General features: G+C 65.6%; 112 protein-coding genes, 4 tRNA genes and 1 riboswitch (2 of these 117 running past the window's edge). Of the genes, 56 read left to right on the top strand and 60 right to left on the bottom strand.

The window, feature by feature from the left end:
• The 3 genes in view from FOS14_RS16440 to pdxH are tightly spaced (each overlapping or abutting the next) and all read right to left on the bottom strand, a layout consistent with a single transcriptional unit that may run on beyond the window.
• On the bottom strand, nt 1-280 hold the beginning of the coding sequence (locus FOS14_RS16440; RefSeq protein ID WP_143771877.1) for an aldose 1-epimerase family protein. Its footprint begins 683 nt before the window's first position; the window shows 280 of its 963 coding nt (coding positions 1-280); its start codon is at nt 278-280; its stop codon lies off the left edge, out of view.
• Nucleotides 258-1,592: an MFS transporter gene (locus FOS14_RS16435; protein ID WP_255450389.1), complete on the bottom strand. Its 1,335-nt coding sequence runs from the start codon at nt 1,590-1,592 to the stop codon at nt 258-260. Before FOS14_RS16435 ends, FOS14_RS16440 begins: the two co-directional genes overlap by 23 nt.
• Nucleotides 1,589-2,212, bottom strand: a complete 624-nt coding sequence (gene pdxH, locus FOS14_RS16430; protein ID WP_143771920.1) for a pyridoxamine 5'-phosphate oxidase — start codon at nt 2,210-2,212, stop codon at nt 1,589-1,591. The genes FOS14_RS16435 and pdxH overlap by 4 nt, the downstream gene beginning before the upstream one ends.
• A 169-nt stretch (nt 2,213-2,381) precedes the next feature.
• Between pdxH and FOS14_RS16425 the strand changes: the two genes are divergently transcribed.
• Nucleotides 2,382-3,509, top strand: coding sequence for a citrate synthase 2 (locus tag FOS14_RS16425; RefSeq protein WP_370512244.1), 1,128 nt, complete (start codon nt 2,382-2,384; stop codon nt 3,507-3,509).
• A gap of 11 nt (nt 3,510-3,520) precedes the next feature.
• On the opposite strand, the gene FOS14_RS16420 is transcribed toward FOS14_RS16425, so the two are convergent.
• Nucleotides 3,521-4,009 (bottom strand): VOC family protein, encoded by a 489-nt coding sequence (locus FOS14_RS16420; protein WP_143771876.1) that lies wholly within the window; start codon nt 4,007-4,009, stop codon nt 3,521-3,523.
• 63 nt (nt 4,010-4,072) lie between these two features.
• On the opposite strand from FOS14_RS16420, the gene serC reads away from it, so the two are divergent.
• From serC to FOS14_RS16405, 3 genes are all read left to right on the top strand, one after another.
• The gene (gene serC, locus FOS14_RS16415; RefSeq protein ID WP_143771875.1) at nt 4,073-5,197 is read left to right on the top strand and encodes a phosphoserine transaminase; all 1,125 of its coding nucleotides are present in this window, start codon (nt 4,073-4,075) and stop codon (nt 5,195-5,197) included.
• Between the two features lie 138 nt (nt 5,198-5,335).
• On the top strand, nt 5,336-6,133 hold the full coding sequence (sepH, locus tag FOS14_RS16410) for a septation protein SepH (RefSeq protein WP_143771874.1): 798 nt from the start codon (nt 5,336-5,338) through the stop codon (nt 6,131-6,133).
• 28 nt (nt 6,134-6,161) lie between these two features.
• The gene (locus tag FOS14_RS16405) at nt 6,162-6,899 is read left to right on the top strand and encodes a hypothetical protein (protein WP_143771873.1); all 738 of its coding nucleotides are present in this window, start codon (nt 6,162-6,164) and stop codon (nt 6,897-6,899) included.
• On the opposite strand, the gene FOS14_RS16400 is transcribed toward FOS14_RS16405, so the two are convergent.
• From FOS14_RS16400 to FOS14_RS16390, 3 genes are read right to left on the bottom strand one after another with little or no spacing between them, the layout of a single operon-like run.
• Entirely contained in the window at nt 6,896-7,192 is a 297-nt protein-coding gene (locus FOS14_RS16400; protein WP_143771872.1) for a DUF2537 domain-containing protein, read from the bottom strand. The two genes, FOS14_RS16405 and FOS14_RS16400, sit on opposite strands and share 4 nt — an antisense overlap.
• Nucleotides 7,192-7,998, bottom strand: a complete 807-nt coding sequence (locus FOS14_RS16395) for an RNA methyltransferase (protein ID WP_143771871.1) — start codon at nt 7,996-7,998, stop codon at nt 7,192-7,194. The genes FOS14_RS16400 and FOS14_RS16395 overlap by 1 nt, the downstream gene beginning before the upstream one ends.
• 8 nt (nt 7,999-8,006) lie before the next feature.
• Nucleotides 8,007-8,444, bottom strand: a complete 438-nt coding sequence (locus FOS14_RS16390; protein WP_143771870.1) for a MarR family winged helix-turn-helix transcriptional regulator — start codon at nt 8,442-8,444, stop codon at nt 8,007-8,009.
• A gap of 69 nt (nt 8,445-8,513) precedes the next feature.
• Between FOS14_RS16390 and FOS14_RS25270 the strand changes: the two genes are divergently transcribed.
• On the top strand, nt 8,514-8,762 hold the full coding sequence (locus FOS14_RS25270; protein ID WP_255450388.1) for a DUF2530 domain-containing protein: 249 nt from the start codon (nt 8,514-8,516) through the stop codon (nt 8,760-8,762).
• A gap of 4 nt (nt 8,763-8,766) precedes the next feature.
• Here FOS14_RS25270 and FOS14_RS16380 read toward each other — a convergent pair whose 3' ends face one another.
• The 3 genes from FOS14_RS16380 to FOS14_RS16370 are packed head-to-tail and all read right to left on the bottom strand — an operon-like array spanning nt 8,767 to nt 12,962.
• Nucleotides 8,767-9,393: a TetR/AcrR family transcriptional regulator gene (locus FOS14_RS16380; protein WP_143771868.1), complete on the bottom strand. Its 627-nt coding sequence runs from the start codon at nt 9,391-9,393 to the stop codon at nt 8,767-8,769.
• A gap of 9 nt (nt 9,394-9,402) precedes the next feature.
• The gene (locus FOS14_RS16375; RefSeq protein ID WP_143771867.1) at nt 9,403-12,141 is read right to left on the bottom strand and encodes a sacsin N-terminal ATP-binding-like domain-containing protein; all 2,739 of its coding nucleotides are present in this window, start codon (nt 12,139-12,141) and stop codon (nt 9,403-9,405) included.
• Nucleotides 12,138-12,962, bottom strand: coding sequence for a DUF3027 domain-containing protein (locus FOS14_RS16370; RefSeq protein WP_143771866.1), 825 nt, complete (start codon nt 12,960-12,962; stop codon nt 12,138-12,140). Before FOS14_RS16370 ends, FOS14_RS16375 begins: the two co-directional genes overlap by 4 nt.
• A gap of 79 nt (nt 12,963-13,041) precedes the next feature.
• On the opposite strand from FOS14_RS16370, the gene FOS14_RS16365 reads away from it, so the two are divergent.
• Entirely contained in the window at nt 13,042-14,703 is a 1,662-nt protein-coding gene (locus FOS14_RS16365) for an MFS transporter (protein WP_143771865.1), read from the top strand.
• The gene (locus FOS14_RS16360) at nt 14,700-15,197 is read left to right on the top strand and encodes a DUF2771 domain-containing protein (RefSeq protein ID WP_143771864.1); all 498 of its coding nucleotides are present in this window, start codon (nt 14,700-14,702) and stop codon (nt 15,195-15,197) included. The genes FOS14_RS16365 and FOS14_RS16360 overlap by 4 nt, the downstream gene beginning before the upstream one ends.
• Nucleotides 15,198-15,201: 4 nt before the next feature.
• Here the strand turns inward: FOS14_RS16360 and FOS14_RS16355 are convergent, their stop codons facing one another.
• A complete protein-coding gene (locus FOS14_RS16355; protein ID WP_143771918.1) occupies nt 15,202-15,615 on the bottom strand; it encodes a cold-shock protein in 414 nt (137 codons plus the stop codon).
• A gap of 131 nt (nt 15,616-15,746) precedes the next feature.
• Here FOS14_RS16355 and FOS14_RS16350 point away from each other — a divergent pair, with 131 nt between their 5' ends.
• From FOS14_RS16350 to FOS14_RS16340, 3 genes are all read left to right on the top strand, one after another.
• Nucleotides 15,747-15,959: a hypothetical protein gene (locus FOS14_RS16350; RefSeq protein WP_143771863.1), complete on the top strand. Its 213-nt coding sequence runs from the start codon at nt 15,747-15,749 to the stop codon at nt 15,957-15,959.
• 25 nt (nt 15,960-15,984) lie between these two features.
• Entirely contained in the window at nt 15,985-16,380 is a 396-nt protein-coding gene (locus tag FOS14_RS16345) for a YccF domain-containing protein (RefSeq protein WP_143771862.1), read from the top strand.
• Nucleotides 16,381-16,641: 261 nt separating this feature from the next.
• A riboswitch (cyclic di-AMP (ydaO/yuaA leader) is annotated at nt 16,642-16,849 on the top strand.
• Between the two features lie 9 nt (nt 16,850-16,858).
• Nucleotides 16,859-17,500 (top strand): transglycosylase family protein, encoded by a 642-nt coding sequence (locus FOS14_RS16340; RefSeq protein ID WP_143771861.1) that lies wholly within the window; start codon nt 16,859-16,861, stop codon nt 17,498-17,500.
• Between the two features lie 79 nt (nt 17,501-17,579).
• On the opposite strand, the gene FOS14_RS16335 is transcribed toward FOS14_RS16340, so the two are convergent.
• On the bottom strand, nt 17,580-17,768 hold the full coding sequence (locus FOS14_RS16335; protein WP_143771860.1) for a hypothetical protein: 189 nt from the start codon (nt 17,766-17,768) through the stop codon (nt 17,580-17,582).
• A gap of 295 nt (nt 17,769-18,063) precedes the next feature.
• Between FOS14_RS16335 and FOS14_RS16330 the strand changes: the two genes are divergently transcribed.
• The 3 genes from FOS14_RS16330 (at nt 18,064) to FOS14_RS16320 (ending at nt 23,121) form a co-directional block, all read left to right on the top strand.
• Nucleotides 18,064-18,969: a phosphatase PAP2 family protein gene (locus FOS14_RS16330; RefSeq protein WP_143771859.1), complete on the top strand. Its 906-nt coding sequence runs from the start codon at nt 18,064-18,066 to the stop codon at nt 18,967-18,969.
• Nucleotides 18,970-19,073: 104 nt separating this feature from the next.
• Nucleotides 19,074-21,347, top strand: coding sequence for a helicase-associated domain-containing protein (locus tag FOS14_RS16325; protein WP_143771858.1), 2,274 nt, complete (start codon nt 19,074-19,076; stop codon nt 21,345-21,347).
• Between the two features lie 106 nt (nt 21,348-21,453).
• Nucleotides 21,454-23,121 carry a DNA repair helicase XPB gene (locus FOS14_RS16320; RefSeq protein ID WP_143771857.1) on the top strand — a complete coding sequence of 556 codons (1,668 nt, stop codon included), beginning with the start codon at nt 21,454-21,456 and terminating at the stop codon, nt 23,119-23,121.
• A 73-nt stretch (nt 23,122-23,194) separates the two neighbouring features.
• On the opposite strand, the gene FOS14_RS16315 is transcribed toward FOS14_RS16320, so the two are convergent.
• Nucleotides 23,195-23,992: a helix-turn-helix transcriptional regulator gene (locus tag FOS14_RS16315; protein ID WP_143771856.1), complete on the bottom strand. Its 798-nt coding sequence runs from the start codon at nt 23,990-23,992 to the stop codon at nt 23,195-23,197.
• 64 nt (nt 23,993-24,056) lie between these two features.
• On the opposite strand from FOS14_RS16315, the gene FOS14_RS16310 reads away from it, so the two are divergent.
• On the top strand, nt 24,057-25,460 hold the full coding sequence (locus FOS14_RS16310; protein ID WP_143771855.1) for an MFS transporter: 1,404 nt from the start codon (nt 24,057-24,059) through the stop codon (nt 25,458-25,460).
• Here the strand turns inward: FOS14_RS16310 and FOS14_RS16305 are convergent.
• The gene (locus FOS14_RS16305; protein WP_143771854.1) at nt 25,443-27,086 is read right to left on the bottom strand and encodes an alpha/beta-hydrolase family protein; all 1,644 of its coding nucleotides are present in this window, start codon (nt 27,084-27,086) and stop codon (nt 25,443-25,445) included. The genes FOS14_RS16310 and FOS14_RS16305 overlap by 18 nt on opposite strands.
• Nucleotides 27,087-27,202: 116 nt before the next feature.
• On the opposite strand from FOS14_RS16305, the gene FOS14_RS16300 reads away from it, so the two are divergent.
• The gene (locus tag FOS14_RS16300) at nt 27,203-27,910 is read left to right on the top strand and encodes a CPBP family intramembrane glutamic endopeptidase (RefSeq protein ID WP_255450387.1); all 708 of its coding nucleotides are present in this window, start codon (nt 27,203-27,205) and stop codon (nt 27,908-27,910) included.
• Between the two features lies 1 nt (nt 27,911).
• On the opposite strand, the gene FOS14_RS16295 is transcribed toward FOS14_RS16300, so the two are convergent.
• Nucleotides 27,912-28,748: a hypothetical protein gene (locus tag FOS14_RS16295; RefSeq protein ID WP_143771853.1), complete on the bottom strand. Its 837-nt coding sequence runs from the start codon at nt 28,746-28,748 to the stop codon at nt 27,912-27,914.
• A gap of 37 nt (nt 28,749-28,785) precedes the next feature.
• On the opposite strand from FOS14_RS16295, the gene FOS14_RS16290 reads away from it, so the two are divergent.
• Entirely contained in the window at nt 28,786-29,691 is a 906-nt protein-coding gene (locus FOS14_RS16290; protein WP_143771852.1) for a sigma-70 family RNA polymerase sigma factor, read from the top strand.
• Here the strand turns inward: FOS14_RS16290 and FOS14_RS16285 are convergent.
• A complete protein-coding gene (locus FOS14_RS16285) occupies nt 29,678-30,259 on the bottom strand; it encodes a carboxymuconolactone decarboxylase family protein (RefSeq protein ID WP_143771851.1) in 582 nt (193 codons plus the stop codon). The genes FOS14_RS16290 and FOS14_RS16285 overlap by 14 nt on opposite strands.
• Nucleotides 30,260-30,347: 88 nt before the next feature.
• On the opposite strand from FOS14_RS16285, the gene FOS14_RS16280 reads away from it, so the two are divergent.
• Complete coding sequence (locus FOS14_RS16280; RefSeq protein ID WP_143771850.1) at nt 30,348-31,517, top strand: pyridoxal phosphate-dependent aminotransferase; 1,170 nt, start codon at nt 30,348-30,350, stop codon at nt 31,515-31,517.
• Between the two features lie 6 nt (nt 31,518-31,523).
• Here FOS14_RS16280 and ptsP read toward each other — a convergent pair whose 3' ends face one another.
• The gene (gene ptsP, locus FOS14_RS16275; RefSeq protein ID WP_185981801.1) at nt 31,524-33,224 is read right to left on the bottom strand and encodes a phosphoenolpyruvate--protein phosphotransferase; all 1,701 of its coding nucleotides are present in this window, start codon (nt 33,222-33,224) and stop codon (nt 31,524-31,526) included.
• A gap of 98 nt (nt 33,225-33,322) precedes the next feature.
• Here ptsP and FOS14_RS16270 point away from each other — a divergent pair, with 98 nt between their 5' ends.
• The 4 genes from FOS14_RS16270 to FOS14_RS16255 are packed head-to-tail and all read left to right on the top strand — an operon-like array spanning nt 33,323 to nt 37,391.
• Nucleotides 33,323-34,090 carry a DeoR/GlpR family DNA-binding transcription regulator gene (locus tag FOS14_RS16270; RefSeq protein ID WP_143771849.1) on the top strand — a complete coding sequence of 256 codons (768 nt, stop codon included), beginning with the start codon at nt 33,323-33,325 and terminating at the stop codon, nt 34,088-34,090.
• Nucleotides 34,087-35,070, top strand: a complete 984-nt coding sequence (gene pfkB, locus FOS14_RS16265; protein WP_143771848.1) for a 1-phosphofructokinase — start codon at nt 34,087-34,089, stop codon at nt 35,068-35,070. Before FOS14_RS16270 ends, pfkB begins: the two co-directional genes overlap by 4 nt.
• A gap of 23 nt (nt 35,071-35,093) precedes the next feature.
• Nucleotides 35,094-37,100, top strand: coding sequence for a fructose-specific PTS transporter subunit EIIC (locus FOS14_RS16260; RefSeq protein ID WP_143771847.1), 2,007 nt, complete (start codon nt 35,094-35,096; stop codon nt 37,098-37,100).
• Nucleotides 37,101-37,133: 33 nt separating this feature from the next.
• Complete coding sequence (locus tag FOS14_RS16255) at nt 37,134-37,391, top strand: HPr family phosphocarrier protein (protein WP_143771846.1); 258 nt, start codon at nt 37,134-37,136, stop codon at nt 37,389-37,391.
• A gap of 11 nt (nt 37,392-37,402) precedes the next feature.
• On the opposite strand, the gene FOS14_RS16250 is transcribed toward FOS14_RS16255, so the two are convergent.
• Nucleotides 37,403-37,831: a VOC family protein gene (locus tag FOS14_RS16250; protein WP_143771845.1), complete on the bottom strand. Its 429-nt coding sequence runs from the start codon at nt 37,829-37,831 to the stop codon at nt 37,403-37,405.
• 120 nt (nt 37,832-37,951) lie between these two features.
• Nucleotides 37,952-38,200: a hypothetical protein gene (locus FOS14_RS16245; protein ID WP_143771844.1), complete on the bottom strand. Its 249-nt coding sequence runs from the start codon at nt 38,198-38,200 to the stop codon at nt 37,952-37,954.
• Nucleotides 38,201-38,384: 184 nt separating this feature from the next.
• Between FOS14_RS16245 and FOS14_RS16240 the strand changes: the two genes are divergently transcribed.
• Nucleotides 38,385-38,963 carry an alpha-ketoglutarate-dependent dioxygenase AlkB gene (locus tag FOS14_RS16240; protein WP_143771915.1) on the top strand — a complete coding sequence of 193 codons (579 nt, stop codon included), beginning with the start codon at nt 38,385-38,387 and terminating at the stop codon, nt 38,961-38,963.
• Here the strand turns inward: FOS14_RS16240 and FOS14_RS16235 are convergent.
• Nucleotides 38,960-40,048 (bottom strand): 3-deoxy-7-phosphoheptulonate synthase, encoded by a 1,089-nt coding sequence (locus tag FOS14_RS16235; RefSeq protein WP_143771843.1) that lies wholly within the window; start codon nt 40,046-40,048, stop codon nt 38,960-38,962. The genes FOS14_RS16240 and FOS14_RS16235 overlap by 4 nt on opposite strands.
• 184 nt (nt 40,049-40,232) lie before the next feature.
• Nucleotides 40,233-41,123, bottom strand: a complete 891-nt coding sequence (locus FOS14_RS16230; protein WP_185981800.1) for an oxidoreductase — start codon at nt 41,121-41,123, stop codon at nt 40,233-40,235.
• Nucleotides 41,124-41,226: 103 nt separating this feature from the next.
• Between FOS14_RS16230 and FOS14_RS16225 the strand changes: the two genes are divergently transcribed.
• From FOS14_RS16225 to FOS14_RS16210, 4 genes are read left to right on the top strand one after another with little or no spacing between them, the layout of a single operon-like run.
• A complete protein-coding gene (locus FOS14_RS16225) occupies nt 41,227-42,213 on the top strand; it encodes an ABC transporter substrate-binding protein (protein ID WP_185981799.1) in 987 nt (328 codons plus the stop codon).
• Nucleotides 42,214-42,234: 21 nt separating this feature from the next.
• Complete coding sequence (locus FOS14_RS16220) at nt 42,235-44,574, top strand: glycerol-3-phosphate 1-O-acyltransferase (protein ID WP_255450386.1); 2,340 nt, start codon at nt 42,235-42,237, stop codon at nt 44,572-44,574.
• A complete protein-coding gene (locus FOS14_RS16215) occupies nt 44,561-45,982 on the top strand; it encodes an HAD-IB family hydrolase (RefSeq protein WP_143771840.1) in 1,422 nt (473 codons plus the stop codon). The genes FOS14_RS16220 and FOS14_RS16215 overlap by 14 nt, the downstream gene beginning before the upstream one ends.
• Complete coding sequence (locus FOS14_RS16210) at nt 45,982-46,857, top strand: RluA family pseudouridine synthase (protein ID WP_143771913.1); 876 nt, start codon at nt 45,982-45,984, stop codon at nt 46,855-46,857. Before FOS14_RS16215 ends, FOS14_RS16210 begins: the two co-directional genes overlap by 1 nt.
• Here the strand turns inward: FOS14_RS16210 and FOS14_RS16205 are convergent.
• Entirely contained in the window at nt 46,854-47,591 is a 738-nt protein-coding gene (locus FOS14_RS16205; RefSeq protein ID WP_143771839.1) for a pirin family protein, read from the bottom strand. The genes FOS14_RS16210 and FOS14_RS16205 overlap by 4 nt on opposite strands.
• A 147-nt stretch (nt 47,592-47,738) precedes the next feature.
• On the opposite strand from FOS14_RS16205, the gene FOS14_RS16200 reads away from it, so the two are divergent.
• Nucleotides 47,739-50,042 carry a diiron oxygenase gene (locus FOS14_RS16200; protein WP_143771838.1) on the top strand — a complete coding sequence of 768 codons (2,304 nt, stop codon included), beginning with the start codon at nt 47,739-47,741 and terminating at the stop codon, nt 50,040-50,042.
• A 20-nt stretch (nt 50,043-50,062) separates the two neighbouring features.
• Nucleotides 50,063-50,947: an SDR family oxidoreductase gene (locus tag FOS14_RS16195; RefSeq protein WP_143771837.1), complete on the top strand. Its 885-nt coding sequence runs from the start codon at nt 50,063-50,065 to the stop codon at nt 50,945-50,947.
• Nucleotides 50,948-50,950: 3 nt separating this feature from the next.
• On the opposite strand, the gene FOS14_RS16190 is transcribed toward FOS14_RS16195, so the two are convergent.
• Entirely contained in the window at nt 50,951-51,331 is a 381-nt protein-coding gene (locus tag FOS14_RS16190; protein WP_143771836.1) for a VOC family protein, read from the bottom strand.
• A 94-nt stretch (nt 51,332-51,425) separates the two neighbouring features.
• Here FOS14_RS16190 and FOS14_RS16185 point away from each other — a divergent pair, with 94 nt between their 5' ends.
• The 3 genes from FOS14_RS16185 to FOS14_RS16175 all read left to right on the top strand — a co-directional run bounded on the left by FOS14_RS16185 (nt 51,426) and on the right by FOS14_RS16175 (nt 52,925).
• Nucleotides 51,426-51,896 (top strand): nitroreductase/quinone reductase family protein, encoded by a 471-nt coding sequence (locus tag FOS14_RS16185; RefSeq protein ID WP_143771835.1) that lies wholly within the window; start codon nt 51,426-51,428, stop codon nt 51,894-51,896.
• 68 nt (nt 51,897-51,964) lie between these two features.
• Nucleotides 51,965-52,552, top strand: coding sequence for a TetR/AcrR family transcriptional regulator (locus FOS14_RS16180; RefSeq protein ID WP_255450385.1), 588 nt, complete (start codon nt 51,965-51,967; stop codon nt 52,550-52,552).
• Nucleotides 52,553-52,568: 16 nt separating this feature from the next.
• Nucleotides 52,569-52,925 (top strand): MmcQ/YjbR family DNA-binding protein, encoded by a 357-nt coding sequence (locus tag FOS14_RS16175; RefSeq protein WP_185981798.1) that lies wholly within the window; start codon nt 52,569-52,571, stop codon nt 52,923-52,925.
• On the opposite strand, the gene FOS14_RS16170 is transcribed toward FOS14_RS16175, so the two are convergent.
• Both FOS14_RS16170 and FOS14_RS16165 read right to left on the bottom strand, forming a co-directional pair.
• Complete coding sequence (locus tag FOS14_RS16170; protein ID WP_143771833.1) at nt 52,913-54,931, bottom strand: fatty acid desaturase; 2,019 nt, start codon at nt 54,929-54,931, stop codon at nt 52,913-52,915. The two genes, FOS14_RS16175 and FOS14_RS16170, sit on opposite strands and share 13 nt — an antisense overlap.
• Nucleotides 54,932-55,065: 134 nt before the next feature.
• Nucleotides 55,066-55,425: an Rv2640c family ArsR-like transcriptional regulator gene (locus tag FOS14_RS16165; protein ID WP_143771832.1), complete on the bottom strand. Its 360-nt coding sequence runs from the start codon at nt 55,423-55,425 to the stop codon at nt 55,066-55,068.
• Between the two features lie 99 nt (nt 55,426-55,524).
• On the opposite strand from FOS14_RS16165, the gene FOS14_RS16160 reads away from it, so the two are divergent.
• Nucleotides 55,525-55,938: an ArsI/CadI family heavy metal resistance metalloenzyme gene (locus FOS14_RS16160; RefSeq protein WP_143771831.1), complete on the top strand. Its 414-nt coding sequence runs from the start codon at nt 55,525-55,527 to the stop codon at nt 55,936-55,938.
• Between the two features lie 9 nt (nt 55,939-55,947).
• On the opposite strand, the gene FOS14_RS24775 is transcribed toward FOS14_RS16160, so the two are convergent.
• The 3 genes from FOS14_RS24775 to FOS14_RS16150 all read right to left on the bottom strand — a co-directional run bounded on the left by FOS14_RS24775 (nt 55,948) and on the right by FOS14_RS16150 (nt 57,282).
• Entirely contained in the window at nt 55,948-56,115 is a 168-nt protein-coding gene (locus FOS14_RS24775) for a hypothetical protein (RefSeq protein ID WP_185981797.1), read from the bottom strand.
• 61 nt (nt 56,116-56,176) lie between these two features.
• The gene (locus FOS14_RS16155; RefSeq protein WP_143771911.1) at nt 56,177-57,085 is read right to left on the bottom strand and encodes a lysophospholipid acyltransferase family protein; all 909 of its coding nucleotides are present in this window, start codon (nt 57,083-57,085) and stop codon (nt 56,177-56,179) included.
• A gap of 5 nt (nt 57,086-57,090) precedes the next feature.
• Nucleotides 57,091-57,282 carry a hypothetical protein gene (locus FOS14_RS16150; RefSeq protein WP_143771830.1) on the bottom strand — a complete coding sequence of 64 codons (192 nt, stop codon included), beginning with the start codon at nt 57,280-57,282 and terminating at the stop codon, nt 57,091-57,093.
• A gap of 353 nt (nt 57,283-57,635) precedes the next feature.
• On the opposite strand from FOS14_RS16150, the gene FOS14_RS25530 reads away from it, so the two are divergent.
• Nucleotides 57,636-58,361 carry a DUF6226 family protein gene (locus FOS14_RS25530; protein WP_221936725.1) on the top strand — a complete coding sequence of 242 codons (726 nt, stop codon included), beginning with the start codon at nt 57,636-57,638 and terminating at the stop codon, nt 58,359-58,361.
• Between the two features lie 370 nt (nt 58,362-58,731).
• Here the strand turns inward: FOS14_RS25530 and FOS14_RS25525 are convergent, their stop codons facing one another.
• Entirely contained in the window at nt 58,732-59,112 is a 381-nt protein-coding gene (locus tag FOS14_RS25525) for a hypothetical protein (protein ID WP_370512243.1), read from the bottom strand.
• A gap of 300 nt (nt 59,113-59,412) precedes the next feature.
• On the opposite strand from FOS14_RS25525, the gene FOS14_RS16140 reads away from it, so the two are divergent.
• Together FOS14_RS16140 and FOS14_RS16135 are read left to right on the top strand one after the other, a co-directional pair.
• Nucleotides 59,413-60,918, top strand: coding sequence for an MFS transporter (locus tag FOS14_RS16140; RefSeq protein WP_143771829.1), 1,506 nt, complete (start codon nt 59,413-59,415; stop codon nt 60,916-60,918).
• A 428-nt stretch (nt 60,919-61,346) separates the two neighbouring features.
• Nucleotides 61,347-62,633, top strand: a complete 1,287-nt coding sequence (locus FOS14_RS16135) for a CdaR family transcriptional regulator (RefSeq protein WP_143771828.1) — start codon at nt 61,347-61,349, stop codon at nt 62,631-62,633.
• A 590-nt stretch (nt 62,634-63,223) separates the two neighbouring features.
• Here the strand turns inward: FOS14_RS16135 and FOS14_RS16130 are convergent.
• The 11 genes from FOS14_RS16130 to FOS14_RS16080 form a co-directional block, all read right to left on the bottom strand.
• Nucleotides 63,224-64,612, bottom strand: coding sequence for a wax ester/triacylglycerol synthase family O-acyltransferase (locus FOS14_RS16130; RefSeq protein WP_221936724.1), 1,389 nt, complete (start codon nt 64,610-64,612; stop codon nt 63,224-63,226).
• 100 nt (nt 64,613-64,712) lie between these two features.
• Nucleotides 64,713-65,153: a WhiB family transcriptional regulator gene (locus tag FOS14_RS16125; RefSeq protein WP_143771827.1), complete on the bottom strand. Its 441-nt coding sequence runs from the start codon at nt 65,151-65,153 to the stop codon at nt 64,713-64,715.
• A gap of 55 nt (nt 65,154-65,208) precedes the next feature.
• Nucleotides 65,209-66,009, bottom strand: a complete 801-nt coding sequence (locus FOS14_RS16120; protein WP_143771826.1) for a universal stress protein — start codon at nt 66,007-66,009, stop codon at nt 65,209-65,211.
• 81 nt (nt 66,010-66,090) lie between these two features.
• Nucleotides 66,091-66,975 carry an Abi-alpha family protein gene (locus FOS14_RS16115; RefSeq protein ID WP_143771825.1) on the bottom strand — a complete coding sequence of 295 codons (885 nt, stop codon included), beginning with the start codon at nt 66,973-66,975 and terminating at the stop codon, nt 66,091-66,093.
• Between the two features lie 20 nt (nt 66,976-66,995).
• A complete protein-coding gene (locus FOS14_RS16110) occupies nt 66,996-68,354 on the bottom strand; it encodes a hypothetical protein (RefSeq protein WP_143771824.1) in 1,359 nt (452 codons plus the stop codon).
• A gap of 212 nt (nt 68,355-68,566) precedes the next feature.
• Complete coding sequence (locus FOS14_RS16105; protein WP_143771823.1) at nt 68,567-70,108, bottom strand: aldehyde dehydrogenase family protein; 1,542 nt, start codon at nt 70,106-70,108, stop codon at nt 68,567-68,569.
• On the bottom strand, nt 70,077-71,759 hold the full coding sequence (locus FOS14_RS16100) for an FAD-dependent oxidoreductase (RefSeq protein WP_143771822.1): 1,683 nt from the start codon (nt 71,757-71,759) through the stop codon (nt 70,077-70,079). The genes FOS14_RS16105 and FOS14_RS16100 overlap by 32 nt, the downstream gene beginning before the upstream one ends.
• A complete protein-coding gene (locus tag FOS14_RS16095) occupies nt 71,759-73,252 on the bottom strand; it encodes a long-chain fatty acid--CoA ligase (protein ID WP_143771821.1) in 1,494 nt (497 codons plus the stop codon). Before FOS14_RS16095 ends, FOS14_RS16100 begins: the two co-directional genes overlap by 1 nt.
• Before the next feature lie 54 nt (nt 73,253-73,306).
• On the bottom strand, nt 73,307-74,209 hold the full coding sequence (locus FOS14_RS16090; protein WP_143771820.1) for a lysophospholipid acyltransferase family protein: 903 nt from the start codon (nt 74,207-74,209) through the stop codon (nt 73,307-73,309).
• Nucleotides 74,210-74,218: 9 nt separating this feature from the next.
• On the bottom strand, nt 74,219-76,237 hold the full coding sequence (locus tag FOS14_RS16085; RefSeq protein ID WP_143771819.1) for a fatty acid desaturase: 2,019 nt from the start codon (nt 76,235-76,237) through the stop codon (nt 74,219-74,221).
• Nucleotides 76,238-76,386: 149 nt separating this feature from the next.
• Entirely contained in the window at nt 76,387-77,595 is a 1,209-nt protein-coding gene (locus FOS14_RS16080) for a CdaR family transcriptional regulator (RefSeq protein ID WP_143771818.1), read from the bottom strand.
• Between the two features lie 410 nt (nt 77,596-78,005).
• Between FOS14_RS16080 and FOS14_RS25265 the strand changes: the two genes are divergently transcribed.
• Together FOS14_RS25265 and FOS14_RS16075 are read left to right on the top strand one after the other, a co-directional pair.
• Nucleotides 78,006-78,128 carry a hypothetical protein gene (locus tag FOS14_RS25265; RefSeq protein ID WP_255450383.1) on the top strand — a complete coding sequence of 41 codons (123 nt, stop codon included), beginning with the start codon at nt 78,006-78,008 and terminating at the stop codon, nt 78,126-78,128.
• Nucleotides 78,129-78,140: 12 nt separating this feature from the next.
• Entirely contained in the window at nt 78,141-78,503 is a 363-nt protein-coding gene (locus FOS14_RS16075; RefSeq protein ID WP_143771817.1) for a CopG family transcriptional regulator, read from the top strand.
• 509 nt (nt 78,504-79,012) lie between these two features.
• On the opposite strand, the gene FOS14_RS25260 is transcribed toward FOS14_RS16075, so the two are convergent.
• Nucleotides 79,013-79,375: a DUF3024 domain-containing protein gene (locus FOS14_RS25260; protein WP_255450381.1), complete on the bottom strand. Its 363-nt coding sequence runs from the start codon at nt 79,373-79,375 to the stop codon at nt 79,013-79,015.
• A 438-nt stretch (nt 79,376-79,813) separates the two neighbouring features.
• Here FOS14_RS25260 and FOS14_RS16065 point away from each other — a divergent pair, with 438 nt between their 5' ends.
• The 3 genes from FOS14_RS16065 to FOS14_RS16055 all read left to right on the top strand — a co-directional run bounded on the left by FOS14_RS16065 (nt 79,814) and on the right by FOS14_RS16055 (nt 82,263).
• On the top strand, nt 79,814-80,686 hold the full coding sequence (locus FOS14_RS16065) for an alpha/beta hydrolase (RefSeq protein WP_185981796.1): 873 nt from the start codon (nt 79,814-79,816) through the stop codon (nt 80,684-80,686).
• 248 nt (nt 80,687-80,934) lie between these two features.
• Nucleotides 80,935-81,414 carry an SRPBCC domain-containing protein gene (locus FOS14_RS16060; protein ID WP_221936723.1) on the top strand — a complete coding sequence of 160 codons (480 nt, stop codon included), beginning with the start codon at nt 80,935-80,937 and terminating at the stop codon, nt 81,412-81,414.
• Between the two features lie 255 nt (nt 81,415-81,669).
• Nucleotides 81,670-82,263 (top strand): site-specific integrase, encoded by a 594-nt coding sequence (locus FOS14_RS16055; protein ID WP_255450380.1) that lies wholly within the window; start codon nt 81,670-81,672, stop codon nt 82,261-82,263.
• Nucleotides 82,264-82,354: 91 nt separating this feature from the next.
• On the opposite strand, the gene FOS14_RS16050 is transcribed toward FOS14_RS16055, so the two are convergent.
• The 6 genes from FOS14_RS16050 to FOS14_RS16025 form a co-directional block, all read right to left on the bottom strand.
• Nucleotides 82,355-82,428: transfer RNA gene (locus FOS14_RS16050), tRNA-Phe, on the bottom strand.
• Between the two features lie 31 nt (nt 82,429-82,459).
• A tRNA-Asp gene (locus tag FOS14_RS16045) sits at nt 82,460-82,533 on the bottom strand.
• A gap of 30 nt (nt 82,534-82,563) precedes the next feature.
• Nucleotides 82,564-82,636: transfer RNA gene (locus FOS14_RS16040), tRNA-Glu, on the bottom strand.
• A gap of 95 nt (nt 82,637-82,731) precedes the next feature.
• Nucleotides 82,732-83,394 (bottom strand): TetR/AcrR family transcriptional regulator, encoded by a 663-nt coding sequence (locus FOS14_RS16035; protein WP_143771814.1) that lies wholly within the window; start codon nt 83,392-83,394, stop codon nt 82,732-82,734.
• A 255-nt stretch (nt 83,395-83,649) separates the two neighbouring features.
• Nucleotides 83,650-84,669, bottom strand: coding sequence for an SDR family NAD(P)-dependent oxidoreductase (locus tag FOS14_RS16030; protein ID WP_143771813.1), 1,020 nt, complete (start codon nt 84,667-84,669; stop codon nt 83,650-83,652).
• 149 nt (nt 84,670-84,818) lie between these two features.
• Nucleotides 84,819-84,891: transfer RNA gene (locus FOS14_RS16025), tRNA-Lys, on the bottom strand.
• Between the two features lie 161 nt (nt 84,892-85,052).
• On the opposite strand from FOS14_RS16025, the gene FOS14_RS16020 reads away from it, so the two are divergent.
• The 4 genes from FOS14_RS16020 to phoU all read left to right on the top strand — a co-directional run bounded on the left by FOS14_RS16020 (nt 85,053) and on the right by phoU (nt 89,911).
• Complete coding sequence (locus FOS14_RS16020; protein ID WP_143771812.1) at nt 85,053-86,012, top strand: acyl-ACP desaturase; 960 nt, start codon at nt 85,053-85,055, stop codon at nt 86,010-86,012.
• A 3-nt stretch (nt 86,013-86,015) separates the two neighbouring features.
• The gene (gene dusB / locus FOS14_RS16015; protein ID WP_143771811.1) at nt 86,016-87,158 is read left to right on the top strand and encodes a tRNA dihydrouridine synthase DusB; all 1,143 of its coding nucleotides are present in this window, start codon (nt 86,016-86,018) and stop codon (nt 87,156-87,158) included.
• A gap of 117 nt (nt 87,159-87,275) precedes the next feature.
• Nucleotides 87,276-89,141, top strand: a complete 1,866-nt coding sequence (locus FOS14_RS16010) for an LCP family protein (protein ID WP_143771810.1) — start codon at nt 87,276-87,278, stop codon at nt 89,139-89,141.
• A gap of 95 nt (nt 89,142-89,236) precedes the next feature.
• Complete coding sequence (phoU, locus tag FOS14_RS16005; protein WP_143771809.1) at nt 89,237-89,911, top strand: phosphate signaling complex protein PhoU; 675 nt, start codon at nt 89,237-89,239, stop codon at nt 89,909-89,911.
• Here the strand turns inward: phoU and pstB are convergent.
• From pstB to FOS14_RS15975, 6 genes are all read right to left on the bottom strand, one after another.
• Nucleotides 89,908-90,684: a phosphate ABC transporter ATP-binding protein PstB gene (gene pstB, locus FOS14_RS16000; protein WP_143771808.1), complete on the bottom strand. Its 777-nt coding sequence runs from the start codon at nt 90,682-90,684 to the stop codon at nt 89,908-89,910. The genes phoU and pstB overlap by 4 nt on opposite strands.
• Before the next feature lie 34 nt (nt 90,685-90,718).
• Nucleotides 90,719-91,630 carry a phosphate ABC transporter permease PstA gene (gene pstA, locus FOS14_RS15995; protein WP_143771807.1) on the bottom strand — a complete coding sequence of 304 codons (912 nt, stop codon included), beginning with the start codon at nt 91,628-91,630 and terminating at the stop codon, nt 90,719-90,721.
• 16 nt (nt 91,631-91,646) lie between these two features.
• The gene (gene pstC, locus FOS14_RS15990; protein WP_143771806.1) at nt 91,647-92,723 is read right to left on the bottom strand and encodes a phosphate ABC transporter permease subunit PstC; all 1,077 of its coding nucleotides are present in this window, start codon (nt 92,721-92,723) and stop codon (nt 91,647-91,649) included.
• Between the two features lie 65 nt (nt 92,724-92,788).
• Nucleotides 92,789-93,913 (bottom strand): phosphate ABC transporter substrate-binding protein PstS, encoded by a 1,125-nt coding sequence (gene pstS, locus FOS14_RS15985; RefSeq protein ID WP_143771805.1) that lies wholly within the window; start codon nt 93,911-93,913, stop codon nt 92,789-92,791.
• 114 nt (nt 93,914-94,027) lie between these two features.
• Nucleotides 94,028-94,921: a mycothiol synthase gene (gene mshD / locus FOS14_RS15980; RefSeq protein WP_143771804.1), complete on the bottom strand. Its 894-nt coding sequence runs from the start codon at nt 94,919-94,921 to the stop codon at nt 94,028-94,030.
• A gap of 3 nt (nt 94,922-94,924) precedes the next feature.
• Complete coding sequence (locus FOS14_RS15975; protein WP_143771803.1) at nt 94,925-95,692, bottom strand: response regulator transcription factor; 768 nt, start codon at nt 95,690-95,692, stop codon at nt 94,925-94,927.
• 144 nt (nt 95,693-95,836) lie between these two features.
• Between FOS14_RS15975 and FOS14_RS15970 the strand changes: the two genes are divergently transcribed.
• The 8 genes from FOS14_RS15970 to FOS14_RS15940 all read left to right on the top strand — a co-directional run bounded on the left by FOS14_RS15970 (nt 95,837) and on the right by FOS14_RS15940 (nt 101,060).
• A complete protein-coding gene (locus tag FOS14_RS15970) occupies nt 95,837-96,616 on the top strand; it encodes an LmeA family phospholipid-binding protein (RefSeq protein WP_143771802.1) in 780 nt (259 codons plus the stop codon).
• A gap of 4 nt (nt 96,617-96,620) precedes the next feature.
• A complete protein-coding gene (locus tag FOS14_RS15965) occupies nt 96,621-97,055 on the top strand; it encodes a thioredoxin family protein (protein WP_143771801.1) in 435 nt (144 codons plus the stop codon).
• A 62-nt stretch (nt 97,056-97,117) separates the two neighbouring features.
• The gene (locus tag FOS14_RS25520; RefSeq protein WP_370512242.1) at nt 97,118-97,207 is read left to right on the top strand and encodes a putative leader peptide; all 90 of its coding nucleotides are present in this window, start codon (nt 97,118-97,120) and stop codon (nt 97,205-97,207) included.
• 130 nt (nt 97,208-97,337) lie between these two features.
• Nucleotides 97,338-97,853 (top strand): DUF4395 domain-containing protein, encoded by a 516-nt coding sequence (locus FOS14_RS15960; protein WP_143771800.1) that lies wholly within the window; start codon nt 97,338-97,340, stop codon nt 97,851-97,853.
• 43 nt (nt 97,854-97,896) lie between these two features.
• On the top strand, nt 97,897-98,730 hold the full coding sequence (locus tag FOS14_RS15955; RefSeq protein WP_143771799.1) for a sulfurtransferase: 834 nt from the start codon (nt 97,897-97,899) through the stop codon (nt 98,728-98,730).
• Nucleotides 98,731-98,732: 2 nt separating this feature from the next.
• The gene (locus FOS14_RS15950) at nt 98,733-99,038 is read left to right on the top strand and encodes a DUF1416 domain-containing protein (RefSeq protein WP_143771798.1); all 306 of its coding nucleotides are present in this window, start codon (nt 98,733-98,735) and stop codon (nt 99,036-99,038) included.
• A 186-nt stretch (nt 99,039-99,224) separates the two neighbouring features.
• On the top strand, nt 99,225-99,884 hold the full coding sequence (locus FOS14_RS15945) for an FABP family protein (RefSeq protein WP_255450379.1): 660 nt from the start codon (nt 99,225-99,227) through the stop codon (nt 99,882-99,884).
• Between the two features lie 171 nt (nt 99,885-100,055).
• Nucleotides 100,056-101,060, top strand: a complete 1,005-nt coding sequence (locus tag FOS14_RS15940; protein WP_143771796.1) for a hypothetical protein — start codon at nt 100,056-100,058, stop codon at nt 101,058-101,060.
• Between the two features lie 24 nt (nt 101,061-101,084).
• Here the strand turns inward: FOS14_RS15940 and FOS14_RS15935 are convergent, their stop codons facing one another.
• From FOS14_RS15935 to FOS14_RS15910, 6 genes are all read right to left on the bottom strand, one after another.
• Nucleotides 101,085-102,527 carry an NAD(P)/FAD-dependent oxidoreductase gene (locus FOS14_RS15935; protein WP_143771795.1) on the bottom strand — a complete coding sequence of 481 codons (1,443 nt, stop codon included), beginning with the start codon at nt 102,525-102,527 and terminating at the stop codon, nt 101,085-101,087.
• Nucleotides 102,528-102,728: 201 nt separating this feature from the next.
• Nucleotides 102,729-104,453: a thiol reductant ABC exporter subunit CydC gene (cydC, locus tag FOS14_RS15930; RefSeq protein WP_143771794.1), complete on the bottom strand. Its 1,725-nt coding sequence runs from the start codon at nt 104,451-104,453 to the stop codon at nt 102,729-102,731.
• Nucleotides 104,450-106,093, bottom strand: a complete 1,644-nt coding sequence (cydD, locus tag FOS14_RS15925) for a thiol reductant ABC exporter subunit CydD (RefSeq protein ID WP_143771793.1) — start codon at nt 106,091-106,093, stop codon at nt 104,450-104,452. The genes cydC and cydD overlap by 4 nt, the downstream gene beginning before the upstream one ends.
• Nucleotides 106,090-107,109: a cytochrome d ubiquinol oxidase subunit II gene (gene cydB / locus FOS14_RS15920; RefSeq protein ID WP_143771792.1), complete on the bottom strand. Its 1,020-nt coding sequence runs from the start codon at nt 107,107-107,109 to the stop codon at nt 106,090-106,092. The genes cydD and cydB overlap by 4 nt, the downstream gene beginning before the upstream one ends.
• 9 nt (nt 107,110-107,118) lie before the next feature.
• The gene (locus FOS14_RS15915) at nt 107,119-108,600 is read right to left on the bottom strand and encodes a cytochrome ubiquinol oxidase subunit I (RefSeq protein ID WP_143771791.1); all 1,482 of its coding nucleotides are present in this window, start codon (nt 108,598-108,600) and stop codon (nt 107,119-107,121) included.
• Between the two features lie 86 nt (nt 108,601-108,686).
• Nucleotides 108,687-109,547 carry an aminodeoxychorismate lyase gene (locus FOS14_RS15910; RefSeq protein WP_143771790.1) on the bottom strand — a complete coding sequence of 287 codons (861 nt, stop codon included), beginning with the start codon at nt 109,545-109,547 and terminating at the stop codon, nt 108,687-108,689.
• Nucleotides 109,548-109,619: 72 nt separating this feature from the next.
• On the opposite strand from FOS14_RS15910, the gene FOS14_RS15905 reads away from it, so the two are divergent.
• The 4 genes from FOS14_RS15905 to FOS14_RS15890 all read left to right on the top strand — a co-directional run bounded on the left by FOS14_RS15905 (nt 109,620) and on the right by FOS14_RS15890 (nt 112,730).
• A complete protein-coding gene (locus FOS14_RS15905; RefSeq protein WP_143771789.1) occupies nt 109,620-110,750 on the top strand; it encodes a folate-binding protein YgfZ in 1,131 nt (376 codons plus the stop codon).
• Nucleotides 110,747-111,397, top strand: coding sequence for an MOSC domain-containing protein (locus tag FOS14_RS15900; RefSeq protein WP_143771788.1), 651 nt, complete (start codon nt 110,747-110,749; stop codon nt 111,395-111,397). Before FOS14_RS15905 ends, FOS14_RS15900 begins: the two co-directional genes overlap by 4 nt.
• On the top strand, nt 111,394-112,395 hold the full coding sequence (locus tag FOS14_RS15895; RefSeq protein ID WP_255450378.1) for an asparaginase: 1,002 nt from the start codon (nt 111,394-111,396) through the stop codon (nt 112,393-112,395). Before FOS14_RS15900 ends, FOS14_RS15895 begins: the two co-directional genes overlap by 4 nt.
• 131 nt (nt 112,396-112,526) lie before the next feature.
• Nucleotides 112,527-112,730, top strand: coding sequence for a DUF3073 domain-containing protein (locus FOS14_RS15890; RefSeq protein WP_143771787.1), 204 nt, complete (start codon nt 112,527-112,529; stop codon nt 112,728-112,730).
• Between the two features lie 83 nt (nt 112,731-112,813).
• Here FOS14_RS15890 and purM read toward each other — a convergent pair whose 3' ends face one another.
• Nucleotides 112,814-112,950, bottom strand: the 3' end of a protein-coding gene (purM, locus tag FOS14_RS15885) for a phosphoribosylformylglycinamidine cyclo-ligase (RefSeq protein WP_143771786.1). The gene runs 943 nt beyond the window's last position; 137 of the gene's 1,080 nt are visible here — the last part of the coding sequence; its start codon lies off the right edge, out of view; its stop codon occupies nt 112,814-112,816.

The raw sequence follows: 112,950 nt of genomic DNA, 5'->3' as shown, positions 1-112,950 counted from the left end.
GGCGCCGGCACAGGCCGTGACTGGCGTTGTGCCGGGCCGGTTCGGTGATCTCCAATTGGTATTCGACGCCGTCGAAGATGTACTCGCCGTCGCGTACGCGGTTCGGCCAGGGCACCAAGATCAGGCCCGCGGACAGCGGAGGTTTGGTGCCCGCCGGCCAGGTCTCCGTCAACGGATACGGCTGCCCGTCGACGGTTGCTTCGAGCATGCGCAAGCCGGCGCCGGTGGCGACGATCTCCGCGCGGTAGCCGGCCGATTCAATCGGAAAGGTGCCCGTCATGGGGATAGTCTGCGACGGCCGCGGCCGCGCTGTCAGTCGATCCGGTGGTTGTGGGCCGATGCGTCGGCACCCGGTAGCGCACGAACGCCGGGATCAGCGCCGCCGCGATCAGCACGCCGATCACCACGAGAACACCGCCGCCTGCGGCGGCCGCGGCCGTCCCGACCGCCGCGGCAGCGAAGCCGTGGGACAGATCGCCCAGCCGCGGGCCGCCGGCCACGACGACCGTGAACACGCCCTGCAGTCGCCCGCGCACCTCGTCGGTGGCGACCTGCTGCAACATCGTGCTGCGAAACGCCGCCGAGATCATGTCGGCCGCACCGCCGAGCGCCATGAAACCGAGCGCGATCCACAGCCAAAGGGTGCTGCCCCCTGAACCGACAGCAAACCCGAAGCCGACCAGCGCCAATCCCCACACCACGATGCAGCCGACCACGGCCCGCCCCTGGTACCGCACCCGCGGCAGCCACCCGGAGAACACTCCGCCGACGACCGCGCCGACCGACATGGAGGCGTACAGCAGGCCCAACGCCATTCCGCCGTCGACCGGATCGCCAAATGTCTGCTGGGCGATCTGCGGGAACATCGCGCGCGGCATGCCGAAAACCATGGCGATGATGTCGACCACGAACGAGGCGAGCAGCACCCGCTGGGTGGCCAAATAGGCGAAGCCGTCGAGCATCTCCCGGATACCCGCGCGCCGGGCCGACCCCGTCGGCGGCAGCGGCGGCAACCGAAACACGGCCCACAGGGTGGCCAACAGGGCGATGGAGTCGATCAGATACAGCATCGCCAACCCGACCGCCGGGATCAGCACGCCGGCGAGCACCGGACCGGCGATGGCGCCGAATTGAAACACCGTCATGTTCAACGAGTTAGCGGCCACCAGTTGCTCGCCCGGCAGGATCCTGGGCAGCAGCGCGCTGCGGGTCGGCTGATTGATGGCGAAGAACGCCTGCTGCACGGCCAGCAAAGTCAGGACCAGCCACACGTTGTGGTTGCCCAGCGCGGCTTGCGCCCAGAACCCCAGCGACGTCAGACCGAGGCCCGAACTCGACACCAACAACAGCGATCGACGATCCAGCACGTCGGCAAGGGCGCCGCCCCACAATCCGAACCCGATGAGCGGCACCAGCGCGAACACACCCGCCAGCCCGACGTACGCGGAGCTCTGCGTGATGTCGAAGATCTGCTTAGGCACCGCCACGACGCTGAGCTGACCACCGATGACGGTGACGATGCTGCTGACCCACAGCCGCCGAAAGTTGTTGTTGCGCAGCGGTGTGGTGTCCGCGAAGACGCTCCGGCTCAAGGCTGCAGCCGCTCGGCGATCCAGCGGCCGTCGGCCGCGGTGACGCGAATTCGGTTGTGCAGGCGGCTCTCCCGGCCCTGCCAGAACTCGACACTGGCCGGGCGCAACAACATGCCGCCCCAGTTCGGCGGCACCGGGATCGGCTGCCCGGCGAAGCGCGCAGCGGCGTCGGTCAAGGCCTGCTCGAGCTCGGCACGAGACCCGATCGGCTGGGACTGGTGGGATGCCCACGCCCCCAGTTGGGAGCCGCGCGGCCGAGTGGCCCAGTACAGCTCGGTAGTGTGCCGGGAAACCCGCTCCACGCGGCCGCGCAACGTGACCTGACGGCCGATCAGCGGCCAGGCGAAGGTTACTGAAGCGTTCGGGTTCTGTTGGAGCTGAATGGCTTTCGCCGACCCGTAGTTGGTGTAGAAGGTGACACCGTCGGGCGCAATGCCCTTGCACAATACGGTGCGAGTGGCCGGGCAGCCGTCGGCATCAACCGTGGCCAGCACCATGGCGTTGGGTTCGACCACCGAGGCCGCCATCGCGTCGTGCAACCACCGGCGCAGCACCGGTTCCCAGCCGTCGCTGAGCCAGGTTTCGTCGAGGTCGTGATCCCCGCCGTAGCTACGACGCATCGCCGCCAGATCGGTTCCGGCGAATTCGGGTTGCTGCTCGGACACCACGGCGCATCAGGCTACTCCCAGGTAGGGTCCGTGCCCGCCCGCACGTCCTCGAGGACTACAGTTCTCGCGAGAGTTTGGTTGCCCAACCCCGACCGCGACCCGGATGGAAGAGAGCGCAGTGATGCCGAGCGCGACCGTACCCGCCGACTTTGTCCCCGGCCTCGAGGGCGTCACGGCCTTCACCACCGAGATCGCCGAACCCGATAAGGACGGCGGCGCACTGCGGTATCGGGGCGTTGACATCGAAGAGCTGGTCGGCCGCAACGTCACGTTCGGGGACGCATGGGCGCTGCTGGTCGACGGCAAGTTCGGGCACGGGCTGCCTCCCGCCGAGCCGTTCCCGCTGCCGGTGCACACCGGCGACGTACGGGTCGACGTCCAGGCCGGACTCGCCATGCTCGCGCCTATCTGGGGCTATGAGCCGCTGCTGGACATCGACGACGACACCGCGCGTGAGCAACTGGCCCGCGCCTCCGTGATGGCGCTGTCCTACGTGGCCCAGTCCGCCCGCGGCATCTACCAGCCTGCCGTACCGCAGGCTCGCATCGACGAATGTCCCACTGTCACAGCCCGTTTCATGACTCGATGGAAGGGTGAACCGGACCCGCGGCACATCGAGGCCATCGACGCCTACTGGGTGTCGGCCGCCGAGCACGGCATGAATGCGTCCACGTTCACCGCGCGGGTCATCGCCTCGACGGGAGCGGACGTCGCTGCCGCGCTGTCGGGCGCGATCGGCGCCATGTCGGGCCCGCTGCACGGCGGCGCGCCGGCCCGGGTGCTGCCGATGATCGAGGAGGTCGAAAAGACCGGCGACGCGCGAGCGCTGGTGCGCGGCATCCTCGATCGCAAGGAAAAGTTGATGGGCTTCGGACACCGCGTGTACCGCGCCGAGGACCCACGGGCCCGTGTCTTGCGCGCCACCGCCAAGCGACTGGAGGCGCCGCGCTACGAGGTCGCCGCCGCCCTCGAGCAGGCCGCGCTCGACGAATTGCGTGAGCGGCGGCCGGACCGGGCTATCGAGACCAATGTCGAGTTCTGGGCCGCGGTGATTCTCGACTTCGCCGAGGTTCCGGCGCACATGATGCCGGCGATGTTCACCTGCGGCCGCACGGCCGGTTGGTGCGCGCACATCCTCGAGCAGAAGCGACTGGGCCGCCTGGTCCGCCCCGCGGCGATTTACACTGGGCCGGATCCCCGGTCGGTCGAATCGGTCGAGGGCTGGGCCCAGATCGCCCAACCGGCCTAGGCTCGAGCAACCTAGGCCGAGTCGCTTTCGTCCTCTGCTGCCCGGCGTAGCTCGGCGATGTCGATCTTGCGCATGCCCAGCATCGCCTTCATGGCGCGGTTCACCTTCTGTGGGTCGGGTCCGCGGAACAGATCCGACATGCCGGTCGGAACCACCTGCCAGGACAGTCCGTACTTGTCCTTGAGCCAACCGCACTGGCTTTCCTGCCCGCCATCCGCGATCAGCGCGTTCCAGTAGCGGTCCACTTCCTCCTGGGTGTCGCACGGTATTTCCAGCGAAACGGCCTCGGTGAAGTGGAATTCCGGCCCGCCGTTGATGGCAATGAACGGTTGGCCGTCTATCTCGAACGACACCGACATGACCGCACCCGCTGGACCGGGCCCGACCTCTGGATAGTTCGTCACCTCGAGGATGCGCGAGTTGGGAAAGATCGATACGTAGAATCCGGCCGCCTGTTCGGCCTGGTCGTCGAACCAGAGATTCGGGATGATTGCGGGCATTGCCTCCTCCTTCGACACGGATGTGGTCGGCGTCATACTTGGCTACCAATTAACCTGTACCCCATGACCGCCGCCTTACCGACCATTCCTGCCGATCTCAAGCCTGCCGACGGACGCTTCGGCTGCGGACCGTCGAAGGTGCGCCCTGAGCAGCTGCAAAGCCTCGTCGAGGTCGGCGCCTCGGTGTTCGGAACAAGTCACCGGCAGAAGCCGGTCAAGGACGTGGTCGGCCGGGTGCGGACAGGGCTGCGTGAGCTGTTCTCGCTTCCCGACGGCTACGAGGTGGTGCTCGGCAACGGCGGCACCACCGCCTTCTGGGACGCCGCGGCATTCGGACTCATCCGGGAGAAGTCGCTGCATCTGACCTACGGCGAGTTCAGCTCGAAGTTCGCCACAGTGACCAAGAAGAACCCCTTCATCGGCGACCCGATCGTGGTGAGCTCGGACCCGGGCAGTGCCCCCGAGCCGACCTCGGACCCGTCCGTCGACCTCATCGGCTGGGCCCACAACGAGACCTCGACCGGCGTTTCAGTTCCGGTGCAGCGGCCCGCTGGTTCGGAGAACGCGCTGATCGCCATCGACGCCACCTCGGGCGCCGGCGGACTGCCGGTGAACATCGCCGACGCGGACGTCTACTACTTCGCGCCGCAAAAGTGCTTCGCCGCCGACGGCGGACTGTGGATCGCGCTGATGAGCCCGGCGGCGTTGGAGCGGATCGCGGAGATCAAGGACTCGGGCCGCTTCACCCCGGAGTTCCTCTCGTTGCCGATCGCCCTCGACAACAGCACGAAGGACCAGACCTACAACACCCCGGCAATCGCCACGCTGCTCATGTTCGCCAACCAGATCGAATGGCTCAACGGCAACGGCGGACTCGACTGGGCTGTCAAGCGCACCGCTGACTCCTCCTCGCGGCTGTACTCCTGGGCAGAATCCAGTGAATTTGCGACGCCGTTCGTCACCGACCCGGCGCACCGGTCGCAGGTGGTCGGCACGATCGACTTCAACGACGACGTGGACGCCGCCGCGGTAGCCAAGATTTTGCGGGCCAACGGAATCGTGGACACCGAGCCCTACCGCAAGCTCGGCCGCAACCAGCTGCGCATCGGCATGTTCCCGGCGATCGATCCCGACGACGTATCCGCACTGACCTCGTGTGTCGACTGGGTGGTCAACAACCTCGGTTGAGAGCAAAACGCGCCAGCTTAACCGTGCGCTTGCCGGACTGCCGCACATCGCCCCTGCGTGTCACCGCCGATCAAGGTCACAGGTGTATTACTGTCAGCGGGACGGGCAGTATCGCGGGATCGCGATAAGGAGGTCACGGTGCGGGAACTGAAGGTTGTCGGCCTCGAGCCCGACGCCAAACACATCGTCTGCACGGATAAGGAATCCGGCGACAAGTTCCGCATCGCCGCCGACGACCGGCTACGTGCCGCGCTGCGCGGCGACCTCGCCCGCTTCGGACAGATCGAGATCGAGATGGACGCCGCTTTGCGACCGCGCGAAATTCAGGCCCGCATCCGCGCCGGTGCGAGCGTGGAGCAAGTTGCCGCGCAGTCCGGTATGCCGGCAAGCCGCGTGGAGCGGTTCGCCTACCCCGTGCTGCTCGAACGCTCGCGGGCCGCACAGCTCGCGCAAAAGGGGCATCCGGTGCGCGGTGACGGGCCCATGGTCAACACCCTCGAGGAAGTGGTTGGCGCAGCCTTCCGCGGTCGCGGCCACAATCTCGAGCAAGCCGAATGGGACGCCTGGAAACACGAAGACGGCTACTGGGTGGTGCAGCTCGAGTGGCAGGTCGGCCGAACCTCCATCGCGGCCCACTGGCGGTTCCAGCCGGACGGCCACGGCGGGTCGCTGACCGCCCTCGACGAGGCGGCGACCGACTTGGTCGACCCGGACTTCGGCCGGCAACTGCGCGGGCTGACGCCCGTGCCGACCCACAGGCCGGAGAAGGTCACTGAGCAGCACACCCTCGACGAGTACTACGACGAGGTGCCCGACGAGCCTGTGCACAACCCCAAGCAAGCTCCGACGCATCCGAACCCGAAGGACCGGCGCGGCAAGCCGGCCATGCCGTCGTGGGAGGACGTGCTGCTCGGCGTGCGCAGTTCGGGTCATTAACAGGTAACGCGACAGCGGACATCACAGCGTGCTGGGGAAATTTTCGACGATCTGGTATGTCGACGTACCGGATCCAGCGCAGGTTCTGCGCGACTATCCCGACTCCGATGCCGACGCGGCGGCCGCGCTCGCCGCACGGATGTTTCCAGACCACGACGCGGCGCACCGACCGCCGGTACCGCTGCGGCAAGCCGCAGCCGCTCGACCGGGCTTGGTGTCCATCGGCTGCTTCGGTCCCGTCACCGTCGTCTGCACCCCCGAACTGTCGCTCGCCCGACCAGGCACGCTGTCGCCCAACTGGATTCGGCCACTCGCCGCCGAGCACAGCTACCTGATAGCGGCCGATCCCGCCAACCGGTGGGGCTCGTTCGCGCAGTGGGAACGCGGTGAGCTACGCCGCGCCTTCAGCGCGACACGAGTACACATCATCGAGGACGACGGCCTGCCGCAGCCATGGGAGCTGCCCTTCTGGTCCGGGGAGCACCCCATTTCGCACGACCCCGGTGTGCTGCCCAACCCCCAGTCGCTACCCTTCGATCCGCAGCATTTTGCGGTCAACGCGAGCGCCGAATGGCTCGGCATCGGTTACGGGGCAACCGATTCTGGCGACGACATCAACGCAGACAAGCTGACTGTGTGCTGCTTCGAACTCCGCAACCCCGCCGCGCAAACGCGGTCACCGGACTTGGTAGGTGAGGCGGAACCTGCAGCCACGCAAGGCAACCCGGTGCTGAGAATGCTGCGCCGGTTCGTTGGTGGCGATTAGGCCGCCGACACCACCAAGCCGAACCAACCGAGAACCACGCCGATGGCGACACCCAGGACGATCCAGCGCACCATCGGCAATGTCCGCCAGCGCCACAGGGTCGGTGCCGCGCCGGTGGCGGCCACGAGGTTGATGACGACCGCCAGGATCGGATTGATCCGGGCCAGCGCGGTGCCGAACGCGAAGACGGCGACGGTGAGCAGGGCGGCCACGATCGCGGTCACGGTCAGTCCGGTGGCCCAGGGGGTTGGTTCGGGCACGCGGCGCGTGGGTTGCTCACTGTCCAGGGTCATCACCCGGCCATCCTGACACGTTCGTAGAACGCCATCGCGGCAGCTGTCGCGACGTTGAGCGAATCGGTGCCGGGCGCCATCGGGATGCGCGCCCGCACGTCGGCCTGCCGCATCGTGTGCTCGATCAGTCCCGGCCCCTCGGCGCCGAGCAGCAATGCCACGCGCTCGCCGGTCATTGCGCTCGCCAGCGGCTGTGCGGTGGGGTCTGGAGTGAGCGCAACGATTTGAAAGCCAATCTCGCGCAGGAGATCCAGATCCGCCGGCCACGCCGACAGCGAAGCGAACGGCACCCGCAGCACATGCCCCATCGACACTCGTACCGCCCGGCGATACAGCGGGTCGGCGCAGCGTGCACCGAACAAGATCGCGTCGGCGCCGAGCCCCGCCGCGTTGCGGAAGATCGATCCGATGTTTTCGTGGTCATTGACGCCCTCGAGCACCGCGATCGTGCGGGCCTCGTCGGCCACCTGCACCGGATCCAGCGACGGCGGACGGTACGCGGCCGCGAGGACACCGCGGTTGAGGTGGAAGCCGACCACGTCGGCCATCACCTCGGCCGATGTGCGATAGAACGGCGCGTCGGACAGCCCGAGATCGGCGTCGAGTTCGGCCCGACGGCGATCGACGCCCAGAAACGCGAACGGCGTGAACCGCGAGCGCAGCATCCGCTGCACCACGAGCACGCCCTCGGCGATGACCAGTCCCTTGCCCTCGGGCAGGTCGGGGCGGCGATCAACCGAATTCAGGTCGCGAAAGTCGTCGAGTCGTGAGTCAGCGGGATCGTCGATATCGATGATGTGGGCCAAATTGCGCCCTATTCGGACTTCTTCACGATGTCGGAGATGATCGTGACGGCGTCTTGAAGAGTTCGCAGTTGCGCTTCGTCGAGGCTCGACAACTGCTCGGTCATCCACGCCTCGCGCGCGCTCTCCTCATCGGCGATCAGTGCCTGACCGGCGTCGGACAACGACACGATGATCTGGCGCCCATCGGTGGGATGCGGTCGCCGCTCGACCAACCCGACGTCCGCGAGCGACGCGATGACCCGCGTCATCGACGGCGGCTGCACCCGCTCACGAGTGGCCAACGCACCCGGCGTCATGTCGCCGTAGCGGCTGAGTGTGGCCAATGCGGAAAGCTGAGTCAGCGATACCTGAGATGCCGCTCGCCGTCCACGCAGATGACGCGTCAAGCGAACGACAGCCAGGGACAGATCACTGGCGAGAGTTCGCAGATCAGTCGACGTCGTCACAGGCTCACAATACGGCAACGATCGGGTCGAGATCGTACAAACTTCCCTCACGCCGGTATCCTCGCGCGCGTGAGCGAACAGCCCGATGTGCCGCAGATACCCGCACGATTCACCGACCCGCGCCCGGTCGTCGCCGTCGGAACGTTGGCTTGGGTTATCGCAACCCTCGTCGTGTGGGCAAGCGGTGATCGGTGGGCCGTGGCGCTGCCCACCTGCTGGGCCGGCATCGCGGTGGGCGGCCTGGCGTACACGATCTTCTGGATCCAGCGTCGCGCCGCACGCCGCGGCAGCAAGGGCGCCCAGCAGGGGCTGCTCTGAAGCCTCAGCTTGCTTGCGCCGCAACAAGATCAGCGATCACATCCAATTGATCGTTGGCCGCGGCACTGTCCTCGTCGACAAGCCAGCGCAGCACCAGCCCGTCGATCATGGACAGCACGAGACGACTCAGCGCAGTCACCGGAAGCCGCCAGGTGGTGGCCGTCAACTCGCGCACCTTCTCCAGCATGTCGACCAGGGTGGCGTTGTTGAACTCGTATTGTTCGCGCGCGATGTCGCGCTTGCCCGGGTCGGTTTCGGCGGCGCGCAGCGAGTAGGTCGTCGTCTCGTATGTCAGCAGTTGCCGGTCGTAGGTCTGCTCGACGTTGTGCCACATGGCTGCCAAGGCCACCCGGATCAGGGTCCGCAGCGCCGAAGTGCCCCGTTCGTGCCAGTCGATCACCTGTTGGTCCGCCTCGACCGAATCGCGCAACTCCATGGCGAGGGCCTTGACCACCTCGGTCATCAATTCGTCTTTGCTGTCGAAGCAGTAGTGCACCACGCCCAGCGAGACCCCGGCCGCTCGCGCGACATCGCGAGTAGTGACCGCGGCGACCCCCTTGCGCTCGGCCAACCCGATCGCTGCCTCGATCAGGCTGGAGCGCCTCTCGTCAATACTCAATCTGGACGACACGGAATCGAGTTAAACACTCGAGCCGAGGCCGCGAACCGTTAGGTGGGTTCGACCGTCCGCATCGACCCAGGCCGGCAACCGCCGCACACCCTCGACCGCGCCGGTGAGCCGGACCTGCAAGTCGTCGTGGACCTCGATCGATCCCGCTGGTAGCGGCAGTCCGAGACAGGCACACGCAAGGACCGCCGCCGGCTCCGCCTCCCAACTGCTCGTCCGTCCCGAACTCATTACCTCGCCGCGCACCGCTTCGCTGGTCAGCGGCAGATCCACCAACCGAGACAGTGCGGCGGCGGTGGCGATGTCGCCGAGCACGAGCCGATCCGGCGAGACTGCGGGCGCCAGCCACGGCGCATCCAGCACCATGGCGGCGTCGGGTTCCACCAGCGCACCGGACACTGTGCGCACCAGCGCGGGCAGCACGACCGCGTCCGCGTCGATCCTGCCCGAGTCCGCCGCGGTCGCGAGCAACCGGTAAGCCGTGGTGATGACTCCGGCCGTCGGGGTCCGCTCGCTGTCGGACAGTCGGTCGATCAGCAGCTGGGCGAGGTCGGTGTCGACATGAGCTGGATCGGCGAGGCAAGCCGTCAACGCATCGGCCTGCGGATGGGTCAACTCGTCGAGGAGTCCGGCAAGCGTCCGATCGGCCGCGGAGCGCAAGTGCCCGAGCGGCTGGCCGTCGATGTGCGCGTGCCGACGCAGCCACCAGGCGGTGTAGCCGTCTCTGTCGGCAAGCACCGGCAGCAGCTGGGAGTCGGCGGCCAGCATCGTCAGCGCCGCAGGCCAGGCTTTGTCCTCGACCAGATCCAGGTCGCGCACGGCGACAAGGGTTTCCGGATCTTCCGGCAACCCTCGCCACCACGCGTCTTCGTCGTCGAGCGCGTGGTCTGGGCCGGTCGGCAGGTCCACCCGGAGCACCGCGAATCCCCAGCCGACACCGATGCGGCGCAACGCGTCCGCGCCGAACCGCTGCACGAGGTCCGGATCGACTGCGGCGAACGGCGAGTCTGCCACCACAACTTCGGCGAGCGGTGCGTCCGGCAGCAGCAGCTCGTCAGCAGGCCGCAGTTCGCCGTCGACGTCGGGAAGCGGCAAGAGCCCCAGCCAGCTCGGCAGGTCGCCGGTCGCTACTCCCGCCAGCGCCAGCACGCCGTCGACGAGTTCCGCGGGGTCCGAATCGATCTCGTCGCCGCGATCGATGGCTTCCACCATGTCCTGCAGCGCGGCGTCGGCAAGTAGATCCGCCGCGGCGGCGCTGCGCGCACCGAGTCGACCCAAGAGGTCATGGGCGGCATCGGGATGGACCAACCGTGCCCAACCCACCCGCGCCTCGACCGTGATGTCGCTGCCCAACAACACGGTTCGGGGACCGGTAACCAACCGGCCGTCAGCCAGTGGTACCGGAAGCGCGCCGAGTTCTTCAGCCGAAACATTGTCCACCACAAGCGGTTCAAGCGCCGCGTAGAGATGCCGCCACCACGTCGGTGGACGCTCGATTCCGGCGAGCAGTTCCGTCAGATGCGCCAGTCCTACTCGATGCACGTCGACGACGGCCAACACCGACTCGGCTGCGGGAGTGGATAATTCCGGCGGCAGCAGGCCGGGCACCACATCCGTGAGCAACTCGGCCAGTTCGCTGGTGAGGCCAGGCAACACCGACGCGGAGCCGGGCGGTATCGGGACTTGCCGGTCCAGGGCCGGCAGCCAGGCGTGGCGGCGCAGGTTGTCGAGCACGGCTTCACGCAAGATTCCGTCCACTTCGCTGCGCGCAAAGCCGGGCGCGGGCACCATCGCGAGCCGGTCCTCGACCGGCAGACTGCGCACAAAATCGGCGTAGCCGGTGGCGAGTTGGGCGACATGTGCCCCGGGCAGAACCCGGCGGCGATCGGGCTGCATCGCGACGGCACCGATGATGATCGCCGGAATCGACAACTGTTCGTCCGAGCGCGTCGGCGCCCGCAGCACATCGTCACGCACGGGTCTGACCCGACCCGACCGACCGATCGGCGCCAGCCAACGAACGGTGCCGGCGTCGTACTGCCACCATCGGTCAGCTCCGATGGCCACCTCGGTGCGTTCACCGACCGGTCGCTCGTCCCGGCGCCATTGCTCGTCGCCGATCCAGATAGACTGCAGCGCGGGCAATTCCAGGAGAATGTCGGCGATCTCGTGGCGGAGTTGCATCAACACCACGTCGAGGTCCACATCGGCGCGCAGTTGCAGGACCACCTCGGTGTCGTATCCGGGCAGCGGGTCAGCCCGCACCGCCCACGGTAATCGCAAGACCGGCGGTCGGGCATCGAACTCAATAGCGTGCTCGTGCAATGTGTTTCGCGTCTGCGTGAGCGAGAAGCGCACGGAGCCGGCGGTCGAACGCACCTCTACCTCGTCGGCCACCGACAGCACCGCGGTGAATCCGACACCGAACCGGCCGACCGCATCGGCTCGCTTCGCCGATGCCCGCAATGCCGAGAGCGCTTGCACGCCGGCAACATCTAGCGGCGCTCCGGTGTTTGCGACGTGCAGCGTGTGGTCGGTAGACCAGACCCGCATCTGTCCGACTACGCCGGCCTTGACGGCCGCGTCGGCGGCATTCTGGGCGAGCTCGGTGAACAGACGGTCGCGGTAACCCGCGCGCACGAAATCTGACTCGGTGGTCGCATCCTCGCGCAACCGCGTCGGCGATGTAGCCCAGGACTGCAGAGTCGATGCGCGCAGCGCGGCGGTGCCGAACGGGTCCGCGGCGCTCAGTTCGTCGATTGCAAATCCTGCTGATTTGGATTCGTCGAGGTCTGCGGTTGTTCGACCACTTCGATAGCGGCATCGTCATACGCCTCGAAGGCGGGAGAACCAGCGCCGGTCGGCAGCTCGGTGTCCGAGTGCGCGCCGCAACCGTACTCGGCGTCCACGACGCGGCCGTCGGCGGCGAATTCGTTGCCGCAGACCCCGAAGCCCGCGTGCAACGATCCGGCCAGCGGCAAGTAGAAACCGCACAGCGCGCAGATGGACGGCGCGGCCTTGGCCATCTCGGACTCCGGGCCGAATTCGCCGTCGTGCCAGCGCTGCGCCGCGGCCAGGCGGCCCTCGCGGCTCATCACCTGGCGACGTCCGAAGCCCACCTCGTAGGCGACGTCATCGATCTCCGGGTCACCGGTAGCCACATAGCCGGGCACCAGTCGGGGGTCGTCGGTTTGCGGGGCGAGCAGATCTCCGGGCGCCAGGTCGCCGGGGCGCACCCGCTCCTCCCACGGCACCCACCCTGGAGCGATCACGGCATCCGGCCCCGGCAGCAACGCGGACTCGCTCACGGTCACCGCGTCCGAGTCCGGATCGGCAGCCACCACGACGGCCCATTGCCAGCCGTGGTAGCCGGGCAGATCGGCGGCAAAGCGGTGCGTCGCCGCGCATTCATCCTCCGCCGTCACACCCAGATATGCCCCGATCCCGACCTCACCGAGGTCGTTGAGGGCAGCACGGGCAACCTCCACCGCATCGGCAAGGATCGGGCGCACCTCGGTGCTGCCGGCGCTGGAGGTCACTTCGGACGAAGAAGCGATGCTCACGACACCCATTTTGCCGCATCGGGCGACACTTGCCGACGCGGGATCCGCCCCCTTCGCGCCGTGACAAACCGTAGGACAGAATTGAGGAGTGACCGATTCCCGTGACTCCGCCGCCGGCCCCCGTGGCTGGGGTGAAAGTCGCGACGAAAACGCCGACGCCACGGCGCATCCCGGCTACCACAACTACCCGCCGAGCAATACCGGACGGGGCCACATCCCGACGCGGCGCGAGCCGCTGCCTCCGCTGCACCCGGTTTCCCGCGACCGCGCGTCGGAATCCGAACGCGATACCGACCAGCGCAATGAGCGGCAGCGACGGCCCCACAAGCTGACCGTCACCCGGGTCGCGGCCATGCGAAGCCGGGAGCTCACCGGCCGCGGCATCGCCACCTTTCAGCGGGCAGCGAAGGCCGACGGCGCGGACAAGTCGGGGCTGACCGCGCTCACCTATGCGGTGATGGCCAACTTCGCCACCGACGCCTCGATCGCCGTGGCGCTGGCCAACACACTGTTCTTTTCCGCGGCCACGGGCGAGAGCAAAACCAAGGTGGCGCTGTATCTGCTGATCACCATCGCCCCGTTCGCGGTCATCGCGCCGCTCATCGGCCCGCTGCTCGATCGACTCCAGCATGGCCGCCGACTGGCGCTGGCCGCGTCGTTTGCGCTGCGCGCCGGGCTGGCCGTGGTGCTGATCATGAACTTCAACAGTTGGGTCCTCTACCCGGCCGCGCTGGGCATGATGGTGCTGAGCAAATCGTTCTCGGTGCTCAAGAGCGCGGTCACACCGCGGGTGCTGCCGCCCGAGATCGACCTGGTCCGGGTGAATTCCCGGCTCACCGTCTTCGGCTTGGTGGGCGGCACGATGGGCGCCGGCGCCGTCGCGGCGGCCGCGGCCTGGGCGGCTGGATCGACCGGTGCCCTCGTTTTCACCGTGGTGCTCACCATCGGCGGCACGTGGCTGTGCCTGCGCATCCCGTCGTGGGTCGAGGTGACCGAGGGCGAGGTCCCGGCAACCCTGACCTACCGCCGGGCGACTAAGGCCGAAAGGGGGCGGTCGGGCAAACGCCGACAGCCGCTGGGCCGCGCGGTGGTCACCGGCCTGTGGGGAAACAGCACCATCCGTGTGCTTACCGGCTTCCTGACGCTGTTCGTCGCGTTCGTCGCGAAGGCCCAGACCGAGCACCGACCGGTGATGCAGGCGGCCATGCTCGGCTTCGTGGGCGCTGCGGCGGCGATCGGAAACTTCGCCGGCAATGCGGCCGGGGCGCGGCTCAAGCTCGGGCGGCCGGCACTGATCGTGCTGCGCTGCACCGTCGCTGTCACCGCCGTGACCGTGGTCGCAGCAGTTCTGGGCGACCTCGTCATGGCGGCAGTCGCCACCCTCGTCGCCGCCGGAGCCAGCGCGCTGGCCAAGGTATCCCTGGACGCCTCGCTGCAACATGATTTGCCGGAAGAATCCATCGCGTCCGGATTCGGACGATCTGAAACCGTGCTGCAGCTCAGTTGGGTCATCGGCGGCGCGCTCGGCGTGCTGTTGCCGACCGAATACTGGATCGGCTTCAGCGTGGTCGCCGTCCTGCTGGCTTTGGGAACCGCCCAAACGATCTTGACGTACCGTGGGCACTCGTTGCTGCCGGGTCTCGGCGGTAACCGGCCGGTGCATGCCGAACAAGAGGTTCCCACGTCGGCGGCGCCCCCGGGTCCCTACGCCACTGACGTTCATCAAGCGACAGGAAACATCGGTCAGTGAAACTGCCGTTCGCCATCTCGCGGCGCCTTGCCGCGCTCGCCGCCGCCCTCTTCGTCGTCGCCGTCGCGTTCATCGTCGTGATGGTGGTGATCATCCGGGGCGCGAAGCCGCCGCTGCCGCAGATCACCGCCTACGCGCACGGCAAGGCGATCACGGTCAGTCCCTATCAGTACTGCACGTTCAATCTCGCCGATTGCAAACAGGGTTCGATCGCGCAGCTCGACGTGCCGGCGGGCTACCCATTGCAGCTGTCGCTGCCGTCGGAGATCTCGAAGGCTCCCTGGCGGATCATCATGTCCTACGTCCGCCCGGACGGCGCCATGATCATCAAGGAGCGCTACTACGCCAGTAACGAGGCCTCGGCGGTGACCGTCGAGTCCGACACCAACCCCGCCTGGCAGCTCGCCGGCGTGGAGATCCAGATCCCCTCGGCCGTTGTCGACGAATCCGGGATCCCCCGAGTCCGCGGGATCTGGTCGATCAAGACGGCCTGAGGCCCTACTTGTCGAGTTCGCGTGCGACGGCGCGGACCACTTCGGAGATGCGCTGGGCCGTCTTGCGGTCCGGGTACTTGCCCTTACGCAGGTCCGGCTGAACCTTGGCCTCGAGCAGCGTGATCATGTCCTCGACCATGCCGTGCAACTCGTCCGGAGTGTGCCGACGGGCGGCAGCCTCCTTGTTGCGCGCGACGTTCTGCCGCACCGAAGGGGTGGGTTCGAGGACCTTGAGGCTCAGCGCCTGCGGGCCGCGGCGACCGGCGGCCATGCCGAACTCGACCCGCTGACCAGGCTTGAGTGTCTCGACACCCTGCGGCAACGCCGAGGACCGAACGTAGACGTCCTCACCCTCGTCCTGGGACAGGAATCCGAAGCCCTTTTCGACGTCGTACCACTTCACCTTGCCGGTTGGCACTGCGCTCACCCGTTCGTGTCTCGTGCTCGTATGTAAGCAAACGAACGCGCCCCGCCTCGGGTGCAGGACGCGAATAGTGAAAGTCTACCCCGCGTACCCGGACCCGGGCATCGTGGTTTTACGGTGGGGCCGTGAACGACAGACCACGCCGCAGCCAGTTTCCGCTCCTGGTGGCCGTCGGCCTTTTCGCCGTCGGACTCGCGGCCATCGCGACCGTATTTCTCGTGCCGCTCTGCACTGGAACCGACGCGTGGCTCGGCGTGTATTTCGCAACGCTCGCCGCTCCGGCAGGATTGTTTCTAGGGTTCGTATTCGCCTTGTGGTCCGGCCGGCGAGCCCGCTGATCGCGACAAGCTGGGGAGGGTCGGCATGCGCCTCGTTCTGAACATCATCTGGCTGATCTTCGGCGGGCTCTGGTTGGCGCTGGGCTACTTCCTCGCCGCCCTGGTCTGCTTCATTTTGATCATCACCATCCCGTTCGGTTTCGCGGCGTTCCGCATCGGGCTGTACGCGCTGTGGCCGTTCGGCAAGACCGTCGTGGAGAAGCCGACCGCCGGCGCCGGCGCGTTGATCGGCAACATCATCTGGCTGATCATCGCCGGCATCTGGCTGGCGATCGGGCATCTGGTCACCGCGTTCGCCATGGCAATAACGATCATCGGAATACCGCTCGCACTCGCGAATCTGAAGATGATTCCGGTCTCACTCATGCCGTTGGGCAAGGAAATCGTCGACTCGGACACCGCTGGCAGTCCAGGTTGGTGATCGGGGTCCGACACCCATTCCGTTACTTGTGATGTTCATCACATAACGAACGGATAACGGCGGAGCCAAATTTTCGTCCGACGCGCGACACGCCGTATCTAGCTGCGATTTGGCGATTACCCCTGACATGCGACAGCGCTGTCGTGTAGGCCCGCGGGCCGGTTATCAAATGGTGATTTTTGCCGCGTGGCAAAGTACGGTCTTCAACGGCCGGAAAGTTCGGCCGACCTCCAGCCCGCCGCGCCAAGCCTCGTCCCGCGGACTCGTGAGGTGCCAGCCCAGATCGAGGGACGAGGACGGGGGACCCACGTTCCCCCCGGACGACGAGAGGAAGGCCACATGATCGCTGTGATTGCATCGATTCGCCCCGGCCCCTCTCTTGGGGTGAAGCCGACGCCAAGCGCGACGGCCGGGCTACCTCTCTGCCCGAACCCGACAGCTGACCTCGTAGGCGCGTAGGAGAGGAAATATCCAAGTCATGAGCGGACGTCATCGCAAGCCGACCACCACCGGCCGTACTGTGGCCAAGGTCGCTGTCACGGGAACCATCATCGGAACGGCGGGCGTAGCGTTCGCCGGCACCGCCAACGCCGCCCCGAACTCCGATTGGGACCGTCTCGCCCAGTGCGAATCCGGCGGCAACTGGGGCATCAACACCGGCAACGGTTACCAGGGCGGTCTGCAGTTCTCCCCGAGCACCTGGCGCGCCAACGGCGGCGGCCAGTACGCCGCCACAGCCAACCAGGCCACCCGCGAACAGCAGATCGCGGTCGCCGAAAACGTGCTCGCCAGCCAGGGCTGGGGCGCGTGGCCCTCGTGCTCGTCGAGCCTCGGCCTGAGCAGCGGCCCGACCCTGCGCACCGCGCCGACCGGCCCGAGCGAGCAGCAGCAGCATTGGACACCCGCGCCGGTGGCTCCGAAGAGCCAGTCGGTCCAGGCCGACGGCAGCGACCAGGTCTTCCAGAGCGTCGACCGCTCGATCGCCAAGGTCGAGCAGCAGGGCGGGGTCCAGGTTCCGGACCAGCTGATGACCGAGTACAACCGCGCCAAGGACTCGGTGAAGCTCGATCCGCGAATCGTCCAGTTCTACGAGGCCAACAAGGGTCTGCTGCCCTTCTGAAAGCCAACGTGAAAGGCCCCCATCCGATTGGATGGGGGCCGTTCACGTACGGCTGCCGATCGGTTCGGCGCAGCGATGACTAGGTATTGATCACCGTGTGCGGATGCAGGTACGGCAGCTTACTGGCCGGCAACGGGAACTCGGTGTCCTCGCCGAACGGCGACAAGCCACCGGAGCGCGACGAGGAAAGTTCCGTCACGGCCTCTTCACCATCGGGCAGCTTCGGCCAACCCGGATCGACATACGGCTTCTTCGATTTGTTCACCACGTGCCTATTTTGACATTGCCGCCCGGGTTGCGCATCGACTTGGGGGGTGTTCGATAACCGGCGGTGTGCTGTCGGGGGCGATAATGGCAGGTAGGTCGTCACAAGGGAGGGTGTCGTCGAATGCTGCCGACCATCGCGTTTCCCGTGCCCACCAATGGCGATCCCATCGCGTGGCTGAGATGGTTCGAGTGGACCTATGGTCGCTACCTCGTGTGTCCCACGTGCATGCACTCGATGTAGACACGCTGGTGGGGATTCACAGGTTTTGTTAATACTGACGTCCGAGACTTGACCGGTGCCAGACAATTCACTGTCGCCGGGCGGCCTCATCGACCAGTTCCGGGATCATCTGATCCCGGAGATTCGCTCTGAAGCCGCGACTGCGGAAATTGCGCTGTGGGTGCTGTCGCTATGCGGCGCGCTCCTGATCGTCTCCGCGTTCGCGCTGTTGCGTAACCATCGCGCTAACGAGGCCAGTAAGGCCGCCGAGTATGGGTGGCGGGTCGTGCAGGTCGTCGCGCTGGTGGTCGCGTACCTCCAGGTGGCGTTCCAGGTGGCCAGATCGGGCTGGCTGACCCACGCCGACAAGGCCGTGCTGAATTGGTTCGTCGAACACCGGTCCGGGTTCTGGACAGTGGTGGCCAAGACGATCACAGACGTCGGCAGCCCGGCCGGCGTCGCGATCATCGGAATCGGCGCGGCTTGTTACGTGAGCTGGCGGCGGCGCGCCATCGTTCCGGGCCTGCTGCTCGTGGGCACGATCGGTATTGCCGCGACCGCAAGCACAGTCACCAAGGTGGTCGTCGGCCGGCACCGGCCACCCGCGATCACCCAGTTGATCAGCGAAACCGACTTCTCCTTCCCGTCCGGACACGTCACCGGCACGACCGCACTGGTCGGCGCCATCGTGCTGGTCTACGGCGCGGACCGGAGCGGGCGTTGGCGCTGGACGGGGATGGTGCTGTCGGTGGTCCCGGTCGTCATCGTGGCCTCGACCCGGCTGTACCTCGGCGTGCACTGGTTCACCGATGTTGTGGGCGGGGCCCTGCTGGGCAGCACGGCGGTGGCGATCGGCGCACTGGTTGCCGTTGTGATCGCGCCGATGCTGGGACTCTCGCCGAAAGTGTCGGCGGGCGAGCGTCGGGAGCTGGATTCGCGCCCTGTCACCCAGACCGCCACGGAACCGACAAAACTGACATGATGTGACGGGATTCCGCCGCTAGGCCCGAGTCGTGTTGGATCAGTTGCGCGGGCCCACGCGCGGTCGAAGCGCTTGTCGGGGCGACTCTCTAGTGTGGATAGACGATGACCGCGACCGATCGCACCACCGCGCACGACGAGCTTGCCGAGTGGCTCTCGTCGCGTTCGGACGAGCAACTCGTGGAGCTGCTTCGGCTGCGACCGGATCTCAGCGTCCCGGTGCCGAGTTCGATGGCCGTGCTCGCGGCGCGCGCGGAATACCGCAGCTCGGTTCTGCGCGCGGCCGACGACCTGAGTTCGCTCGCGCTCACTATCGTCGAACTGCTCGCTCTCGAAGGCGCCGCCACCGAACCCGTTGCCCGCCGCCGGATTGTCGAGTTGATCGGCGAACGCGCGTCGGCACACCACGTCGACGCTGCCTTCGACCAACTGCGCGACCGGGTGCTCGTGTGGGGCGACGACGAGCTGCATCTGGTGCCCGCTGCGGCCAGTGCCGTGCCGTGGCCGCTTGGACGCTCGCTCGATATCGCCGAACCACGCACCGAAGCGGAGATCGCCGCGGCACTCGATCACGTCTCCCCCGCCGAACGGTCGCTGCTCGAGCATCTGTCCAGCACCGTTCCCATCGGCCGCACCCGCGATGCCGCGCCGGACACACCGGCCGATCGCCCGGTGCAGCGCTTGCTCTCCCTGGGACTGCTCGATTGGGTGGACGAACAGACCGTTCGGCTGCCGCACGAGGTCGGTCAGCTGCTGCGCGGGGAACCCCTCAGCGACCCCGCTTCCCTGACGCCGCCGGAGCTGCGCACGGTCAAACGCAAGCGCGACGAGGTCAATGCCGCGGCGGCGGGCGAGGCGCTCGAACTGATCCGGCATTGCGAGGAAGTGGTCATGCTGCTCGGCGACGCGCCGGCGCCGGTGCTACGGGCCGGCGGCATGGGCGTGCGCGAGTTGCGCCGTATCGCCAAGCGGATGGATCTCACCGAAGAGCGCGTGAGCCTGCTCGTGGAACTGCTCGCCGGCGCTGGATTGTTGGCCAGCGGGCATCCGGAGCCCGCGCCGACCGTCGACGACCAATATTGGGCACCCACCCAGGCCGCGGATGCCTGGATCGATGCCCCGACCGCGCACCGATGGGACCTCCTCGCACGCACGTGGCTGCAGCTTCCGCGGCGACCCTGGCTGATCGGTAAGCGCGATCCCAGCGACAAACCGATCGCCGCGTTGTCCGAGGAGGTGCGCAGCGCCGCCGCACCACGCGACCGGGAACTGGTTCTATCGATCCTTGCCGAGCTCGCTAGCGGCGAGGCCGCCGATGCCGCTGAGGTCGCCCGGATGGTGGCGTGGCGGCGGCCGCGCCAGGCCGGTCGGCTCGGGCGGCAGTTTGTCGAACACACCTTCGCCGAGGCAACCGCGGTCGGCATTCTGGGCCGCGGCGCCTTGAGTTCACCGGGTCGTGCCCTGTTGCACGGCGGTGACGCGGACGCCGAAATGGCGGCTGCGCTGCCGGTTCCGTTGGACTACGTGCTCGTGCAGGCCGATCTCACCGTCGTCGCGCCCGGGCCGCTGACCACCGACCTGCAGCAACGGATCTCGCTGCTCGCCGACGTCGAGTCCGCCGGTGGCGCAACGGTTTACCGGATCAGCGAGACGAGCGTGCGGCGCGGCTTGGATTCCGGCATGACCGCGGCCGACGCCCATGCGCTGTTTGCGAATCACTCGCGCACGCCGATCCCGCAATCGCTGACCTACCTGATCGACGATGTGGCCCGCCGGCACGGCCGGTTGCGCGCTGGAGTCGCGCAGGCGTTCATCCGCTGCGACGATCCGGTCTTGCTGGCCCAAGTGGTGAACTCGGCCGTGGCCGAGCCGCTTGTGTTGCGGTCGCTCGCGCCCACCGTGGCCATTTCCCAGGCCCCGCTCGCGGAAGTGCTCGCGCGGTTGCGCGATGCCGGGTTCGCACCGGCGGGCGAGGATTCTTCCGGCGCAATCGTCAACCTGCGACCGAATCCCTCGCGAATCATTGTGCGTCGGCCGCGCCCACAGCTGCGCATGCCTGGTCTCGCGACAATGGAACAGCTGGAAAACATGGTGATCGAGCTGCGAGCCCGCGAACGTGCCGCGCAAGTGAATGTGGCCGGGGTGCGGTCCGACGGTACGCGGGCGTCGGCGGCCGCAACGATCGCGGTGCTGCAGTTGGCGGCACGGGTGCAGCGCAGCGTGCGAATCAGCTATGTGGATGCCCAGGGCACCGCGATCCAGCGGATCGTCGATCCCGTGCGGGTGGGCGGTGGAGTTCTCGAGGCGCTCGACCCGGCGACCGGAGCGATGCGCCAATTCACGCTGCACCGGATCGGGTCGGTGTCGTTGTTGGATTGAGCAGTCGGACCCGGCAGGCAGAATGGGGGCATGCATAGCCGAAGGCGAGCGCGAGTGAGGATCGCAGCGCCAAAGGCGCGAGGACCGGAGCGAGTGGGAGCCGAGCATGAATAACGGACCGCTGATCGTCCAGTCCGACAAGACGCTGCTGCTCGAGATCGACCACGACCTCGCCGGCGCCGCCCGCTCGGCCATCGCGCCGTTCGCCGAACTCGAGCGCGCGCCCGAGCACGTGCACACCTACCGCATCACGCCGCTGGCGCTGTGGAACGCGCGCGCGGCCGGACATGACGCCGAGCAGGTGGTCGACGCGCTGGTGACGTACTCCCGCTTCGCGGTGCCGCAGCCGCTGCTGGTGGACATCGTCGACACGATGAGCCGCTACGGACGGCTGCAGCTGGTGAAGAATCCGGCGCACGGTTTGACGTTGGTGAGCCTGGACCGCGCGGTGCTCGAGGAGGTCCTGCGCAACAAGAAGGTCAACCCGATGCTGGGCGCGCGCATCGACGACGACACGGTGCTGGTCCACCCGTCGGAGCGCGGCCGACTCAAGCAGATGCTGCTGAAGATCGGCTGGCCGGCCGAGGACCTGGCCGGGTATGTCGACGGCGAGGCACATCCGATCGAACTCGACTTCGCCAGCCACCCATGGCATCTGCGCGACTACCAGGAGATGGCGGCAGATTCGTTCTGGGACGGCGGTTCCGGCGTCGTCGTGTTGCCGTGTGGCGCCGGCAAGACCATGGTCGGCGCGGCCGCGATGGCCAAGGCCAAGGCCACCACGCTTATCCTGGTCACCAACACCGTCGCGGGCCGGCAGTGGAAACGCGAGCTGCTGGCCCGAACATCGTTGACGGAGAACGAAATCGGTGAATACTCCGGCGAGCGCAAGGAGATCCGGCCGGTCACCATCGCGACCTACCAGGTGATCACCCGGCGCACCAAGGGCGAGTACCGGCACCTGGAGCTTTTCGATTCCCGCGACTGGGGTTTGGTGATCTACGACGAGGTGCACCTGCTGCCCGCGCCGGTGTTCCGGATGACCGCGGACCTGCAGTCGCGCCGCCGCCTCGGCCTGACGGCCACCCTCGTGCGGGAGGACGGCCGTGAGGGTGACGTCTTCTCCTTGATCGGGCCCAAGCGCTACGACGCGCCGTGGAAAGACATTGAGGCGCAGGGCTGGATCGCGCCCGCCGAATGCATCGAGGTTCGGGTCACGCTCACCGATGCCGAGCGAATGACCTATGCCACCGCCGAGCCCGAGGAGCGCTACAAGCTGTGCTCGACCGCGCACACCAAGATCGCGGTGGTGAAGTCGATCCTGGCCCGGCATGCCGACGCGCCGGCGCTGGTGATCGGCGCCTATCTCGAGCAACTCGACGAGCTGGGCGAGGCGTTGAACGCGCCGGTGATCCAGGGCTCGACCAAAACCAGAGAACGCGAAGAGCTTTTCGACGCGTTCCGGCGCGGGGAGATTCCGGTACTGGTGGTCAGCAAGGTGGCCAACTTCTCCATCGACCTACCGGAAGCCTCTGTGGCGGTGCAGGTTTCGGGCACATTCGGATCTCGTCAAGAGGAAGCGCAGCGGCTCGGCCGCTTGCTGCGACCCAAACATGATGGCGGACAGGCACACTTCTATTCGGTGGTCGCCCGCGACACCCTCGACGCCGAGTACGCCGCGCATCGCCAGCGCTTCCTTGCCGAGCAGGGTTACGCGTACCGAATCACCGACGCGGATGATTTACTCGGCCCGACGATCGGGCAGGCCGAGTAGCCATCGCCGCGGCGGCTAGCGACCATGACTTAGGTGTTTTCGACGCGTATCGGCCGATTTGCGTCGAAAACACCTATATCGATCCAGCCCACCCGCCGCGCCTCAACGCCAAAGACTCCAACGGAAGAATTTCCCGAAGCTTCAATTCGCCGTTATCCGTGAGAGTTACGGCCCGGCTGCGGGTGTTTCGCCGGATCCAGCCGGCCGATTCCATGCTGGTCAGCAGCGCGGCCCCGAGCGCGCCAGCCAAGTGGTGGCGTTGTTCGCTCCAATCCACACAGAACCGAAGCAACGGGCGGGTGCGCGAGTTGACGTTGGACAGTTCCACGCCTAGTTCGCCGAACACCGCGGCGCCGCGCGGCCCAATCCGGTACGGATGAAGCGACAGTTGCGCGGCAAACGGGTCGCCGTCGGCGCGCCGAGCGTCGCGCACACCGTCATGACGTTCCAGCGCTCCACAATCAATGAGTGATTCGGTGACCGCGACGCCGAGTCGACCGGCAAGGTGGTCGTAACAGGTGCGCGCGCGGCGCAGCGCCGCGGCCCGCGTCGAATCCCGCAGGGAGCGAACGCGTTGCGCCGGTGCGACAACGGCCAAGGCTTCGACCGCGGCGGCCACGTGCTCGTTGGCCAGGCGGTAGTACCGGTGCCGCCCCGACTGTTGCACCGTGACCATGCCACCGGTGACCAGCCTGGACAGGTGCTCGCTCGTGGTGGAGGCGGCCACCCCCGCCTCGGCAGCCAGCACAGACGCCGGCAACGACCTGCCGTCGGTGAGCGCGAACACGATTCGCGCGCGAGTCTCATCGGCAAGCAACGCGGCCGCCGCTGCCACGTCGGCGACCCCGCGCACCTGCTCTTCGTCGGCCATGAGTCCAGTCTGCCGCCGACATACTTCGGCCAGCACCGAAACATTGCGGGGTGACCGTAGAACAATGAAGCCCACCTACGCCCATCCCGGCCGCGTCCTGACCATCATGTGCGCGGGCATGTTCCTGGTGTTGCTCGACGTCACCATCGTGAACGTTGCGCTGCCAGCCATCTCGGCACACCTGCGCACCGGCGTCTCGACGCTGCAGTGGGTGGTGGACGGCTACGCGGTCGCGATAGCGAGCCTGCTGCTCGCCAGCGGTGCGGCCGGGGATCGTCTCGGCCACCGCAGGGTGCTGTTGGCCGGTTTCGTGCTCTTCGGCATGGCATCGCTGCTGTGTGCGCTCGCTCCGTCCAGCGGCGTCCTGATCGGCGCTCGCGTGGTCCAGGGCGTCGGCGCGGCCCTGCTGCTGCCCAGCACCATGGCGGTGATCGCCGAGGCATATCCCGATCGCCGCGAGCAGGCCCGCGCCCTCGGCACGTGGGCGGCCGTCTCGTCGCTGGCATTGCCGCTCGGTCCGCTGTTGGGTGGGGTGCTCACGGCGACGCTCGGGTGGCGATTCGTCTTCTGGATCAACGTTCCGCTGACACTCGTGGCGGTCCTGGCCACTCTCATGGTCGTGAGCCCAGTGCCGGGCCGGCAGTCCGGACGGTTCGACTGGGCGGGTCTCATCGGTTTCGTCGTCGGACTGGCCGGACTTGTTTTCACGATCATCTCGGCTGGGCACGGCGCGTCGATGAGCGAATTGGTCTGTGCGGCCGCAGTTACCACGCTCGCGCTCGCCGGCGCAGGCCGCGCTGAGGCACGGGCGGCGGAACCCATCCTCCCGCTCGATTTGCTTCGCCGCCGAGCATTCCTGTGCCCGAATCTTGTTGCGCTGACGATGAATCTGGTGTTCAACGGCCTGTTGTTCGTCTCGATGCTGTATCTGCAAGATGTCCAACACTATTCGCCCGCTGCGGCCGGAGCCCTGGTGTTTCCCATCGCCGTTCCGCTCGTCGTGCTTGCCCCGATATCCGGAAAGCTCACCAGCAACTACGGTCCCCGGCTACCGATCCTCTTTGGGTGCGTGCTTGCCGCGGTGGGCGCGCTCGGCCTGACCGGCCTCGGCACGACTGACACAACCGGTTGGCTCATCGGCAGCTTCATCTTGCTGGGTTGCGGGGCGGGGCTGATCACGGCCGCGGTGGTGGCCGCCGTCATCCGCGCCACTCCGGCGGCGCGGTCGGGGCTGGCCACCGGAATGTCGAATACGGCGCGTCAGATCGGAACCGCAAGCGGTGTGGCAATTTTCGGTGCGATCGCGGGTTCACCACACGCAACGGGGTTTCTCGACGCGGTCCATACGTTGGCGATTCTCGCCGCCGTACTGTGGGTCGTCGCATTGGGCATCACCATGTTTGGCGTCACCACGACTAGATCGGCTCAACAAAAGCGGGACGACGACGATTCAACTGTGTTCGCCTAGCACCGCACGCAGTCGCTCGGTGTCGGCGACGCTCCACCCGGGCGGCTCCAGCACAGCAGCCCAAGCATTCGCCAGATCGGGTCCGAACACGTGGCCGTGACCGGCCGGAACATCAGTGGAGACCGCCATGTCCGCCGAAACCTGCAGGAAGGTGATCACCGGGTACCACTGCACGCTGCCCAACACGTCGTAACCGCGGGGCTCACGCAGCCAGTCCGGCTTACGGAAGGCCAAATCCGGCGTCCACCAGGTGATCGGGTCCGAGGCGTACTGGAGGTAAACGACTTTCGGCGTCGTCCATGGCTGCTGCGGCCGGTCCAGGTTGGCTGGTTGGGCGACAAACCGGGCGGTCTTGCCCTGCTGGTAGATCGGCAACCACTGCGGCGAATCCGATTCGCGGCGGTCGGTCAATTCATTCCAGAGGACGTTGAAGCTGGTGGGGCCGACGAACACGGCCCCGTCGGCGCGGGCCGACATGTCTTGCAGACTCGCGAACGCGGCCTCCCCGCCGAACGATCCGAGGCTCTCCCCGAACACGACTATCTTCGGCCGTTGCTGCTTCGGCTCCTGTTGGGCACGCTCCCAGACCGCGTCGAACAGCGCCCGGCCGGCATGCTGGGCGCGATCTTGGTCGACAAGAAAAGAGATCCAGCTCGGCAGATACGAGTACTGCATGCTGACGATCGCGGTGTTGCCGTTATTGACGTACTCCAGTGCGCTGGCGGTTCGTTCGTTGAGCCAGCCGGACCCGGTGGTCGTGGCGACCGCGATCACCGGACGTTTGAAGGCCCCCATTCGGTCCAATTCTGCAACGCCGATGGCGGCCTCCGCCTCCGGTGTGTCGGCCGAATCGAGGCCCACATATGCCCGGATCGGTTGCACCGCAGGGTGATGGTTGAACTCCGAAAGCTCCTTCGTCGTCGGCCCGCCAGCCACGAAGCGGCGACCTTGACGACCCAACGAATCCCAGCTCACCAGGGAGCCGGGGCCACCGGACTGCTCGGCAATGGCAGGGGCGGGCGAGTCGGCGTCGTGTTCGTCGTTCACCGCACTGAAGGTGTCGTTCAGTGCATTCATCGCGCCGCGGACCACCACACCGTTGAGCACGCCGATGGTCAGCGCCACCACGAGGGCAGCGGCTATCACGACACCGACGCGAGGGGGCACCACCCGAGCAATCTGGCGGCCCAGCCAGACCACCAGGGCCCACCACGCGCGGGCAAGGAAAAGAACCAACCCGAACACCACCAGCCCGACCAGCACCATGACCGGGTATGCCGACACTGGCAGGTCCTCGACACCCATGAGTCCGCGCAACTGGTGCTGCCAGGAGGCGAGCCAGCCGAGCATCGCCACCGTGCCCAGCACGCCGACGACAGCCAAGACGAGCCAGCAGACACGGATCAACCGCGCCGGCGGTGTTCGTTCGATCATCCAGCACACGATGGACCCGATGATCACGCCGACCGCATAGCCGATCAGGGCGGCTCCGCCGGAAACCACACCCTGAAACAGCGCGCTGCGCGGCAGCAACGTGGGCGTCAACGATAGCCAGACCGCTGCGACGGCGACTAGTGCGCCGGTGAAGTTCAGACCCCTACGCAACCGAACCTGGCCTTGCTCCATCGCTGGCCCCCTTAAACGGGCAAATCACCCTCCGAATTGTCCATTACTTCCTCCTCCGGCGCGGACGATCGGCGAATGTCGACGGTAACGTGTGTGGCGCGACACGCGAGATCGAGTTGACGACTGGCTACCGCGACCGGCGGTGGCTAGGTGGTCTGCGCGTCGGAGCCGCCGTCGCCTACGTCGCCGCGCTCAATCTGTTGGCGTTCGCCACCTCAGCCCCGATCCACGTCTACGTCGTACCAGTGGGCGCGCTAGTGCTCGTGTTCGCGGGGCACCTGACCGGATTGTCTTGGCGGGACATGGCAATCGGGTGGTCTGCCCGCGGTGCCGCCTACGCGTTGACCGCCGCCGCGGTGGTGGCAATCGGTGTTGCGGCCGCTCTGGCGCTGCCGCCGCTACGCGAATTTCTGCACAACGACCGCTACGACAATCTCGGGGCGGCGCTGCTCAGCGCATTCGTGATCATTCCGGTCGCGACGGTTCTCCCAGAGGAGCTGATCTTTCGGGGAGTTCTGCTCGGGAGCTGGCTGCGGGCGGCAAGCCCGGCGTGGTCGATCGCTTGTTCTGCAGTGGTTTTCGGTTTGTGGCACGTAACCAGCTCGTTGGGACTGGCCGCCGGCAATGCTGGGCTGTCGGCTCAGCTCGGCTCTGGGCGGACCGGACAAATACTCGGCGTGCTCGGCGCAGTTGCTGCCACGACCGTCGCCGGAGCGGTGTTCGGTTGGTTGCGCTGGCACGCGCGCAGCCTGCTGCCGTCGGTCGTATTGCATTGGGCCCTCAACGGTTTCGGGGCTATCGGCTCGGCCCTTGCGACCGGCTGACTTATTCGTCCTCGATCAGCGCGTCGAGGACGGTCCGCAGCTTGACCACCCGCTTCTGCCGGCGCTGAAACTCCGCGTCGGCCTCCGCTGCCTCGGCGGCGGCCGACTTCTGCGTTGACGTGGCAAACTTGCACTCCTGCTCGACTTGGTCGAGCTCGGCGCGCAGGCTGTTGATCCGATCCTCGAGATCTTGCAGCTTCGCGGCGGCTTCCTCGGCCTTGGTGCGTGCGGCCGTTGCCGCTTCCTCCGCGTCCCGCGCAGCGCGCTCCGCATCGGCGAGCTCGCGCTGAGCCGTCGCCACGAGGCCGTCCTCCGCCGCAGAGGCTTGCTCGTGCGGCGGCTCGTCCGCGACCGCCGCCAAGCCCGGCGATCCAAAGCCGCTGTAACTCAACGCCGTCACGAGTCGGCCGCGCTGAACCTGCTCGGCCACTTCTGGATCGGCAAGGGCCGCATGAAAGGTCTGCCCGATCTCACGGAGCGCACCCTCGCTCACCTCATGGCCGCGGCGCTCACCCAATTGAGTTGCCTTGCGCGCCAACGCCCTGACCACCTGCTGCCGCTGCACTGTCAGCTCGCGCAACTGGTCGCCGGAGAGGTGCCGCTGCGCGTCGCGCAGAGCACCGCCCAACTGCAACAGCGCGGCAACGTCCTTCGGGTATTCGCGCGCGATCAGGTTGATCAGCCACGCCACCACGGTCGGCTTACGCAGCTTGCCGATCGCTGTGGCCAGCTGCCGATCACCCGCGCCGCGGGCCTCGGCGACCTTCGCCGAACGGGCCGCGACGAACTCCGATGGGTCGAGCCCATAGAGCTCGTCGGCGACAGCATCAAGGTCCATACGTCCATCTTCGCGCGCAAACGTAGAATTTCCGACCATGGTGGCGATCGTCGCGGAAGACTTCGAAACACACCGACCACACCTGCTCGCCGTTGGCTATCGATTGACCGGAAGCGTGACCGACGCCGAGGACGCCGTCCAGGAAGCGTGGCTGCGCCTGTCGAACTCGGCGGCAGAGGAAATCCGGGATCTGCGGGCGTGGCTCACCACGGTGGTCGGACGGATTTGCCTGGACCGGTTACGGTCGGCAGCGGTCCGCAGGGAAAGCTATGTCGGTCAATGGCTCCCGGAACCGTTTGTCACTCCACTCACCGGACCGCCCACTCCCGACCCGCTCGATTCTGTTGTGCAGCAGGAGGATAGTCGGTTCGCCGCCATGGTCGTGCTCGACAGCCTCTCTCCCCCACAGCGAGTCGCGTTCGTGCTACACGACGCATTCGACGTGCCGTTCGACGAGATCGCCCAAATACTCGACATCTCAGTGCAATCGGCACGACAGCTCGCCTCGCGTGCACGCCGGACAGTAGCGAGCACGCCGCCGCCCGTCGACGCCGCCGAACACGAGCAGGCCATCGCCGCGCTCATGACGGCCATGGCAAACGGCGACATCAACGCGGTCGTGGCGGCGCTGGACCCGGACGCGGTCATGATCGGCGATGCAGGTGGTACCACCCGCACTGCCGTGAACGTCGTGCACGGCGCGGACAAGATCGCCCGCTTCCTGCTTGGCCTTATCCGAAAGTATGGCGAGGACCGACTGCAGGAGTACGTGCCGGTGCGTGTCAACGGGCAACTCGGCTTCTACACGCCTGGTTCACCTGGTGACGCGGACCACCCGCCGATGGCGCCGCGCGTCATGGCGTTGAGCGTGCGCGACGGAAAGGTGGTCGGCGCCTTCGACATTGCCAACCCGGCAAAGTTGCATGGGCTCAAGCTGGCTTGACGTCAGTTGCCCAGGGAACTCGGCACGCATCCGTGCTGAAGCCCTGCTCGGTGATGCCGAGCGCAGCGTTCGACCGGGCGCGCATGTTTTCCAGCGCGATGTGGTAGGTCAGCTCGACCACGCCCGCCTTGCCGAAGCGGCGCTCGAGGTCGGCCACCTGCTCGTCCGTCACCTCGATCGGGGTGGCGGTCATCGCGTCGGCGTAGGCGATGGCGGCGCGTTCGTCCTCGCTGTAGCGCGGCGACGTCCGGTAGTCGGCGATCTCGGTGAGCCGCTCGGTGTCCAGTCCGTCCAGGCGCTGCAGCATGGTGCCGAAGTCCACACACCAACTGCAGCCAACGGTCCACGCAACCCGGTAAACGGCAATCTCGCGCACGTTCGCGGGCAGTTGCTTCGAGCCCTTCTCCACGGCCAGTTCATGGCGGGCCGACGCCATGAACAACTTGGGGTGGTGCGCCAACACCGCGAACGGTTCGGGCACCTGCGCGTATCGACGGTTGGCGAACCAGTAGCCGACCCGGACCAGTGGGGAGGCCTCCTGCGGGGTGACGGCGGGTATGCGGGTCATTGTTAGCTCCTTTTCTGTGACAACCTGCTTGCTTTGGAGACGAGACAGCGCCCGCAAACGTGACGCGTAGTGGGTATGTTCGATCACCATGGGCACCGGAGACGCCGAACGCACGGTCGCTCGCCTGCGGCCGTTCGCTTCGACGATCTTCGCGGAGATGACCGAACTCGCCGTCGCCCACAATGCGGTGAACCTGGGCCAGGGCTTCCCGGACACCGACGGTCCGGCGCAGATGTTGGAGGTCGCGCGGCAGGCGATTGCCGACGGTCTCAACCAGTACCCGCCCGGTTCGGGCATGCCGGTGCTGCGGGAGGCGATCTCCCGCGATCGGGCCCGGCGCTACGGCCGCGAGTACGACCCCGATTCGCAGGTGCTGGTCACCGTCGGCGCCACCGAGGCGATCAGCGCCGCCCTGCTCGGGCTGGTCGAAGCCGGCGACGAGGTGGTGCTCATCGAGCCGTACTACGACTCCTATGCCGCTGCCGTCGCGATGGCCGGCGCCCAGCGCCGCACCGCACGACTGGTTCGCGACGGCGACGGGTTCGCGCTCGACCACGACAGCCTGCGGGCCGCGATCACACCACGCACCCGGATGTTGGTGCTCAATTCGCCACACAACCCGACCGGCGCGGTGCTGAGTGCGACCGACATCGAAACCGTCGCCGCGCTGGCGATCGAGCACGACCTGGTGGTGCTCAGTGACGAGGTCTACGAACATCTGGTATTCGACGGCCACCAACATCACTCCGTGTCCATGCTCCCTGGGATGTTCGAGCGCACGATCGTCGTCTCCAGTGCCGCAAAGACTTTCAGTGTCACCGGCTGGAAGACCGGCTGGGCGCTGGGGCCCGCAGACCTGATCGCCGCGGTTCGCACGGCCAAGCAGTTCATGACTTTTGTTGCGGGTGGGCCGTTTCAACCGGCTGTCGCGTATGCGCTCGACAATGAGCAGCAGTGGATTGCGGACAGCCGCAAGCAATTGCAGGCCAATCGGGATTTGCTCACCGCCGCGTTGCGCGGCCATGGCCTCGACGTACACCGCAGCGACGGAACGTATTTCCTGTGCGCCGACATCGTTGCCGCGAGCGCCGACGGGCTCGAATTCTGCCGCTGGCTACCTCAGCACATTGGCGTCGCCGCGGTACCGGTCAGCGTCTTCACAGACAACCCTGGTCCGTGGAAGTCGTTGGTGCGATTCGCGTTTTGCAAGCAGGAGCACGTATTGACCGAAGCAGTCCGCCGGCTTGCCCGGCTCTGAGACGCCTTAGCCGAGAACGGCCCGCGCGGCATCGCGGGCCTCAGCTGCCGTTGCGGTCCCCAACACGGCATCGGCGGCGTCGCGGCATTGCTGCAGAGTGACGGTGGCGATCTTCGCGCCGACACCGGTGACGGCGGCCGCCGCGCAGGACAGCGAGGTGACACCCAAGCCGGTCAGGACACACGCGAGCAGCGGATCGGCCGCGGCCTCACCGCAAACCCCCACCGGCTTACCCACCGCGGCACCGGCTTTCGCGGTCATCGAGACCAAGGCAAGCACCGCTGGCTGCCACGGGTCGGTGAGCGCCGCCAATTCCGCCGACATGCGATCGGCGGCCATCGTGTACTGGGCGAGGTCGTTGGTGCCGATCGAAACGAAGTCGACGTGGGCGAGGATTCGATCGGCAAGCAGTGCCGCGGCCGGAATCTCGATCATCACGCCCGGCGTCAGCCCATACGAACGGGTCAGTGCGCCAAACCTTTCCGCTTCCTCGGCCGTCGCGATCATGGGGGCCATCACCCAGGGACGCGCGGCCGTCTGGTCGGCCGCGGCGGCGATAGCTTCCAACTGGCGCTCGAGCAGTTCCGGATTGCCGGCCGCAATACGCACGCCGCGCACGCCCAGGGCCGGATTGGCCTCATCAGGGTGTCCGACGAACTTCAGCGGCTTGTCCGATCCGGCATCGAGTGTCCTGATGACCACCTTGCGGCCCGAAAACGCCCGCAGTACCTCGGCATAGATTTTCGCCTGTTCATCGACGCTCGGCTCGGCATCTCGGTTCAGAAAGCACAGTTCGGTGCGAAACAGGCCCACGCCCTCCGCCGGTGTTTGCCGGGCGGCCTGCGCCGCGGCGCCATCCTGCACGTTCGCCAGCACAGCGACCCGGTGGCCGTCCGCGGTCGCGCCCGGACCGGCCCAGTTGGCCAACAACCGGGCATCGTGCTGCGCACGCTCGGTCGCGCGAGCTGCCTCGGCAGCATCCGGCTCGACCGACACCGTGCCCTGCCCGCCGTCGATGAGGACCATCGTGCCCACGGCGACCTCGTCCAGCCCGGCTACGGCAACGACGCACGGAATGCCCAGTTGGCGCGCGATGATCGCCGTGTGGCTGGTGGGTCCGCCCAGGGTGGTGGCAAGTCCGACAATGACTTCCGGGTCCAAGCCAGCCGTGTCGGCAGGCGCTAGATCCTCGGCGCACAGTATCGATGGGGACGAGGGGCGCGGCACACCCGGTTCGGGTAGTCCGGCAAGCTCCGCGACGACCCGGTCGCGGATGTCGCGCAAGTCTGTCACCCGCTCCGCCATGAGGCCGCCGAGTTGGCTGAACAGCTCAACGAACTGCGCGACCGCCTCGACGGTGGCGCGTTCGGCCGGATCGCCGTCGGCAATCCGCTTTTCGGCCGCGGTCAGCCAGGCCCGGTCCTGAGCCAGGGTCGCCGTCGCCGACAGCACCTCGGCCGCCGCCCCGGTCGCGTGCGCCGCTCGATCGAGCAGCCGCCGCGCCACGGTCGACGCTGCGGACCGGAATCGCTCGGTCTCCGCCGGGCGCTCGGGTTCGGGGATGTCCGTTGCGCCCTGAAAGCGGCTCGCGTCCGGGATTCGTCCCGGCCGGATGACCGGCGCGTATGCAACACCTGCAACCACCGGAACACCCGAGAGGACCCGCGTTTGCGGCGGGAGTGACGTAGACGGAGAAAGCGCTGTCATGTGAATCAGATTACAGCCAAATGTTGACAAGTCAACACAAACGGTAGTAAACCAACATATAACCAATATGAAGCAGTCCCGATCCCACATGGAGCGTCATGTACGCGGAAGAGCGTCAACAAGCGATTGCCTCGCACGTGATCGCACAAGGTCGCGCTTCGGTGACCGAACTGGCCGAGGTCTACGACGTCACCACCGAGACGATCCGCCGCGATCTGGCCATCCTCGACAAGGCCGGTGTCCTCCGGCGCGTGCACGGCGGCGCCGTCCCGGTCCGGGCGCTGCGCCTCGTGGAGTCTGCGGTCGGTGAGCGGGAGTCCACCCGCGCGGAGTACAAAGACTCGATCGCCGCGGCGGCCATCGACTATCTGCCGCCGAGCGGAGCCAGTGTGCTGATCGACGCGGGCACCACTACCGCACGGATGGCCGCCAAACTACCGACGGATCGAGAGATGACCGTGGTGACCAATTCCATCCCGGTTGCCGCGCGACTGGCCGGCGTGCGGTCGGTCTCGCTGCAGATGCTCGGCGGCCGGGTTCGTGGCCTCACGCAGGCCGTCGTCGGCGATCAAGCGCTGCGGGTGCTCAACACGCTGCGCGTCGACGTGGCGTTCATCGGCACGAACGCGATCAGCCTGCGCCATGGGCTGTCGACCCCGGACGGCGACGAGGCCGCTGTCAAGCGAGCAATGGTCCGGTGCGCTAATTACGTTGTGGTCCTTGCGGACTCCTCGAAAGTCGGTCGGGAGGACTTCGTCAGCTTTGCCTCGATCGGCGACGTCGACGTGTTGATTACCGACTTGGAGGTCACCGACGCCGACCGTGACCAGTTGATCGGATCCGGCGTCGAGGTGGTGCGCGCATGATTCTCACCGTCACACCGAACCCGAGCATAGATCGCACGGTTACCCTCGACAGCCCGCTTGTTCGTGGCGCGGTCCACCGGGTGCGGTCCGTGTCGACGGAACCGGGCGGGAAGGGTGTCAATGTCGCTCGCGCTCTCACGCTGGCCGGCGTCGACACCGTTGCGTTGTTGCCGGCGATCGCCACCGACCCGATAGTGACCGCCCTGCGTGACGCCGAGGTTGCGTTTGTTTGTGTTCCGACCGCCGGCGCCGTGCGCAGCAACATCACCATCACCGAAACTGGTGGAACCACGACGAAACTCAACGAGCCGGGCGCGGCATTGCATGCACAGACATTGCAGGCGCTGACCGCCGCTGTTCTCGAGCACGCGGAACGAGCGAGTTGGGTCGTGCTCTCCGGCTCCCTGCCGCCCGGCGTTCCCGACTCCTGGTATGCCGAGGTCGTCGCACTGCTGGCAACCATGGACTGCCGGGTTGCTGTCGACACCTCCGAGGCACCGTTGTCCGCGCTCGCCGCCGCTTTCGACCGATACGCTCCAGATCTGATCAAGCCCAACGCGGAAGAGCTCGCCGGGCTTGTCGGCAGCAATGCCAGCACCTTCGAAGACGCCGTGGCCCACGGTGATCCGGAGCCGGTCGTTGCGGCTGCCGGTGAGTTGATCGAACGGGGGGCACGCACGGTGCTTGCCACGCTCGGCGCTGCGGGGGCCGTACTGGTCGACCGCTCCGGAAGTTGGCTGGCGACGCCGCCGCCGATCGTGGCGCGCAGCACCGTCGGGGCCGGCGACTCCTCGCTGGCAGGCTATCTACGGGCTCACATCGCGGGCGCCGACATGGCGGAGTGCCTGCGGATGGCTGTCGCTTACGGCAGCGCGGCGGCGGCACTGCCGGGTTCGGCGCTTCCCTCACCGGCGCAGATCGACCCCGACGCCGTCCGCGTCGCACCGCTTTCCCTGATTTCACATCCCACACATTCCTGATCAACCCGCGACGAGGTGCTCGCATGTCCGACCCGATAATCACCACCGACCTGGTCTTGCTCGACGTCGATGCAGGCGCCGACAAGAACGCCGTGATCGGCCGCCTGGCGACGAAGCTCGCCGACGCTGGGCGAGCGACGGACCGCGATGGTCTGGTCGAGGCAGCCTTGGCCCGGGAAGCACAGTCGGCCACCGGTCTTCCGGGCGGCATCGCTATTCCGCACTGTCGGTCACCGCATGTCGACACCCCGACGATCGGGTTCGCCCGGCTCGCGCCCAAAGTCGACTTCGGCGCGCCGGACGGGCCCGCCGACCTGGTATTCCTCATTGCTGCACCGGAATCCGGCGGCGCCGAGCACATGAAGCTGCTGTCGAGTCTGGCGCGCGCGCTGGTCCGGCCAGAGTTCGTCGCGTCGCTGCGGGCGGCCGCGAGCGCAGCGGAAATCGTCGACCTCGTCGATCATGTGGTCAATCCCGCGCCCGCGCCTGCGCCCGCGCCGCAGCCCAAGCCCGCCGCGCCCAAGGAGGCCGCGAAGTCCCTCGTCGCGGTGACCGCCTGCCCCACCGGAATCGCGCACACCTACATGGCTGCCGATGCCCTGACCGCGGCCGCGAAACGCGCCGGGGTTGCGTTGCAGGTGGAGACCCAGGGGTCTTCGGGCAGCACGCCGCTGGCGGCGCAGACCATCGCAAATGCAGGCGCAGTCATCTTCGCCACCGACGTCGGGGTCAAGGACCGCGCACGATTTGCTGGCAAACCGGTGGTGGCCTCGGGCGTCAAGCGGGCCATCAACGAGCCCGACACGATGATCTCCGAAGCCCTTGCTGCAGCGGACAATCCGTCCACCGCACGCGTAGAGGGCGAGGTAGCACCCGCGACGGAGGCTCGTGCCTCCACCGTCGGGTGGGGCACCCGTACCCGACAGATCCTGCTCACCGGCGTCAGTTACATGATCCCGTTCGTCGCCGCGGGCGGTCTGCTGATCGCGCTCGGATTCCTGCTCGCCGGCTACGACATCGCGAACACCCCAACCGGGCAGTCACATTCGCTCGGTTACCTCATCGCGAGCACCAACTCCCTGACCAATCTGCCTGCCGGCGGGCTGAAGATCTACCTCGGTGCGGTGTTGTTCGAGCTTGGAACCCTTGCCTTTTCGTTCCTCGTACCAGCATTGGCAGGCTACATCTCCTTTGCCATCGCCGACCGGCCCGGCATCGCACCGGGATTCACCGCAGGGGCGGTGGCAGTGTTCGTCGGAGGCGGCTTCATCGGGGGCATTGTCGGCGGTCTGATCGCCGGCTTCACCGCACTGTGGATCAGCAGAATCGCTGTGCCGCAATGGGTGCGAGGCCTCATGCCGGTGGTGATCATTCCACTGTTCGCCTCGCTGGTCGTCGGTCTGCTGATGTTTCTGCTGCTCGGTCGCCCGCTGGCCTGGGTGACCAACAGCCTTACGCACTGGCTCAACGGACTAACCGGCAGTTCGGTAATCGTGCTCGGCATCATCCTCGGCCTGATGATGTGCTTCGATCTCGGCGGTCCGGTCAACAAGGCCGCCTACGCATTCGCCACGGCCGGACTGAACGTGGCCGACCCCGCGTCGCTGCGCATCATGGCCGCGGTGATGGCCGCGGGAATGGTGCCGCCGCTGGCTCTGGCCCTCGCGTCGACAGTTCGGCCCGGCCTGTTCACCGAGCCGGAGCGGGAAAATGGCAGGGCCGCTTGGCTGCTCGGCGCATCGTTCATTTCCGAAGGCGCTATCCCGTTCGCCGCCGCCGACCCACTGCGAGTGATCCCATCCATGATGGCCGGCGGCGCCGTTACCGGCGCACTGGTCATGGCGTTCGACGTCACGCTCAAGGCACCGCACGGCGGAGTGTTCGTGTTCTTCGCCATCGGCAACCTCGTGTGGTTCCTGGTCGCGCTGGCCGCCGGGACCATCACCGGCGCACTCGCCGTGGTCGCCGCCAAGCAGTTCACCAAACCCAACGTCGCCCGTGTGGAAACCGCCGCACTGGCAACCGCCTGACCCATTCGACAGCACCAGAACAAGGAGAATCTCATGCACACCAAGTCCGTCATCGTCGGATCGGCCATCGGCCTGCACGCCCGGCCGGCCGCCATCATCTCCCAAGCAGTCGTCGATTCCGGTGTGCCGGTGACGCTTTCGCTCGACGGCGGGGCTCCCGTGGACGCCGGCTCGGCCCTGATGATCATGACCCTCGGCGCTGGTAACGGCGCACAGGTGACGGTCGCATCCGAGGACCAAGCGACGCTCAACACGATCGCCGAGTTGGTGCAGCAGGATCTCGACGCCTGACCAATCGGCGCTCAGGTCACGCAGAACTCGTTGCCCTCGGGATCGCTGAGCGTGAGCCACTCATAAGGACCTTGCTGCCCGCGATGCATAAGCGTTGCGCCAGCAGCGATCAACCGTTCGGCCACCTCTTCGCGCTGCTCCCCCACCCGAATATCAAGGTGCACACGGTTCTTGACCGACTTCCCCTCCGGCACCAGCTGGAAAAGCACACGCGGCCGACCCGGCTGATCTGGATCGCGGATCGCCGCACCCGCGCGCCACACCAGGGTGCCGTTCCATTCGAGTGTGTCCTCAGCAGAAGCGTGGCCGGCCGCGACCATGCGCCGGATGAATTCGGAATCGCTCGGCTCAACCTGCCAGCCGAGCGCGTCCGCCCACCACTGCGCCTGCGCGTGCGGATTGGCCGAGTCGATGGTCACCTGAAATTCGTAGCCGCTCATGAAGCAGACCGTACGTGTCGCATCCGACAAGAATCATCGGCGGCGGCACTCCGCCGAGCGCGGCAACCCCTCGATGCCGCGGGCGGTTTCAGACGCGATCCGCATGAGGCATTGGCGCGATCAGCGAGCGCCGGCCTGGATACCCTGATCGACCTGGTCGAGGGCGCGCCCGATCAGATCGATTGCCGCCTCCCGGTGGCCGGCCTTGTCGGGAACTGCTTGCTGCAGCGCGGTCCGGGCAGCCTGCAAGTCGTCCCTGGCATCGAACATGTGGGTCTGCACGGCAACCGCCGCACCGGCGCCAGCCACACCGAAAACAGTGGCCAGCGCGAAACCGCCGACCGCCAACCGTAGTTTCGACACCCGCATTTCGACGCTCCTTCGCAGTCATCGGACGAACAACTCGCAACGACCGTAGCGGCGAACCGCGGCCCTACGGCCAGCCCAACACGAACCTTCAGCAGACCTTCAGCGCCGGCCGACAAGGTGTATCCTCGAACACGTGTTCGCAGCACCGCAGATCTCGCTATTCGAGAGCTTGCCGGTTGACGGCATGCAGGACCTCGCCGCCACGGTCCGTCGGGCGCAGCTTTCCCACGGCGCATGGGTCGATTTCGCTCCCGGCTGGCTCGCCAACTCGGCCGAACTCTTCGCCCGTCTGGTCGACGCCGTGCCCTGGCGTGCCGAGCGCCGCGCGATGTATGAGCGGGTGGTGGACGTACCGCGACTGACCCGCTTCTACGAGGAGGGCGAATCCCTTCCGGACCCACTGCTCGACACCATGCGCGACGCCCTGACCGGGCATTACCGGCAGGAGTTGGGTGAACCGTTCACCACCGCGGGCCTCTGCTACTACCGCGACGGCGCCGACAGCGTTGCGTGGCATGGAGACAACATCGGCCGCAGCAGGTCCGAAGACACGATGGTCGCGATCGTTTCGCTCGGCGATGCCAGACCGCTGCTGCTGCGGCCCCGCGGCGGCGGCAAGTCGATCCGCTACAACCTCGGCCACGGCGACCTCCTCGTCATGGGTGGATCGTGTCAACGCACCTGGGAACACTGCGTACCCAAGTCGTCACGGGTGATCGGTCCGCGGATCAGCGTGCAGTTCCGCCCGCACAACGTTCGCTAGCGTCGACGCGCCGCCACCGCATCCGCGAGCACCGCGAGTTGGCGCTCGGTGGTCGCCCAATCGAGGCAGGCGTCGGTGATGGACTGTCCGTAAGCGAGTAACTCCGGTCGTCCGAGCTCGAGGTCTTGGCGGCCGGCCACCAGGAAGCTCTCCAACATGACGCCCACAACCTTGCGATCACCCTCGACGATCCGCCGCGCAATATCGTCCACGACCAGCGGTTGACGGTTGTGGTCTTTGCCGCTGTTGCCGTGGCTCGCGTCGACGACGACCCGCTGCGACAGACCCGCCGCGGCCAGCTTTTCCATTGCCGAACCGACAGCCGCGGCATCGTAGTTGGGACCGGAAGACCCGCCGCGCAGGATGATGTGGCAATCCGGGTTGCCAGCCGTGCGGATGAGCGCGGCCCGGCCCTCGAGATCGGTACCCGCGAAGACGTGGCTGGCGGCGGCCGCCCGCACCCCATCGACCGCGACCTGCACGTCACCGTCCGTCCCGTTCTTGATGCCGACCGGCATCGACAGCGCGCTACTGAGCTGACGATGAACCTGACTTGCCGCGGTGCGCGCGCCGATCGCGCCGTAACTGACCAGGTCGGCAATGTATTGCGGCGTGATGGGGTCGAGGAACTCGCACGCCACCGGGAGACCACGAGCGCTGATGTCGACCAGCAACTGACGCGCCAACCGCAGACCGGCGTTGACGTCGAAGGTGCCGTCGAGGTGCGGGTCGTTGATCAGGCCCTTCCAGCCGAGCGTCGTCCGCGGCTTCTCGAAGTAGACACGCATCACGAGGTGCAGGCGGTCGCCGAGCGCCGCGTCGACGGCCGCGAGCCTGTCGGCGTAGTCGAGAGCCGCGGCGGGGTCGTGCACCGAGCATGGTCCGACGATCACCATCAGCCGGTCATCGCGACCATCGAGTACGTCGACGGTCGCTGCTCGACCACGCCGAACGACGGCTGCGATCGCGTCGTCGACCGGGTATGCGCGGCGCAGCTCGGCAGGCGAGTCCAGCGGGCTGATGCTCAGCGTGCGGTGGTCATCCGTGCGGTGCTCCAGAGAGGGCACCTTCAGGGCGGTGGTCACGTGGGTTCCTGTTCCCAGGCCGGCCCGCACAGTTCTTCGCTACCCCGCGAGCCGGTCTGTATCCGGCTCTCGGGTGGTGAGTCAGCGCAGGTTCACGCAACCCGGCCCACCCAGGGCCGGCTTGGTAAACCAGTAGTACGCGCGCTGCATGGTTACCTAGAGTAACAGCTCGCCACCGGCCCGCTCACCGGGTGGCGGCCGCGAAGTCGAATGTCACACCCGTCAGGTCCTCGGACAACGTCCACAGCCGCGCGGCGGTTTCGGCGTCCTTGGCCTGGCTGCTGCACGACGACGGCGCCGGGTAGCCGCGCATGCCGAACATCTGTCCCGGTCCGTAGTAACCGCCACCCACCGCATCCGGCGACGTTGCCGCGTACAGCTCCGGAAGCGCACCCATTTCCGCGCTCTGGGCGAGGAACCGGTTGCCCAAGGCCATCAATGCGTCCATGACCGACTCGGTGTGGGACTGCAGGTTCGTGGAGGCGTAACCCGGATGGGCGGCAACGGATTTGATCGCGGAGCCGGCCGCGTCGAGGCGGCGCTGCAACTCGAAGGCGAAGAGCAGGTTGGCCAGCTTGGACTGACCATAGGCGGTCCAACGCTCATACCGTCGATGCTCATAATTCAGGTCCGCCAGGTCGATCCGGCCCGCATTGTGGGCTCCACTGGACACCGTGACCACCCGGTCGGTGATCTTCGGCAGCAGCAGCCCGGTCAACGCGAAGTGGCCCAAATGATTTGTGCCGATCTGCATTTCGAAGCCGTCCGCAGTCTGCCGCTTCGGCACTGCCATGACGCCGGCATTGTTGATCAGAACGTCGCACCGATCGACCGCGGAGGCGAATGCCCGAACCGAGGCGAGGTTCGCCAGGTCGAGTTCGCGCACCTGCGCCGACCCGCCGATCGAGCGGGCCACCCGCTGGCCCTTGACCGTGTCGCGACAGGCCAGGATGACGTCGGCGCCCGCCGCGGCCAACGCACGGGCCGCGACCTCCCCGAGTCCGCTGTTGGCGCCGGTCACCACAAAGGTGCGGCCCTTCTGATCCGGAATGTCGGCCGATGTCCAGTTCGTCACAGTGCAGAGTCTAGGGGCTGTAGGCATCCTCCGACGGGCCCCAATCGTCACCGACCGCCTTGTATTCTCGACAGAATCGCTACCTGGTGAGGAGCCGACGTTGATGCGGACTGCGGGCTACGCCACGCTTCGCCGAAATTGCCGCCGCCATCTTCGGTTCATCACCGCACTGCTCTCGCTCGTCGTCGCCGTCACAGTTTCGGGATGCGGCGCGGGAAACCCCGACTCGCGCACGGTCACCGTCGGCCACTCGCTGGGACGGACCACCATCGACGGCGTTCCCAAACGCATCGTCACCCTGGGCACCCAATGGCTCGATGCGACCGAATCGCTGGGCGTGCAACCCGTCGGGTATTTGGACGACGTCCTCGTCCGAACGGGACAGAGCGCGCCGTGGGAACCCACGTCCCTGCATAGCAGCACGGCCATCGACGCCAAGGGTGATGTGCCCGCGCAGGTCGCAGCCCTGCATCCCGACCTGATCCTGGCCTCTACCGTGACCGACAAGCCCACCATCGACAAGCTGGATACCATCGCGCCCACAATTCCGAACCTGAGCCGCAGCCGCGTCCAGTCCTGGTCCGATGAGGTTCGCGTGCTCGGCAAGGTACTCGCCCGCGACGACACCGCACAGTCGGTCATCGACAAGGTCAACGGACAAATGGATGCGACTATCGCCAAATATCCAGGCTTGAAGGGCAAGACGTTTGCGACCGTGTACTACTCGGGCGACGATCAAATAACGGTCTTCGCCGACAAAGACGACCCGACCAGTACCTTCTTCATCCGGATGGGCATGGTGCTGGCGCCGAATCTTGTCGCCATGGTGGGCCCGGTCGGACACATGCTGCTGCCACCCGGCCGGGTGTCCGAACTGAACGCCGACATGCTCGGCGTGGCACTGGCCGAACCCGACCAACAGGGCGAGTTCCAGTCCCTGCCGGGCTACTGGCAACTCCCCGCCGCCCAACACGGAACGGTCGGCTTCCTCGGATTGGCCACGGCAATCGGGCTCGACCAGCAATCTCCCCTGTCCTTGCCTTACATACTCGACCGGATACAGCCAGTTCTCGCCGCGACCGCTCGCTAAGACTTCGATGGAGGTAGCCAGGTGGACAACCTCGTGGTGCTGTCGGATTCGTCGACCTCGGTCGAAGCTGACGTCATCGCAACCTGGCTGCGCGGCAACGAACTTCGCGAACGTTACCCCGACGCAGACCCGACGCTGTTGCCGCTCGAGGCCCACGCGATCGCCCGGGGAGTGGTCGGCCGCAGCGACGACCCACTCATCCTGCCGGTACGGGTGCTGTGGCTACCACCCGAACGCGACGGGGTGCGCCGCGCGCGGCTGTCCGACTTGGCCACCCTGAGCAACCCGCGCAACCCGAACCGCCTCATGCAGAAGTGGATCGTGCGCAACGCGCCGGACCGCCATCGCGTTCTCATCGGCGAGCCAGCGCGATTGAGCGAATTGCGTACCCGCCATCTGGAATCGAACGGCGCGACCGGCCCGGAGGCGTTCGCCCGCTACATCGCCCGCACCGCCGTTCTTGCCCTCGAGCGCGCGGAACGTTCCGTGATCGGTGACCGCTACAAAATTCCGCGGTTGGTGGCCGATGAGATTCTCGACAACACCGGCTTTCGCGCCAAGCTCCGCGATATCGCGGTCCGGATGGGCATTTCCGAGCCGGAGGCCGTTCGACGCGCCCAAGACTGCCTGCACGAACTGGTGGCGGTGCAGAGCCGATTGGTGACCGACCTGTTCACCCAGGCCATGGCCCCGTTTCACAAGCGCGCCTGGACCGTGGATGCCGATCAATCGGGCCTCGAGAACCTGCGCGAATACAACCGTCGGTATCCGCTCGTGTTTTTGCCGTCGCACCGGTCCTACGCCGACCCCTTCGTGCTCGGGGATGTGCTGGCGCAGAACGATTTCCCGCCCAACCACCTGATGGGCGGGGCCAATCTGAGCTTCTGGCCCGTCGGACCGATCGCGCGCCGCTCCGGCACCGTATTCATTCGCCGCAGTTTCGGCGACGACGAGATCTACAAGGCGGTCGTCGAGGAATACTTCGCCTATCTGCTGGCGAAGCGCTTCAACCTGGAGTGGTACTTCGAAGGTGGACGGACCCGCACCGGCAAGCTACGTCCGCCCAAGTACGGTCTGATGAACTACGTGGCGGACGCCGTGCGCGAGGGACGCGCCGAGGACGCGCTGCTGGTTCCGGTGTCGATCACCTACGAGCGACTGCACGAACTCGGCGCCATCGCCAGCGAGCAGATCGGCGGCGCAAAGAAACCGGAGGGGCTGGCGTGGATGGCGCGGTACGTCCGCAGCCAGCAGAACGCCGCCGGCCGGGTGTATGTCCGCTTCGGCCAACCGCTTTCGGTGCGCGAACGCCTGCTCGCCAACGGTGACGTCTTCCCGGCCGCGGGCGTCACTCAGACCGAGGAGGACCTCGCCCGGTCTCGGTTGGCGGTACAGAAGCTGGCCTTCGAGGTCGCCGTGGGCATCAACTCGGTCACGCCGATTTCGGCGAATTCACTGGTGACGCTTGCCCTGCTCGGCGTGAGCGACCGAGCGTTGACCATTCCGGAAATCCGCGCGGTGATCGCGCCCGTGCTCACTTACATTGAGCTGCGCCGCATTCCGCAGGGCGAGCTGTCCGTACTGCGCACCGACTCCGGCCTGGGCGGTGTGCTCGACCAGCTCGCCGCGGCGAAGGTGCTCACCGCCTACACCGGTGGCGAGGAGGCCGTCTACTCGATCGAGCCCGGCCAGCATCTAGTAGCAGCGTTCTACCGCAACAGCGGAATTCATTGGTTCGTCAATCGTGCGGTGCTCGAGCTGACCATCCTCACCGCCACCGAGAGCGGTTTCACGGATCCGCTGCGGCGCGGTTGGCACGCCGCGCTGGAACTGCGGGATCTGCTCAAGTTCGAGTTCTTCTTCCCGGAGCGCGAAGTATTCGAGCAGGAGCTGACCGCGGAGATGCTGTTGATCGATCCCGACTGGAACGATCGCCGGCCTACTGTTGATGAGCTGCTGCAGCTGCTTGCCGACACCGGATTCCTGATGGCGCACCGGGTTCTGCGCTCATTCTTCGACGCGCAATTGGTGGTGGCCGAACGGCTGGTGGCGCTGGGCACGGCACCGGTCGGTGACAAGAAGGAATTTCTCGACAGCTGTGTCGCGGTGGGCACCCAAATGTTGCTGCAGGCGCGGCTGCACAGCCCGGAATCAGTATCGTCCGAGCTGTTTTCGACCGCGCTGCAGTTGGCAGCCAACCGAAACCTGGTGCGGGCCGAGGATTCGGACGTGCTGGCTCGTCGAAGGCAGTTCGCCGATGAAATCCGTGCCGTCGAACAACGGCTCGCCAAGGCCGCGGCATTGGACGAATCCAATCGGAAGGACGGCCGTGTTGCTAAGGACAGCGATGTTGCTCGATGACGCCATTTCGGAGATTCGCAACGGCCCGCAGGGACCCCACATCGGAGCGTTCTTCGACTTCGACGGCACTGTGGTGCATGGCTTTTCCGGGTTCCCGCTGTACCGTCAGCTGTGGCGTCCACGCACGGCTCGCACGGCCGAGCTGACCCGCACCATGCTGGCCGGCATTCGCGGCGGCAAGACGGAGGCGCAGTTCGAAAGTTTCATGGACCTTGCGCTGCATTCGTTCAAGGGTCGCACGGAGGCAGAGCTCGAGGACATCGGACAGAAGGTGTTCGAGAAGCGAATCGCCGGACATCTGTACCCGGAGGCGTGGCGGTTGGTGCAGGCTCACCTCGAAGCGGGCCACACCGTGGTGATCGCGTCCTCGGCAACCCGGTTTCAGATCGAGCCAGCAGCACGAGCTTTGGGCGTCACAAACGTCTTGTTCACTCCGCTCGAAGCTGTCGACGGTGTGCTGACCGGCCGCGTCGCCGGAAAGACATTGTGGCGCAGCGGAAAGGCCGCTGCTGTGCGGCGGTTCGCCGACGCCAACGGTCTCGACATGACGCAGAGCTACGCGTACTCGAACGGTGGTGAGGATGTGGAGTTCCTTGCCGCAGTTGGCCATCCGGTGGCGGTCAACCCGGATCGGCAGCTGTCCAAGCAGGCGGAGGCAAGGCAGTGGCCGGTGTTGCGCTTCGCTCCGCGCGGGCTCGGTAACGTCGCGAGGACGGCCGCCGGGTTCGGCGGCTTCTTCGGCGGGGCGCTAGTCGGGGCGGGGATCGCGGCGTTCGGCGGCGATCGGCGCCACGGCCTTGACCGGATGGCGCAGCTCGTCGGCGATTTGACCCTTGGCGGCGCGGGCGTCCGATTGCGCGTGATCGGTGAGCACAACGCCAGGTCTCCCCGGCCGGCCGTATTCGTGTTCAACCATCAGAGTCAGTTCGATGTCCCGATCGTCGCCAAGGTGCTGCGTAGCGGCTTCACCGGAATCGCCAAGCAGGAGTTGACCGAAAGCCCGGTGATCGGTCCGATCCTCAAGTTCGCCGGCACCACGTTCATCGACCGAGCCAACAGCGAGAAGGCCCGCGAGGCGCTGGCGCCAGTCGTGGATACGCTGCGGAGCGGAGTTTCGGTGGCGATCGCCCCGGAGGGCACCCGCTCCTACACCCCGAGCGTCGGTCCGTTCAAGAAGGGCGCGTTCCACATCGCTATGCAGGCCGGGGTGCCCATCATCCCGATCGTCATTCGCAATGCCGGAGAAGTGTTCTGGCGCAACGCTGCCACCGTCCGGCCCGGCACCGTGGACGTCGCGGTGCTCGACCCGATCGATGTCAGTGGCTGGGATCCCGCGGACATCGACGCGCAGGCCGCACAATTGCGCCAGCGGTATCAGGACATGATCCTGAATTGGCCCACGGGCTGATGGTGCTGCCGATTCGCGACGGCCTTAACCCAACTCGACTGCGGTTGCCTCCCGCCGACGCGCCAACCGTGCTCGCGTATCTCGTGCAACGCTTTCCCGAGGATGCCGCGCGAATCCGGGAGAAGGTCGAGGCAGGCGAGGTGGTCGACCAATCCGGCACACCGATCAACGCGCAGACGCCTTACCAGACTGCAGGTTTCGTCTACCTGTACCGCGATCCGCCGGTCGAGCAACGTATTCCGTTCGAGGTCACCGTCCTGCACCGCGACGAAAACCTGCTGGTCGTCGACAAGCCGCACTTCCTGCCCACGACACCGCGCGGCGGATTCGTGGCCGAAACCGCCCTGGTCCGGTTGCGAAGACAATTCGACCTACCGGAGCTCTCGCCGGCGCATCGGCTCGACCGGCTGACCGCTGGCGTGCTGTTGTTTACCGTCCGGCCGGACGTGCGTCGCGCGTATCAGACACTGTTCGCCGAGCGACGGGTGCGCAAGGTCTACGAGGCGATCGGCGGAGTCGACCCGGCCCTGGGCTTCCCGCGCACGGTGCGCAGCCGGATCGTCAAGCATCGCGGGGTACTGCAGGCGCAGGAAGTCCCGGGAGCGCCCAACAGCGAGACCGTGATCGAGCTACTCGACGGCCGCGGCGACCATGCGCGCTATCGGCTCATTCCGCGCACGGGCAAGACCCACCAGCTCCGGGTGCACCTCAACTCGCTGGGCATCGGAATCCTCGGCGACCCGCTCTATCCGGTGGTGCGTGACGTCGCGCCCGATGACTATTCGAACCCGCTGCGGCTACTGGCACGCTCTCTCGAATTCACCGACCCCTACAGCGGGCAGCGACGGGTCTTCGAGAGCGAGCGGACGCTTTAAGCGGCCGCGTGCATCTCCCAGACGAGAACCTCGGTCGGTTCGATCGCGGTCAGGCGCTGGCCGCCCGTCGCGGTCATCCGCACGGCGTCGCCCTGGTCGAGCCGGTCGCCCTCGAAGTCTGCTGCACCACGGGCCAGGAAAACATGCACGAACGGCGCGTCCGGAACGTTGATCGACGCACCCGGCTCGAGGCGGGCCACGAACAGTGCGGCCTGGCTGTTGTTGATAGTGATGGCGGCGTCGTCGCGGTGCCGCGCCATACCGGAGGCGAGGGTCACCAACGAGTTGGTGGCCAGTTCGGCGCTGATGTCGAGTTGTTGGTAGCTGGGCGTCAGACCAGGCTCGTCCGGCGGCACCCACATCTGAACGACGTGAAGCCGCTGCCGCTGCGCCCTGGTGGCGCCGTTGCGTTCGGAATGCCGGATCCCCGTCCCCGCGCTCATCCGCTGCGCCAAGCCGGGGTAGATCAGTCCGTTGTTACCGATCGAATCCTGGTGCACCACCGAGCCTTCCAGCACCCAGGTGATGATTTCGGTGTCGCGATGCTGGTGGGTGTCGAAGCCCTCCCCCGCCTCCACGATGTCCTCGTTGTTGACGAGCAACAGGCCGTGCGCATTCGCCGCAAGGTCGAAATTTCCGGTGGCCGGAAACGACTGCCTGGAGTCGAGCCATTCGTTCCACCAGTGGCCGCGGTGGGCGCTGCGAACCACCCGGGTCGAGGCTGGAACCGTCATACACTCTCGCAACAGTCCTGCTGAGCTACCTATTCCGGGGTCTGTCGGTTCGGCGGAAACCACGCACAGCGGGGCGGCTCCCGCTAGCGTCATACTGTGATGTAGTTGTGTGATGTAGCTCATGACCTCGTTGCGCGGGAGGTTCTCATGACCGGTGTTGACGCACGCTTTACGGCGTCCGAGAAGATCTCCAGTCGACTACTGAAGTCGGCGCTGAAACAGTCTTACGATCCGTGGACCGACATCGATTGGGACGCACCGCTGGTCGAGAATGCGCCATTCCTGCCGCTGCACCGCTCCACCCTGTACGGCACCGACCTGTGGGACGAGATGACACCCGAGCAGCGGGTGCAGCTGACCCGGCACGAGAGTGCCAGCATCGCCAGTTCCGGCATCTGGTTCGAGATGATCCTCATGCAACTGGTGTTGCGCGCGGCCTACGACATGGACCCGCGGACCGCGCACATGCATTGGGCTTTGACGGAGATCGCGGACGAGTGCCACCACTCCATCATGTTCGGAAAGGCGTTGGCGCGCACCGGCATGCCGCCCCATCGGCATTCGAAGATGTTCAACGAACTCGGACGGATTTTCAAATCGATCACCTGGGGCCCGAGTTCCTATGCGGCGATCCTGGTCGCCGAGGAGATTCTCGACGAGGCCCAGCGCGAGATGATGACGGACGAGACCGTCGAGCCATTGGTCCGGCGCGTCAGTCAGATTCACGTGACCGAGGAGGCCAGGCACATCCGCTTCGCCCGCGAGCAGATCGCGGACATGATGAGCCAGGGCATGGACCCGGCAGAGCTGCTCGCGCAGCAAACCCTGTGCGCTGTGGTCGCATTCGCGATCGTCGAGTCGCTGATCAGCCCGGGCGTTTACGCCGCGGGCGGGCTCGACAGCAAGCGCGCGGTCGCCGCCGCCCGCAACAACCCCAACATGCACAAGACCAGGGCCGAATGGGGCAAGAAGGTCGTCGAGTTCCTCGCGGAGAACAACCTCATCGGCGGTCCGGCCGCCGGATTGTGGCGGGCCAGCCACCTGATGTCCGAGGCCGACGTGGAGCGCGGTCTGATCGGGCGCACCGTGGACACCGGTACCGCGACCGCGCTCAAGGCCGCCGCCGGGGTCTTGCCCAATATTCCCGGACTGCGCAAGCTTGCCCGCGGAACGCTCGCCGGCATCGGCAGCGGTCCGGGCAAGCAGCCGAAGCCCGATGCTGAGCCCAAAAGTAGTTCATCGCTGAGCATCACCGATCCGGTCCGGGCTATTGCCGAATCAGCGCCGGCCCAGGCGCTACGGCGGGCGACCGACTTCCTGCCCTGGGGCTTGATCGGCGACCCGCTGGCGCCGTCGAAGCGGCCACGCAAGAAGCCGGAAAGCTCCAAGAGCGTGCACCGGTTGGCGGTTGCCGACATCCAACGGCTGACCAGCGACAGCGTGGCCGTCACCTTCGATGTCCCGGACGATCTGCGCGACACCTTCCGGTACATCCAGGGCCAGCACATCACCATCGAGGCGATGGTCAACGGCGAGAAGGTGCGCCGCAGCTACTCGGTCTGTGCGCCGGTCTCCGCCCAAACCCTGCGGGTCGGTGTGAAGAAGGTGGCCGACGGAGTGTTTTCCAGTTACGTCGTGGACACCTTGCAGATTGGCGACGAGGTCGACGTCGTGCCGCCGGCCGGGCGGTTCTACACCGAACTCGACTCCGTGAATGCGCTGCATTACGTCGGACTCGCCGGCGGTAGTGGGATCACACCGATCTTGTCGATCCTCGCCAGTGTTCTCGAAGAAGAGCCGAACAGTCGCTTCACACTCTGGTATGCCAACCGGGACCGCGACTCGGTGATGTTTTTCGACGAGATCGCCGAACTGCACCAGCGCTACGGTGATCGCTTCACCGTCTTGCACATCCTCGAAGACGGCGGGCACAGCGGCAGCGGATTCGCCAACGGCCGCATCGACGCCGAGCGCCTGAGCACGCTGGCGGAATCGGGCGACGTCGCGCACTGGTTCCTGTGCGGGCCGGCTCCGATGACCGAGGGTGCTCGGGAAGCACTGCGCGCCAAGGGCGTCGACGACCAGGCCATCCACCTCGAACTGTTCAACACGATCGGGCTGGTACCGGCGGCGACGCAAGCGCAACCAGCGCAGGAGGCGGAGGTCGCCGCCGGCGCACAGCTGCGCTTCAGCTTCGAGGGCGCGGACGAGGCAATCGACATGCGCGACGGCGAGTTGCTCCTCGACGCGGCGTTGCGTACGGGCCAAGACATTCCGTGGTCGTGCCGAGAGGCGGTGTGTGGAATGTGTCGCGCCAAGCTGTGCGAGGGCCAGGCCACCCCGATGATGGAGAACCACGCGCTCACCCCGAACGAGGTCGATGCAGGTTACATTCTCACCTGCCAAACCCGTGCCGCCAGCAAGAAACTCCGCCTCGACTTCGACGACTGATCACCGGATCGGAGCTCCAGATGGATCTGCAGGACAAGGTCGTCTTCATCACCGGCGGTTCCCGCGGGATCGGCGCCGAGGTCGCCCGACAGTGTGGGGCCAAGGGCGCCAAAGTGTTTCTGGCCGGGCTAGAGCCGGAGCTGATGCGCCAGGTATGCGACGAGATCGGCGCCGACTCAGCGGATTCGGTCGAACTCGACGTCGCCGATTTGCCGGCCGTCGAGCAGGCGGTGGCCGCTGCGGTGAAACGCTTCGGCCGCATCGACGTCGTGCTCGCCAATGCCGGGATCGCGCCCTACGGAACTGTTGCGACGGTTGGTCGGGAAACGTTCGACCGCGCGATGGCGGTCAACGTCACCGGGGTGTGGAACACGCTCTACGCGACACTGCCCTACGTCAGCGAGACCAAGGGCCACGTCATGACCGTCTGTTCGGTGGCGTCGTTCGTTCCGCTGGGCGGGCTGCACGCCTACACCGCGAGCAAGGCGGCGGCCGAATCGCTGACAGCCGCGTTCGCCATGGAGGTGGCCCATCGCGGGGTGACGGTCGGCTCGGTTCATCCGAGCTGGATCGACACCGACATGGTGCGCGACGCTAAGGCGGACCTGCCCAGCTTCGTCAAGATTCGAAAAATGCTTCCCTGGCCGCTGCATTCGACAACATCGGTACAGGAGTGTGCGGCCGCGATCGTCAAGGGGATGGAAAAGCGTTCGGCTCGGGTGTTCAGCCCGGGATCGGTGGAGATTGTGTACTGGTCACGCGCGGTTCTGCAGTCTCCGCGCGCGGTCGCGCTAATGCGGCGGATCAGCAAAGATCTGATTCCGCAGCTGGAGGATGAGATTCGGGGGCTGGGCCGGTCGTTGAGCAAGCGGGAGGCCGATCACATGCCCCACGAGTCGGCCTGATTCTCAGTCACCGTCGTTCGCGTTGTGGCACACCGCCTCGATGTTGTTGCCGTCGAGGTCGCGAACGAAGCCTCCGTAGTAATGGTCGTGGTATTCCGGCCACATCCGCGGCTCGTGCAGCGATTCTGCGCCAGCCGCTATCGCGGCCTCATAGAAGTCCCGAACCCGAGCGGCGTCCGCGGCTTGAAATGCCACGTGCACTTCGCGATTCGGCCCGATGCCCTCGAAGCTGCTCAGCCAGAAATCGGGCTTTCCGTTGGCGCCGTAGCCGACGGCGACACCAAAGTCCAGCTGTCTGCTGAAGCCGAGGGTGCCGAGCACCGTGTCATAAAACTTCTTCGCGGCCTCGAGGTCGGCGCAGTTGATTCCGAAGTGATCGATCATGGTCGTCACTATGGCACCGCCCACCGACAAAATGGTCGCAATGTCCGTATCAGTGCGTCGCCAGCAAGCCTCGCCCGGACTAACGTGTGACGCTATGGCACAGCGAAAGCCCGGTCAGGCCCAGACACTGCCGTTCCAGAAGGTCGCGAACGTCGTCACCCGAACCCTTATGCAGACACCCCTGATCTCGCGCGGGATCGGCGCCAAGCTCGTCACGCTGTACGTCGTCGGCCGCAAGTCCGGCAAGGTGCACAAGATTCCGGTCGCCTACACACAGCATGGTGAATCGTTGCTGGTTGGCTCGCCCTTCGCATGGGGCCGGAACCTGCGCACCGGCGAACCCATCGACATCCTGCTCAAAGGCAGGCGCCGTGCCGCCGACGTCCGAGTCATCAGCGACGAGGACGGCGTGGTCGAGCACTACGGAATCATCGCGCGGGACAACCGGAACTTCGCGAGCTTCAACAACATCGGATTCACACCCGACGGTGACCCGAACCCCGAGGACTTGCGCCAGGCGTGGGAGCAGGGCGCCCGCGTCTTCGTACTCACCCCGCGACCCTGACCTCAGCTCAGCAATCGCCGAACTACCTGCCGGTTATGATGGTGAGCATAATAGCCGGGAGGTGAGGAGTGGCTGGCCGCGTCAGCACCAGACAGAAGATGCTGTTCAGCGCCGTCGAACTGCTCCGTGAGCGCGGGGCGGCCGCGGTGACGATCGATGCCGTTCTGGCCCGCAGCGGGGCGCCGCGCGGATCGGTGTACCACCATTTTCCCGGCGGTCGCAGTGAGATGATGACCGACGCGCTGACGCTCGCCGGAGACGCGATTGGCTCCATCATCGAGCGTGCCGCGAGCGAGGGATCCACCGAGGCTCTGCGGCGCTTTCATGACTTCTGGTCAAAAACCCTGCACGACTCCGACTTCAACGCCGGCTGCCCCGTCCTTTCCGTCGCGGTCGGCGCCGCCCCCGACGATCTGCACCTGCAGCCGACCGTCACGGAAATCTTCGAGCGGTGGCATGACACATTGGTGAGCGCAATCGCCGCCGACGGGGTCGACCCGGCACGAGCAGGCCGGCTCGCCACCATGGCCATCGCCGCAATGGAAGGCGCGGTCGTCTTGAGTCGGGTTCGCAGATCCACCGAACCTCTCGATGACGTCATCGGCGAACTCGAGGCCCTGTTCGCGGATGCCACCACCGGCGCCTTGCCTGGGTGATCTCGAAGGAGCTTCGATGACCGGCGTCACCCTCGAAATCGCGCGGTCCCTCGCGTTGGCACTACCCGAAGCCACCGAGCAGGATCACCACGGGATGAGTTCCTTTCGGATCCGCGGCAAGATCTTTGCGACGGTTCCTGATCCAGGACACCTGCGAATCATGGTGGGAGAAGACGAAATACGGGCCTGCGTCGCCGAAGACCCCCATGCATTCAGCGAGCTGTACTGGGGCAAACGGTTGGCCTGCGTGACGGTGCAGCTGTCCGAGGTCGGGTCGAAACGGCTGTCCGAACTGCTGACCGAAGCGTGGTTACGCAAAGCTCCCGCGTCCGTGGCCCGGGAGTTCAGGCGTCGCGCTGGTTATGCGTCGTAGTCGACACTGACCTCATCGGTGGTGGGATGCGATTGACAAGTTAGGACGTAGCCGGCGTCGAGTTCGGTACGGCCCAAGGCGAAGTTCTGGTCCATCACCACCTCGCCGGTGAGCAGTTTGGCTTTGCAGGTGCCGCATGCCCCGCCCATGCATGCATACGGTGCGTCGCTGCGGACCTGTAGTGCCGCTTCCAGAATCGAGTCGCCGGGCTGCAGATCGACCGTTGCCTCGCTACCGGACAGCCTGAAGGTGACTGTCGACGCGATGTAGTCGCCGCGAGGCCTTTCGGTATCGCCAGCAAAGCCGGTGAACAATTCGAGGTGGATCCGCTCCGGCGCGACGTCGTGCTCGATCAGCATTTCCCGGGCCGTCGTGCTCATCCCGATCGGACCACACAGGAACCACTCGTCGACCTCCGTCGGTTTCAGAGCCGTCGTCAGCAGGGTGCCGAGCCGCTGCGCATCGATCCGCCCCCGCAACTCGGGGGTGTGCATCGGTTCCGACGAGAGCACGTGCAGGACCTGAAGCCGGTCGGCGTAGCGGGATTCCAGCCGGTCCAGGTCAATTCGGAACATCGTCGACTCTTTGGTGTGGTTTCCGTAGACGAGGGTGAAGCGGCTTTCGGTCTCGATTTCGAGCACCGTCTCCAGGATCGACAGCACCGGCGTGATCCCGCTGCCGGCGACCACACCGACATAGTGCTTCTGGTTCAACGGGTCCAGCGGCGTACCGAAATTGCCGGTCGGCGTCATCAACTCGAGGACGTCACCGGCCTTGAGCTCGTTGGCCACGAAACCCGAGAACGCACCACCGGCAATGTGTTTGACCGCGATACGAAGCTGCGCCCGAGTTGCGGGAGCGCAGATCGAGTAATTGCGACGCACGTTCTCACCGCCGAGGTCGGTGCGCACAGTGACATGCTGGCCTGGCGCGAAACGGAATTCGCCGCGTAGCTCTTCGGGAACCGCGAACGTCACCATCGTGCTGTCAGCAGTGATGGGATCGACTGCGGCAACGGGGATCCGGTGCAGCTGCGAATGTGTCGCGCTGGACCGGCCAGGCATACGGACCGGAACGATGCGACCGAGCCTGTTGTTGAGTTCCTTCCATTCCCGGAACTCCTCCGGATTCAGTTGCTGGCCAAACACAGTGGCGATCGCGGCGTCGCGTTCCAGATAGGCCTCTTCGTTGCGCTTCCACGTCTTCACATAGCGATAGAACGGCACCGACGGATGCAGATGGTGCACCAGGTGGTAGTTCTGCGACAGCATCAGCGGCGTGAACAGCCATTCCATGCCTACCCGGGTGCGGGTAGCGCGGTAGCGATCGGTCCGCTGGGTGGCTTCGAGCCCATGATGCGGCAACCAGTCGAACCACCACGCCAAGAAAACGATTCCGATCCGCTGCGGGATCAGGAACACCACTGCCAGTGTCCATAGATTGCCAGTGAGGATTGCGACGATCAGTCCAGCGATGCTGGCACTCAACAGCATTGCTGTCTCCGCCACCTCCGCGTTGGGTCGGCTGCGCAGCCGCCGCAGGTAATAGTCGCCGTAGAAGATTTCGGCAAGCGACCAGCGGAATGGCAATTGCCACGTCTTCCCATGGGAGGCAAAGGTATCCGGGTCGTTGGCATCATCATTCGCATAACGATGGTGCTCGATGTGGATGAAGCCGAACGCCGGCAACGCCAATACCGGCACCACGAAGACCCACGCCAACCGGCCAACCAGTCCGTTGACCCAGCGCGTCGAGCTGATGGAATAGTGCACCGCGTCGTGAACCACTGTGAACATCACGAAGGTCACCACCGCATTGACCACTGTCGGCACCCAGAACGGGACCAGACCGGCGATAAATCCCGTCGTCGCCGCCGCGAAAGCCATAACAGCGCCGAGAAATACTGCCAGGGTGGGCAGCGCCAGCTTCGGCACCGGCTCGCCGGGGTCCGGCAGCGGATGACGTTCGCTAGCCGGAGCGGTATCCACGGCATCAACAGTGGACATTCGATGCCTCCAGGTGATTGACGACGGTTAGTTCAGTGTCGTACCGATGGCACCGTGTACCGATGGAGTCTGCTCCAAAGACGAAAAGCTATTCCTTAGACGGTTACTACATGACTTTGCGGCGGATCCGTCGTTCAGCGGCAACAGTTCGGGTCGAGCACCGTGCACAGCGCGGCCAGAGCCTCGCGGCGTGCCCGGTGGTAGACGTTCATGCCCTGTCGATCGGACTCGACGAGCCCTGCCTCGCGCAGCTGGCCAAGGTGGTGGCTGACCGTGGACTGGGCCAGTCGGACAGCACCAGCAAGATCTCCCGTGGTTTCCGCGCCCCCGTTGCTCGTCAGCAGCAACGACATTAATTTGACCCGCACCGGATCAGCGAGCGCCTTGAGCCGCAATGCGACCTGCAGCGCGGCCGTGTCGTCAACCGGGCTGGCGGCGACCGGAGTGCAGCACAGGGGCGTCGACATATCGATCACGGGCAAGGACTTGGGCACGAGATCGATTCTTCCGTACTTATTGACATATGTCGAAATCGTGGGAACCTTGGCCTATCGGTATTTCGATATATGTCTCACAAGTTGGAGGGCGTCATCATGTCCCGTATCCAGTTGGCGCTGAACGTCGATGACCTCGACGCGTCGGTGCAGTTCTACGCAAAGCTGTTCGGCACCGAACCGGCCAAACGGCGCGAGGGCTATGCGAATTTCGCGATCGCCGACCCGCCGCTGAAGCTGGTGTTGTTCGAAAACCCGGGCAGAGGTGGGTCGATCAACCATCTCGGGATCGAGGTGGAAACGTCCGACGAGGTGCGCGCCGAGATCGACCGCCTCGGCGCGGAAAACCTGGTGACACAGGAACAGATGAACACCACCTGTTGCTTCGCCACCCAGGACAAGGCATGGGTGAGCGGACCCGACAACGAGCAATGGGAGGTCTACACCGTGCTGGCCGATTCGGACGTATTCGGCAGCAGGGACTCGTTGGCGGCGCCAACTGCGTGCTGTTGAGCGCGCGGCTCACGAACGATGCGCAAACCGCAAGTAGAACGCGCCGAACACCAGCACGATCCCGACGTTCACCATCAGCCGTTCCCAGAGATGGTGCCTGAAGAAAAGAATGTCGACGGCAACCACCAGGACGACCATCGCGAGCACATACGGGATAACCGCCGCCTGTCTTCCCATCCGTCATTCCTACTACTGACGCAGAGTCGACGGGCGGTGTTATGTGCGGCTCAGCGGTCCGTCAACCGAAAACGGGGAACTTGCGCCGCTTGGCCAGGCGGTCCATCCCGTCCTGAATTGCTGTTTGCACCTGGCGATAGACCGCATCGACGTACTCGGTATCGTCGGCTCGGGCGGGGTCGGTGTCGACGGTAATCGGATCGAGGATCTCGGTACGGATCTTCGCCGGCAACGGGATATGCGCGGGCAAGATCTCGACCGCAAGTGGGAGCGGGAAGCCCGCGATGATCGGCATCGTCGCGCCACGAAGACGTTTGCCCAGGCCGGTCCACCGCGCCAGGAAGCGCCCTTCCGACAACACGAAGACGGTGTCATGTCCACCAACGGTGGCGACCGGCACTATCGGCACGCCCGAGCGGATCGCTTGCCTGACAAAGCCCTTGCGCCCAGCCAGAATCGCGCGGTCCCGCGATCGCCAGTTCCGCATCGCGTCCTGCTCGCCGCCTGGCCACACGATGACGTCGTGGCCGGCGGCCAAAGCGGAGCCAACGGCCTTGCGGGAGGCGGGGATGACGCCCATCGCCTTGAAGTAGTCGCCGAGCCCGGGAGCAGCCATAAGTACGTCGTGCGCGGTGCCGTGCAGGATGCGCTCGCCTTCGAAACGTCGATGCCAGGCATGAACCAACGTCCAGGCGTCCATCGTCAGGGAACCACCTGAGTGGACGCCGACTAGCAGTGAGGGCTCATTGGGAAGTCGGTCCCAACCGTCGATCTCGAGCCGAAAGTAGTGGTCGCACAACCGATCGAAGACCGGCCGTTGAAACCGGCGCATGAATTCGGGATTGGGCCCGTCCGATTCCATGGCTGCCGTGACGCGGCGAGAAATGAAGCGCGAGACCACATCCTGGCTTCGGTCCGTTGCCGGCGGCGCCTGTCCGGTTCCGAGGACGGGATTTGCAGAGCCGTCCATATCGGTCACGCGTGCGCCGGGACGGCGTGCGGCTGGACAAGCTTGACCGGGGTCGCTGCCGTGTGGACGACTGCAGTGGCCTTGGCGCGCTGGCGGCGGTCCATCATCGCGCGAGTGCCGTGGAACACGGCGGGGATCAAAGCCGGGCTGAGCATGAACAGGATGAGGGGAAGCAGTACTGTCGCGAACTCGACCATGTCGGGACTCCATTTACACTCGATGACTGGATGTATCTAGCGTATACACTGGCCAGAAAGATGTAAATAGTTTGACACCTTTTATTTGGTTGTATTTTCTGACGTACGCGACGCGGGCGGGCAGATCAACTCCTTCGGATCGTGGGAGCACCACGCGGCCGGCGCCGACAACTCCAGATCCGCTGTGCTGTTCGACGACGACGTCGACGCTCAGGGAGGTCGGGCAGAACGGAGGTTTGAGAGGCATCATCGGAGCGTTTCGGCGTCCGCGGTAGCGCAGCCCGATCCGGTGTCAGGATGTCCAGACGGCCAACTCGCGATGCGGGGGCTCGGACCCGAGTTTATTCTCGGCTATGCCCGAATCGTCCTGGTGGTCGCGTTACAACGACGGTGTGCGACGCCTGCAAGAAGCTGGGTGGGCCGACGCGTCGGTGGCGCTATCAGACGATATCCTCGCGCTCCTTAACGACGTAGACGCCGAATGCGCTCGAACCGGTGCATCTCCGGCAGCGTGGCAGGACGTTCCTCTGGCCGCGCGCGGTCAGCACGGAGCGACGCACGACGGTGATTCTGTGCCGGTTGGAGAAGGCCCTGCTGTCGAGCGTGTGCTTGCATGGCTACGGGTGCTATTGGGACGTGGGTGGGCGCGTCCAAATGGCATTCCTCGCTGGGCACTTCCTCCCTTCCAGTCGGATGGGCAGAGCGTTGCACTTATTCCGGGCGCAGATGGAGCGGTTCCTTTAGTGCTGATGGTGCATCCACCGCTCACAACCCGGCGTCCTTACACTGTCTCGGTCGCTGCCGGTGAACCGGCGGTGCGGCTCGCAACCTTCCCCGAGAGTGCCGGTGCCGACCGCGATGACGAAACAGCCGAGATGCTATCGGAACTGGACCAATGGGTGCTCTCCGTAATTGACGGTTCACTACAGGTTGCACTTACCGCAGATAGCTATTCGGTTCGAACCTCCTTCGGCGGCGAGTCGATCACGCCCGTCCAGGGCCTAATCGAACAAGCGTCGTTCGTCGCTGCTCCGTGGCCGCCACGCTGGCGCGCCCGATCGCTTGTGACGAAGTCATGATCGCTGACTTCCCACAAGGTACCCACCCGCATAGACCGACCGTCCGCCAGCAGGCAGCAAAAAACCCAAGGTCAGAGACACTAATCCCCAGGCTGATGCGGTCATATGCCGCCGTTTTCAAGGCTGGACTCCGGAGGAATGATGGCCATCGACGTCCTGGTGGAGTTCGAGTTGGGGCTCAGAGCGCCACCATGGCACCAACGGTATCGCCGAGGACTCGGCAACTTTTGCTGACCACTGGGCGGTTTTCGGTCACATTACCGAGGTCAGGCGGGAATGGGCACTCATGCGCAGACTGCACGACGAGCGACCAGGTTGGCGCGCATACCGAGGCTAACTGTGGCGGCAACGCACGTGGCACGTCACCGGTTCAGTCAGAGCAAAATCGCGCATGCGCGCGTCGGAGTCGGGAAGTAACCCGAACGTGCAGTTCGGTGTTCCACACTGCCAGAGCTGGTTCGATGGAGTGTGCGGCAACGTAGTAGATGCCGTGAATGTGGCGGCGCGCGACGGGTTGATCTTCGTATATTGCGCGAGCCCATTCTTGGGTTCGTCCCCGAAGATAGTCACCGGTGGCCAGGGACGGTATGCGCCGATTCGCATCGCGCTTGGTTGACTGCAAAGGTCGAGCACGGCAACGGGCTCGACGGATTGAGGAGTGCAGGCGGTAATTCGGGCAGATCGTCGCGGTCGGGAAGGCGCCGAATGCCTCGCCGACCGCGGTCGTGAGGTTGCCGGCTACGTAGTGCACCGACCGCCCGTCCGGCGACTGTCGCGATTTACCCTCGGGCTGGGTGTATGCGGATCCAATCGATGCAGGGGTGCGTGCCGTCGATGGGTGACGGCGTCGCGGTTATGGGTGGAGCGACGATAGATCTGCACCATCCCCAGTGATGTCGTGGGCTGAGGCTGCGCCAATGCTAAGTCCAACTCCACGACCGAAACGACGCCCACATGCCCTGCGGGCACCTGCCGGTTCGCGCGTCACGGCGATTTCGACACAGCTTGTGCGATACGGCTCCGCGGAGTTTGCTGGCGGCAGAGGGGGAATATGAACGCTCACGACAGTCAAGCGCCCGGCACCACCGACGGCAGGGTTTCAGGACGCTCATCGGCCGGGCGGTGGCTCGTCGCCGCGGCCGTGCTCGGCTCGGGTATCGCGTTTCTCGACGGCACAGTGGTCAACGTCGCGCTGCCGTCGATCGGACGAGACTTCTCCGCCGGGTTGACCCGTCAACAATGGGTGCTCGACGGGTACCTGCTCACGCTCAGCGCGCTCCTGCTCGCCGGCGGCGCTGCCGGGGACCGCTACGGTCGCCGCCGACTGTTCACCGGCGGGTTGATCGTGTTCGCCCTGGCGTCGGTGGTGTGCGGGCTGGCCCCGACCTCGGGCTGGTTGATCGGGGCACGACTGGTCCAAGGCATCGGCGCGGCCGCCCTGGTGCCGGGCAGTCTCGCACTCATCGATGCTGGCATCACCGGCGTCGACCGCGGCCGCGTGGTCGGCATCTGGGCGGGCATGTCCGGGGTGACCTCGGCAGCAGGCCCGCTCATCGGTGGCTGGCTCGTCGACGTCGCGTCGTGGCGGTGGGTGTTTTTCCTCAACGTCCCACTGGCGATCGGCGGACTCGCCATCACCGGCCGCCACGTAACCGAATCCCGCGGCGCACCCGCGGCGGGGCGCCCGGATGTTTTCGGCGCGTTGACGATCACGCTCGGCCTGGGCGGAATCACCTACGCCCTGATCGAGATTCCCACCGGCGGCGCGACTCCACTGACGTTGGCCGCGTTCTTCGTCGGCGCCACCGCTCTGGTGAGCTTCCCCCTGATCGAACGGCGGGTCACCGCACCGCTGCTGCCGCTGGGTATCTTCGGGTCCCGCCAATTCAGCGGAGCGAACCTGACCACCCTGGCCGTCTACGCGGCCCTCGGCGGCGCGCTGTTCCTGCTGGCCCTGCAATTGCAGCAGAGCATGGGCTACTCGGCGCTGGTCGCCGGGTTGGCGACCGTGCCGATAACCGTCATCATGTTGCTGGGCTCCCCGTATGCCGGGGCCGCCTCCGCACGCACCGGGTCGCGAGCACCGATGACGCTGGGCCCGCTGATCGCCGCGGCCGGACTGGGTCTGCTGGCCCGCGCGGTGCCCGGTGCGCACTACCCCAGCGCCATGCTTCCCGCCCTGGTGGTGTTCGGCATCGGACTGGCCATCACCGTCGCGCCACTGACCACCGCCGTGCTCGCCGCGGTCAGCGACGACGACGCCGGCGCCGCGTCGGGAATCAACAATGCGATCGCCCGTGCCGCCGGCCTGCTCGCCGTCGCGATCCTGCCCGTTGCCGCCGGCATCCACCCTGGGCCCGGACAAAGCCTCGGCGACGGATTCCCGCGCGCCATGATCATCGCTGCCGCGCTGTGCGCTGCCGGCGGGGTCGTCGCGTTCTTCACCGTGCGCACCGCCACACCAGTCACCGCCCACCCCTTGCCCGGCGTCAACCACGCCTGCCAACACCCCTGCACCCGCAACACTCCGACCCAAGCGTCGCCAACTCATGAATGACGTACGTACTCAGTCGCTTTGGTGCCCGGTGACGAATCTGGGCAGAACCACACCGATCGTGTGCATTGTCTGGCTGGCTGCAAGATCAACCGGCCGATCTGGGTCGAATCTTCCGATATCCCGCCAACTGGCTCGGCCGCTGCTCTACGACGGCCCCCTACGCGGGGCTGGGTGAATCAGGCCAGCCGACCGAACTAGCTTGCAATTGAACTAGATCGGCAGCCATGACGCTCACGCATGTCGCGCCTGTGTGCGGCGACGTGGAGCGAGTGGCCCTAGGCGCCGAAGCGGGTTTTATTGATCATCCACACTTTTGTCAGCTCGCACAGAAAACCGTGTCAATTCAGTGCGGCGAGACATCGGGAAAGCCGGTAGAGCCGCCGATCATCGGTACATCCCGTTTGACACTTCGCACCATGTGAGTTGATGTGACCGGACAAAGCGATGTTCCCGAGGTCGCGCGCAGACTGTTCGCTCGCCGCGGCCCCTTCATCGAGGAACTCTTCACCGAGATCCGCAGCGAGATCAAAGCGTTGGACTACGACGAACCGACTGTGCTGCTCTTGCAGGCCACGGTCGCTGAGAATGTGGTGGCCGCCGCCAAGTTCCTCGAGCGCAACACTCCAATCGCAGACCTTGAGGCCCCTAAGCCTGCAGTCGTGCATGCTCGCGCGCTGGCCCAACGCGACATCCCGCTCTCGGCGTTGGTACGTGCGTACCGCATCGGACATGCGCGATTTCTCGACACCGCGATGCGATACGCCCTGGAATTGGGTCGAGCGGACAGTGCAGAAACGCTAATCGGCCTCGTCGGCCGGTGTGGCGATTACATCGACAAGGTGGCCGAGCAGGTCGGCTTGGCCTACGAACGAGAACGCGACAGGTGGATGAGCAACCGCGGTGGATTCCGGCAGAAGTGGATCGCATTGATCTTGGACGGCTCCGTCACCGACGTTCGTGAAGCGGAGGACGCCCTGCGGTACCGCCTCGACGGTCTTCATGTTGCTGTCGAAGTATGGCCGGAGGCCGATGTTCCCACGCGTGAGGCAATGAGTGTGTTCGACGAGGTGGCACTGGTCCTCGGCCGCTACCTCCATTCGATCGATCACCCGCTGATGGTGCCGACCGGTGAACGGCAGGCTCGAATCTGGTTCCGGATGCCGGCACCGGCCGATATCGACGGGAACGAAGTCGCCGCCGCTCTCACGAACAAATCGGTGCGCGCACATGTGGCACTCGGCGGACCCGAGCACGGCATCGAAGGATTCCGGCGCACGCAGATTCAAGCAGCTCGCGTGCAGACCCTCGCCGCCCAATCCGGCGCACGACTACCGCGAGCAACCACCTACTCCGACGTCACAGCGCTGGCGCTCATGGCGCACGATCTCGAAGCTTTACGCCGCTTCGTCGACAAAGTACTGGGGAGCCTAGCCGTCGACGACAGTCGACATCAATGGCTGCGCGAGACGCTGCTGGTGTTTCTCGCGAACAATCGCAGTTATTCGGCAAGCGCGCAGCAGCTGCACCTGCACCGCAACACGATTCAGTACCGCATCCAACAGGCACTCGAAGGCTGCAATATTGATATCGACGATGGCGCCGCAGTGCTCGATCTGCAGATCGCGCTCAATGCGGCCCACCTGCTACAGAGTTCAGTGCTGCGCAAACCAGCCGAACTAGCCGCCATGGTTACCTACTCAAGACGCCGAGCCTGACGGCGCCCGAGTACAGACCCAGTTGAATGCGTTTTACCTCGGTTTCACGATTTCGCGTGGTGTCCAATCAACGCAGGTCGAGGGCAGTGTTTCGATCCTTGCCGGGATGGTTTTGCCCACGGGGTGCCACAGAACATGTCGCGACGGGTCAGGGTCGTCAGCGAGTTCGACGATACTTCGACCACTGTTTCGTCGCCATCTGGGGCTCGACGCGCGACACCCATGCCGCTGGGCAGGGAGATGTGTCCGTGGCAACCGAGGGCCCGATCTCCTTGAGCGGCAGCAGCATTCGTTTCATGACGCGATCGCGCAACCCGCAGGTTGTGCAATCGACGATGTCCGGTCACCCCGCGGGCTTTCCGCCGGTTGGATTATGGAAGGCGGTCAGGTTCTGCCCAACGCAGGCTCACCGTCTTCATTCGAGTCCGGCGTAGCCTTTGGCGACCGGCCAATGCCGCCGACAAGCCGACCAGAGTGATCAGCGCTTGCAAACGACCAGCTCCCGTCGTCTCTGCACGCAGCGCCATTATGGTTCTCAACGGTTGGCCGACGGTTCGGCAAACGCACAGGCCCGCGTCCCCGCTGCCGACTCAGCTGTATGCGGCTTCCAACTCCCGCAATGCGGTCTCGAGGTGAGTGAGTATGCGCTGCAGATGGGGGACGCTGCGGCGGCAACCGATGACGCCGAAGTCGAGTTTGTCGTCGTTGTTGGTCAGGGTGATGTTGAGTGCCTGTCCCTCCGTGACGACCGAAACCGGGTACATGCCGGTGAGTTTCGCTCCGTTCCAGTACATCGTCTGGCGGGGACCGGGAACGTTGGACACGATGACGTTGAACGAGCGAGGGCTGATTGCTGCCACACCGGGTAGCGATGCCGCCAGCATCGGTGAGACCGACGCCAAAGTCCACGCCAGTCCGGAGTAGGTTCCGACGGACCGGTAGAGGTTTTTTCCACTTCCTGTCGAGGCACTGATGACGTCCAGGCGTTCCTTGGGATCGGCCAGGTGGGTTCCCAGTCGGCACAGAATGACTCCCACCGCGTTGCCGCCGGCATCTGCCTTGTCGGGCGTGCGGGTGGAGATCGGCACGAAGGCGTTGAGGGATTCCTCGGGCAGCCCGTCGTGTTCGAGGAGGTAGGTGCGCAGTGCACCAGAGCACATCGCGAGGACGACATCGTTGACGGAGACACCGGCCGCTTGCCGGATCGCGTTGATGCGCTTGAGGTCCCAGGACTGCGCGGCGAAGCGTCGCGCACCACCGATGGGCACGTTGAACATGGTCTTCGGGGCCGAACCGGGTAAGACGAGATCGTCATCGACAAGGGCCATCCGCCCGATCCGGACCACATCGGCTATGTCGGCGAGACCGGCGGCAACCTTGGCGCCGCTGTCGAGCAGGGTGCGCAGTGGCGACGTCGGCGCCGCCTGTGCGGATTGGTCTTTTCGGCCTTTCTGTGCCGCAGTGTCACGTCGGCTCCACAGCGGCGGACAGTCGCGTGCGGCGGGGTCGACCGACAGGTGTCGTTCGATGTGTCGTAGTGCGCTGACACCATCCATCAGGGCATGGTGGATCTTCAGGTAGATAGCGAACCGGCCGTCGGCCAGGCCTTCGATGACGTGCACCTCCCACAGCGGGCGGTGTCGATCCAAAAGCGTTCCGTGCCAGCGTGAGACGGCAGATAGTAGTTCACGGATGCGGCCCGGTGTCGGCATCGCGACCCGGCGAACGTGGTAGTCGACATCGATCTCCTCATCCTGCGCCCACGCCCAGGTGCTCACGTTGCCGATCGGCGAGACGGGGCGCTTGAGGTAGGTCGGGTGGTAGTTCACATCATTGATCATCTGCTCGTAGATCTCGCGTACATATTCCGGACCAGCATCTGCGGGCGGCTCGAAGAGCATGAGTGCCCCCACGTGCATCGGGTGTTCGCGGGATTCGGCGAGCAAGAACGCCGCATCGAGCGGTTGCATCAGTTCCATGTCGAGGCCTTCCGGTGGTAGATGTGCGCCGCAGTGAACGGGGCACGAGCGACGGGCACAGCGTCGGGTAGGGCTGTGCTGGGTTGGCGGCGGTGAAATGTCAACCGCTGTCGGGTGGTTCATGGTGGCAAGCGCTTTCCCGGCTGGGCTTTTGCTGGTTGTCACGCGGGTGTCGTACTGATGCATGCAGTTCCAGCAGCGCGCGCTCGCGGGCGCTGAGACCGCCCCATATCCCGTGTGGCTCCTTGGCCTGTACCGCGTATCTGCGGCAGGTGTGCAGCACGGGGCACCCCGCGCAGATGGCTTTCGCTTCGCGTTCACTGCGAGTGCGCTCGGGCCCGCGGGCGGGCGGGAAGAAGATCGCTGGATCGACCGTGCGGCAGCGCGCGCGTAGTTGCCAATCCCATTCGTCGGTAGCCGGTGCCGGTAAGGCGGGAAGGCCGCAGCGGTACCTGGCAACGAATTTTTCGATCGTTGTCGTGCTGTGGTTGGAGTCCGCGAGAAGTTTGATGGACCATCGGGGGTTTGTTTGATCAGCCATCGATGCGTCTCCTGGTCGATATGTTGTTGGCACCGCCGAAACGGCCACTCCGCGCCTACCGCGAGATGCGGGCAGTGTTGACGAGCAGCAGGTTCGAGGTGGCTCGGTGGGTGATGGAGTTCGCCGTCGATCCGAGCATCCGCGCGAATCCGCTCATGCCGCGGTTGCCTATGACGAGCAGATCGGTGCCCGCGGCCGCGTCGGGGATGGCGGTGGCGGGGTCGCCGGTGACCACTTCGTGGGTGAGGGAGGTGTCGGCGAGGTCCGGCTCCAAGGCTTCTGCGACATTGGCCAATACTTGCTTTCCCTCGACGGCGTTGGAGTTGGCGGTCACGAGAATGACCTGGGCTCCAAATGCTTTCGCAAGTCCTAGACCCTGTCTGGCGGCCGTGATGGAGGTTGCTGATCCGTCGGTGGCCAGCGCGACGGACTCGAGCCAGTGCAGTCGGTTGTGAACGAACAGGACATCGCTCGGGCTGCGATGCGACAACTGATTCGATGTGCTGCTGGTCAGGCGCCCGGTTGCGGTTCCGAGCCCTCGACCGCCGACGAGCAGCAGGCTCCGTGGCGACTGGTCGGTGATGTCGATGAGGACATCGGCAGGGTCGCCTTTGGCCTCGATGCGGTGGATCCGTGCCAGCGCGAACTGGCTCAGGTCGACCTCAGCGGCCTTCGTTGTCATAGACGCCCACGATTGTTCGCGGGCGCCGGGTATTTCCAGGCCGGACTTCCATGCGGTGACGAGCACAACAGGCAGGGCCAAACGGGCAGCGACCGCTCCCCCGACCGTGGTCGCGTGGCGCGCGGGTGCGGCACCGTCGGTGCCGATAATGACGTGCGAATATTCGACGTGCATGTGCACTCCTCGGAAATAGATGTCAGCCGGGTAGCTGTCGGAGCAGAGGACACCGTCTGCTGGTGGAAGGACAGGCGATCATCACGACTTCTGCCGGCGGCTGGGCGGCCCCTTGCCGATGGTCTTGTCGCCACGCTCGTTGGAGTCCCACCCACCCGCGTGGTAGTTCGTGGTGTCGAAGCACACGTCGGTGAATTGCCGGCCGAATTCCGACAAATAGATGCTGCGATAAATTGTGATCGATTTCTTGACCTTTTCGATGGCCTCGACCGCCACCGGTTGCACTTCGATGAGTGCATATCTGCGAAAGTCGTCGACGGGTTCTGGAGAGAAGCGAACCAGTCCGAGCCGGGTCAAATTTGCGAAATAGTTCCGGTCCTGATCGCGCCACCGGCAACCGGCCATTTCGGCAACCATGTTGATATCAGAGGCCAACAGCTCCGACCCGATCTGGAACAGCGATTTCGTGCGCACATCGATCATGGGTTGCGGCCCAGCGACGGCGAGGAAGCGGACGATGCGAGCCTCATCGGGCGTGAGCTCGTCGAGGATCAGCGCGAATGCCGGGTGATTTTTGCGATATTCACTGCCGGATTTGTGTGAGACACCGATCAAGCCGTTGCCCCGGCGGCGCAGTGTCACCAGATCCGATGCGGCGTTGCCGCGACCACTGTCGGCTCCTAACACCGGACTGGCGACCCGGCGCACGGTTCGCACGCTGTCGGTCACCAACCCGGGCACGGGGTTGAGGTCGTTGGCATGCTTGATCACCGTGCTGGTGGCTTCGAGCGGATCTGCACCGACGGTGGTCATCGCCGAATACAGCATCGAGGTTGCGTTTTTCGCGAGTTCGGCTGCAGCGCTGACGCTGCCGGCGGCGGCTTCACGAGCAGGTTGAGCGGCCCGGTCGGCCGCGGAGACGCCGTGGCCCCCGGTTTGGGCGCCGTTTGTGAATTTCTCGGTCATCGTTTCGGCCTTCCGCGTGTTCAGGTTCCGAAGATGAGGATGTGTATCGCGCCGACGATGATGCCGAGCAGACCGCCGTGCACGTACAGTAGCCACGCGTCCTGTTCGATTGCCGCGTACAGCATTTCGCCGAACTCATCAGGCGGAAGCGCCCGGAACTTCTCGGTGGCGAACTTGTCGATCCGCTTGGCCTTCTTCTTGTTGAACTTCTTGTCCTGAAACACTTTCGGGGCAAAGGTGACGACCGTGGTGCCGGCGCGCTGTTCGAGGGCCTCCCGGTCGATGACACCAACCGATCTGCCGACCATCGAAATCACCGGCCCGAGAATCCGGTCGACCTCCTCCGATACCGCCTCCTGGATGAAGGCGAGCGTCTTGTCGCCGCTGGCGCCTTCGAGAAGTTCGCGGGAGAAATTGCCGACCGTGAGCACCTCGATCGACAACATGGCGGCGAGTTGGGCCGCGGCCTCGTGTTGCCGTCGCGGAAACAGGCCCTGGCGCCACAAATACCGGTACCGCGGTTTCGGCTCGCCGGGTTCGAAGACGACTTTGATGGCGATGATGTTGACGACAACACCGATAACTGCTGCGCCGAGCAGCACGGTCGCCCAACCTGGGATCGCGCCCAAAACTGGAGGGTTGGCCGCATGCACCCAGTTGAGATACAGCGCAAGGGGGATGCCGAACACAAATCCGAGCGCACCAATGCGCACCATGAACCGCAGTTCCGGCACTGCCATTCCCTTGATGATGTCGCGCAGCACCTCCGGGTTCTTGCGCAGGTGGTTCACGGTCATCAACTTGACGTCGAGCAGTTCGTCGATGTTCTCGCCGATCTTCGCGAACGCGCGTCGCGAGATCTGCGGCAATTCGGCATCGACAGTCTTGAGAACGGTTTCCTTGACCGATCTCGGCAACGACTGCCACAACTGGGGATGTTCGGCCTCGATGACCTCGGTGGTCAGTTGTCGGATCTGTGGCCGGGCGGCGTCAGCGAGTCTCTCGGCAAGCTGATCGGGATTGAGTTCCTTGTAGAAATCGCCGATCCCGCCGATGCGGGCGATGGATTTGTCGACGATCAGACTGGCCATCTTCTCCGCGCGGCACGGAATGAACCCTTGGAAGCCCAGGATCCCTTCGGGCGCGAACACCGGGAGAATCTGCACCTTACGCGGCAAATAGGGAAATAGGGACTTCAGCCCGGGTACATAGAAGCCGGTGAACCGTACCGGCGCGAAAAGCATGATCACGCCGGTCCAGTTGGTGATCAAACCGGCAATTGCACTGAAAACTGGCACACTGACGATATCGACGACAAATTTCGACTGCCCCGTGAGCTCTTCCCAATCCAGAAAAGGCCCCGCTGAAAGAACGCTCATCCCTGCTCCAAAGTTTTGTGGAGAGAAATTGATAATTGCGGAACGTCCCCACCGCACACAGTCTGGTCTGGGCGTTCACCATTGATTGTTCGTATGGGTGCAACGCATCCCATCAAAAACTAATGTCTGGGCCACTTATTCAGGGGCTGCGGATACGTCGGCGGGGCGGCCGCGCTCGGATTTGGCGATCGTGGGTCGGGTTCATGGTGGGCTCATTTGTTCGGCAATCCGCGGTTCAGCAATGCCAATGCGCGGGTGAACAGCCGCGTGCGGCGGGCGTTGTAGGGGTGCATGTGCATGTCGCGGTGGGGGTGGAACCGGGAGATCAGCAGTGATTGCTGGCGGCAGTACTTGCGGATTCCGCCGGCGCCGTGGCGGTAGCCCACACCGGAGCCTGGTTTGCCCCCACCCATGGGCAGTTCGAGTGCGGTGTAGTTGACCAGGGCGTCGTTGACGGTGACCGCGCCGGCGGTGATCCGCCGGGCGAGGGCTTCACCGCGGGAAATGTTGCGGGTGAATACGGATGCGCACAGGCCGTATTCGGAGTCGTTGGCCAGTGCGATCGCTTCTTCGGCGTCGGCGACCTTCATGATCGGCAGCGTGGGGCCGAAGGTTTCTTCCCGCATGCAGGCCATGTCGTGGTCGACGTCGACAAGAATCGTCGGTTCGAACCAGTGGCCGTGATCGCGGCCGCGGTGGCCGCCGGTGAGCACCCTTGCTCCGCGATTGCGGGCGTCGGCGACATGTCGCTCGACGGTGTCGACCTGGGGAGGGAAGGTGAGCGAACCGACGTCGACGCTTCCGGGGCCATTGGGCACGCCCTGTCTGATGGCGCGGGTTTTGGCGGTGACCCGCGCGAGGAAGTCGTCATACACCGGTGCTTCGACGTAGCAGCGTTCGATGGAAATGCAGGTCTGTCCAGCGTTGAACATCGAGTAGTAGACGGCGTGGTTGGCGGCGCGTTCGAGGTCTGCGTCGGCGAGCACGATCATCGGGTCTTTGCCGCCGAGTTCCAGCGAGGCCGGGATCAGCCGCTCTGCGGCGCGGACACCGACTTTTCGGCCGGTGGCGGTGGAACCGGTGAACATCACCATGTCGACTTCGTCGAGGACAGCCGCCCCGGTTGGCCCGCGTCCGGTGGCGACGGCGAACACGCCGTCGGGCAGGCCGCACTCGGCCAGGCCTTCGGCCATCAACATCGAGGTTAACGGCGTGTATTCGGACGGTTTGAGGATGACGCTGTTTCCGGCCGCGAGCGCTGGAATGCAGTCGCCGAAGGAATTGGTCAGCGGATAGTTCCATGGCCCGATCACCCCGACCAGCCCGATCGGACGGTAGCGCAGGATCAGTCGCTTGCCCTTCACGAACACCGACGACGATCGGATCTTTTCGTCCGCCAAATATTTTCGGGCGTTTTTTGCCCAGAACCCGAAGGCCTGCGCACCGTAGGCAAGTTCGGCGATCTGGGCATCTTCGTAGGCCTTGCCGGTCTCGCTGCTGATGGTGGTGATCACGCGGTCGGCGTTGTCCATCAGCCAGCGCTGCATCCGACGCAGCACGCGAGCTCGACCGTCGTAGCCGAGAGCTTCCCATCCCGGTTGCGCTGCCCGGGCCCGCTGGGCAAGGTCGGCGACCTGGGCAGCGTCCATGTCCGGCACGTGGCCGATGATCTCACCGGTCGCCGGATTTTCGACGGCGATCATCTCTGGGGAGACTTGGCGCTCACTTGGTGCTGCGGGCACGGCGGTTGCCATTGCGAACCTTCCTTTGCTTGTTCGAGGCTGCGGAGTCCCCGTCAGCCGCGGCTGCGCCCAGCTTCGGCGGGACGTGCGTCAGGGCCCGTTCGGCCATGGCGGTGATGGTTAGGCCCGGGTTGACACCGATGTTGGCCGGCACGGCCGATCCGTCGCACACCAGCAGGTTCTGGTAGCCGAACACCCGATGGGCGTCGTCGACGACGCCTTTGGTCTCGTCGGCTCCGATCGCGACGCCGCCGAGGATGTGCGCGGTGGTCGGGATGGACAGCAGCGCTTCGGTGAACACGGCCTGTGAGGTGCCACCGAGATTGGCTTGCAACCATTCCGCCGCACGGTAGGCCGCGGGGATCTTGTCCGGGTTCGGGTTGTTCGGGTCCTGCTCGGTGGTCAGCACGACGCTGCCATTGGGTAGCCGATGCTTGACCTTCAGCCGCATGGCTCCGTCGAGGCTTTGCATGACCAGCAGGATCACGGTTCGCCGTGACCAGTTGCGGATCCGGGCCGCTGAGGCGGCGCGGGCTGGGTGGCGAAGCATGTTGAGCGCCAGGTGCATCGGCTGGGTGCCGCGTCCTCCGGCCTCGGTCAGCAGCCAGAACAACAGCGACTGGGAGTCGGCGCCGCCGCCGTAGGTGACCGGTTCGATGTGGGTGTCGGGGTCGGGGTAGACACTGGCGGTGATGGCGATTCCCCTGCTGAAGTCGGGTCCGCCGGCAGGACCGGTCACGGCCAGGATCGATTCGCTGTTGGTGCGCACCAGCTCCCCGAGCCGGTCAGAGACCCGTGGCAGCGAACCGGCCAGCTTGCAGCGAAACAGCAACCGGTTGGTACCCAGCGCCCCGGCCGCGACGACGACCCCGCGCGCGGTCAGTCGCTGCCGCCCCGTGCGCGCCCAAGCGCCGGAACGGATATGGGTGACCGCGTATCCTTCGGAACCGTCACCACCGCTCAGCGGCCGCACGTCTTCGACGGTGCGTTCGGCGATAATGTCGACACCGCGTTGTTCGGCGAAATACAGGTAGTTCTTCACCAGCGTGTTCTTCGCGCCGTAGCGGCAGCCGACCATGCACGAACCACACCGCACGCAGCCGGTGCGCTGCGGACCGGCACCGCCGAAGTATGGATCGGGCACCGCCACACCCGGCTCGCCGAGAAACACACCGACCCGCGTGCGCGCATAGGTGTCACCGAAGCCGTGCTCGGTGGCGTACTCGCGCAGCAACTCCCCCGCCGGGGAATCCTCGTCGTACTCGGTGACCCCGAGCATGTGCTCGGCGGTGTCGTAGTGCGCGTCGAGTTCTGTTTCCCAGTCCGCGAGATCGGCCCACTGTGGGTCGCGGTAGAACGCCGGACGTGCGCGATAGAGCGTGTTGGCATAACCGAGCGACCCTCCACCGACGCCGCAGCCCGAGGCGACGAAGACGTCACGGAACATCGTCAGCCCGAGTACCCCTTTGAGGCCGAGCTTGGGCATCCAGTAGTAGCGGCCGAGCTGCCAGGTGGTTTTCGCGAAATCGTCGTCGGCGAAGCGACGGCCGCGTTCGAGCACCGCCACCCGGTAGCCCTTTTCGGCCAACCGCAACGCCGCGACGCTGCCACCGAACCCGGACCCGACCACGATCCAGTCGTAGTCGTAGCTGTGTTCGTTCATCACGCTGTGCCTTCCTGCACTGTCGCGGTCGGGACCGCGATTTCGCGTTTGAGGATCTTGCCGGTCGGACCTTTGGGGAGCTCGTCGACGAACCAGATCCGCCGCGGATACTTGTAGGCCGCCACCCGGTCCTTCACGTAACTGCGGATCTCCTCGGCATCGGCCTCAGCGCCCGGCATCAGCGTGATCGCGGCGCCAACTTCTTCACCGAGCAACTCGTCGGGAACTGCGATGACGGCGGCTTCACGCACGGCCGGGTGTTCGTAGAGCACTTCTTCGATCTCGCGTGGGTAAACGTTGTACCCACCGCGGATGATCATGTCCTTGGAGCGATCGACGATGAAGTAATAGCCATCGGCGTCTGTGCGGGCCAGATCACCGGTGCGGAACCAGCCGTCGGAGTCGAGGACCGCGGCGGTCGCCTCGGGCCGGTTCCAGTAGCCCTTCATCACGTTGTGGCCGCGGACGGCGATTTCCCCGACACCGTCGTCTCGAATGTTGACCAATGTCATCTCGACCCCGGCGATAGGAGTCCCGATGGAGCCGGGCTTGCGGACCCGGTCGGGATGGTTGAACGAAGCCACCGGCGACGTTTCGCTCAGGCCGTAGCCTTCGAGCACCTTGCAGTCGAAGGCTTGCTCGAACCCGCGCATCACCTCGACCGGCATGGCAGCACCGCCGGAGATGCACAACCGCAGCGACGACGTGTCCGGGCGGGCGGCACTGTGCAGCATCGCCGTGAACATCGTCGGAACGCCTTCGAAAACGCTGACCTTGTCGCGTTCGATGATCGCCAACGCCTTCGCCGGATCGAACCGGGGAATCAGGCTCAAGCAGGCCCCTGCGGCGATTGCGGCGTTAAGCCCGGCGGTCTGGCCGAAGGCGTGAAACAGCGGCAGCGCTCCGAGGATGACGTCGTCGCTGCTCAGTCCCAGCATCTCGACCACGGCCGCGACGTTGTGGCGCAGATTGGCGTGGGTCAACTGGGCACCCTTGGGTGTTCCGGTGGTGCCCGAGGTGTAGAGAATCACCGCGGTGTCGTCATCGGCGCGAGCCACCGGCTCCCCTTGAGGTGCTACCGCGCCGATCAACTCCTCGAACCTGCCGGGAGTGACCACGATGCATTCCGCGCCGGCCGCTGCCGCACCGGCCTGGGCGGCCGCGGCGAAATCGTGCCAGGCGATGACGATCTTGGCTTGCGGGTCCGACAGGTAGAACGCTGTTTCCCGCTCCTTGAGCAGCACGTTCATCGGCACCACCACCCCGCCCGCGCGCAGCACGCCGTAGTAGGCGACCGCGAAGTGTGGCACGTTGGGCACCATGATGCCGACCCGGTCGCCGGGGGCGAGACCACGCGCGATGAGCAGGGCAGCCAGTCGGGCGCTGGCATCGTCGAGCGCGCCGTAGGGCACTTCCATCTCGTCCAGACGCAGCGCCGCATTCTCGGGGTGCTGTCGGGCGGTAGTGGTCAGGTTGAGGGCAAGGCTGGTCACAGCGCGGCCTCCTTAGCGCTGAATAGGTGTGGGATTGTGCGGAAAGCGGTTCGCTCAGCCCATGATCGGGAAGCTGCGGCGTTTGGCCAGCCGGTCCATGCCGTTCTGGATCGCGGCTTCGACCTGGTCGTAGATGGCGTCGACGTAGGCGGTGTCCTCGGCGCGGGCCGGGTCGGTGTCGACGTGAATCGGGTCGAGGAATTCGGTGCGGATCTTCGCCGGCAACGGCAGATGCGCCGGCAGAATTTCCACGGCGATGGGAAACGGGAACCCCGCGATGATCGGGATCGTCGCACCCCGCAGCGCCTTGCCGAGTCCGGTCCAGCGGGCCAGGAAGCGGCCCTCCGACAAGACGAACACGGTGTCGTGCCCACCGACGGTGGCGACCGGCACGATCGGAACCCCCGAGCGGATGGCTTGCCGGACAAAGCCTTTGCGCCCGAACAGGAGTGCCTTGTCACGGTGGCGCCAGTTGCGCATGGAGTCCTGCTCGCCGCCGGGCCAGACAACAACGTCGTGCCCGGCGGCGAGCGCGTCCGTCACTCCCTGGCGGGAGGCGGGGATCACCCCCACCGCGCGGAAGTAGTCGCCCAGGATAGGGGCGGCCATCAGGACGTCATGGGCGGTGCCGTGCAGGATGCGTTTGCCCTCGAAGTGGCGATACCACGAGTGCACCAACGTCCAGGCATCCATGGTGAGCGCACCGCCGGAGTGGATGCCGATCAACAACGACGGCTCGTCGGGGATCTTGTGCCAGCCGTCGATCTCGAGCCGGAAGTAGTGGTCGCACAGGAAGTTCCACACCGGGTTCTGCCACCGGGTCATGAACTCCTCGTTCGGGCCGGCCAGCGGGTCACCCGTGTTGACTCGCCGTGCGACGAACTGCGCCAGCGCGCCCTGCGGTGCAGCCGACCTACCGGCCGTCGGGGCCGAATTGCGTTGTGGTGTCGATGTCATCGCACTCTCCTAGGCGTCGTAGTCGACCGTGACCTGGTCGGTGGTCGGATGCGATTGGCAGGTCAGGATGTAGCCGGCGTCGAGTTCTGCGCGGCCCAGCGCGAAGTTCTGGTCCATCACCACATCGCCGGTCAGCAACTTGGCCTTGCAGGTGCCACACGCTCCGCCCATGCAGGAATAGGGCGCATCCTTGCGGACCTGTAGCGCGGCCTCCAGGACGGAGTCGCCCGCCGCCAGCTCGACCGTGTTCTCACTGCCGGACAGTGTGAAGGTCAACGTCGCGCCCTGATAGTCGGTGGGCGGCTTCTTCTTCTCGGTGGTGAAGCCGGTGAACAATTCGAGGTGGATCCGGTCCGGGTCGACGCCGTGCTCGATCAGGGTGTCGCGCGCGGTGGTGCTCATCCCCAGTGGGCCGCACAGGAACCACTCGTCGACCTGGTCGGGTTTCAACGTCGTCGACAGGTAGTTGTTCAGTCGTGGCGCGTCGATGATGCCGCGCAGTTCCGGGGTGTGCAGCGGGTCCGCCGACAGTACATGCACGACCTCGAGCCGGTCGGCGTAACGCGATTCCAGCCGTTCCAGGTCGATTCGGAACATCGTCGACTCTTTGGTGTGGTTTCCGTAGACGAGGGTGAACTCGCTTTCGGTCTCGATTTCGAGCACCGTCTCCAGAATCGACAGCACCGGGGTAATTCCGCTGCCGGCAGCCAGCCCCACATAGTGTTTGCGGTTCAACGGGTCCAGCGGTGTACCGAAGGTGCCGGTCGGCGTCCCCAGCTCAAGTATGTCGCCGGCCTTGAGTGTGTTCGCCACGAAACCCGAAAAGGCGCCACCTGGGATGTGTTTGACCGCGATGCGCAGTTGCGCCCGGGTTGCCGGAGCACAAATCGAGTAATTGCGCCGCACGTTCACCCCGCCCAGGTCGGTGACCACGGTGACGTGCTGGCCTGGGGCGAAACGGAATTCGTCACGCAGTTCTTCCGGGACGGCGAACGTCACCATAGTGCTGTCCGCGGTGATCGGGTCGACCGCGGCCACCGGGATCCGGTGCAGCTTCGAGTGTGTCGCACTCGAGCGGGCCGGCATATGGACCGGCACCACCCGGCCGAGGCGGTTGTTTAGTTCCTTCCACTCCCGGAATTCCTCCGGGTTCAGTTGCTGGCCAAACACAGTGGAGATGGCGGCCTCGCGTTCCAGGTAGGCCTCTTCGTTGCGCTTCCACGTCTTCACGTAGCGGTAGAACGGCACCGACGGATGCAGATGGTGCACCAGGTGGTAGTTCTGCGAGAGCATCAGCGGCGTGAACAGCCATTCCATGCCCACCCGGGCGCGGGTCGCGCGGTAGCGGTTGCTGCGCTGAGTGTCCTCCAGGCCGTGATGGGGCAACCAGTCGAACCACCACGCCAGAAAGACGATGCCGATGCGCTGCGGGATCAGGAACACCACGGCCAGCGTCCACAGGTTGCCTGTCAGGATCGCGATGATCAGCCCAGCCAGGCTCGCGGTCAACAGCACACCGGTCTCGGCGACCTCGGCCACCGGACGGCTGCGCAGCCGCCGCAGATAGTAGCTGCCGTAAAAGTATTCGACGGTTGCCCAGCGAAACGGCAACTGCCACGTCTTGCCGTGGGAGGCAAAGGTATCCGGGTCGTTGGCGTCGTCGTTGGCGTGACGGTGATGTTCGATGTGGATGAACCCGAACGCCGGCAGCGCCAGGATCGGCACCACAAACACCCACGCCAAGCGCCCGACCAGTCCGTTGACCCAGCGCGTCGAGCTGATCGAATAGTGCACCGCGTCGTGGACCACCGTGAACATCACGAAGGTCACCGCCGCGTTGACCAGGATCGTCACCCAGAACGGGACCACTCCGGTGATGAACGCGCTCGTCGACGCCGCAAAAGCCGCCACCGCGCCGAGGTAGATGCCCAATGTCGGCAACGCGAGCTTGGGCACCGGCTCACCGGGGTCGGGCAGCGCGTGGCGTTCGGCGGCCGGTGCGGTATCCACTGCATCGACGGTGGACATTCAAAGCCTCCAATTCGGTTACGACTACATCCGATACGTCCCCGAGCGATTCGACTCGTGCGGTCGACCGGAAACGTTGTGATATTCAGTGTCATCCCGGCACCGACATGCGCTGATGGCTGCGTGCACAAACCCGCGCGTTTGTGCAGCTACCGGCCCATCGCGGCGAGTTCCAATGCCCACCACACCTCGAACAGCACCGCAGGCTCACGCAGATTGGCCCCGGTGAGCTCCTCGAACCGGGCCAAGCGATAACGCACGGTGTTGCGGTGCACGAACAACCGAGCCGCGGTGTTTTCCGAATGCATGCCGCAAGCGAGATAGACCCGCATCGTGGCAATCACCTCCTCGGCGGCACCGCCGGTTCCCAGTGGCTCGAGATAACGCCGCCGCATGATCTCTCCGATATCGGAATCTGTGGCCACCGCCGCACGCAACCCAAGCGAATCGAGATCATAGGCACCGCGCAGACCGAACGCCTGCGCGGTCATCAACGCCCGCGCCGCCAACTGATGCGACTCCGGCAACCGATCCAGCGGCACCGCCGGTCCGTAGCCCACCACACCCTCGACATCTGCAGGCGGCGGCTGGCTGGAAAAGCCGCAAATATCACCGTCGATCAACGCCGACAACCCGCGCCGGCGCAGCAACGTCCCACGAAAACCCAACGCCTGCTCGACTCCATCACGGGTGGCGCCCTCTACCAGGCGGGCCCGCACGGCCACATACTGCCCGGCCGGGTCCAGACCGTATGCCTCGGCGTGCACACGCAACTCAGCCGCCGGAACCGTCCCGCGAAGCGCGCTGCGCACAAAAGCCGCGCGCCGCTCCTCCTCCGCGACGGCCAGGGCGAGCTCGGCCCTGCGGTGAGCGCCCGCGGTCGTGACCATCGCAACATCCGACCAGGCCAGCACCGACTGCACGAACTCGAGCACCTGCGCATCGTCGATGCCGTGACGCTGGGCCACGTCGCGTGCGTAAGCAACGACGACCTCCACACCGATTCGCCACGCGCGCAACACATCTGCCACCGGCACACCCTGATGCGCCCGCGCCTCCCCGATCGCGGCGAGCTCAGCCAACTCGGCATCGTCCAGCGCAGCCTTGCCCGCACGTGCCGACCGGAGCACCCGTTCGACCTCGACGCCGACCTCCACATCCAGCCGTTCCAGAGGCAGGCCACGATAATTCGGGATCTGCGCCTGCATCGCCTCCCGCACCCTCGCACTGACCGCAACCTGCTCGGCCAGCAACGTGTCGAACAGCCGATCCCACGACCCGTTCACACCGAGCACCTCCTTGGCGGGCAGATCCAATACCGCCATATGTGCTTGCACCGTCTGAAGTACTGCGAACATCGCTCAAGCTGACAACGCGCGACGATACGCCCGCACGTTGCGGTCGGTGGGTAGTTCATCACCCATCGGCCAACCGACGGGCGCGCGAATAACCCTCGCCGCACTCGGTGATGCGTTCGAAACCGGCGATAGCTAGGGCTCGAATCGGCGAAAAGGCAGCGCCCCCTTGACTATCGACATGCGCCAGGAAACGGCATTGCACTTTCCTGAAAGGGTAGTACCCTTAATTGGTGCGGATCACGATCATCGAGAGCGCCCTACACACACGGCATTTCCGATGACGAGATCCGTGCCGTCGTCAGCTTTCCGGCTGTCCGGTTCCCGATAGCGGCCCGTCGGCCGTCCGCGAGACCCTGCGCATTATCGGTCGCCAAGGTGACGGCGAACCGTACATCGAGGTGTTCGCCGACATGGCAGTACTCGAGGAGTTGGTGGTGTTTCACGCGATGATGCTGCGCGCAGCGACGGTATCCGCGGCGAATCTGGAGCACATCATCGACCCCGACGACATCACCGCCAGGCAGCGGCGATGAACGGAGGAGATCGTGAGCCGTTTGACTGACGACGAATATGCCGAGATGGCAGCCGACTACGCAGCCAATCCACTGACCGCCGACGAAGTCCTGGGCCCGGTCGAGATCGACCCGGCAGTACTGCGCACCGGTCGACCGACCGGAACGTCGCGCGCGCGAGGGCGCACCCCCACCACTTCCGTGCGACTGCCCGAGCCCCTGCGCACACGACTCACCGCGCAGGCCGCCGCCGAGAACGTCGCACCCGCCGAGGTCATCCGCCGGGCACTGGTCGAGTACTTCCAAGCCCACTCTTCGGCATCGACAGGAGTACGCAAGGATGACCGACCGACCGGCGTCGGTAGCGGAGAAGGACTTCAAACCTCAGCGGGCTAGGAATTCTTCGAGCGCCCACCGAGCCGGCATCGACGCCGAAAACCTTTCTGCAGCGGCCCGTCGGTCAGGCTTGTCGCACAACGCCTTCGGAAATGAAAGTCCACTTTTGGAGAACGCTTCCCATTGCCGGTGAGCGACTTCTCCGGGCTAAAGAATATGCCGACAAATATCGGCGACAGTCTCGGCTGCCAGTTACGCGGCGCAATAACCGGTCAGTTCCCGCGCTACGAATCATGGAACCAGGATTCGACTGACCTCGGTCCGTCGATCGGTGCGGCTACCGTCACGCACAACGAAAGGTTTACCGTCAGCTCGCCAAACTGACCCAAACCTTGGCAGCCGTCATCCTTGCGCGACAACAGCTTTCGATCCGACGAATCCGCCCTGAGCCGCGATGCCGCCGAATCCAGCGCCGCTACCGCAACCGCCGCGCTCCTTCACGCCGCCGAGCACACCGCAGCTGTGGCCCGAGCAGTCGACCGCGCCCACAACGCGATCACGACCCTGACCTACGAATCCGCCGCTGACTCAACAGAAATGGAGCAACCCCGATGAAGCACTACACACCCGTCATCCCGTCCCAGCCCACTGCGAACGATCGGACACCCCATACCGGAAAGGAACCCCTCATGCGCCACACCAATGCCGAACGAGACCTGCTCCACCGCCAATGACGTTCGCGACCTGACCGGTGTTCCGGGCGTGGGAGGGTGCAGGTCGTAGAGGTGGAAGCGAAAGTGGCGGTCTCGCCAGTACAGCGTCCAGGTTTTGGTGGCGGCGGTGTAGCGCGGGCGGGCGATGAGCAAGCTTGTCCAGTCCGGTCCGAAGTCGTCGCGCCACGGTGCTCGCCGCTCTACTATCGTCAGATGCATTGCGGCGACGTCACATTCGACGCGAATCTGATGTAAGCATCATCGGGCACCCGCGTTGCGCACCATCGCTGCACGCGTGCGACGTCGAGTTCGGGCAGGAATGTTGCGACGAACTGTTGAACCCGCCTGCCACGCGGGGGTCAATTTTCACCGGCCGTCGACAACCCTCAGAGAATGCGCGAAGCCCAAGCGCCACGGTCGTCCGGCCGGGTCTCGGGCTCACTTCCTGAAGCTCAGCGCAACAAGCTGACCATAGTGTATTCGGCCAATGGGGGACAGCTTCGGTAGCCCAAGGTCCAAGTGGTGACAGCGGTCGACGGCGCGCGCGAAGAGTGAGGCCCTCTCAGATCGATTACCCGCGAGGTAATCGACGCGGTTACCGCTATCGGTGATAGTCGAACACGCTCGTGATTGTCACCGATGGAAGGAGTTGCGATCATGCCGACCTTCAAGACGGCAGATGGAGTAGAGCTGTTCTACAAGGATTGGGGTGTCGGGCGGCCGGTGCTGTTCGTGCACGGTTGGACGCTCGGAGCGGACATGTGGGAGTACCAGCTCACCGCACTGGCCGACCGTGGACTGCGCTGCGTGGCCTACGACATTCGCGGAGCTGGTCGCTCCGATCAACCCGCCGACGGCAACGATCCCGACACGCTGGCCGACGATCTTGCCGCGCTCATGGAGTATCTCGACTTGCGGGAGGCGATGCTGGTCGGACATTCGATGGGCGCCGCGCAGGTGCTGCGATACCTGGCCAGGCACGGTAGCGAGCGGGTCTCGCGCGTGGTGTTCGTGTCGATCGTGGCGCCGATGCTGCACCGGAACGCGGACAATCCCGGCGGGGTCGATCCCGCGTCGACGAGGCAGACGCCGGCCGCGTTGGCCACCGACCGCGGGCGTTTCGCGACCGCTCTGGCCGATCCGTGGTTCGGCAACGGCTTGCCGGGCGTCACGGTTTCGCGGGAGCTTGTCCGTTGGGCGGTAGGACTTTTCTTGCAGTCCTCGGCGAAGGCCACCATCGACATGTACCGCGAGTTCGCCTATCACGATTTCCGCCCGGACCTGGGCGCAGTGGACGTGCCGACAATGGTGATCCACGGCGACAGCGATGCGATGGTACCGCTGGAACAATCGAGCGCCAAGGTCGCTGCCGCGGTGCCCACTGCCGAATTGACCATGTACGAAACGCCTCGCACGGACTGTTCATCTCACACAAGGACAGGCTCAACGCCGACCTGCTCACCTTCGCCCAACAGTGACCTCGCATCCGCGTCGATTCGCGTTCACTCGACACGCCCTCGCAAATCCTGATCACGCTCCGAGCAGCGCTTCGCTGCCAGGACGCGGGTGTGCCCAGTGTGATCCTGAAGCTTCGAGGTGACCAATCGGTCGTCTTCGGTTCGAATCCCGGCCGGTTCGCCGTGCGGTTGGTATCAGTTGCCCTCAGGATTCGGGTGTACGAGGCCCAGCGTCGGCCATGTCCCCACGGCTCTGGGGAACAAACAAGCGCGCATGATTTGTATATTCGTCGTGGCGAATGTGTGGTGCGCAGCGCTCAAATGACCGGAGGAACAATGGAAAACATCGAGCGGACCGTCGCTGCGAGCCCCGCCCGAGTGTGGCAGCTCTGGACGACCGGAGACGGAATCGCGCAGTGGTGGGCGCCGGACGGGTTTCGTACGGATGTCAGCACTCTCGATCTGCAGGCCGGAGGCGAGCTCCGCTACAGGATGACTGCGGTGGCGCCTGAGCAGATCGCCTTCATGGAGCAGCACGGGATGCCGCTGTCCACGGAGTCACGCAAGGTGTTCACCGAGGTCACCGAACCGACGCATCTGGCGTATCGCTCAGTCATCGACTTTGTTCCGGACCATGAGCCCTACGAGCAACTCACCATCGTGGACTTCGAAGAAGTGGCCGAGGGGACACGCGTCACCATGCAGGTGGAGCCGTTGCACGATGAGGTCTGGACCCAGCGCCTGCTGGATGGGCGCTCCAACGAACTGGACAACCTCGCCAAGCTCGTCGCCGACGAGTGAGCGAGGACGGCGAGAAAAGGGCATCGACCCGCAAGCGGCCCTAACAGCGGTCGGAGAGTCGGTGCCGTTCCATGGCCGGTCGCTCGGATCAACTCCGACACGATCCAGGACTGGGTGAACACCATGAGCGCCGACGGCCTCGGGCCGCGCACCGTCCGCTGGACCCACTCAGTGCTGAGAATGACACTCCAGCATGCAGTCGACCGAGGCCAGCTCGTGGGCAAAAATCCCGCGAAGAGCACGAAGTTCCCCCCTATGCGTCACGCGACGCACGTATATCTGACCGCCGCTGAGGTGGCCGCGCTCGCCGAGAAGTGCGGACCCTCGCAGGGCGATATCGTGCGCATACTTGCCTACACGGGTCTTCGATTCGGCGAACTGGCCGGCCTGCAAGTCGAGGATGTCGATCTCGATGCCCGCCGGATTCGTGTGCGGCGCTCGATCACGCAGGTTGGCGGCAAGTTTGTCGATGGCAATCCGAAGAGCCGAGCCGGCCGCCGAACGGTACCGATTCCGCAGTCGCTGCTTCCACTGCTCGAACCCCGAATTCGCGGACGTCCGCACGGGGAGCCTGCCGTGACGTCACCAGGTGGATCGCTGCTGAGTGTGGGCAACTGGAAACGAGACGTCCACTGGAAGGAATCGATTGTGGCGATCGGCCGGCCGACGCTGCGCGTCCACGATCTACGCCACACGTACGCGTCGTTGTCGAGGAAGGCGGGCGCCGACCTCCGGGTCTTGCAGAAGGCGATGGGTCATGCGTCCATTACTGTCACCGCACACACATACTCTGACCTGTACGACGACGAGCTCGACACCATTGCAGACGCACTGGATGGACTGGAGTGAGATACCGCCAGATGGAGGTTGAATCAGTTTGGCTTCAAAATGGTTGCATTTCAGCCAGTCGAGCGGGTATGAAAACCCTGAAAACCCCTTGTGGCCAGGGCCGGGATCGAACCGGCGACCTTCCGCTTTTCAGGCGGACGCTCGTACCAACTGAGCTACCTGGCCGAACGGTACCGGCTTAACCGAAACCGAAGAGCGACCCTGACGGGACTCGAACCCGCGACCTCCGCCGTGACAGGGCGGCGCGCTAACCAACTGCGCCACAGGGCCTTGCATAAACTTCGCCGGTCGTTACAACCGTACCCCCTACGGGATTCGAACCCGCGCTACCGCCTTGAAAGGGCGGCGTCCTAGGCCGCTAGACGAAGGGGGCCCGTCAGATTGCTCTGACCAGTACCCCAACGGCGTTCCGTTGGAGGCTGGGATAGCTTAGGACACCACGGTTGGAATGCCCAAATCGCGAGGTCATCACTCGGATTCGAGGTCTTCGAGCGACGCGTCCACGGGCCAACCTTCGCGGCGAAATCGTTCCAGCCACTCGGACGTGGCCGACGCCTCGAGAAGCACCTCGAAGCCCTCGTTGTACAACGGCCGCAACTGACTTCGATCACCGAAAAGGTCTGCGATATAACGATGTCCGGCAATAAGCGCGCCGAGGGTGCGGACGAAGGTCTCGAGTTGAACCTCCGCCCGGAGGTGACCTAGCTCCTGCGCCCGCATGGCCAACTGGTATGCACTTTTGCCCCACAGTTGACTCCCACTAGCCACCCCGGACGCTTGCAGTTCCGGCTCGATGATCAGCCGGAATTGCGCACGAGTGAGGTCGTCATGCTGAAAGCGCAGGGCCATTTCATCGACCAGGCCATGCAGGATCTGCAGCGGCTCGAGATCCGTCCGGGAAATCCAACGGTCCCCGAATTCGGCATAGCGTCTGATCGACTCGTCCATGACGGCACGGGCAAGGTCTTCCTTGGAGTCGAAATGGAAGTACATCGCGCCTTTGGTGGCGTTGGACCCCTCGAGGATCCGGGCGAGCGACGCGGCGGCATAACCGCTCTTGGCGAATTCGGCTGCTGCGGATTTCACGATTGCAGCACGAGTGCGACGCGCCCGTTCTTGCTGCCGAGCCATGCAGAGGTGCCTTCCAGGATCCGACAACTGTCGCTTGGGCAGCTCTGCCCAACAGCGCCGGGAATCGAGTTGTCTCGTGACATTCGTCGTCAGGCGGCGTCTGGATTGCCGACCGACAAAGGCGGCATGCCTAAAACACACCGGGTGGTATAGTTTTCTTGCTTGGGTGCGCTGCAGGGGGTGCGCACCCAAGCTCATATTACGACCGTAACTTTACGGCTTACGAACGCTACTGACCACCGCCGTGTCGCGGGTTCACCAGTGCGTGCCCGGGGTGATATCGACGAACAATCGCTGCGCGCTCGACACCGCTTGCTCGACCGCACTCTTCTCGGCGGCTTCCCCCTTGCGTCCAGCCGCCGCGGAGTCCGGGAACATCTTGAACCCCTTGTTTCGGACGAAGTCCATGATCTCCGGCGAGATCGAATCAGCGAACGAGGCCACTCGACCGAAGGCCGGACTGTAGCGGCGCGGTCGTTCGATGATCGCGTCACAAATGACGTGACCCGCTTCCTCGGGTGTCAGTGTCGGGAAGTTGTCGTAGAGCGATGTCGGGGCGATCATCGGCGTGCGCACGAGCGGCATGTGCACCGTTGTGAACCGCACCCCTTCATCCTGCGTCTCGGCCTGGAAGGCATCGGACACCGTGTCCAGCGCGGCCTTCGACGCGATATATGCACCGAATCGCGGCACCTTCGTCTGCACCCCGATCGAGGAAATATTGATTACCTGACCGAATCCTCGCTCGCGCATTCCCGGCAGTAAACCGAGCATCAAACGCAGCGGCGCAAAGTAATTCAGCTGCATGGTGCGCTCGAAATCATGGAACCGGTCATAGGAAAGCTTTAGCGACCGACGGATCGACCGCCCGGCATTGTTGATCAGAATGTCGACCCTGCCGAATTTGTCGATCACCGTCGCGACGAGTTTGTCGATCGCCTCCATGTCGGTGAGATCGGTCGGAAAAATATAGGCACGCCCGCCCACGGCTTCCACCTCGTCGGCGGTCTCGCGAAGTTTCTCCTCGCCGCGAGCGACAAGGAGGACGGTGCCGCCGGCGCGGCCGAGTTCGATTGCGGTCGCGCGTCCGATGCCGGACGAGCCTCCCGTGACCATGACGATCCGGCCATCGAGAATTTCGGCCAGTGACGGCCTGGGCCGAAGAATTCGGGCAATTCCGCCCGGTGTGGTTCGTGACGTGGGCGTTTGCAGCGCCTTGCTCACCGCTTCAACCGGCTTGCTGACGACGCCTGCGACTTGCTTGAGCGGATTCATCGATTCGGTCCCATCGATCGCACGCATTGTTCGCCGGGCACGATTGCCCGCGATCCGATCCTGCTACGGAACTGCCCGCCTCGGCTACCCACAATGCCTACGGACTATTGCGGCGGCAGCGCGATCGATGCGGCTGAAAAGGGGAAGAGTGCCCCCCGTAGGGCTCGAACCTACGACCTACTGATTAAAAGTCAGCAGCTCTACCAACTGAGCTAGAGGGGCTCGGACGGAAAGCCTACCGGAGGAGGTCAGGGGCTGTGCCTTTGGTGTGAATCTGGTCTGAACCGCCGCGTTCACATTTCAAATCGGACCTACGTTGCCGTAGGCTAGCCTGCTGAAGCCACCAGAAGTAAGTAAACCGTAACAATCGAGGTGCATGACCAATGACGAGGGATCTCACACAGCTCGAGCTGCTGACCGAACTGCAGCCGGTTGCGGAGGAGAACGTCAACAGGCACATCTCTATGGCCAAGGAGTGGCACCCGCACGACTACGTCCCGTGGGATGAAGGACGTAACTTCGCCGCGATGGGCGGTGTCGACTGGGACCTCGAGCAGTCGCAGCTCAGCGAGGTCGCCCGGGCAGCGATGATCACCAACCTGCTCACCGAGGACAATCTGCCCTCCTACCACCGTGAGATTGCCGAGCACTTTTCCCAGGAAGGCGCGTGGGGCACCTGGGTCGGCCGCTGGACTGCGGAAGAAAACCGGCACGGCATCGTGATGCGTGACTACCTGGTGGTCACCCGCGGCGTCGACCCGGTTGCGCTGGAGCAGGCTCGCATGGAGCACATGACCAACGGCTTCTCCTCGAACATCGCCGGTACCGAGTTCGGCTTCATTCACTCCGTGGCTTATGTGACGTTCCAGGAACTGGCCACCCGGGTCAGCCACCGCAACACCGGCAAGGCGTGCAACGACCCGATTGCTGACCGGATGCTGCAGCGCATCGCCGCAGACGAAAACCTGCACATGATCTTCTACCGCAACATGTGTGGTGCCGCCTTGGACCTGGCTCCCGACCAGGCCCTGGAGGCTATCGACCTGGTGATCGAAAACTTCCAGATGCCCGGCGCCGGCATGCCGAACTTCCGCCGCAACGGCGTGCTGATGGCCAAGCACGGCATCTACGACCTGCGCCAGCACCTCGAAGAGGTCGTGATGCCCGTGCTGCGCAAGTGGAACGTCTTCGAGCGTGACGACTTCACCGCCCGGGGTGAAGCCACCCGCGAGCGGCTGGGCAAGTTCCTCGAGAAGCTCGAAAAGGACGTCGTCCGCTTCGAGGAGCAGCGCGACCGGATGCTCGCCCGCGAAGCCAAGAAGCGGGAGCAGCAGGCAAGCTAGGGAATGACCTCGCTCTCCATCGGCTCGCTGCGGCTGGCGAGCCCGGTAGTGCTGGCTCCGATGGCGGGCATTACCAACGTTGCCTTTCGCACCCTGTGCCGCGAACTCGAGCTCGAACGCGTCGGCAGCGTCTCCGGCCTCTATGTCTGTGAGATGGTCACGGCCCGTGCCCTCGTCGAACGCCAGCCGGCGACGCTGCACATGACGACGTTCGGTCCCACCGAGACGCCGCGATCACTGCAGCTCTACACCGTCGACCCCGCGACCACCTATGACGCGGCGCGAATGATCGTCGACGAGAACATGGCCGACCACATCGACATGAACTTCGGCTGCCCGGTACCCAAGGTCACCCGCAAGGGCGGTGGCGCCGCGTTGCCGTACAAGCGCGAACTGTTCCGTCGCATCGTGGCCGCCGCCGTCAAGGCCACCGAAGGGACGGCGGTCCCGGTGACCGTGAAATTTCGCATCGGCATCGACGACGCGCACCACACCCATCTCGACGCCGGCCGGATCGCCGCCGAAGAAGGTGCTGCGGCCGTCGCGCTGCACGCTCGCACCGCCGCCCAGCGATACTCCGGCGAAGCCGACTGGAAGGAAATCGCCCGGCTCAAGGAACATGTGACCAATGTCCCCGTCCTGGGCAATGGTGACATCTTCGATGCCTACGACGCGGTCCGGATGATGGCCGAAACCGGTTGCGACGGCGTGGTGGTGGGCCGCGGTTGTCTCGGCCGGCCCTGGCTGTTCGGCGAGCTCAGCGCCGCCCTCAATGACCGCCCGATTCCGACCCCGCCAACACTGGGCGAGGTCGCGGCCATTATGCGCCGGCACGCCGAGCTGCTGGCCGACCATCACGGCCCCGACAAAGGCCTGCGCGAGCTGCGGAAACACATCTCGTGGTACCTGCGCGGCTTCCCCGCCGGGTCACAGCTTCGGGTATCTCTCGCGCTCGTTTCCACGCTCGACGAACTCGATGAGTTGCTCGCCGAACTCGACCCGAATGTGCCGTTCCCGAAGGACGCTGAGGGCCCGCGCGGTCGGCAAGGCTCACCCGGAAAAGTGGCGCTCCCCGACGGCTGGCTGGATGATCCGCAGGACTGCCGCGTACCCGTCGGCGCGGATGTGATGCATTCCGGCGGCTAGGCCGCGCGGATTCGGCAGAGCGCGTCACCGTGGCTTAATCGTTATCATTGGCCGGATCCGCTGATAGCGGACAGATGCGCGATACGGGATTTTCTTCGGGGAGAGGCAGGGCCGCTGGTGGTTGACGACCACAAGCCGAACCATTCGGCGCCCGAGTCTCGACCCCCCTGGGAACGCCACCTCTTCCCCTCCACCGCCCCCGATTCGAACTCGTCGGACACCGCCCCGAACCGGCGCGGTCGCTCGGCCAAACGCTCGCTAGCCGACGCGGACACGATCTCGGTATCCCAGCTCGTCAGCAAGCTGCAAGGCGGCACCGAGCCGACCGCCGCCACGACGACCCCTCCTGTGCGTGATTTTTCACCGCCCGCGGTGAAAAATCACGCACAGGGGGAACAGCACGCGGCGGCACCCCAGGTGATCGCCGCACCGCCGCTGACTCGATTGCAAGCCAATAGGCAGCGCCGTCGACGTCGCCTGCACACCGCCGCCCGCTCCGCCATCGGACTGTTCGCGGTGCTCGCGCTGCTCCTCACCGGCACCGTCTGGGCCTACCTACGCTCCGCGGACAACGCTTTCGCGCAGGTGGCGGCGCTGGACGAGAACTCCACCGATGTGGTCGACCCGGTCGGTCAAACCGGTGACGAAACGTTCCTCATCGTCGGCACCGACACGCGTGCGGGCAAAAACTCCGACGTCGGCGCCGGCACCGAGGCCGATGCAGAAGGTGCCCGCTCCGACACCGTCATGCTGGTCACCATTCCCGCCAACCGCCAACGCGTCGTCGCCGTTTCCTTCCCCCGCGACCTCGACGTCCATCGGCCGAGCTGCCAAGGCTGGAACAGCGACACCGGCGAATACACCGACGAGACGTTTGCCCCGGCCGACGGCGACAAACTGAACGCCACCTATGCGCTCGGTGGTCCGAAGTGCCTGGTCAAGGTCATCCAGAAGATCTCCGGTCTGCGGGTCGGCCACTTCATCGGCATGGATTTCTCCGGCTTCGAGGGCATGGTCAACGAAGTCGGCGGCGTCGAGGTCTGCTACCCGACGCCCCTGGTCGACGACGTGCTCGGCACGGTGCTGCCGAAGGCCGGCCGGCAGCGAATCACCGGCAAGACGGCGCTCAACTACGTTCGGGCCCGCCATGTGGCATCGGAAGGCAACGGTGACTACGGCCGCATCAAGCGCCAGCAGCGCTTCCTGTCGTCGCTGCTGCGCTCGGCCCTGTCCAGCAAGGTGCTGTTCGACCCGGGCAAGCTCAACGGCTTCATCAATGCGTTCACTCGCGACACGTTCGTCGAGAAGGTCACCACGCGCGACCTCATGATGCTTGGACGCTCGCTGCAGAACGTCGACGCCGGCGCCGTCACCTTCCTCACCGTCCCGACGGCCGGCACCAACGAGTGGGGCAACGAGATTCCCCGTCCTGACGACATCGACGCGATCTTCGCGGCCATCATCAATGACGACCCGCTGCCCGGCGAGGAACGCAAGGCCGAACCGAAACCGACCACCGCAAAACCGCCCACGCCAGCAACGTCGGCGCAGAAGGCGGTCGACCCTGCCAGCGTGACGGTGCAGGTGTCCAACGGCTCCGGCGTCACCGGCGCCGCAGCGTCGACCGCGAATGCGTTGGGTTCGTACGGCTACCAGATCTACAGCGTCGGAAACTATCCGTCGAGCAGCAACGACACCGTCATCCGCTACTCCGCCGGCCATGCGCCCGAGGCCGCAACCGTGGCCGCCTCGGTACCCGGCGCGAAGCTCAAGGAAGTCAGCGGACTCGGCAGCATCGTGGAGGTTGTGATCGGCGCCGATTTCACCGGCACGGTCAAGAAGCCGCCCGCGTCCGGTTCGGCGCTCACCACCGCGACGGTGCCGACACCGGCGGCCAGTACAGCAACGTCTGCTGCGCCGTCCGCGCCCGCATTGCCGTCGGACCTGAGCGTCACCAACGCCGCCGACGATTCCTGCGAGTAGGGTCCGAACACGACTTTTAGGACTCCCCGGCGATTCACCCCCCGTTCACCTCGCCATCGTGACTTGGCTGATTACGGGAAGTAGTGTCGGTTTCTATGCGCGCGGCTTACAAGGGACGAATGGCGGAGTTGGCTGGCCTGCTCGGCGAGATGGCGGGACTGGCCGGCAACGCCATGGAACGCGCCACCCAGTCATTGCTGCAGGCAGACCTGTCGTTGGCCGAAGAAGTCATCACCGAGTACGACCGCATCGCCGAACTTGCCGTGGTTGCCGAGGAGAAGGCCTTCGCGTTGCTGGCCCTGCAGGCGCCGGTGGCCGGCGACCTTCGACAAGTCGTCTCGGGAATCCAAATCGTGGCCGATGTGGACCGAATGGGCGCGCTGGCGCTGCACGTCGCGAAGATCGCCCGTCGGCGCCACCCCAATCACGTCTTGCCTGAGGAAGTAAACGGTTACTTCGCCGAGATGGGCCGGATCGCCGTGTCACTCGGGGCCGCCGCCAAGGAAGTGCTCGATACTCGTGATCCGGAACGCGCCGCGCGGTTGCGGGACGAGGACGAGGCAATGGACGACCTGCACCGCCACCTGTTCACCGTGCTCATGGACCGCGAGTGGAAGCACGGCGTCGCCGCGGCCGTGGACGTGACATTGCTGGGCCGCTTCTACGAGCGTTTTGCCGACCATGCCGTCGAGGTAGGCCGGCGGGTCATCTTCCTGGCGACCGGCCGGATGCCGAGCGCCGAGGAAACCCACGAACTTCCGGCTCGTTAGCCGAATCGGCCGGAGATGTAGTCCTCGGTCGCCTTCTTGGACGGGTTCGAGAAGATCTTCTCCGTGTCGTCGATCTCGACCAGCCGGCCCGGCTTACCGGTGGCCTCGAGGTTGAAGAACGCCGTCTGGTCGCTCACCCGCGCCGCCTGCTGCATGTTGTGCGTGACGATCACGATGGTGAACTCCTTCTTGAGTTCGGTGATCAGGTCCTCGATCGCCAGCGTGGAGATCGGGTCCAGCGCCGAGCACGGCTCATCCATGAGGAGCACGTCCGGCTCGACCGCGATGGCGCGCGCGATGCACAGCCGTTGCTGCTGACCACCGGAGAGGCCGCCGCCGGGCTTGTCCAACCGGTCCTTGACCTCGTTCCACAGGTTCGCGCCGCGCAGCGACTGCTCGGCGACCTCGTCGAGTTCCTTGCGGTTACGCACGCCCTGCAGCTTGAGCCCGGCCACCACGTTGTCGCGAATCGACATGGTGGGGAACGGGTTCGGTCGCTGAAACACCATCCCGATGGTGCGGCGGACACCGACCGGGTCGACGGTCGGGGCGTAGATGTCCTCGCCGTCGAGCAGGATCGCGCCCTCCACCCGGGCGCCGGGTGTCACCTCGTGCATCCGGTTCAATGTGCGCAGCACGGTCGACTTGCCACAGCCCGACGGCCCGATGAACGCCGTGACGCTGCGCGGCGGCACGGACAACCCGACGTCGGCCACGGCATGGAATTTGCCGTAGTAGATATTGACGTCCTTGAGGTCCAGACGCTTGGCCATCAGAGCTTCCTAACGGTGTCGGATAAGTTTATGGTCATTTCGCCCGCACCGAGGAGAAGTGACCGACGATCTTGGCGACGACGTTCAGCACCGCGATCACCAGAATCAGGGTCAGCGCCGCTCCCCAGATCCGGTTCGCGCCGGCCTGAGTCGGATTGTTCATTTCGGCGACCATCACGCCCGGCAGCGTGCCCATCTCGCCCTGGAACATGTCGTAGTTGATGAACGGCGCATAGCCGACCAGGATCAGCAGCGGCGCCGTCTCGCCGAGCACACGCGCCAAGGCCAGCATGACGCCGGTGATGGTGCCCGGCAGGGCCGTCGGAATTACGATGCGGGCCACTGTCTTCCACTTCGGCACGCCGAGCGCATAGGACGCTTCGCGCAGGTCCTGCGGCACGATGCGCAGCATCTCCTCGGTGCTGCGCACGATCACCGGAACCATCAACAACACGAGCGCCAGAGACACCGCGAACGCGGACTTCGGCAGCCCGAAGGTCGCCACCCACAGGGCGTAAATGAACAGCGCGGCCACGATCGACGGCACGCCGCTGAGGATGTCCACCATGAACGTGGTGAGCTTGCCGAGCTTCCCGCCGCCGGAGTATTCGACTAGGTAGATGGCCACGAAGATGCCCAGCGGGATGGAAATCAGCGCACACACCAGGCCTTGTAGCAAGGTGCCGACCAGCGCGTGATAGACACCGCCACCGGGCGACGCGGCCGACAGGCCGCTGAAGGAATGGCTGAACCAGGTAGCGGTCACAATCGCCGGAAAGCCCTTGGCGAGCACCGTCCACAAGACCCACACGAGCGGCACGAGGGCCACCAGCACGCAGAGGGTGACCAGCACGGTCGCGGTCAGATCAGCAACCCGCCGCCGCAGGCCGACGCCCTGGAAGGTCGCCCGCTTGAGCGGGCGATCCAAGGTGGTCAGATGAGCCATCACAGTGCCACCTTCCTCAGGGCCGCTTTCCGGCGACCGCGGTCCGGGCCAGCGCGTTGACCGCGAAGGTCAGGATGAACAACACCAGACCGGCCGCGATGTAGGCGCCCGCCTGAATGTTGTTGTTGAACTCCGCATAGCCGAGCGCGATCTTCGACGCGATCGTCGCGCCGCCGTCGAACAGTGACCAACTGAAGGCCTGCGACGTCGTCCGCAGAATCAGGTACAGGGCCATCGTCTCCCCCAGCGCACGCCCGAGACCCAGCATCGAACCGCTGATGTACCCGGACTTGCCAAACGGAATGATCGTGGTTTTCACGACCTCCCAGCGGGTCGCGCCCAGGGCCAGTGCAGCCTCGATCTGCGCGGCCGGTGTCTGGGCGAAGACCTCGCGGGTGACGGCAGTGATGATCGGCAGAATCATTACTGCCAGCACGATGCCGGCGGTGAAAATCGTTCCGCCGCCGGGCACCGAACCGCTGCCCGAGGAAAACAGGAAGATCCAGCCGAGGTGGGTGTTGAGCCACACCGCCAGCGGCCGGATCGCCGGTGCCAGCACGAGCAGGCCCCACAACCCGAACACGATGGACGGGACCGCCGCCAACAGGTCAACGACATATGCCAACGGTCTGCTCACCGTTCGGGGCGCGTATTGCGTCAGGAAGATGGCGATCCCCAGCGCGACGGGCATGGCGAGCAGCAGCGCGAAGAACGACACCAGCACCGTGCACTGGAACAGGTCCAACACCCCGAATGCCATCGCATCGATGTTGGTGGTGTTCCAGGTTCGGCTGGTCAGGAAGTTGACCTGGTCCCGGCGCAGGGCCGGGACCGCTCGCCACACCAGGAAAAAGCCGATCGCGGCGATGAGCACCGTGATGAAGATGGCCGAGCCGGAAGCGAACGTGGTGAAGATGCGGTCACCAGGCCGGCTGCGTTTGCCGGCCGGAGAATTCTTCCCAGATGTGATAGGGGCCTCCGGTTGTCCTGGTCCGCGCAACTGGGAATCGCCGATCAACTCCGCATGGCTGGCAGCCTCGCGGTATGCGGGACCGTAGACCAGCCGCTTGGACTGGGTCGGCGCCTCACTCATGTGCGCTCACTTTTCCTAGTCATCGAATATAAGGCCCGGTGGCGATGGCCATGCTTCGCACCTGATCAGCCCATCGCGTTGATCGACGCAGCGACCTTTTCCTTGAAGTGCTGCGGCAGCGGGACATAGCCTAGGTCGGCGAGCCCGCTCTGGCCCTCGTTGACGGCGCTGGTCAGAAAGGACTTGACCGCGGTGGCGGTGTCCGGGTCGTACCCCTTGGAGCACACCACCTCGTAGGTCGCCAGAATGAGCGGGTACACGCCCGGCTCCTTGCTGGTGTAGGTGGATTTGAGGTCCAGAGCCAGGTCGTTGCCGTTGGGATTCTTGAACTGCGCTGCGTCGATCGCCTTGCTGGCGCTCGCCGTGCTCAGCGCGACCGGCCCCGACCCGCTGTCGAGGCGGGCGGCGGTCAGCTTGTTCTGGTCTGCGAACGACTTTTCGACGTAGGTGATCGAACCCGGGGTGGTGGCAACGCCCTGCGCCACACCGGCCGAGCCCTTCGCGCCCTGTCCCGTCCCACCGCGGAAGTCCGAGCCAGCACCTTGGGTCCAGGCGCCGTGTGATGCGGCCGCGAGGAACTGCTGGAAGTTGTCGGTGGTGCCCGACGAGTCCGACCGGAAGAACACGGTGATGTTCTGATCCGGCAGGGCGACGCCGTGGTTCAGCGCGGCGATCGCCGGGTCGTTCCACTTCTTGATGGCGCCGTTGAAGATCTTCGCGGCGACCTCGCCGTTGAGAACCAGATTGTCGACGCCGTCGAGGTGGTAGGCGAGCGCCACCGGCCCGAACACCAGCGGGATGTTCCAGGCGTCGTTGCCCCCGCAGCGAGCCTTGGCCTGCGCGGCCTGCTCGTCCTTGATCGCCGAGTCGGACCCGGCGAAGTCGATCTGCTTGGCGATGAACTGGGTGCGCCCGTCGCCGGAACCGCTCGGGTTGTAGGCGACGTTGACCGTCTTGCCCTTGTTGGAGCAGGCCGCGATGTAGGCCGCGGTGAAGGCGTCCATCGCGTTCTTCTGCGCGGACGAGCCCGCGCCGGAAAGCCTGGCCTTGCCCTCGCACGACGCCGTCGAATTGGCCACTGCACTGCTCGCGCCGGCGCTGTTGGTGTTGTTGTCCGTTCCGCAGGCGCTGAGGGCGACGGCACCGATAGCGACCACGCCGAGTACGGCGCTACTGCGCTTGAGGTTCACCTATGTCCTCCAAGGTTTCTCCAGTGACAGCACGGCGCTGCCCATGACGAAACCTAAGCGGGCGTGGTGGACAGACGGTCCCGCGTGGGTGAACGGAGAATGAACAGCGCGCGGTTATGCCGGGTTTGTCCGGCGCGCGTAGGCAACGTCTGTGTGGAAGGTCTCAAATCCGAGCGCTCGATATGTCCGCACGGCAGCGACGTTGTCTGCTTCGACGTACAGCATTACCGCTGGCAAACCGTGCTCGTGCAGGTACTGCAATCCGACCAGCGTGAGTAATCTGCCCAGCCCACGGCCCTGCGCACCGGGATCGACCGCAACCACGTACACCTCGCCGACGGCGGGCTCGGCAGTGCGGTGAATTTTGGTCCAGTGAAAACCGAGCAACTTCCCGTGTTCGTCCGTCGCCAGGAAGAGTCCGGCCGGGTCGAACCAGTCCGAGGCCCTTCGCGACGCGACCTCCTGCTCGGTCCAGCCACCCTGCTCGGGGTGCCAGGCGAACGCGGCGTTGTTCACCCGCAGGATCTCGGCGTCGTCGTCGGGGCCCGCGTACGTGCGCACCGAAACCCCTGCCGGCACTTCTACTTCCGGCAGAGCGGTAGCCATCGCGCGCCGCGATTGGAGCAGCTGACGCACGGGTTCCAGCTCGAGCCGTCGCGCAACAGCTTGGGCCGCAGGCAGATTGCCGTGCGCCCACACCCGGGCCCCCGGACCGCCGGCCGCGAGTGCGGCATCCACCAGTTTGGTGCCGATGCCGTGATTGCGCTGGGCTGGCGCCACCACGACCTCAGCCATCGGCGGGTGTTCGTCGCGACCGGGAACGAGATTCGCGTAGCCGGCGAGCTGACCGTCAAAGTCCCAGATCAGGTGCCGGGCTGCCGATCCGGCCGCCAGCGACGCGACGGCCTGCTCAGAAATCGGCGCCGTGCCGTCGGCGACCGTCGCCGCGTCGACGAGGTCGATGATGTGGCGCGCCTGCGCCGGACCGACCTCCGCGTGCCAGGTCATCGATCAGGAGCCGTTGACCGGCGCGTAGTCGGCAGCATCGTCGCTGTCGTCGGCGTTGTCGACGTTGCTGCTGGCGGCAGGGCCATCGGGCCGGCTCGCCGAGCGGCTGGGCCGCACCGCCTTGTAACCGACATTGCGGACGGTGCCGATGAGCGATTCGTATTCCGAACCCAATTTGGCGCGCAACCGCCGGACGTGCACGTCGACCGTGCGCGTGCCGCCGAAGAAGTCGTAACCCCACACCTCTTGCAACAACTGGGCACGAGTGAAAACCCGACCAGCGTGTTGGGCGAGGTACTTGAGCAGCTCGAACTCCTTGTAGGTGAGGTCGAGCGGACGCCCCCGCAGCCGGGCCGTATATGTGCCCTCGTCGATGACGAGTTCCCCGAGCGTGATCTTTCCGGCGGTCTCCGGGTTGATCGCGCCGCCACTGCGGCCCACCAACAACCGCAACCGCGCATCCAGCTCGGCCGGCCCGGTTCCCGGCAAGAGGATGTCGTCGAGACCCCAATCGGGGTTGACCGCCACCAGTCCGCCTTCGGTCAACACGGCGACGACCGGCACGGCGGAGCCGGTGGTGCCGAGCAACCGGCACAGGCCGCGGGCGGCCGCGAGGTCGGTCCGGGCGTCGACGAGCGCCACGTCGGCGCTGCCGGCCTCCAGCAACGAGGAGACTTCGGTCGGCGCCGGGCGGACCGTATGCGCCAGCAGCGACAACGACGGCAACACCGAATCCGGGTTCGGATCGGAGGTAAGCAGGAGAAGTTCCATCGAACCTCCCTCCACGTGAGCGCAGCGACGTGTCCGCTAACGACGGCAGTATCGGGTGCAAGAGTAGCGCGCCTGTCGCAGGTCAGCGCGCTACGTGGCTGCTGCCCCGCGAATGCGCAATTGCGTTTCCGTCACAATGGTCGAATGCGCAAACTCATCATCGGGCTCGTTTGCCTGGTGGGACTCGTGGTCGTCGTGGACTTCGCCGCGGCGGCCTACTCCGAATACCGGGTCTCGCGGATCCTTCGCGAGGGCGGAGACCTCAGCGCCGATCCCGAGGTGACCATCCACGGTTTTCCGTTCCTGAGTCAGGCCGCCGAGGGCAAGTACCGCAACGTCGAGATCCGCGCGCGGGCGGTGCGCAGCGACATCAAGGGCGAAATCACCGTCGAGGCGACGCTCAACGGCGTGTCGATACCGGCTGGCGACCTGGTGGATGGGCGGATTCATTCGGTCCCCGTCGACCATGTGTCCGGCCGGATGGAGATCGACGCCACCGAACTGGGCCAGATGTTCGGCATTCCCGACCTGCAGATTTCCGCCGCGCCGGCCGACAAGTCCGACGGCACGGGCGGGTCGGGCGGGTCCGGTATGACCACCACGGGTGGCGTCGTCCTGACGGGAACCGTGCCGGTAGCCGGGGTTCCCACGAAGGTGAGCGTGCAGGCCGATCTGCTGCTCGACGGCAGCCAGATCCGGGTCTTTGCGTCCGATTTCTACACCGGTTCGCAAGCCCAACCTGTAGCCGTGACCACCGGACCGGACCGGGCAACGGTGCTGGGCATGTTCGACCGGATGATCGATCCCAAGCAGTTGCCGTTCGGCCTGGTGCCGACGAAGGTGTCCGCGGAGGGCTCCCAGATCGTGATCGAGGGTTCGGGGGACAATGTGAGGATCAACCTCGACGAACTGCAGCGGCCTTAACGCAATGATCCAAATCATCATCCTTGTCGTCGTCCTCCTCGTGGCGTGCGGAGCCGGGCTGTGGTTACGTGCCCGCGCCGGCCAGGTCCGGCAGGTGGCCGCGGATGCGCCCGCCGACGAGCGGGTCGCGCTGCTGGCAGCCGCCGGTGTTGGCGAGCGCGAACCGACCGTGCTGCATTTTTCGGCGGACTGGTGCGGTCCGTGCGCGGCGGTTCGCCGGGTGGTCGGGCAGGTGATCGGCGAGCTCGCCCAGCACCCTCGGCCGCCCCGGGAGGTGGAACTCGACATCGACGAAAATCCCTCGCTGGCAAGGGAACTGGGCGTCCTGTCGTTGCCGACGACGTTCATCTTCGACGGCGCCGACAGCCAGCTGTTCCGGATCTCCGGGGTGCCGTCCGCGGCCGATCTGCGCAACGCGCTCCAGCCGCTCAGCGGCTAGTTACCTGCGCCTATCGGGCTCCCGGCGTTTAAATCATCCAGAAAGCAGGTAGACTGCGTGACGTGCAAACCCGCCGCGAGCTCATGCTCACTCGTCGCCGCGCAGTAGATCTGTGCCGCCTCGGCGGTTGTTGCTGTCGTATCTGTCGCTGATCGCCAGGTCGACGCCTTCCTCGCTGCCAGCAATTAGCTGATCGCACGGTACGAGCGTTTCGGTGATCCACCGTCGCGTGTTTTCGCGCGCCCGCAGTATTTCTATTGTTCAGCGCCAGGAGTATTTCCAGTGTCAACCGATCAATTCACCACATCCACCGAGTCCAGTGCGCCGGTCGGGGTTGCCGCGGATCAGGTCGACGTGCGTGGTCCGCGCTTTGCCGCGTGGGTCACCACCACCGTGCTCGTCGCGGTGTTTGTCGCGGCGGCTTTTTCCACGGCCGCAGCGGCGGTGCTCGTCGGCCTGCAGGCCATCGTCTTCGCCGTCGGCGCCGCCGTCGGCCCCCGCCGCAGCCCCTACGGCCGGCTGTATGGCAAGTTCGTCGCGCCGCGACTGGGCAAGCCCACCGAGAAGGAGCCGGTCGCACCCTTGCGGTTCGCTCAGCTCCTGGGCTTCGTCTTTGCCGCTATCGCCTTTCTCGGCTTTGTCGCGGGCCCGCCCGTGATCGGAGCCATCTTCACCGGCTTCGCGTTGTTCGCGGCGTTCCTCAACGCCGCGTTCGGTGTCTGCCTGGGTTGCCAGATATATCCGCTGGTAGCCCGGCTGCGCCGCAACAACGTGAGCACCACCGAACGTGCAGCCTGAGCGCTGCCTGGTAATCGCAAGTCAGTAACACGAAAGGACACCAATGGCTCGCTCCGACGTCCTAGTCTCCGCAGACTGGGCCGAGCAGAACCTGCACGCCCCCAAGACTGTCTTCATCGAGGTCGATGAGGACACCAGCGCCTACGACGGCGGTCACATCGAAGGCGCCATCAAGCTCGACTGGCGCAAGGATCTGCAGGACCCGATTCGCCGCGACTTCGTCAACCGGGAGCAGTTCTCCGACCTGCTGTCGGCGCGCGGCGTTGCCAACGACGACACCGTCATCCTCTACGGCGGCAACAACAACTGGTTCGCCGCCTACGCGTACTGGTACTTCAAGCTCTACGGCCACGACGACGTGAAGCTGCTCGACGGTGGTCGCAAGAAGTGGGAGCTCGACGGTCGCCCGTTGTCCCGCGATGTCGTGACCCGTGAGGCCACCCAGTACAAGGCCGCCGAGCCGGACCTGTCGATCCGCGCGTTCCGCGACGAGGCCATCGACGCCATCGGCAACAAGAACCTGGTCGACGTCCGTTCGCCCGACGAGTTCACCGGCAAGATTCTCGCTCCCGCCCACCTCCCGCAGGAGCAGAGCCAGCGTCCGGGTCACATCCCGAGCGCGATCAATGTGCCGTGGAGCAAGGCCGCGAACGAGGACGGCACCTTCAAGTCCGACGCCGAGCTGACCGAGATCTACAAGGAAGCCGGCCTGGATGGCAGCAAGGACACCATCGCCTACTGCCGCATCGGCGAGCGGTCTTCGCACACCTGGTTCGTGCTCAAGGAATTGCTCGGCCACGAGAACGTCAAGAACTACGACGGCAGCTGGACCGAATACGGCTCGCTCGTCGGTGCACCTATCGAGTTGGGAGAGTAAATATGTGCGCAGCCCCCACCCAAGGCCAGGCTCTGCCCGCCGGCGTGGACGTAGAGAAGGAAACCGTCATCACCGGGCGCGTGCTGGCCGGTGACGGCCAACCGGTCGGCGGCGCGTTCGTGCGCCTGCTCGACGGCACCGGCGAATTCACCGCGGAGGTCGTCGCCTCCGGGACCGGCGACTTCCGGTTCTTCGCGGCGCCCGGCGAGTGGACCGTGCGGGCGCTCTCGTCCAGCGGCAACGGCACCGCCACCGTGCGGCCGGAGTCCAACGGCGTGCACAACGTGGACGTCACTGTCGCCGCATAAGTTTCGCGCGCTGCCGACGGGCGGCTACCAGCAGCTTCGCGCTGCGGTAGCCGCCCGTTTTGGTTGGCGCCCCGGGTACTAAACTGGCGCCGTGGTCACTTTCTTCGAGGTACTTCTCGCGCTCGCCTCAGTGCTGATCGCGTGGTTCGGCCTGTACGTCATCTACCGACTGATCACCGACGAGTCGTGAGCGACGCCGACGAGCCAGGCCGTGTGAAGGGCTCTGGGAACGAGGCCGTCTCCGCAGCGGCAGAACGCGCGGAGACGACGCGCTCCCGCAACATCCCGTCGTTGCCGGACCTGCCCATGCCGGACGACACCGCGAATCTGCGCGAAGGCCCAGACCTCGACTCCGCCCTGCTGGCGCTGCTGCCCATGGTGGGCGTATGGCGCGGCGAGGGCGAGGGCAACCACCCGCAGAACGGCGACTACCGCTTCGGCCAGCAAATTGTCGTCTCGCACGACGGCGGTCCGTATCTGAATTGGGAAGCCCGCTCCTGGGTGATCGGCGAGGACGGCAGCTACAGCGGGCCAGACCTGCGCGAGAGCGGCTTCTGGCGAGTCAACGGTGATCCGACCGTTGCCGACGGCGAGGTCCTCGAGTTGCTCCTCACCCACAGCAGCGGGGTCGTCGAGTTGTTCTACGGCCGCGCACTCACCCAATCGTCGTGGGAACTGGCCACCGACGTGGTGATCCGCAGCCAGTCGGGCGCGGTGGTCGGCGGCGCGAAGCGGTTGTACGGAATCGTCGAGGGCGGCGATCTCGCGTACGTCGAGGAGCGCGTCGATGCCGATGGGGCGCTGGAGCCCCGGTTGTCCGCGCGGTTGCAGCGGTACGTGGGCTAGCTCCCGACCCGTGTCCCGACCGTGTCCCCACCCGGCCGTGCCGTGTCCCGACCCGTGCGTGAAATTTCACCGCGGGCGGTGAAATTTCACGCACGGCCGGTTTATCCACATGTGGATAACTGGTCCCACTTGACCGAGTTGTGACGGTGGCGCCCGGTATCGGTGTCAGCTATGACAGACATCGATCAGCTTCAAGTCATCGTCAACCAACAGCATGGCTTGGTCACGTTTGACCAACTCGAGCCGTGTGGATTCACCCGGCGCCGCGTCGAGCACATGTACAGCTCAGGCGCATGGCAACGGGTTCTCTACGGCGTTTACGCGGTGACCACCGGACCGTTGAGCAGGGAAATGGTTCTTCAGGCGGCTCTCTTATACGGCGGCGCAGGTGCAGTGCTCAGCCATGACACAGCCGCCGAGCTGTGGGGGATGCAGCGACCGGATCCGGAGGGCCCGATTCACGTGACCGTGCGAGTCGGACTCTCGGCGGTAGACCAACCAGCTACACGGGTCCTGTCCGCCGCACGACTCAACCCGAACATTGGGTCGATTCTGCATCCAGGTGTTCGGGTGCACCGCTCGCGCGCCCTCCCGCACATTGTTGTAGCGGCATCGCCGCCTCGAACTAGCCCGGCAGACACTGCAATCGATCTGGCCGTCGCGCAGCCGACCGCCCAGGAGGCCGCGACAACGCTTGCAGCAGTTGCAACGAACTACGGCTTGCGCCCGGACATCCTGATGGAGCGAGCACGGGCGCGGCCGCCACGGCGCTACGCCAGGAGCATCACGCGTGCCATCGAATTGTTGCGCGACGGCGTGCAATCTGTACTGGAGTACCACTACGCGGTCGACGTCGAAAAGGCTCACGGACTGCCAAGCGCCCTTCGGCAATCTCCGGTGATCGTGGATGGTCGCGTCTGTTACGAGGACGTCGAATACATCGTCGGCGACCTTCGACTCATCGTCAGACTCGACGGCAGAAGAGGGCACTCCCTGGCGCGCGACGTCTTTCGTGACCGTCGGCGCGAAAACGCGGCCGAGATGGCGGGTAAGCGCAAGCTCGTATTCGGGTGGGAGGAAGTGCGCGGCGCGCCGTGTGCGGTTGCGGCAGAAGTTGCCGCCGTCCTCCGCCGCGGTGGGTGGTCCGGTCCGGGCACGTGCCTCACCTGTGCGTGAAATTCCACCGCCCGCGGTGGAATTTCACGCACGGTCGAGCGAAGCGAGCACGCGCTGGGCCGCATACATGCCACACATGCCGTGCACGCCCGGCCCCGGCGGAGTGGACGCTGAGCACAGGTACACGTTGTCGATCGGTGTCCGGTACGGATCCCACCGCGCCGTGGGTCGAGCGAGCATGCGGTAGAGGTTGATTCGGCCGACCCCGATGTCTCCCCCGACGTAATTGGCGTTGTGCTGCGACATCTGGTTCGCGGCTATCGCGCGCGAGCCGATGATCACGTCCCGGAAGCCCGGCGCGAACCGCTCGATTTGCGCCGTCACGATCTTGGTCATGTCCCGGCTCGAGCCGTTCGGCACATGCGTGTACGTCCACAGCGGCACTTCGCCTCTCGGCCCGCGCCGGCTTGGGTCCGCCACGGCGGGCTGACCGACGAGGACGAAGGGGCGTTCACTGTGCTGGCCGGTGGCGACGGTGGTTTCGGCCGCCATGATCTCGGCCCGGCTGCCGCCCACGTGCACGGTTCCGGCATCGGCAACGCGCGGATCCGACCACGGCACCGGCTCGCGCAGCGCAAAGTCGATCTTCGCGACCCCGCTGCCCGGCCTGAATCGGCCCAGCGCGCGGCGATAGCGCGCACCTAGGCGGTCGCCGAATACGTCGGCCAGCAGCCACGGCGAGGTGTCGAACAGGTAGGCGTCCGCCTTCGGCAGTTGACCTGCTCGGTCGATGCGCCGGTTGCACTCGACGATGCCGCCGTGCGCCCGCAGATCGGCGATCAAGGCGTCGACGATGGCCTGGCTGCCGCCCACCGGCATGGGCCAGCCGTGAGTGTGTGCCAGCGTTCCGAGCAGCATTGCCGTCGCGCCCACCGCCAGCGTCGGCGCCTTGGTGTTGGCGTGCGCGCCGACGCCGGTCAACATGGATCCGGCCGCGCCGGTTAGGCGCATTGGGGTGCCGAGCGCGGCCGTTCCGGCGCCGAACCGGAGGGCCGTCCGAATCCCTGCGACGGACGCGAGTTCCTTTGGCACAGCGCGCTTGTCCGACAGCCCCAGCGCCAGCACCGTTTCGGCGTCCTCGGTCAGGGGCTCAACAAGCCGCCGCCACACCGAAGCGTCCGCGGCTGGGAGCTCGTCGACGGTTCGGCTGAGACTGCGGTAGGCGATTCCCGCCGGCCGGTCATCCAGGGGATGGGCATACGCAACGTCTGGCTGTGCAAGTTGCACGCCGTGGGCGGGAAGGTCGAAAGCGGCGAAGAATGGCGAAGCACTCGCCATCGGGTGGGCAGCCGAGCACAGATCGTGCGGCAACCGAACGCCCAGGTCGAGCTCGACCGTGCGGCAGCCACCGCCGGGCGTGGGTTGTGCTTCGAGCACGATGACGCTCAACCCTGCTCGGGCCAGAAGCACCGCCGCTGCAAGCCCGTTCGGGCCGGAGCCGACTACCGCCGCGTCGTATCGCGCCATCGCTCAGACCCTACCGTCGGCTGAACAAGGAACGGCCCCCGAGCCATACCGCCGCGCGGAGCGCGGACGGTCTCGACCGGACATAGCCGAGGGCTCGGGGGCCGGGTAGCTGCCTGGGATTCGCTAGCGCTCGCGCGGAAGTGAATCCTTTTCTCAGCGGTAGCGGCTAGCTGGCAGCCACCTCACGCGTCCTGAATGAAATCAACTCCAGACCACCTCCTTCCTCGTGTAATGACGACGGTACGCACGGTCGAGCGAGCGGGCAATCGATTTTTCTCCCGGCAGATCGCTGGCGAGTTCGAGCACCGAGTCGGCGCTGTGCACGGCCGGAAGCTGATGGGTCACTACGACAACGGACCGGTCGGGGGCGATCAGCCCAGAGTTCCGATCGAGCAGCGCCGTGAGGATGGCCGCGCCCTCCTCCGCATCGAGGTGCTCGGTGGGTTCATCGAGCAGCAGGATCGGAGCCGGCGCGAGCAGGGCCCGAGCCAGCAGCAGACGGCGGCGTTGCCCGCCCGACACCGCCCGGTCACCGCCGACCAGCACGGTGTCGAGCCCGTCATCCAACCCTAGCCAGTCGCCGAGCCCCACCGCCGCCAGCGCGCGGCGCGCCTCGTCGGCACTGACGCCGCCGTTGCCGACGCGCAGGTTCTCCAGCACGGTGGTGCTGAAAATATGCGCGTCTTCGGAGAAGAACGTTACGACTCTACGCAATTCGTGTGGGTCCAGTTCGTTCAAGAGACGCTCGCCCAGTCGAACCTCGCCGTGCCGCGGCGCAAGCAAACCGGCCAGCGTCATCAACAGCGACGTCTTACCCGCGCCACTGGGCCCGACAATGGCAATGCGGGCGCCCGGCACAACGACGAGATCCGTTGGACCTGCGCACCTCTCATGCGTCCATCCGAACCGCAGCGACTGCGCAGACAGGGTGAGATCGGCGGGCACCTCGGACGTGCCCCCGACCTGCGAATGCCCCGCGCCGTCGAGCAGCGCCATGATTCGCCGCGCCGACACTCGCGCGCGGACAATGGCCGCGGCCGCCTCCGTCAGCGGCCCGGTCGCCTCGAACGCGGCCAGCGGGAGCAGCACGAGGACGGCAAGGCTCGTTGGTGCCGATGCCTGGGCCATGGACACCCCGATGAACAGCGCGCCAATAACGGAAACAGCAAGTGCCAGTGGGCCAGCCGCAGCAGCATGGGCTGCCTTCGACGCGGCTCTCGCTTCCGCATGAACCGACGCGTGCGCAGCACGGCGGGCCTGATCCACCGCGGTGTCGAACGTTCCGGCCACGCGCAGTTCGTCGGTGTTCCCCAGCACGGTCAAGGCATGAGCGGTGTATTCGCCGTTGAACTCGATGGTTTCTTGTTCAGCGAGTGTGCCAGCTCGGGCACCAAGGACGGGCGCAACAAAACCAGCGACAAGGAGTGAGAACGCCAAAACAACCGCGGCCCACAAAGATACGAAGCTGAGCGCGACCACCGCCGACAGCCCGATCGTCACAGCAACCACAATCGGTACCAGCCCGCGCACGATCACCGCACCGATCGTGTCGATTTCGGTGCCCGTTCGGGCAAGCAGGTCACCACGTCGAAGCGCCGTCACCGCGGAAGGCTGTCCCGCAGCCAGCCGCCGATAGATTTCTGCGCGCGCGTGAGCCATCCCACGCAGAGCTACGGCATGCGTTGCCAGCCGCTCCAAATAGCGGAACACGCCGCGCGAGATACCCAGCGCCCGAACGGCGACGACCGCGACGGATAGGTCGAGCACCGGCGGCATCTGCCACGCACGCGCAATCAGCCACGCGGACAACACAGCCAAGGCCAACGCACTACCGGATGCCGCCACGCCGGCCCCGATCGCTGCCAGTGTGCGCGCCGGAGTTGGCCGCAGCAACCGAATGGCGTCGAGCAACGGGCCACGTGTCATGAGCTACTACCCACGGTCACAACCTGGTCCGCTGCGGCAAGAACCTGCGGACGGTGGGCTACCACGATCACCGTCGCGCCGGAAAAAGCTCGCTGTTGCAAAGACGCCAAGACCGCGGCTTCGGTCGTCTCATCGAGGTGTGCCGTCGGCTCGTCAAGGAGCAGAACCGGTTTCGAGGTGGCCAGAGTGCGAGTCAATGCCAACCGCTGGCGTTGACCAACGGAGAGGCCAACCCCATCGTGTCCCACCCTGGTGTTCCAGCCCTGTGGCAGCTCATCGAGCACGGTGTGGAAACCCGCTGCGCGAGAAGCGGCTTCTAGGTCGACGGACCTACCCGCCAGCTCGGCATTGGCGCGCAGCGTGTCCGGCAACAGCATCGGCCGCTGCGGGAGCCACGCCACCTGCTGCCACCACCAGTCGAGATCGAGTGCGCCGACCTCCACCCCGCACACCGAAACCCGCCCCGAGTACGAGCGCTCGAGGCCCAGCAACACACGCAACGCGGTCGACTTGCCTGCACCGTTCAGACCGGTCAGCACCGTGAGCGCACCGGACGGTATTGACGCGCTGAGCTGGTAGGGCGCCCAACCGTCGCGACCGGCGACGCTGAGGGATTCGATTTCGATATTCATCGAGGCGCCGTTGGGGCGCAACCCTTTCGACCGAGCATCGTTCACCGGCGCGGCGTCGAGGGTTTCGAACGCCTTCTCGGCGGCCGCGGTACCGTCTTGCGCTGCATGGAACTTCTCCCCCACGATGCGCAGCGGCAGATATGCTTCCGGGGCCAGAATCAACGCAATCAGACCGGCGTGCAACGTCATTTCGCCGAAGACCAGCCGCAATCCGATCCCGACGGCCACAAGAGCGACCGACAGTGTCGCGAGCAGTTCCAACACCATGGACGAGAGGAACGCGACGCGCAGCGCTGACATTGCCCGCCGGGCGTGTGACATGGCCAGGTCGCGCACCCGCCGCCGCGGCTCTCGCTCCCGGCCGAGTGCGACAAGCGTCGGCAGCCCCGCGAGCAAATCGAGGGTCATCGCCGACAACTGGGTCATCGCCGCCAACGTGCGCTGCGAACGTCCCCGCGTCAGTAGGCCGATGAGCACCATGAAGATTGGAATCAGCGGCAGTGTCGCCGCCACGATGGCCGCGGAGATCAGGTCTTGCCACGCGATCGCGATGACGACCACGGGCGGGGCCAGCAAGGCCAGGAACAACGCCGGCACGTAACCCGCGAGGTACGGGCGCAGTGCGGCGGTGCCTACCGTGGCGACGGTCTCCAGTTCGGCTCGCCGAGTGTCGAGTTCGCGCGTCGGCAGCCGTCCCGCCGCACACAGCAGGTCGACATTCAACTCGGCCACCGTGCGGGCGGCGGCACGCTGGCCAAGCCGGGCCTGCAACCATGCGGCTACGACGCGAATCACGAAAGCAGCTGCCAGCAAGATCAATTCGGGCTGCCATGCCCATATCGACCGTCGCTGAGGATCGGTGATGAGGCCGGCCAGCACCGTGCCGATGAGAATTCCCGCGACGACCGTTGCCGCCACGTTGACCATCGAAATGGCCACCGAGGCAGCAAGGTATCCGCGGGCGCTCTTGGAGTACCGCCACAGTCGCGGGTCGATCGGTGCGCTCATCGCCGGATGGGCAGACCGATAGAGGCGGGAATGTGATCCACCGAAAGCCGCTGCCGGAACACCCAGTACGTCCAGCCCTGGTAGATGAGCACCACCGGTGCCGTCAAGGCGGCGGCCCAGCTCATCACCCGCAAGGTGTAGGTCGTCGACGAGGCGTTCGCGATGGTGAGGCTGTTTGCCACATTGGTCGTCGACGGCAACACATTCGGATACAGCGAGGCGAACAGCAGAACCACCGCGGCGATCACCGCGATCGAGGTGAGCACGAACGCCCAACCCTCCCGCGCCAGGCCGGTGAGCGCGACCACTCCCGCCAAGGCGGCGGCGATCACCACGACCAGCCACCACGTCCATGCCTTGCCGTGCGCGAGTTGGGTCCACAGGACGAAGAATCCGGCAATTCCACTTACCGGCAGCGCAATGGTGCGGGCCAGCCGAACCGCATCCTGGCGCACCGATCCGCCGGTTTTCAACGCCACGAACACGGTCCCGTGTAGGAGGAACAGCGCGACCATCGCCGCCCCGCCGAGCAGCGCATACGGATTGAGCAAATCGAAAAGCCCCGAGGTTACTTGCTTTTCATGGTTGATAGCGACTCCGCGGACAATGTTGGCGAATGCCACGCCCCACAGAAACGCTGGAATCCACGATCCGATCATGATTCCGAGGTCGCATCGCGCCCGCCATGTTGGGTCGTCGATCTTGCCGCGCCATTCGATAGCGACGACCCGCAGGATCAAAGCCAGCACGATGAGCAACAGCGGTAGATAGAAGCCGGAGAACAGCGTCGCGTACCACTCGGGAAAGGCTGAGAACATCGCCCCGCCGGCGGTGATCAGCCAGACCTCGTTGCCGTCCCAGACCGGACCGATGGTGTTCAGCAGAACCCGTCGTCGTTCGTCGGTCCGCCCCAAGATTGGAAACAGCATCCCGACACCGAAGTCGAAGCCCTCCAGCAGGAAGTAGCCGGTGAAGAGGAAAGTGATGACGAAGAACCAGATTTCCGGAAGACTCATCTCACCCTCCTAGTACGCGAACGAAAGCTGTTGGGGCTTATCTGCTTCCTCGGGGATCTCACCCGGTGGATGACGGTCGTGTTCGGACGGGCCCGCCTCGACATACCGACGCAGCAACGTCATCCAGACCACCGCCAAACCGGCGTACACGAGCGTGAATGCGAGCAGCGACGTCAGCACGGTGCCGAAGTGGTGATCGGACACCGCCTGGCTCACCATCAACCGAATTTGATCCACCCCGGTCGGATTCGGCGCCACCACCCACGGCTGGCGGCCCATTTCGGTGAACACCCAACCGGCGATGTTGGCCAGAAATGGAGTCGGCACCGCGGCGAGGCACAGCCAGCCGAACCAACGCTGATGCGGCACCCGTCCCCGGCGGGTCAGCCATAGCCCGGCCATGGCCAGCAGGATGGAGCCCGCGGACAATCCGATCATGACCCGGAAAGACCAGTATGTGACAAAGAGATTCGGCCGGTAGTCGCCGATGCCGTATTTCTGGTTGTACTGATGTTGCAAGTCCTGAACGCCGTCGAGATGCACGCCCGAGAACTGGCCTTTGGCCAGCCAGGACAACACTCCGGGCACCTCGATGAGGTGGACGACGCTGTCGCAGTTGTTGTGTGTGCCAACGGTCAGTACCGAGAAGTCGGGGTCGGTTTCGCTGTGGCACAACGACTCTGCCGAGGCCATCTTCATCGGTTGCTGCTCGAACATCAGCTTGCCCTGCACGTCACCGGTGAACACCAGGGCAACGGCGGCTATCGCGATCACACACATGCTCAGGCGCGCAACGGGCCGCCACATCGTGCGGGCATCGAGAACGGCGTCATGGTCGGGCTCGGCGGTGGAGACCTTGCGCGCATTGCGCACCATCCACCATCCCGCGATGCCGGCCACGAATGTTCCGGCGGTCAGGAACGCTCCCGCCACGGCATGCGGAAATGCCGCCAGCGCAGTGTTATTGGTCAGCAGCGCCCAAATGCTCACCAACTCGGCGCGTTTCGTTTCCGGATTGAACCGAGCCCCGACGGGGTGCTGCATGAACGAGTTGGCGGCAATGATGAAGTACGCCGATGCGTTGACACCGATAGCAACCAGCCAAATCGTCGCCAGGTGCACAAGTTTGGGTAGCCGCCCCCAGCCGAAAATCCACAGGCCCAGGAATGTCGACTCCAGGAAGAAGGCCACGAGTCCCTCGAGCGCCAACGGCGCACCGAACACGTCACCGACGAAACGGGAGTATTCGCTCCAGTTCATGCCGAACTGAAATTCCTGCACGATTCCGGTGGCCACGCCGATGGCGAAGTTGATGAGGAACAGCTTGCCAAAGAACTTGGTCAGGCGATACCACTGCTGCTTGCCGGTGGCCACCCACACGGTCTGCATGACGGCCACGAGCGGGGCCAGACCGATGGTGAGCGGCACGAAGATGAAGTGGTAGACGGTGGTGATGCCGAACTGCCAACGGGAGAGGTCCAGGGCGCTCACTGCCGCTCCTACCGGTCGGGCGCTGCCACCGTTGGCAGCTATCTACTACAAAGGGTAGTAGTCCGGTCAAGAGTTGGCGGTCACAATCAGGCGGAGCCGACCTCGGCGACCGCGATATCGACCAGCGCCGGAAGCTCCTTTTCCAAGGTAGGACGCGGTAGCGCCAGTCCGTCGAGGGTGTGCACCCGTGCGGCCAACGTCACGCTCGACAGCAGCCAGACGCCGTCGGCCAGGATCAAGTCGGCAGGTACCAGCGACGCGTATTCACACGCGTAACCCTTCGCCTCGGCCACCTCGAACAAGGCCCGCTGTGTGGTCCCGGCCAGGATTCCGAACTTGGTGGGCGGAGTGACCAATGTCTTGCCGCGGGCAATGACCACCGTCGACCGTGGCCCCTCCAGCACCCGCCTTTCCCGGCTGACATAGATGACGTCGTCGGCACCACACCGGTGGGCAAACCGGATAGCGGCCATGTTTGTGGCGTAGGACAACGTCTTTGCGCCGAGCAACAGCCAGGGTGCGGACGCTGCGGCCTCCACCGAATAGCCTCGGTCGAGCGTCATCGCCGAGACACCGTCGACGCGCGCCCGCAGAATGCGCTCGGGCACGGCAGCCACCGTGACGAACGCCGTTGGCTCCCCACCGCTCTCGCGGCCGCGGCTGTAAACCCAGCGCATCATGCCGTCGGCATCGGTTCCCCACCGCTTTGCGGCACCCTGGGCAGCCGCCCGCCATTTGACCAGATCCGGGGGCGGCAGTTCGAGCGCCTCCGCTGACTTGGACAACCGGGCCAAGTGCAGTTCGAGAGTGCATGGTTTGCCGTCCCGGACCAGGACCGTCTCGAAGATGCCGTCGCCGCGCACGGCGGCCATGTCGTCGGCGCACAACAGCGGCGAATCCGGATCGTGCGTCGCACCGTCCAATGTCACCAGTACTGCCTCGCCCATGCCCCAAGGGTAGTGCGGTGGCCGCCAACACCGCCGACCTCTCATTTTCGCGGGCACCCATAGAATGGGCCGGTGGCCGATTCCGTGCTCGCGTACTCGAGCCCGCTGCTCGCGACGGCGGGAGCGGTTGCCGGTGCGCCGGGGTCGGTCGACGCATCGGTCGCCTGGCACTACGGTGACCCGTTCCGCGAGCAGCGTGCCGCAACGGAATCCGTTGCGGTGATCGACCGGTCGAACCGGTTCGTCATCTCGATCACCGGCGAAGGTCGACTGTCCTGGTTGCACACCATTTCCAGCCAGCACATCGCCGATCTGATCGACGGCACTTCGGCGGAGAATCTGAGCCTCGACGCCAACGGCCGCGTCGAACACCACTTCGTGCTCACCGAGCTCGATTCCACCGTGTGGATCGACACGGAGGCGGCCACCGGCCCGGCGCTGCTGTCGTTCCTGCAGCGAATGGTGTTCTGGTCGAAGGCCGAGCCCGTCCGCGGCGACTATGCGGTCTTGACCATGCTCGGTCCGGACAGCCGCGATGCGCTCGTCGCCGCCAGCGGCGGTGTACTCGAGGAACTTCCGCAACAGCAATATCAGGCGCTGGCACTGCCCGGCGGCGGCTTCGTGCGCCGGATGCCGTGGCCGACCACCGATTCGTTCGACCTGCTGGTTCCCCGTGCAGACCTGCAGCGCTGGTTCGACAAACTTGTCTCGGCCGGCGCGAAGCCGGCAGGGATGTGGGCGTTCGAGGCGCTGCGGGTTGCCGCAGCTCGACCGCGGGCGGGACTGGACACCGACGATCGCACAATTCCGCATGAGGTCGGCTGGATCGGGGGCATCGAGCAGTCCGGTGCGGTGCACCTGAACAAGGGCTGCTACCGAGGCCAGGAGACGGTTGCGCGGGTACATAATCTCGGCCGCCCGCCGCGACACCTCGTGCTGTTGCATCTCGACGGTTCCGCGGATGGCCGCCCGGAGTCGGGTGAGCCGATCCTCGCCGCCGGACGAAGTGTCGGGCGGGTGGGCACGATCATCGACCACTACGAACTCGGGCCGATCGCGCTCGGACTGGTGAAGCGCACAGTTCCGCTCGACACCGCGCTCACCGTCGGGCCGTGCGCCGCCTCGATCGATCCGGAGTCGGTGCCACACTATGACGACGTGCAGGCCGGCCGTGCCGCCGTCGACCGGTTGCGCGGCCGATGAGCCCTGCGACAATTGGCCGCCTGGATGCGGTGTGTGTGGTGTACGCCGACCTGCCGAACATCGGCCGACCAGTGGAGACGACGGCCATCGACAAACGGCCCGTGACCGGCCCGGTCGAGGTGCAACCGCTCGGCCTGGCCGGCGACCACGTCTGCGACACGAAGAACCACGGCGGCCTCGACCAGGCCGTCTACGCGTACGCCGAGGATGATGCGCAGCGCTGGGGTACCGAACTGGGCCGTGCGCTGCCCGCCGGCTGGTTCGGCGAGAATCTGCGCATCAGCGGACTGGCGGTCAGCGACGCCGTCGTCGGCGCTCACTGGCGCATCGGTGATGTGGTGCTCGAGGTCACCGCGCCACGGATCCCGTGCGCCACCTTCGGCCGGTGGTCACAGGAGCGGCAATGGGTGAAACGGTTCGCGGCCCGCGGCGACACCGGCGCCTACTTCCGGGTGGTCACCACAGGGTCGATCACAGCGGGCGACGAGATCGTGATCGACTACACACCAGCCCACGGCGTCACCGTGCGCGACCTGTTCGACGGCACCGATCCCGCACGGATGGAGTTGCTGCTCGCCGAACAACCGGACCTGTCGACCGACTCCTTCAACCGTGCGAAACGCCACCTAGAGCGGCATCGCGCGTGAGCGAGCGCATCGGAGCGAACCATCGGACACTGAGTTGGCAACAAAGCAGCGTCGAACTGGTCGAAGTCGACCGCTGCGGTTTTCGTGAATGCGTGCACCGCGGATCGGTCGTGATCGTCGGCCCCGACGGTGACCCGCTTTTCGCGGCCGGCAATGTGCACACCCCGATCTATCCCCGCTCGACCAACAAGCCAATGCAAGCGGTTGCAATGCTGCGCAATGGTTTTCAGCCGATCGACAGTGCCGAGGCGGCGATTGCCACGGCCTCGCACGACGGCGAGGCGATCCACCTCGACCTGGTGCTGCGACTGCTGGATCGCTTTGGTCTCACGGAAAACCAACTGCGCTGTCCGGCGGATCTCCCGGGCAACGAAGCGGCCCGTGCGGCGATCATCGCCGCCGGTGCCCCACGGCGACCGGTGTATATGAACTGCTCCGGCAAGCATGCCGCGATGCTCGCCACGTGCGTCGTCAACGACTGGCCGACCGAGTCCTACACCGATCCGGGCCATCCGATGCAGCAGGCGGTCGTTGCGGCTGTCGCCGATCTCACCGGCGAACCGGAAACGGAGTTCGGGATAGACGGGTGCGGGCTGCCGATCGTGCCGGTGTCATTGGTGAATCTGGCGCGCGCGTATGCACGTATCGTCACCGCGCCGGCCGGATCGGCCGAACGGACCGTAGCCGATGCCATTCGCGCACACCCGCTGGTGATCTCCGGAACCGACCGCGACGACCTCCGGTTGATGACCGCAATACCCGGATTGACCTGCAAGTCCGGCGCCGACGGCGTCCACGCGGGCGCCCTAGGTGACGGGACGGCTTTCGCCTTCAAGATCGACGACGGTCATGAGCGCGCGCGGCTGCCACTGGCCGCCGCGGTCCTGCGCCGGATCGGTGTGGGTTGGTCGGAGGAGCAGGCGGACCTCGCCGCGCAGCCGGTTTTCGGTGGCGGCGCCCGGGTCGGCACGATTAGGGCGATACCGGGCGTTGTGTGACGCGTCGCGACACTCCCCTCGTGGGAGCGCTGGCGCGATTCTCACGCTAGAGTGTGTGTCAGGAAAATACACACTGGAACGGGGCCGCCAAATTCCCCAGGCCGCCCCGTAAAAACGCGAGGGGGTTAGCCATGGGCCGCGGCCGGGCTAAGGCAAAGCAGACCAAGGTCGCACGCGAGCTCAAGTACAGCTCGCCGACCACCGACTTCGAGAGCCTCCAGCGTGAGCTTTCGGGAGGCGGACCCAACTCGCACCGCAACGGCGTTCTCTCCGAGGACCCGGCCGACGCGCCGTCGCGATGGGACGACGACGACTACGACGACTGGCGACGCTGATCATCACATCTTGCTGAGAGGGGGGAGCCGACAGGCGGCTCCCCCCTCTTAATGCACTCCGGGCTCTACGGCACCGGCTCGCTTCAGAAGCGCGGGTGGTCGCCGACGAGCACCGCGCGCTGCATGCCGACCTCCTTGGTCGCGGCCTTCTTCACCGAACCGATTGCCCAACAGGCGATGTGGCGGGCCGTCAACACCGCGAGTGCGCGGTCCACGTCCT

Origin of the sequence: Skermania sp. ID1734, assembly GCF_007489285.1 — a bacterium.
Classification (GTDB): domain Bacteria; phylum Actinomycetota; class Actinomycetes; order Mycobacteriales; family Mycobacteriaceae; genus ID1734.
The sequence above is the reverse complement of the archived record's forward strand: the minus strand, read 5'-3'. Positions and strand labels throughout refer to the sequence as shown.

Bases quoted from the DNA above. Each gene is read 5' to 3' on its own strand.
- serC (WP_143771875.1), top strand. From the start codon at position 4,073: ATGACCGCCGCCTTACCGACCATTCCTGCCGATCTCAAGCCTGCCGAC.
- FOS14_RS16260 (WP_143771847.1), top strand. From the start codon at position 35,094: ATGTCCGACCCGATAATCACCACCGACCTGGTCTTGCTCGACGTCGAT.
- FOS14_RS16255 (WP_143771846.1), top strand. From the start codon at position 37,134: ATGCACACCAAGTCCGTCATCGTCGGATCGGCCATCGGCCTGCACGCC.
- FOS14_RS16295 (WP_143771853.1), bottom strand. From the start codon at position 28,748: ATGGACCTTGATGCTGTCGCCGACGAGCTCTATGGGCTCGACCCATCG.
- FOS14_RS16085 (WP_143771819.1), bottom strand. From the start codon at position 76,237: ATGTCCACCGTCGATGCAGTGGATACCGCACCGGCCGCCGAACGCCAC.
- FOS14_RS16340 (WP_143771861.1), top strand. From the start codon at position 16,859: ATGAGCGGACGTCATCGCAAGCCGACCACCACCGGCCGTACTGTGGCC.
- FOS14_RS16080 (WP_143771818.1), bottom strand. From the start codon at position 77,595: ATGTTCGCAGTACTTCAGACGGTGCAAGCACATATGGCGGTATTGGAT.
- FOS14_RS15965 (WP_143771801.1), top strand. From the start codon at position 96,621: ATGATCCAAATCATCATCCTTGTCGTCGTCCTCCTCGTGGCGTGCGGA.
- FOS14_RS16285 (WP_143771851.1), bottom strand. From the start codon at position 30,259: ATGACCCGCATACCCGCCGTCACCCCGCAGGAGGCCTCCCCACTGGTC.
- FOS14_RS16370 (WP_143771866.1), bottom strand. From the start codon at position 12,962: ATGGGTGTCGTGAGCATCGCTTCTTCGTCCGAAGTGACCTCCAGCGCC.
- FOS14_RS15890 (WP_143771787.1), top strand. From the start codon at position 112,527: ATGGGCCGCGGCCGGGCTAAGGCAAAGCAGACCAAGGTCGCACGCGAG.
- FOS14_RS24775 (WP_185981797.1), bottom strand. From the start codon at position 56,115: ATGGGAAGACAGGCGGCGGTTATCCCGTATGTGCTCGCGATGGTCGTC.
- FOS14_RS16185 (WP_143771835.1), top strand. From the start codon at position 51,426: ATGGCACAGCGAAAGCCCGGTCAGGCCCAGACACTGCCGTTCCAGAAG.
- FOS14_RS16140 (WP_143771829.1), top strand. From the start codon at position 59,413: ATGAACGCTCACGACAGTCAAGCGCCCGGCACCACCGACGGCAGGGTT.
- pfkB (WP_143771848.1), top strand. From the start codon at position 34,087: ATGATTCTCACCGTCACACCGAACCCGAGCATAGATCGCACGGTTACC.
- FOS14_RS16130 (WP_221936724.1), bottom strand. From the start codon at position 64,612: ATGGAACTGATGCAACCGCTCGATGCGGCGTTCTTGCTCGCCGAATCC.
- FOS14_RS16200 (WP_143771838.1), top strand. From the start codon at position 47,739: ATGACCGGTGTTGACGCACGCTTTACGGCGTCCGAGAAGATCTCCAGT.
- cydB (WP_143771792.1), bottom strand. From the start codon at position 107,109: ATGAGTCTTCCGGAAATCTGGTTCTTCGTCATCACTTTCCTCTTCACC.
- FOS14_RS16125 (WP_143771827.1), bottom strand. From the start codon at position 65,153: ATGGCTGATCAAACAAACCCCCGATGGTCCATCAAACTTCTCGCGGAC.
- FOS14_RS16270 (WP_143771849.1), top strand. From the start codon at position 33,323: ATGTACGCGGAAGAGCGTCAACAAGCGATTGCCTCGCACGTGATCGCA.
- FOS14_RS16105 (WP_143771823.1), bottom strand. From the start codon at position 70,108: ATGGCAACCGCCGTGCCCGCAGCACCAAGTGAGCGCCAAGTCTCCCCA.
- FOS14_RS16100 (WP_143771822.1), bottom strand. From the start codon at position 71,759: ATGAACGAACACAGCTACGACTACGACTGGATCGTGGTCGGGTCCGGG.
- FOS14_RS16320 (WP_143771857.1), top strand. From the start codon at position 21,454: ATGAATAACGGACCGCTGATCGTCCAGTCCGACAAGACGCTGCTGCTC.
- pdxH (WP_143771920.1), bottom strand. From the start codon at position 2,212: ATGCGTCGTAGCTACGGCGGGGATCACGACCTCGACGAAACCTGGCTC.
- FOS14_RS16225 (WP_185981799.1), top strand. From the start codon at position 41,227: ATGCGGACTGCGGGCTACGCCACGCTTCGCCGAAATTGCCGCCGCCAT.
- FOS14_RS16065 (WP_185981796.1), top strand. From the start codon at position 79,814: ATGCCGACCTTCAAGACGGCAGATGGAGTAGAGCTGTTCTACAAGGAT.
- FOS14_RS15955 (WP_143771799.1), top strand. From the start codon at position 97,897: ATGGCTCGCTCCGACGTCCTAGTCTCCGCAGACTGGGCCGAGCAGAAC.
- FOS14_RS16160 (WP_143771831.1), top strand. From the start codon at position 55,525: ATGTCCCGTATCCAGTTGGCGCTGAACGTCGATGACCTCGACGCGTCG.
- FOS14_RS16420 (WP_143771876.1), bottom strand. From the start codon at position 4,009: ATGCCCGCAATCATCCCGAATCTCTGGTTCGACGACCAGGCCGAACAG.
- FOS14_RS16280 (WP_143771850.1), top strand. From the start codon at position 30,348: ATGGGCACCGGAGACGCCGAACGCACGGTCGCTCGCCTGCGGCCGTTC.
- FOS14_RS16345 (WP_143771862.1), top strand. From the start codon at position 15,985: ATGCGCCTCGTTCTGAACATCATCTGGCTGATCTTCGGCGGGCTCTGG.
- FOS14_RS16110 (WP_143771824.1), bottom strand. From the start codon at position 68,354: ATGAGCGTTCTTTCAGCGGGGCCTTTTCTGGATTGGGAAGAGCTCACG.
- FOS14_RS16120 (WP_143771826.1), bottom strand. From the start codon at position 66,009: ATGCACGTCGAATATTCGCACGTCATTATCGGCACCGACGGTGCCGCA.
- FOS14_RS15950 (WP_143771798.1), top strand. From the start codon at position 98,733: ATGTGCGCAGCCCCCACCCAAGGCCAGGCTCTGCCCGCCGGCGTGGAC.
- FOS14_RS16155 (WP_143771911.1), bottom strand. From the start codon at position 57,085: ATGGACGGCTCTGCAAATCCCGTCCTCGGAACCGGACAGGCGCCGCCG.
- pstA (WP_143771807.1), bottom strand. From the start codon at position 91,630: ATGGCTCATCTGACCACCTTGGATCGCCCGCTCAAGCGGGCGACCTTC.
- FOS14_RS16170 (WP_143771833.1), bottom strand. From the start codon at position 54,931: ATGTCCACTGTTGATGCCGTGGATACCGCTCCGGCTAGCGAACGTCAT.
- FOS14_RS16210 (WP_143771913.1), top strand. From the start codon at position 45,982: ATGGTGCTGCCGATTCGCGACGGCCTTAACCCAACTCGACTGCGGTTG.
- ptsP (WP_185981801.1), bottom strand. From the start codon at position 33,224: ATGACAGCGCTTTCTCCGTCTACGTCACTCCCGCCGCAAACGCGGGTC.
- FOS14_RS16150 (WP_143771830.1), bottom strand. From the start codon at position 57,282: ATGGTCGAGTTCGCGACAGTACTGCTTCCCCTCATCCTGTTCATGCTC.
- FOS14_RS16310 (WP_143771855.1), top strand. From the start codon at position 24,057: ATGAAGCCCACCTACGCCCATCCCGGCCGCGTCCTGACCATCATGTGC.
- FOS14_RS15940 (WP_143771796.1), top strand. From the start codon at position 100,056: ATGACAGACATCGATCAGCTTCAAGTCATCGTCAACCAACAGCATGGC.
- FOS14_RS16400 (WP_143771872.1), bottom strand. From the start codon at position 7,192: ATGACCCTGGACAGTGAGCAACCCACGCGCCGCGTGCCCGAACCAACC.
- FOS14_RS16030 (WP_143771813.1), bottom strand. From the start codon at position 84,669: ATGAATCCGCTCAAGCAAGTCGCAGGCGTCGTCAGCAAGCCGGTTGAA.
- FOS14_RS16315 (WP_143771856.1), bottom strand. From the start codon at position 23,992: ATGGCCGACGAAGAGCAGGTGCGCGGGGTCGCCGACGTGGCAGCGGCG.
- mshD (WP_143771804.1), bottom strand. From the start codon at position 94,921: ATGACCTGGCACGCGGAGGTCGGTCCGGCGCAGGCGCGCCACATCATC.
- pstC (WP_143771806.1), bottom strand. From the start codon at position 92,723: ATGAGTGAGGCGCCGACCCAGTCCAAGCGGCTGGTCTACGGTCCCGCA.
- FOS14_RS16060 (WP_221936723.1), top strand. From the start codon at position 80,935: ATGACCGGAGGAACAATGGAAAACATCGAGCGGACCGTCGCTGCGAGC.
- FOS14_RS16425 (WP_370512244.1), top strand. From the start codon at position 2,382: ATGCCGAGCGCGACCGTACCCGCCGACTTTGTCCCCGGCCTCGAGGGC.
- FOS14_RS15910 (WP_143771790.1), bottom strand. From the start codon at position 109,547: ATGGGCGAGGCAGTACTGGTGACATTGGACGGTGCGACGCACGATCCG.
- FOS14_RS16205 (WP_143771839.1), bottom strand. From the start codon at position 47,591: ATGACGGTTCCAGCCTCGACCCGGGTGGTTCGCAGCGCCCACCGCGGC.
- FOS14_RS16290 (WP_143771852.1), top strand. From the start codon at position 28,786: ATGGTGGCGATCGTCGCGGAAGACTTCGAAACACACCGACCACACCTG.
- FOS14_RS15900 (WP_143771788.1), top strand. From the start codon at position 110,747: ATGAGCCCTGCGACAATTGGCCGCCTGGATGCGGTGTGTGTGGTGTAC.
- FOS14_RS15935 (WP_143771795.1), bottom strand. From the start codon at position 102,527: ATGGCGCGATACGACGCGGCGGTAGTCGGCTCCGGCCCGAACGGGCTT.
- FOS14_RS25530 (WP_221936725.1), top strand. From the start codon at position 57,636: ATGCCCGAATCGTCCTGGTGGTCGCGTTACAACGACGGTGTGCGACGC.
- FOS14_RS16115 (WP_143771825.1), bottom strand. From the start codon at position 66,975: ATGACCGAGAAATTCACAAACGGCGCCCAAACCGGGGGCCACGGCGTC.
- FOS14_RS16305 (WP_143771854.1), bottom strand. From the start codon at position 27,086: ATGGAGCAAGGCCAGGTTCGGTTGCGTAGGGGTCTGAACTTCACCGGC.
- FOS14_RS16215 (WP_143771840.1), top strand. From the start codon at position 44,561: ATGTTGCTCGATGACGCCATTTCGGAGATTCGCAACGGCCCGCAGGGA.
- FOS14_RS25260 (WP_255450381.1), bottom strand. From the start codon at position 79,375: ATGCATCTGACGATAGTAGAGCGGCGAGCACCGTGGCGCGACGACTTC.
- FOS14_RS25265 (WP_255450383.1), top strand. From the start codon at position 78,006: ATGGCAGTACTCGAGGAGTTGGTGGTGTTTCACGCGATGATGCTGCGC.
- FOS14_RS16250 (WP_143771845.1), bottom strand. From the start codon at position 37,831: ATGAGCGGCTACGAATTTCAGGTGACCATCGACTCGGCCAATCCGCAC.
- FOS14_RS16035 (WP_143771814.1), bottom strand. From the start codon at position 83,394: ATGGCTCGGCAGCAAGAACGGGCGCGTCGCACTCGTGCTGCAATCGTG.
- FOS14_RS16195 (WP_143771837.1), top strand. From the start codon at position 50,063: ATGGATCTGCAGGACAAGGTCGTCTTCATCACCGGCGGTTCCCGCGGG.
- FOS14_RS16240 (WP_143771915.1), top strand. From the start codon at position 38,385: ATGCAGGACCTCGCCGCCACGGTCCGTCGGGCGCAGCTTTCCCACGGC.
- cydC (WP_143771794.1), bottom strand. From the start codon at position 104,453: ATGACACGTGGCCCGTTGCTCGACGCCATTCGGTTGCTGCGGCCAACT.
- FOS14_RS16190 (WP_143771836.1), bottom strand. From the start codon at position 51,331: ATGATCGATCACTTCGGAATCAACTGCGCCGACCTCGAGGCCGCGAAG.
- FOS14_RS16175 (WP_185981798.1), top strand. From the start codon at position 52,569: ATGACCGGCGTCACCCTCGAAATCGCGCGGTCCCTCGCGTTGGCACTA.
- FOS14_RS15970 (WP_143771802.1), top strand. From the start codon at position 95,837: ATGCGCAAACTCATCATCGGGCTCGTTTGCCTGGTGGGACTCGTGGTC.
- FOS14_RS16245 (WP_143771844.1), bottom strand. From the start codon at position 38,200: ATGCGGGTGTCGAAACTACGGTTGGCGGTCGGCGGTTTCGCGCTGGCC.
- pstB (WP_143771808.1), bottom strand. From the start codon at position 90,684: ATGGCCAAGCGTCTGGACCTCAAGGACGTCAATATCTACTACGGCAAA.
- FOS14_RS16325 (WP_143771858.1), top strand. From the start codon at position 19,074: ATGACCGCGACCGATCGCACCACCGCGCACGACGAGCTTGCCGAGTGG.
- FOS14_RS16090 (WP_143771820.1), bottom strand. From the start codon at position 74,209: ATGACATCGACACCACAACGCAATTCGGCCCCGACGGCCGGTAGGTCG.
- FOS14_RS15975 (WP_143771803.1), bottom strand. From the start codon at position 95,692: ATGGAACTTCTCCTGCTTACCTCCGATCCGAACCCGGATTCGGTGTTG.
- phoU (WP_143771809.1), top strand. From the start codon at position 89,237: ATGCGCGCGGCTTACAAGGGACGAATGGCGGAGTTGGCTGGCCTGCTC.
- cydD (WP_143771793.1), bottom strand. From the start codon at position 106,093: ATGAGCGCACCGATCGACCCGCGACTGTGGCGGTACTCCAAGAGCGCC.
- dusB (WP_143771811.1), top strand. From the start codon at position 86,016: ATGACCTCGCTCTCCATCGGCTCGCTGCGGCTGGCGAGCCCGGTAGTG.
- FOS14_RS16020 (WP_143771812.1), top strand. From the start codon at position 85,053: ATGACGAGGGATCTCACACAGCTCGAGCTGCTGACCGAACTGCAGCCG.
- FOS14_RS16055 (WP_255450380.1), top strand. From the start codon at position 81,670: ATGCGTCACGCGACGCACGTATATCTGACCGCCGCTGAGGTGGCCGCG.